Origin of the sequence: Streptomyces prunicolor NBRC 13075 (assembly GCF_000367365.1) — a bacterium.
GTDB lineage: Bacteria > Actinomycetota > Actinomycetes > Streptomycetales > Streptomycetaceae > Streptomyces > Streptomyces prunicolor.
Genome location: NZ_BARF01000014.1, coordinates 56,816 through 168,990 on the forward strand (window position 1 = coordinate 56,816; position 112,175 = coordinate 168,990).

Genomic DNA, 112,175 nt, shown 5'->3' on the forward strand with positions numbered 1-112,175 from the left:
CAGATCTTCGAGGAGTTGGCGCACCGTCTCCTCGCCGCCCGGCTCCACGGTGACGACGAGGAAGGTGGCGCTGGGTGTCAGCGACTCCAGCACCGCCTGCGTGGTCGGGACGCCCTCGCCGCCGCTGGTGCCGTCCGTACGCTCGACCGAGCCGTCAACTGTCATGTACGTCATGCCTCCGCGCTGTCCTGGGAAGTGCCGGCCATGACGGCCGGCACTCTGCGACTCAGCCGAGTTTCCCAGTCCGCGCGTCCTGCCACAGGTCGACGCCACCGTCCACGGCGTACGAGTCGATCTCGGCCAGCTCCTCGGCGCTGAACGCGAGGTTGTCCAGCGCGGCCACGTTCTGTTCGAGCTGCTCCGTGCGGGACGCGCCGATGACCAGCGAGGTGACCCGCTCGTCCCGCAGTGCCCAGGCCAACGCCATCTGCGCCAGGGTCTGCCCGCGCCGCCCCGCGATGTCGTTCAGCGCGCGCAGCCGGCGCACCATGTCCTCGGTCAGCCAGCCCGCGTCGAACGACGTGCCCTGCGCGGCCCGCGACCCCTCCGGGATCCCGTCCAGGTACCGCCCGGTCAGCAGCCCCTGCGACAGCGCCGTGAAGCCGATGACCCCGAAGCCCTCGTCCTGCGCGGCATCGAGCAGTCCGTCGTCCTCGATCCACCGGTTGAGCATGTTGTACGACGGCTGGTGGATGAGCAGTGGCGTGCCCAGCTCGCGCAGGATCGCGGCGGCCTCACGGGAGCGCTCGGCGTCGTAGGAGGAGATACCGACGTAGAGCGCCTTGCCCTGGCGGACGGCGGTGTCCAGCGCGCCCATGGTCTCTTCCAGCGGGGTGCCGGCGTCGAGGCGGTGGGAGTAGAAGATGTCCACGTAGTCGAGGCCGGTGCGCTTCAGCGACTGGTCGAGCGAGGCCAGGACGTACTTGCGAGAGCCGCCGCCCTGGCCGTAGGGGCCCGGCCACATGTCCCAGCCGGCCTTGGTGGAGACGACCAGTTCGTCCCGGTACGGCGCGAGGTCCTGCTTCAGCAGTCGGCCGAAGTTGGACTCGGCGGCGCCGTAGGGCGGGCCGTAGTTGTTCGCCAGGTCGTGGTGGGTGATGCCTAGGTCGAAGGCGCGCAGCGCGATCTCGCGCTGGGTCTCGAAGGGGCGGTCGTCACCGAAGTTGTGCCAGTAGCCCAGCGAGAGCAGGGGCAGGTCGAGCCCCGAGCGGCCGGTGCGGCGGTAGCGCATCGTGCTGTCGTAGCGCCCCGGATCTGCGATGTGGTTCACGACGCCCACTGTGCCCGCGCCCGCCGTGCGCGTCCAACCGATCCCTTTCATCGGATTCAGCAGCCCCGGCACTTAATCCGGGAGCGGCTCGCTGAGCGGACCGAAGCTGTTCGACGGTCCCTCGTTCGTCCCTAGGGTCCTCTCCATGAACAGCGACATTTCGGTGAGCCGCGACGAGGGCCCGCTGCGGATCGGCGTGCGTATCCCGCCCTGCGACCGGGCGGACCGGGTGGCCCGGGCCGTACGGCGGGCCGAGGAGCTCGGCTTCGACCAAGTGTGGTTCCCCGACTCGCAGTTGCTGTGGCGGGACGTGTTCACCACACTCACCGCGGCGGCCTTCGCCACCGAGCGGATCGGCCTCGGCACCGCCGTCACCAACCTGGCGACCCGGCACCCGTCCGTCGTCGCGTCGGCCGCGCGCAGCGTTGCCGAACTCGCGCCCGGCCGGTTCACCCTCGGCCTAGGCGTCGGCAACAGCTCCGTCGCACCCGTCGGCCTGCGGCAGACCGGCTCGGCGGAACTGCGCGAGGGCCTGAGCATGCTGCGCGCCCTGCTGGACGGGCGCGACTGGGACTTCGAGGGCAAGATCCGCTCCCGGCTGCGCGACCCCCAGCCGTCCGTGCCGCTGCACCTGGCGGCGAGCGGGCCGCGCAACCTGCGCCTCGCCGGTGAGATCGCCGACGGCGTCATCCTGCTGAGCGGAGTCTCGCCGCGCACCCTGGCCGCCGCCACCGCCCGGGTGCGGGAGGGCGTGGAATCGGCCGGCCGGAACGCCGAGACACTCCCGGTCACGGTGTCCGCGTTCTGCGCGGTCACCGACGACATCGAGGCCGAGGCCCGCCGGATCAAACCGATCTGCGCCTCGATCGCCCAGAACGGCGGCGCGTCCTTCCTCGCCCTCGCCGGCATCGACGTGGACGTCCCGGCCACGGTGGAGGGCGTCTACCCGGACCTCGTGCACGCCGAGGACTGGGACGAGGCCGTCAGGATCTGCTCGGCCTGGATCAGCGACGAGGCGGCCGTCCGGTTCGCCGAGGAGTTCTGCCTGATCGGCACAGCCGCACAGATCACCCAACGCCTGCGCACCCTGCGCGAGTTGGGCGTGACCGACGTCTTTCTCCAGCACGTCGGCTCCTACGACCTGCCCACCGACCTGATCGAGACCGTCGGCGCCTCGGTCCTGCCGGCCCTCCGCTCAGGTGCTCTCCGGGGATGAGACCGTCAGCGGGTTCCCGCCGCGGGCAGCAGATCCTTGCGTACGACGCCGTCCTGGACGACACACACGATGTTGCCGGGGTCGCCGAGCACGCCGATGTCCGCGAGCGGGTCCCCGTCGCACAGGATCAGGTCGGCGGTCTTGCCCACGGTCAGTGTGCCCAACTGGTCGGACAGACCCAGGAGTTCGGCGGAGACGCTGGTACCGGCGACGATCGCGGTCATCGGGTCCATGCCCAGGTCCACGAGGAAGCGCAGCTCCAGCAGGTTCTGGCCGTGCGGGCAGACCGCCGCGTCGGTGCCGAGCGCGATACGGGCGCCCTGGTCGATGGCGCGGGCGATGTTCTCCTTGGTGATGCCCGACCAGCGGACCTTCTTCTGATAGTGGTGCTCCGGCATCAGGTTCTTGTCGATGCCCGCGAACACCGTGGACAGGGTCGGCACCACGAACGTGCCCCGCTCGCCCGCCAGGTCCAGCGCCCGCTCGTCCAGCCCGTAGCCGTGCTCGATGCTGGTGACACCGCCGCGGATGGCGTTGATGATGCCCGCGGTGCCCTGCGCGTGCGCGGCGACCGGCTTGCCGCCGTGGCGTCGGCACTCGTCCACCACGGCCCGGATCTCCTCCTCCATCAGCCCCTCGTCCTCGGGCTGGTCGTAGGGGCTGGCCATGCCGCCGGACGCGCAGATCTTGACCACGTCGGCACCCGCGCGGATCACCTTGCGCACGGCGAGCCGGGACTCGTCCACGGTGTCGGCCAGTTCGGCCATCTCGCCGCCGCTGAGGTCGGTGCCGTCCAGCATGCGGAAGTCGGCGTGCCCGCCGGTGTGGCTGATGATCCGTACGGCGGTGTGCAGCCGGGGGCCGACGATCCGGCCGGTCTCCACGGCCGTACGGAACCCGGTGGACAGTCCGCCCAGGTCACGGGCGGTGGTGATGCCCGCGTCCAGGGTCTGCCGCAGCCGCGTCGCGGTGTCGTAGGTCACCAGGACCGGGTCCAGTTCGCCGCGCCGCCCGGGTGGCGAGCCCTGCGCGTACGCGAGGTGGGTGTGGCAGTCGAAGAACCCGGGGAGCACGGTCCGGCCGCCGGCGTCGATGATCCGGACCGCGGAGCCGTCACCGGGCACGGGCGGGGCCGTAGCCGCTGGTCCGGCGTAGGCGATCGTTCCCTCCGCGTCCGCGACGACGACGGCGTCGGTCACCGGCAGCGCACCGGTACCGTCGATGAGGCGGGCGTTCTCAACGCGCAACATGGTCCGAAAGGTCTCTTGCGTCATGGCATCCGTCATGGTGGGGCCGAATCACTCCTCGGTATCAGGAACCTCGGTGTCGGGGAACCTCGCTATCAGGAACAGGCGAAAGGGAGTCTGCAATGGACGAGATAACCCCGCGCTACGGTGCAGCTTCCGATCCCGATTTCAGTCGGGCGCGCAGGAATACGCCGTCCCAGGAGGCGCAGGATTTCGCTGCCGCGGATCTCGACGAACTGGACCGCGGAGTCGTGCACGCCTTGCAGATCCACCCCCGGGCCCCCTGGACCCTGGTCGGTGATGTGCTCGGCGTGAACCCGGTGACGGTCGCCCGGCGCTGGCAGCGGCTGGAGGAGGCCGGACTCGCGTGGGTGACCGCCTACCCGAGGCTGTCGGACTCCCGGATCGTGGTGACGGGCATCGTCGAGGTCGACACCGAGCCCGGTGTCGCCGAGGACGTGGCCCGCGCCCTCGCCGCCGAGCACGCCGTGGCCAACGTCAAGATCACGGCCGGCGGCCGCGATGTCGTCACCGCCGTCCAGACCCGGGACCTCGACGAACTCGCCCACCTCACCACCCGGCTCTTCCAGCAGACACCGGGCGTCCGCGCGACCCGCACCCACGTCTCCACCGGCGTCCCCACCGAGGGCAGCCGCTGGCGCCTGCGCAGCCTGGACGCGGCCCAGTGCGCCCGCATCGAGGCGAGCCACGCCTCGGACGTCCCGCCCGACCCGGGCACAGGGTCCACCGCGCCCTGGGACTCCCTGGACGCGCAGATCCTCGAACTCCTCAGCTCCGACGGCCGGATGTCGATCCGCGCCCTCGCGACCGCGACCGGCGTCGGCGTCACCACCGTCCGCCGCAGACTCCAGTCGCTGCTGGCCTCCCGCGTGAGCCTGCGCTGCGACCTGGCCCGGCGGCTGTCCGGCTGGCCGCTGGCGGCGGTGTACTTCGCGTCCGTGCCCGCCCTGCACCTGGAGGAGACCAGCCGCGTCCTGTCGGGCATACGGGAGGTCCGCTCGTGCGCGATCACCGCGGGCCCGCACAACCTCGTGATCGACGTCTGGCTGCGCGCGCTGGCCGACGTGCACACCTTCGAGGCACACCTGTCGCGTCGGCTCCCGCGCCTGGTGATCGACGACCGCTCGGTGGTCCTGCGCACGGTGAAGCACATGGGCCGGATCCTGGACCGCGACGGCCGCTGTGTCGGCGTCGTCCCGCTGCGCGAACCCCAGGGATCCCACCTCCCCACCGACAGCCTCATCGCCGTACCGGACGACAAACGCCTCTGGCGCTGACACCCCGAACTGCCTTTGCTGTGAAGATTGTTGAGGAGCACCGATGCGGTCCACGTACCTCCCCGGCGCCGGCGGCCACCTGCGCCGGCTCGACCTCCCGGGCGACGGCCCCGCGCGGGTGTACCTCCACGGACTGGGCTGCGCGGGCTCGGCCGACTTCGCGGGGATCGCAGCTCGCTACGGCGGACGCGCGATCGTCGTAGACCTCCTGGGCCACGGCTTCAGCGACTGCCCGAAGGACTTCCCCGGCACGCTGGAGGCGCACGCCGAGACGGTCGCCGCAGTCCTCGACGACGAGGGGATCAAGGACGCCGTCCTCGTCGGACACTCGATGGGCGGCGCCATCGCGATCGTCCTCGCCGCGGCCCGCCCGGACCTGGTCTCCCGGCTCGTCCTGGCCGAGCCCAACTTGCGCACGGGTGGCGGCCTTTACAGCGGAGCCATCGCCGCCTACCCGGAGGACGACTTCGTCAGCCACGGATTCCGTACGGTCCTGTCGACACTGGATCCCGAATACGCGGCCCGCGTCCGCACGTCAGACCCCGCGATCCTCCACCGCAGCGCGGTGAGCCTGGTACGCGGGACGACTCCCGGCACGGCGGACCTCTTCTACGGCCTTTCCCAGCCCCGAGTGATGCTGATCGGCACCCGCAGCCGTCCCTACGCGGACGAGCCCGCCGTACGGCAGGCCGGCGTCCCGGTCGTCGACGTCCCCGACGCGGGCCACCACATGATGCGCGACAACCCCGAGGGGTTCGTGGCGGCCTTGGCCGAGAGCGGTGCGGGGCCCGTTGTTAGAGGGGAGCGCGGAGGGAGTCGTAGCGAGCGAGTCGGGTCGTGATGACGTTCGATGCCTGGGTGAGGGCGGTGAGCAGTCGGGTGATCCTGCTGCCCGCCGTGGGGGCGATGACCGACAGCGCACTCAGGTAGGCGCCGCCCGCACCGCGTACGGGAACTGCGACGGCGAGGTAGCCGAGGCGCCTCTCCTCGACCTCGACGGCGTAGCCCTGCTCCCGAACTCGCTTGAGTTCGCCGGGCAGTTGGGCGGGGCCGAGCGTGTGCGGGGTGCAGCGGACCATCTGGGGGACGACGCTCGCGAGTGGGTACTGCTCGGGGAGAAGGGCCAGGGTGAGTTTGCCCGCGGCGGTGCTGTGCAGTTGGAGGCGTCGGCCGTCGGCGGTGGACCGGGCGTGGTTGCGGTGCGTGCCGAGGTTCTCGACGCAGAGCAGCTCGGAGTCGTGCGGGATCGCCAGGATGACGGCGTTGTCCAGGGTCTGGGCGAGGCCCTCGATCACCGGCCTGGCCGCCTCGCGCAGGGTGCGCTGCTGGGGCGAGCGCAGGCCCATCGTGTAAAGCCGAACGCCCAGGCGGTAGTTGCAGCCGTCGCGCTCCAGGAAGTCGGTGGCGACGAGTTCTTGGCAGAGTCGGTGCACGGTGGCCTTCGCGATGCCGGTACGCGACCTCAGCTCGGCGAGGCCCAGCGAATAGTCGTCGTCGCCGAAGGCCGACAGGATCAGACTCACCTTGCCGAGCACCGAGTTGGGCCGCTCGCCGGACTCCCGGACCGCGCCGGCGGTGGTCATCCCGCCGCCACCCAGTCGAGGATGTGCCGGGAGAACTCCTCGGGGAGCTGCTCCGGCACGGGGACGTGTCCGCCGGCAATGACCCGGGTCTCGCAGCCGGCGTCCGCGAACTTCTCCAGGCCGGGCATCGAGAAGTGGTCCCCGGACGCGCAGACGGCGAGGGTGCGGGCGGTGACCTGGGGCAGCCGCTGGTCCATCATCGAGCCGCGTACCGCTACGTGGCCCTCCTCCACCCGGTCCAGCACGGTCAGCGCGTCGATCATGAAGCGGTTGAGGGCGGCCTCCTCGCCGAGTTCGTAGAACTCCCGCCGGTGGTTCCACAGTTGGAGCAGATGCGAGCCGTCCGGCTGCGGGACGACGTGGTCGACGGCCTTGCGCTGACCGGCCGAGCGGCGCTTCTCCTCGTCGATGAAGGGGGTCGCGGACAGGAACAGGCTCGCCACCCGCTTCTGGTGGCGGGCGGCGAGTTCCACCGCGATGACCCCGCCGGTGTGGTGGCCCACGAGATGGAAGCGTTCCAGGCCGAGTTCCTCGATCAACGCGTCGGCGGCGTCGGCCCACCGGTCGATCGTGTGGGGTTCGTCAGGTTTCGCGGACGCCCCGAAACCCAGGGTGTCCATGGCGATGGCCCGGTGCGTGGCCCCGACGAGGGGGAGCACGTCCAGGTACTCGGTCCAGGAGCGCGGAGTCTGATGGAGCATCAGGACCGGTTCGCCCGTGCCGCATTCGACATAGTGCAGCTGGCCGAACGGGCTGGATACATAGCCGCGGTGCAGTGTGTCCGTCATGAGCGACCCCCTGGTTTGTGGCATGCGGTCAGATGGCCGGGTGCCTGTTCGGTGAGTGCGGGGCGTTCGCTGCGGCAGTGGTCGTCGGCCAGCCAGCAGCGCGAGGAGAAGGGACAGCCGGTCGGAATGTCGGTCGGCGAGGGCAACTCGCCCTTGAGGACGATCTGTTCGCCCGGCCCGGCGTCGTCGCCGGGTTCGAGGACGGACGAGAGCAGTGCCATCGAGTACGGGTGCTGCGGAGCCTCGAACAACTGCTGGGCCGGGGCGATCTCGACGATCGACCCGAGGTACATCACGGCGACCCGTTGGCTCAGGTGGCGGACCACGCCGAGGTTGTGCGAGATGAACAAGTAGGCGATGCGGTCGCGCTGTTGGATCTCCTGGAGCAGATTGAGGATCTGCGCCTGGATGGAGACGTCCAGCGCCGAGGTCGGCTCGTCGAGGACGATCACCGACGGCTGCGGGGCCAACGCCCGGGCGAGCGCGAGGCGTTGACGCTGACCGCCGGAGAACTCGTGCGGATAGCGGCCGGCCGCCGCCGCGTCGAGGCCGACCTCCTCCAGCACCTCCGCGAGCCGCTGGCGACGTTCGGTGCGTGGCACCCCGCGGGCACGCAGCGGCTCCTCGATGCTGGCGCCCACCGGCAGCCGGGGGTTCAGCGAGCCGTTGGGATCCTGGAACACCATCTGCACCGCACGCCGGAACGCCTTCAGGTCGGCGCTCTTCGGCTTGTGCGTCATGTCCTTGCCCTCGAAGCGCACGGCGCCCCGCGTGGGCCGGTACAGCCTGGTGGCGATCCGGCCCAGCGTGCTCTTGCCGCACCCGGACTCGCCGACCAGGCCGACCGTCTCACCGGGGTTCAGGGCCAGCGAGATGTCGTCCACGGCCCGGACACCGGAACGGCCCGGGCGGCGGCCGAACTCGTGGCCGATACCGGCGAGTTCGAGCAGCGGCGCCCCGGTGTCCGCCGTAGCAGGCGGAGCTGTCGGTTCGGCCACTGTCAGATCCAGTCGCGATTCACTCATCGTTTCCTCCGGCTGCGGTCGGGGCGTCCTCGATGTCACGCCAGCAGCGCGACACCCACCCTTCGCCGACGGGCCGCAACGGTTGGGGCTCGGCGCAGGCGTCGGCCGCCAACGGGCAACGCGGCGCGAAGCGGCACCCGGGCAACCGGCGGGCGTCGTCCGTGAGTTGGCCGCGGATCGCGGTCAGCGGGGTGCCGTCGCCCTCGCGCATCCGGGGCACCGCCGCGAGCAGCGCCCGGGTGTAGGGATGCCGGGGCGCGTTCAGCACCTGCTCGACCGTGCCGGACTCCACCGCCTGACCGGCGTACATCACCTGCACGCGGCTGCACATGGCGGTGATGACACCGAGATCGTGCGAGATGAGCAGCATCCCCATGCCGTGCTCCTCCTGGAGCGAGCGCAGCAGTCGGAGGATCTCGGCCTGCACGGTGACGTCGAGGGCGGTCGTCGGTTCGTCGGCCAGCAGCAGGCGCGGGTTGCCCGCCATGGCGATGGCGATGACGACGCGCTGGCGCATACCGCCGGACAGTTCGTGCGGGAACTGCTTGGCCCGGCGCTCGGGGGAGGGGATCTCCACCAGGCGCAGCAGGTCAACCGCCCGCACCTGCGCCTCCTTCCGGCCGGCCTTGCCGTGGATGCGCAGCACTTCGGCGACCTGCGCGCCGACCCGCATGCACGGGTTGAGCGAGGTCATCGGCTCCTGGAAGACCATGGCCACGCGGTCGCCGCGCAGGCTCTCCAGTTCGGCGGGGCGGCTGCCCAGCAGATCCGTGCCGCAGGCCTCCAGCCGGTCGGCGCGGACGTCGGCGCCGGAGCCCAGCAGCCCCATGGCGGCGAGGGCGACGCTGGACTTGCCGCAGCCGCTCTCGCCGATCAGGCCCACCACTTCGCCCTGTTCGACGCGGAGGTCCACGCCGGAGACGACGTCCGAGCCGCCGAATCCGATGTGCAGTCCGGAGACGTCGAGGACCGGCCCCGTGCCACCGGGCTCGGTGGTGGCACGGGCGGGCGTCAAGGTGTCGGCCTTCACTGGGACAGCCAGGCGTTTTTGAGGTTGAGGCGGGTCGCCGTCGCGTCCGGCTGGTAGCCGTGCAGCTTGTCGCTCCACGCCTCGCCGCGCACCGCCTTGGCGTACGGAACCAGGAGGTAGGCCTCGTCGGCGATGTACTGGGCGAGCTGGTGGTAGAGCGTGACCCGCTTCGCGTTGTTCTGCTCGCTCTTCGCGGCGGCCATCAGGTCCCACAGGTGCTGGTCCTTGGCCTTGGTCGCCGGGCTGCCCTTGGCGAACCACAGGTCGAGATACTGGCTCGGGTCGGCGTTGAGCACGCTGGTCATCATCACCATGTCGGTGTACTCGCCGGCCAGCACCTTCGGCACGACACTCGCGAACGGCACGAGCTTGAGGTCGAGCGTGATGCCCACCTTGGACAGCTGCGCCTTCATCAGCTCCATGGCGGAGATGTCGGGGCCGTAGGCCGGGTCGCTGGGGGCGAGCAGTTCGATGGTGACCTTGCTCTTGCCCGCCTCCTTGAGGAGCGCGATGGCCTTGCTCTGGTTCTGCTTGTACATCGGGTCGGCGGTGGTGGGCGTGATGCCGTACGGGTCCTGCGGCGGGATGACGTAGCCGAAGGTGGCGGAGCCGCTGCCCAGCGTCTTGATCAGGGTCTCGCGGTCGATGGCGAGGTTGAACGCCTCCCGGACCCGCTTGTCGGCGAGCGGTCCGCTGAGGGTGTTCATGTTGAGCCAGATGCTGGAGACGATCGGCCCGTTCGCCTCGGTGACACCGCTGGTGGTCTTGACGTCGCTCACCATGCGCAGGTCGCGGAAGGACAGCAGCTGCACCGAGTTGGAGCGCAGCGAGGCGACGCGCGAGGTCTCGTCCGGGATGAGCCGGTAGATCACCGTGTCGAGGTACGGCTTCGGTTTGTCCCAGTAGCCCTTGTGGCCGGACAGCTCGATGGAGATGCCCTTCGACCACTTCTTCAGGGCGAAGGGGCCGGTGCCGTTCTCCGTCTGCTTGAGCTGGTTGCCGGTGCGGGACGTCGTCCACTTCTTGCTCATGATGGCGCCGCTCCACGGGCGGGCCAGGAAGTTGTAGAGCGACGGCTGCGGGGTGCTGAGCTTGATCTCGATGGTGCTGGCGTCCGGCGCGGTCACCGTCTTGATCTTGTACTGCTGGGTGTACGGCGACTTGATCGCGGGATCCATCAGCCGCTCCAGGCTGAAGATGACGTCGTCGGTGGTGAGCTCGGTGCCGTCGTGGAAGGTGACCCCGTCGCGGAGCGTGAAGCGGTAGGTGGTGGAGTCCACCTGCTGGTAGCTCTTGGCGAGCCCGGGCTTGATCTGGCCCTTGCTGTCCAGGCTCAGCAGGCCCTCGTAGAACTGCGCGACGATCTGCTGGTCGAAGTACGCCTGCGCCACCTGCGGGTCGAAGCCGACCGTGGGCTCCCCGTCCAGCCCGATGGTGAGGGTGCCGCCGCTGACCGGCTTTCCGGAGGTGTTGGTGGCCGTCGTGGCCGTACCGCCGCAGGCCGCCAGCATCAGACCGGCCAGCGTGCTGCCGCCGAGGGCCAGCGCGTTTCTGCGGGAGAGGGTGTGGTTCGTCATCAGGACCGCCTGTTTCTCAAGAACGTGAGGGTGAAGTGACGTGGTGCGGGCGCCTGTTCAGGGCGTACGGCGCTTGCCGCGCGGGTTCAGCTGTTCCTGCAGGCCGTCGGAGATGAGGCCGAAGGCCGCCGTGGCGATGGCCAGGGTGATGCCGGGGACGATCACCAGCAGCGGGTCGTCCTTCATATAGCGCTGACCTTCGAAGATCATCCGGCCCCAACTGGGCGTCGGCGGCTGGATACCGAGGCCCAGATAGCTCAGGGACGCCTCGACCAGGACGCAGGTCGCCGCCGTGTTGGCGTACTGGACGAGCGCGGAGGACAGCACGTTCGGCAGCACATGGCGGCCGATGATCACCGGGGTCCGTACGCCGGCGATGCGCGCCGCCGACACGAAGTCCCGCTCGCGCACGGTGAGCGCCGGAGCCCGCACGATCCGCGCGAAGTACGGCACGAAGATCAGGCCCATGCCCCCGATGAGGACCCACATGCCCGGGCTGAAGACCGACACCAGCACAAGTGCCAGCAGCACGGAGGGAATTGACATCGCGGTGTCCATCGCGGCCATCAGTACCGCGTCCAGGCGCCGGGCGTTGTAGCCCGCGACGAGACCGATCGGGATGCCGATCAGCGCGGCGAGGGTGGTCGCCCCGAAGGCCACCATCAGGGACTGCCGGGCCGCCCCGAAGGTCCGGGTGAACAGGTCACGGCCGAGGTTGTCGGTGCCCAGCCAATGACTCCCCGAGGGGCCGGTGAGCAGCGAGTCGCCGACGTCCGTCGTCGAGTAGCGGCCGAAGAGACCGATGAGCAGGGACAGCACCACGATCGCGCCGAGGATGCACACCCCCGTGGTGAGCGTCGCGTTCCAGCCGAGGCGGGGCCTCCGTCGTTGGCGCGCCGGGGCCACGGTGACGGCGGGCGCGGTGGATTCAACCGTCACGGCGAGCTCCAGTCGTCCGGATGCGGGGGTCGATGAGGGGGTAGACCAGGTCGGTCACCAGGTTGATCAGCACATAGGAGGCGCCCAGTGCGAGGATCGCGCCCTGGATCACCGTGAAGTCGTGCTGCGTGATGGAGTTGACGATCAGCGAGCCGAGCCCGGGGAGCGCGAAGACCTGCTCGACGATCACGGTGCCGCCGACCAGCACCCCGAGCTGGAGACCGCCGGCGGTGACCACCGGCACCAGCGCGTTGCGCAGCGCGTGCCGCAGCATCAGCCGTCGTCGCCCTGCGCCCTTCGCCGCCGCCGTCCGCATGAAGTCCTGGCCCTCGACGTCGAGGATGGCGGCCCGCATGTAGCGGCAGAGCGTCGCACCGAACGGGATGCCCAGCGCGACGGCGGGGAGCAGCAGTACCTGGAGGTTGAGGAGCGGATCCTGCGAGAACGGCACGAACGAGAACAGCGGCCAGGCCGGTGCCAGTGTGCTGAACAGGAGGACCATCACCGTGCCGACCACGAACGGCGGGACGGCGAGCCCCATGAACGCCGCGCTGTTGACCAGCCGGTCCTTCGCGCGCCCCTGGTGCATGGCCGACCAGATGCCCGCCGGAATGCCCCACAGAACCGCGATCACCGCGGCGTAGACGGCGAGTTCCAGACTCACCGGAAGGCGGGCGGCGACCTGCGTGCCGACGCTCTGCCCGTCCAGCAGCGACGAGCCCAGATCGCCCCGCACGGCGTGCCCGATCCAGCTCAGGTACTGCGACCACACGGGCTGGTCGAGCCCCAGCTGCTGGGTGATCTGGGCGCGCAGCTGGGGCGTCGAGTTCTCGCCGGCGATCAGGGCCGCCGGATCACCGGGGACCAGATGCGCCAGGGCGAACACGATGGCGCTGAGGCAGAGGACCACCGCCAGCGAGCGGACCACACGGATCGACAGATAACGCAGCACTGGATCTCTCCCCTTATATCGCGGCGGCCGGCGCCGAGGCCCGGGGCGTCGTACGGGTCGGTTCGGAGGGACGGAGTCGCGCGGCCAGCGCGCCGGGGACGGAATCGGCCGCGTTCGGGTCGAAAACCCGGCCCTCGCGGAACACCGCGCGCAGCCGCCGCCGGTCGGTGAGCACGCCCAGATCGGCGAGCGGGTCACCGTCCACCAGCAGCAGGTCCGCCCACCTGCCCGGGGCGACCGTCCCCGTCCGGGACCCGAGACCGAGGGCCTCGGCGGCGGCGGAGGTCGACGCGACCAGGACCTCGGCCGGCGTCATCCCGATCTGCTCGTGCAGCAGCACCAGTTCGCGGGCGTGGTTCCCGAAACGCATCGTGTTGGAGGAGTCGCTGCCCGAGATGATCCGCACCCCGGCCCGATAGGCACGGCGGACGGACATCAGCCGGCGCTCGCGGAGCAGCTCCGCCTTGTCCAACTGCTCGGTCACCAGGCCGCGTTGGCGCCCGTGCTCCGTCATGAACTCGCTGATCGAGAGGGTCGGGCAGAGGAACGTGCCCTGTTCCAGCATCAGCTCGACGAGGTCCTCGTCGAGGTCGGAGCCGTGCTCCAGGGTGTCGACCCCGGCGACCAGCGCGGCCGTGATCCCGGCCCGGGTGTGCGCGTGGGCCGCGACCCGCAGGTCCAGGGCGTGCGCCTCGTCGACGATCGCGTCGATCTCGGCGTCCGTGTAGTTGCGCCACGAGGTCTTGTCGCCCACGGAGAGCGTGCCGCCGCTGGTGCAGATCTTGATCAGGTCCACGCCCATCCGGGCGTACTCCCGGACCCGCTTGCGGCACTCGTCGGCGCCGTCGGCCGGCGGCCACATCCGCTTCTCGTCCAGGGTCGCCGGGCAGAACATGTCGCCGTGCCCCGCGGTCATGCCCACGAGACCGGAGGCCACGACCCGCGCCCCGTCGAGGACGTGCTCGTCCATCACGTGCTTGACCGCCACCTCGGGCAGCGAACCGGCCGTGTCCCGGACCGTGGTGAAACCGGACCGCAGCGCCTCACGGGCGTTGGCCGCGGCATGCAGGGTCTGCTCCTCGGTCGACGTCAGCATGTTCCACAGCTGCACGTCCTGCGGGCGGGCGCCCGCGTTGGACCGCAGGTGCACATGGCAGTCGATGAGACCGGGCAGCAGGGTCGTCCCCCGCAGGTCGTACACCGTGTCCGACGGGGTCGTCGCCACGGTGTCCGCGTCACCGACCTCGGTGATCACGGCGCCGTCGATCACCACGGTCGCGTTCGTCCGTGCGGCACCTCCGGTGCCGTCGATCAACGTCATTCCGGCCAGGACTGTTCGCTCCGTCATAGGACCGTGTTCACTCCTCTCCGTGGGAACTGGTAAGCAGGAGTGTGGGCGGGCGAGGATATGCCGGTGTCGCGGTGCAGCTTTCGCTTGGAATTCCCTCGGGGCGCGCAGGATTGCGCCACCCCTGGAAACGCAGATTTGAGCCACTCGCCGGAGATCACAGGGCGCTCACGAACGCCGTGTCGACGCCCACCGGCCCCACGGCACTCGCCCCGCCCGGTGTGCCGAGCGGTGTCGTACGGCCGGACAGGGGCTCCTCGAAGAAGCGGCGGTTGTCGGCGCGGAACTCCGGGTCGGCGAGCCGGTCGACGGTGATCGCCTGCTCGGGGCAGGCCGTCTCGCAGGCGCCGCAGTCGATGCACTCCACGGGGTTGATGTAGAGCTTGCGCTCGCCCTCGTAGATGCAGTCGACCGGGCACTCCTCGATGCAGGACCGGTCCATGATGTCGACGCAGGCCGATCCGATGACGTAGGCCATGTCAGTTCTCCTTCTCGGTGGAATGGCCGGGGAACAGCGCGGCCTCGGGGTCGATGACGGTGGCCGCGTTGTTCACGGCGGTGGCGGCCTCGCCGAAGCCGACGGAGATCAGCCGCACCTTGCCCGGGTAGTCGGTGATGTCCCCGGCGGCGAACACACGGGGCAGATTGGTCGCCATGCGGGTGTCCACGGCGATCCGTCGCGCCTGGAGTTCGAGCCCCCAGGCTTGGAGCGGTCCAAGATCGGCGATGAAGCCGAGCGCGGCGACGACGGTACGGGCGGGCAGCAGCCGGACGGTCTTCTCGACCCGGTGCCGCACCTCGACCTTCTCGACGCCCAACTCGCCGTGCAGCGCGCTCACTTCGGAGTCGGTGATAATCTCGATGCCGAGCGCGCGCACCTTCTCCACGCTCGCCGCGTGCGCCCGGAACCGCGCGTTGCGATGGACGAGGGTGACGGACCGGGCGATCGGGGCGAGCAGCGCCGCCCAGTCGAAGGCACTGTCCCCGCCGCCTACCACGACCACATCGTGATCGGTGTGGGCGGCCGGGTCCGGCACGAAGTACACCTGCCCGCGACCGAGATAGTCCTCGCCCGCCGGCAACGCCCTGGGCGTGAACGTCCCGACACCGCCAGTGATGACAACTGCCCCCGCCCGTACGACGGCTCCCGTGTCGGAACGGACGACGGGACGGCCCTCGCGGTCGTGGGCCAGGTCCGTCGCCCGCTCCCCGAGGAGGTATCGGACGTCGTACGGCGCGGCCTGCGCGACCAGGTCGTCGACGAGGTCGCGGCCCCGCACCGACGGGAAGCCGGCGATGTCGAAGATGGGCTTCTCCGGGTACATCGCGCTGATCTGGCCGCCGCACTGCGGCAGTACGTCCATGACGGTGACGCGCAGTCCGCGGAAGCCGGCGTAGTAGGCGCCATAGAGGCCGGACGGGCCGGCGCCGATGATCAGGATGTCGGTCTCGATCACCGGTGACTGGACCGGCGCATCAATAGGAACGCTCATGGTTCAGGAGCGTAGGAACGGACCGCTCCAGGCCCAATGGGACCGGTCCGGCTGCCGGGACGTGGGTCAGACGAGGGCGATGTGGACCGTTCCCGTCACACACGGAGTGCCGTCGGCCTTGAGGACAGCGACCTCCAGGGACACCCGGGTGCCCTCCACCGTCCGTACGGTCGCGGTCCAGGTGAGGGGTTCACCGGCCACGGCGGTCGTACGGTTGCGCCAACTCACCGTCTCCAGCCGGGAGTTCGGCCCGGCCCACGCCAACGCGTACCGGGTGAGGGTCTCGCCGTGCAGCGTGGACTGTACGACGGCGCCCGGGAAGCCCTCCGAGGCTGCGAACCCGGCGTCGTAGTGGATGCGGTGGGAGTTCCACGACACGGCGCTGAAGCGGAAGAGTTGGACCGTGCTGTGCGTGTACCGCTGCGGTGGGCAGATGTCGCCGGCGACGGGCGGGTTCATGCGGCTCCGGGGGAGTCGAGTGCTTCCATCACGACGATCGTCTCGTCGACGGCGGTCAGTTCGGTGCCGTCCGCCGAGGTGAAGCGGGTGGTGAGGCCGAGCAGGACGAAGGCGCCGGAGCGGCCCTGCTTGCGTTCGGCGGAGGTGACCGCGCGAGAGGCGGTGACCCGGCTGCCCGCGACCGGGGCCCGGAGCAGCCGCACGGTCTGCCCGCCGTGCACCTGGCGGACCGGCAGGCCCATGGTGCACGGCGATTCACGGGTGGCCAGCCCGTCGGGCCTCAACTCCCTTTCGGGAGGCCCGTCTTCCCAGCTCATGGTGGCGGCGAGGAAGAGGGCGGGAGCCTCCACCGGCTCGCCCGTCGCCTCCCGATTCCGAGCCCGGTCGATGTAGTCGGCGTCGTTCAGCGCGGCGGCGTACCGGCAGAAGTCCTTGACGGTGACCGTGCCGCAGTCCTCGTCCTCCCACCGGTCGACGAGACTTCGGGCCCGGGTCAGCACCTCGTCCAGGACGTTCACAGCGCAGACCGCAGTGCCCGGCCGATGCCCAGACCCGCGGTGCGCAGCGCGCTCGCGTGTGCGGCGGCGTCCACGCGGTAGGTCGGGGCGGTGATCGAGAGGGCGCCGGCCAGGGTGTTCTGCCGGCCGAAGACCGGCACGGCCATGCTCATGTAGCCGAGTCTGACCTCCTCCGCCTCGGTCGCGAGGCCCTCCTCCCGGATGCGCTCCACCTGGCCGCGCAGCCGACCGGGAGAGGTGATCGTGTGCCGGGTGAACGGTTTCAGCCCGTTTCTGACCACCTCCCCGAACAGCGTGGCGGGGGAGAAGGCCAGGATCGCCTTGCCGGTGGCCGTGCAGTAGAGGGGGAGCCGCCCCGCGACCCGGGACTCCTCGCTCAGGCCCCGGTGCGGCAGGATCTTCTCCAGATAGACGACATCGAGGCCGTCGTGGATCGCGAAGTGGATGGTCTCCTGCGTGGCCAGCAGCAGATCCTCCATGTACGGCTGCGCGACCTCGCGCAGGATCCGCTGCCGGTGCACTCGCTGGCCGATCTCGAACAGCCGCAGCCCGAGCCGGTAGTCGCACCCCGCCCGCTCCAGCAGCCCCCAGACGACCAGCTCCTGGCAGAGCCGGTGCACGGTGGCCTTCGCGACTCCGGTACGGCGCACGAGATCCGCGAGGGAGAGCGACTCGTCGTCGACGGTGAACGCCTCCAGGATGGGCCGCACCTTGCCGAGGACGGAGTTCATCGAGTCGGGAGACGCGGACGCACCGGTGACGGGAGGCGGGGGAGAGTAGGCCGCGGCGCGGGCGATCGGGACGACGGTCATGGCGGGCACCTCTCGATCAACGGTTACGGCAGGAATGTCACTGTCAGTGCGCGGACGACGACTCGGCGAGGAACGCGAGACTCAGGGGGTTGTACAGGGTGGCCTTCTCATGTTGCGGCCAATGTCCGCATTCTGTGAAGATCTCCAGCCGTGCTCCCGGAATCGCGGCGGCGATCGCCTCGGCCTCCGGTACGTCCCCGAGCGGGTTCTTGTTGCCCCACACCACCAGCGTCGGCGCCTTGATCCGGGCCATGCGGTCGGGGCGGAGCAGATTGCGCTCGCGGGCCTCGACCTCCTGGAGCGCCAGCAGGTTGTGCAGGTTCTCCTGGAAGTCGGGGTGGTGGTAGATCTCGTAGCGCACCTGGGTCAGCTCCTCGCCCAGGTCCTCGTCCCACTCGGCCCACAGCAGCGCCAGCCGGTCGCGGGTGTACGAGATCTCCGGCTCCATGGCGGCGGCGCGCGTCGACGTCTTGAGCCGTTTCATCACCGCCGGGTTGATCTTCGTGCCGCCCATGCAGAGGAGTTGGAGGGAGGAGACCCGGTCCGGGTACTCGCTCGCGGCCCAGGAACCGACCCAGCCGCCCAGCGACTCACCCACCAGGTGCGTGCGTTCGGCGCCCACCGCGTCGAGGTAGGCCATCAAGTGGTCGACGTACGCCGGGATTTCGCCCGGTCGGTCGGGCTTGCCGGTGTAGCCGTGGCCGAGCATGTCGATGGCGTGGCAGCGGTAGCCGGCCTCGGCGTGCGCCGGGATGTTGCGGACGAACGCCTCCAGGTGGCCGGTCGTGCCGTGCAGGAACACGACGTGTTCGCCGTCCTCGGGGCCGGCCTGGAGGGCGCGGGTGGTGACATCGCCGGTCTCGACGTACGCGTGCCGGTAGTCGATGCCCGAGAGTTCGGTCCAGATGCTCATGACTGCCTTACTGCCTTTCGGTGGGGGCCTGTTGGGGGTCGAGGACGGCGACGCCCATTCCGGTGAGCCACTCGGGCATCGGCTCGTAGGCCAGCCGGCGTCCCGGAACGTGGTCGAGCACGGCCGACATGAGCAGCCAAGTGCGCAGCTCCTGCGCGCCGTTGCCCGCGACCTTCTCCAACTCCTCGGTGGTGTACTCGGTGATGCGGTGCGTCTCGCCGCGCTCGACGAGGGACAGGAAGTCGGTGTCAAACTCGGGGTTGAGCGCGGCCTCGGCGGCGCGGATGATCTCGCGGCGCCGGACGTCGTAGTCCTGCCAGTTCTCCCGGCCGTTCAGCCAGGCGCCGACCATGAACTCCTCGTCGTCGCCGTGCGGTTCGCGCCAGTCCGGCCAGGGCAGCCGGTGCGAGAGGCCGCCCGAGCCGACCACCGCGACGCGCCGGTCGCCGGGGAAGGCGAGGACGGCGTCCCGGATCGCGCGGCCCAGCTCCTCGCAGCGCGTGAGCGTGGGCAGCGGAGGGGCGAAGACGTTCACGACGATCGGCACGATCTCCACGTCCAGGCCCTCGAAAAGGTACTGGACGGCGTGCGACTGGCCGTGGTCGATCTGGAGCTTCGCCGAGAACGCCGGGTCGAAACTCCCGCTCTCGACAAGGGAGTTGGCGAGGTGCCGGGCCAGTGGCACGTCCACCGGCTGCGGGCCCTTCGGGGTGCCGGACTCGCCGCTCGCGACGCACTCGCCGACGCCGATCGTGAAGCTCGGGATCAGGTCCAGCCAGAAGCCGCGGAAGTGGTTCGAGCCGATGAGGATCACCGTGTCGGGGCGGGCCGCGAGGAGCGCCTCCCGCGCCTCGGCGAGCGCGTCGCGGAACCGCTCTGCCCGGTCCTTGTGGAAGGTCTCCTCCCAGTGGGTGTTCATCAGCGTGCTGTGCGAGGCGCCCACGCCCAGGACGATCTCGGTCATGCCGTCGTTCCTTCCGAGAGGGATGCCACCTCGGCGCGGGACCGGGTCACGGTGTCGATCGCCGTGCGGATCAGATGGCGCGTGAGCTTCTCCATCGCCTGTACGGAGACGGTGTTCATGCCCCGCGCGAAGTCGATGTCGAACAGCGAGTCCGTGACCTTCGGCATGCCGACCCGCACGGTCGGGATGCCGCGCCCGCGCAGGATGTTGGCGTCGGTGGCCCCGCTGTTGCCCCGGATCACCTCGTGCTCGCGGCCCTCGAACGCGGCCCAACTCGCCGTCGCGCTACGGCAGATCCAGCTGTCGGGGTCGGTCCGCGTGCCAGGGATCGCCAGGACCAGTTCGGCGTCGACATGGATGCCGGGGTTCTTCTCGCGGAGGGTGTCGAGGGCCGCGAGGAACTCCCGCTTGGCCTGCATCGGGGTCGTGCCCGGGGCGATGCGCAGGTCCACCATGAGGGTGCAGGACGCCGGTGTCACCGCCGCCATCCGGGGCCAACCGCCCTGTATCGAGGAGACGATGCCCTGCGGCGCGACCGTGCCGGAGGTGTGCCGGTCGGCGTACTCGACGAACCACTCCTCCAGGTGCCGGGCGACCTCACCGGCGCGGGCGACGGGGTTGTCGTAGGGGAGGCGGTGGCGGGAGCCGACGTAGGTGTGGGTGCCGTGGACCGTCACCTCGAACCAGACCAGGCCGACCTCGTCCCAGGAGACCGTCCAGCCGGGCTTGGCGATGACGGCGTAGTCGGTCCAGATGCCTTGTTCGAGGAGGAACGAACAGCCCGTGCCCTGACCGGTGTTGAGACGTTTCCCGCCGGGGCGGGCGTTCGTGGGCATGCCGCCCGCGCCGAACGCGGCGACCAGGTCGCCGGTGAGCGGGATGCCGGCCAGGGCGATCGCCTCGGCGGCCATCATCACGCAGGCCGCGTGGCCCTTCGGATTGGAGGCGCCGAGGCCGACGACGAAGTCCTCGTGGACGGTGGCCCGCGGACGCATGTCGTCCCGCAACTCCGGCCCGATCCACGGGAGATCCTCGCTCTCCTCGCCCACGGTCAGGGTGTCGATGGGCGCGTAGAGCATGAGGTCGGGGCCGGTGCCGTCGCCGGAGAGCCGGGCCCAGGCGTTGGCCTGCCGGTCGTCCAACGGCTGGACCGTGGCCCGGCAGCCCGCGGCCGTGAGGGTGTCGGCGATGTGCTCGGCGAGGGGCCCCTCGTCACCGGTCGGGGACGGGATGTCGACCAGCCCGGTGATCAGATCGCGCAGCCGGTCGGCGGTGACGTGTCGCCAGGCGTCCGCCACCCAGCCGCTCCGCTGCGCGTCCAACCCCGCCAACTCGTCTGCGCCGCTCATTGGTTGATCCTGTGGACCTGGGTCATGGTCGTGCGCTCGAAGCGCTTCTTGGCGAGCGGGAGCCCGAGGGCGATGCCGGCTCCGATCAGCAGGGTGAGCAGGGTGCGGCCCATGGTCATGCCTTCTTCTCGTCGGAACTGGTGTCGGCGTCGGGGCCGGCGAGTTTCTTGCCGTACTCCTGCTCGCTGAGGTTCCGCCAGGCGGTCAGCGAGATGTCGGGGCGGTAGAGCTTCTCCGGGGGAGCGTCGGTGATGTCGACCATCCACGCGTCCTGGCCGGAGAACTGGCCGTGGAACAACCACCGGATCGCACCGAGGTACTTGGCGTAGAAACGCAGGGTGTCCCAGCCCTCGGTGAAGTTGACCATCACGCCGACATAGCGGTGGTTGTCCCCGTCGACGGGGACGTAGAACTCGTAGTGGATGAAGTTCGGGTACGCGATGCGCAGCACACCCGGCATCGACAGCGACGCGAAGCCGGGGAACTCCTGGGCCTCGATCGTCGGGTTCACCTTGTCGGGCTTGCCCGTGTTGCCGATGTTGAAGGTCTCCTTCGGCGGCTGGGCCTTCCACCAGCGCTTGTTGGTCCAGCGGCCGACGCCGGGGAAGTCCGCCTCCCAGTACACCTCGTCCTGGACGCGATAGATCCAGCGGCCCTTGGGGACGACGCGCGTGATGTTCCAGGTGGGCATCGGCTTGAACAGGCGCCAAAGTGCCGTGCGGTGCAGGTACTTGGCGTGGCCCTCGTCGAAGCCGTTCTCGCAGGCGAAGCGCCAGTTGCCGCCGCGCGGGTCGATCCGGCCGCCCATCACGAAGGCGTTCTCGACGAGTTCCTCGGGCAACTGCGAGTCGATGGAGTGCGGTTCCTCGTCGGCGAGCGGGATGTACACCCACACCATGCCGAGGCGCTCCTCGACCGGATACGTCCGCACCGAGACCTTGCCGGTCAGCCGGCAGCCGGGCCCGTCGGTGATGACCGCGGCGAGCTTGCCGGTCGGCAGGTCGAAGGTCCAGCCGTGGTACGGGCAGCTGATCGTGCCGGGGAACTGCTGGTCGCCCTCGGAGAGCGGGACGCCGCGGTGCGGGCAACGGTTGTGCAGCGCGTACGCGGTGTCGCCGTCCCGGATCAGCGTGATCTTCTCGCCGCAGATCGTGAACGGGAGCGGATCGGCGGTGATCTGGCTCGACCAGGTGACCGGGTACCAGTAGCCGCGGAAGCCCGAGCCCGCCGCGTCGTAGTGGGGCCACGACTTCCAGTCCTGGCGGCCGGGCTCACCTGTGGGTCTGCGGCGGCCCCGGCTCCGGACCGTGGGCTGTGCGTCGGGAGAGTCCTCGACCGTCATCGTGCGCGTCCTCCTGCTGCCGGGATGCCTGTCCGGCGAGCATGCGACGGACCGCCGGATCCGCCCAAGAGACCCGTCCCGCTGAGCAGACCGAGCCCCGAGGTTGCGGCGGAAATGTGACACTCCCACCCCCATCTGTCACATTTCGGCGCGAAGGGGGTCGGGACCGGGGCTCACCTGCGCGTCCCGTTCAGCGGACCCTCGTCGATGCGTGGAGGCCGCGCGCCGTTCTACGGTGCGCCAATTCCCGTGCCGCCCCCCACCGACCAGCCGAAGCCGGCGGTCTCCCATCGACCTCTGAGGTACTCATGGAGACACGGTCCACGACAAGCCACCCCTTCGCACGCCCGGCCGCCCTCGCCGTCGCACTCCTCACGCTCACCGCGTGCGGCGCTGGCACCACCGACTCGGCCGCGGGCTCCGGCTCCGGCAAGAACGCCGCGGGCCCCACGATCCGCATCGGCGTCGGCATCGACGCCTCGTACGCGCCCTTCTTCGTCGCCGACGCGAAAGGCCTTTGGGCCAAGCACGGGGTGAACGTCCAGCTCGTCCAGTTCGGGCAGGGCAGCGAAGGCGTCAACAACCTCGTCGCGGGTCAGGTCCAGATGTCCGGCAACTCGGACACCACCACGATCAGCATGCTGCCCCAAGACCCCGACCTGCGCTCCCTGTTGGTCTACGAGCAGTCCGGCAAGTACCTCAAGGTCGTCGTCGGCCCGAAGGTCAAGTCCCCTGCGCAGATACGCAAGATGGCCGTGGCCCCCGGGCTGTCCGAGCTCGCGGCCACCCGGTTCCTGGAGTCGAAGAACATCGATCCGAAGTCGGTCAAGTTCATCACCGCGGACCCGCCCGAGATCCCGGCCCTGATGCAGAAGGGCGACGTCGACGCGTACGTCCTGTGGGAGCCCTGGCCAACCAAGGGCGTCGCGCAGGGCGGCCGGATCCTGGAGAACACCGGTGCCTACGGCCTGAGTTACTCCCAGTGGCTGCTCACCAGCGGGGCCTGGCTGAAGGCCAACTCCGAGACCGCCACCAAGGTCGCCCAGGCCCTTCAGGAGGCGGCCCGGCTGACCGAGAGCGACCCGAACGCGGCGGCCCAGGCGACCGAGAAGGCCGTGAAGGTGCCGGCCGCCCAGACCCTCACCGCCATCAAGGAGATCGACTTCGGGACCCGTGACTTCACCGCCGCGGATCTCAAGGGGTATGCGAACACGGCCAAGTTCTTCGTGGACAGCGGCAAGATCAAGGGGCAGCCGGATGTCACGACGGCCGTCCAACGCGGTTGGTTCACCCAGCACTTGAAGGGATCGTCATGACGGAGGTCGTGGACACCGCCCTGCCGAAGGTCCGCGGCGCCGCCCTGTGCGCGGACGGCGTCGGCATCCGTTTCGACTCCTTCCAGGCCGTCCAGAACATCTCCCTCGACATAGCCGCCGGCGAGTTCCTGTGCCTGCTCGGCCCGAGCGGCTGCGGCAAGTCCACGCTGCTGTCGGCCATGGCCGGCTTCGTGACCGTGGACGAGGGCAGCCTCAGCGTCGGCGGGGCCCGGATCACCGGCCCCGACCCGGAGTTGGGCATGGTCTTCCAGAGCAGCGAGGCGCTGTTCGACTGGATGACGGTCCGTCAGAATGTCGCCTTCGGCCCCCGCATGCGTGGCGCCTCACGCGCCGAACAGACGAAGCTGGCCGACGAATACCTCGGCCTGGTGGGGCTACGGCACTGCGCGGACCGCTTCCCGGGCCAGCTCAGCGGCGGCATGCGCCAACGCGTCCAGATCGCCCGGGTGTTGGCCAACGAACCCGGCGTCGTCCTGATGGACGAACCCTTCGGCGCGCTCGACGCGCAGACCCGGCAGGTGATGCAGGAGGAGACCGACCGCATCTGGCGCGCCTCCGGCTGCACCGTCGTCTTCGTCACCCACGACATCGACGAGGCGATCCTGCTGGCCGACCGCATCGCCGTCATGACCGCGGGCCCGGCGGCCTCGGTGAAGTCTGTCTACCCCGTCGACCTCCCCAGGCCGCGCGACGAGGACGACCCGGCCGCCGTCGAACTGCGCCGCCAACTCCGGGCGGACATCGGCGAAGAGGTCCGCAAGGCGCTGCGCGACCAGGGACTCGACGACGCGTCGCGCGATGCAGAGGAGGACGACCGATGACCGTCGCGACGGCTGCGGCCACCGGCAGCGCGGAAGCGAGGAAACGCCCGGCCTGGGCGACCGCAAGCCGCCTGCGCGCACTCGGCATGTACACCCTGTCCGTCCTCGTCGGCCTCGCCGTCTGGCAATTGCTGGCGATGGCGTACGGCTCCTCGCTGGTCGCCTCCCCGAGCGAAACCCTCAACGCGGCACGGCAGTTGGCGTCGGACGGCACGCTCACCAACTCGGTCGTCGCCTCCAGCCGCCGCATCCTGATCGGCTGGGGACTCGGCGTACTCGTGGGCGCACCGGTGGGACTGCTGGTCGGACAGGTCCCGGTGATCCGCCAACTCCTGGAGCCCTACATCGAGTTCTTCCGGTTCATCCCACCGGTGGCCTTCGTGACCTTGGCTGTGGTGTGGCTGGGCATCGGCGAGTCGTCGAAAGTCGTCCTGATCTTCTACACGGCCGTCTTCATCGTCACGGTCAACACCAGCGCCGGTGTCATGGCGGTGAGCGAGTCCAAGCTGCGCGCGGCCCGGAACCTGGGCGCGAACCGCCGCCAGATCCTGCGCAGCATCGTGCTGCCCTCGACCGTGCCGCACATCGTCACCGGCGCCCGCCTCGCCATGGGCAACAGCTTCCTGACCATCGTCTCCGCCGAGATCGTCGCCTCCCAGGTCGGACTCGGCTCGTTGATCTGGACCTCCCGCAACTACGGGCGGATCGACTGGGTGTTCGTCGGGATCATCACCCTGGGAATCCTCGGGTTCGTCTTCGACCGCGTCCTGCGGATCGTCGCGTCCCGTGTTCTGCGTCGATACGGAGTGAAGTTGTGACGACCGCCAAGTCCCGCGCCCTGGTCCTGGAGAGCTTCGGCTCGCTGCCCCGCCTGGTGGAGCGCCCGGTGCCGGAGCCCCGCCCCGGCCACACCCTCGTACGGATGAGGGCGGCCCAGGTGGGACACCTCGATCTGAACGTCGTGGACGGCAAGTTCGGCATCCTCCCCGACCTGCCCGCCGTACTGGGCACCACGGGCTGCGGAGTCGTCCTCGCCTCGGACACCCACCCCGAGGGGGCTCTGGTCCGCCTAGGCGGCAAGGCCATCGGCCTGCGCCGCGACGGCTGTTGGGCGGAACACGCGCTGGTGCCGGACGCCGCCGTGGAGATCGTGGAAGAGGGCACGGACCCTGCCCTGGCGTGCAGTTGGTTCTCACCGGTGGGTACGGCCTGGGCGGCGGTGCACACGGTGGCGGACGTCCGGCCGGGGGAGCGGGTGCTCGTGACCGGCGCGGCGGGGGCGGTGGGCGCGATGACGGTTCAGGTCGCCGCGCGGGCCGGGGCCGAAGTGGTCGGAGTGGTCGGACGCCCGGCCAAGCTCGCCCATGTTCCGGCTCCCGCGAAGCCCGTCCTCGCCTCCGAGCTGTCCCCTGAGTCGGTCGGCGGCCCGGTCGACGTGGTCATCGACACGGTCGGCGGCCCGGTCCTGCGCGACGCGCTCCCGCTCGTCCGCCCGCGCGGCCGGGTCGCGCTCGTCGGCTACACCGCCGGACGCGAGTTCACTGTCGACCTCGCGGACTTCCTGCTCGCCGACGTGCCCCTGCTGCCGGTGAACCTGATGACGCGCGGCAAGGAGGTCGCGGCGGACGTGCAGGGGCTGCTGGCGGAACTGCGGACCGGGGTGCTGACCCTGGAGATGGAGCGGCACGGCATCGAGGAGTTCGCCGAAGCGGCCGAGCGGCTGCGGACGGGCGAGGCGATCGGCAAGGTGGTGCTGGACCTGGACCTGGACCTGGGCTGAAGGGCGGCCGGCTGCCGTCAGTGTCGCGTTGCGGCGTCAGACGGCCTTGACGACGGTGCCGGTGCCTTCGAGCGCGGTGATCTCGTCGGCGGGCGCCGTGGTGTCGGTGACCAGGGTGTGCAGGAGTGTGGTGGGGCCGACGTAGGCGTACGCGGTGTGGCCGAGCTTGCTGCCGTCGGCGGCGACGACGATGCGGCGCGCGGTGGCGATGGCGGCCTTCTTCACGGCCGCGTCGTCGAGGTCGTAGGCGGTCAGGCCCTCGGCCGCGCTCAGACCGCAGCAGCCCATGACGGCGGTGTCGAAGCGGAGCGCCGCCAGGGACGCGAGGGTGAGCGGGCCCGTGAGGGCGCCCTCGGCGGCCCGGGGCTGCCCGCCGGGCACCATCAGCGTGACCGGGCCCGGACCCTCGCCGAACACCTGGATCGCCTGCAAGGACAGGGGCATCACCGTGACCCGCCGTCGGCGCAGCAGGTGGGCGACCTCCAGGCAGGTGGTGCCGCTGTCCAGGAGGACGGTCTCGCCGTCGGCGATGAGTGAGCACACCTCGGCCGCGATACGGCGCTTGGCGTCCACGGCCTCGTGCGCACGCAGCGCGAAGGGCGGCTCCTCGCCCCGGAGCAGCAGGGTCCGCGCCCCGCCACGGACGCGCTCCAGAACGCCCTGCGCGGACAGGGCGTCGAGGTCGCGGCGGATGGTCATCTCGGAGGCGCCGGTCAGTTCGACGAGTTCCTGAACCGTGATCCTGCCGGTCTCCCTGACGGCCTGCGCGATCGTCCCGTGCCGGTCTGCGTTGCTCATACCGCGATTGAACACCTCTCGAAACGAACATGCAATGTGTGCGAAGCGACAGTATTCAATCACGCCTGGTGTTCGTTACGGTTGCTGTCATGAGCCATTCGCTTCGATCCGCCCGAGTGGCGACCTTTGTCTACTTCAGCCTGTGCGGCACCCTGATGGGCACCTGGGTGGTGAACATCCCCGCCATCGAGGAGCGGGTGGGCGTCAGCCACGCGACGCTCGGGGGACTGCTGGTGCTGCTGGGGCTGGGGGCCTTCATCGGCATGCAGGTGGCCGGGAGCCTGACCGACAAGCTCGGGGCGCGCATCGTCGTCCCCGCCACCGCCGTGCTGTGCAGCGCGGCCCTGGTGCTGCCGGGCCTGCCCCGGGAACCGTGGACGCTGGCAGGTGCCCTGCTGGTCTTCGGGTTCTGCAACGGCTGCCTGGACGTGAGCATGAACGCCCACGCCGTGCACGTGGAGAAGGCGTACGGCAGGCCTGTCATGTCGGCCTTCCACGCCACGTTCTCGGTCGGCGGCGTCCTCGCCGCGGTGGTCGGAGCGGCCACGGCGAGCGCGGGCCTGAGCCCGGCCGCGGGCATGGCCGCCATGGGAGCCCTCGGCATCGTGACCGCCCTGGTGACCGCACGCGCCCTGCTGCCGACCACGCTCACCGCCCCCGCGGGGCAGGTCGAGCACACGCCGGCCGCCGGGCCCCGCCGCACCGGGAGGCGTATCTGGATCCTCGCCGCCCTGGCCCTGATGGTCATGCTGTGCGAGGGCGCCGCCAACGACTGGAGCGCCCTGCACCTCAAGGACGTCCTCGGCGCACCCGCGAGCACCGCCGCCTTCGCGTACGGCACCTTCGCGGCGACCATGACCATCGGCCGACTGCTCGCCGACCGCCTCGTCGCCCGCTTCGGGTCCATGGCGATCCTGAGGTACGGCGCGACGACGGCCGCCGTCGGCATCACGATCGTGACCGTCTCGCCCTGGATATGGGCGGCGTTCGCGGGATGGGCACTGTTCGGTCTGGGGCTGTCCGGCTGTGTCCCGCAGCTGTTCAGCGCGGCCGGACACGCCGACCCCTCCGCCGCCGGGGCCAATGTCTCCCGGGTCGCCGGACTCGGCTACGTCGGCATGCTCGCCGGCCCCGCCGCCATCGGCTGGCTGACCCACCTCGTCGCCCTGAACCACGCCTTCGTCCTGCTGATCCTGCTGTGCGCGATCACCGCCGTGGCCGCCGGAGTCCTGCGCACCGACTCCGACCGCTCGCGCGAGCTGGCGGCAAGCGGCACCTGACCGCCTGTGCGGCACGGCTCACTCCGTGCCGCACAGGCTTCTCCGCCCACCCCGGCCGCCAGAACCCGGAGGAACCCCCGCCATGCCTACAGACCGGCGCATCGTGCTCTTCGACCTCTTCGGTGTCATCGCCCGCCAGCAACTCCCGGGTGCCCAGGGCAAGATGGCCGACCACTGTCACGCACCGACCGAAGCCTTCACCGCGGCCTACTGGGCCTGCCGCCCGCCCTACGACGCCGGCCGGCAGTCCGCGCCCGAGTACTGGACCGCCGTACTGCGGCAGCTGTCCCGGCCCGCCGACGCAGACACGATCGAGGAACTGCGCCTCACCGACATCGACAGCTGGTCACGCGTCGACGACCGGATGGTGGCCTACGTCCAGTCCCTCCGCGAGGTCACCGAGGTCGCCCTGCTGTCCAACATCCCCTCGGACCACGCGGACGCCTTCCTCGCCGCGCAGCCCTGGCTGCACCGACTGGACCACGTCGCCTTCTCCGGAAAGATCGGAGCGGCGAAGCCGGACCCGGCAGCCTTCCAGCACTGCGTCACCGCCATGCGGGCAGCCCCGGCCGACTTCCTCTTCGTCGACGACCGCGAGGAGAACGTACGAGCCGCGCGAGCGACGGGAATGAACGGCCACGTCTTCACCGACCCCGACGACCTGGCAACCGTCATCAACGCCTGGCTGCCGAAGCCTGCGGTCCCGCTCACCCGGGGATGACCACCGCGCGCCCCCGGCAGCACACGACTCCATCAGCACCGCATCGCTCGACCAGATCCAGCGTCACCGCACCACTGCTCGCGTCCACCGACTGCACGGTGCCCGTCACCACCAGCCGGTCACCGACGTGCGCCGGCGCCCGATTACGCCAGCCGACCTCCCGCACCCGCCCGCCCGCGCCCGCGAACTCCGCAGCCGCACGATGGAACAGACAGCCGTGCAACTGGGCCATGACGACCGGCCCGGCCAGCCCCTCCGACCGGGCGAACTCGGTGTCGTAGTGGATGAGATGGGCGTTGCGAGTGACGGCACCGAACCACAGCAGGGAGATCGCCTCGGGTGTCAGCTCGACGGGCAACACCGCCTGCCCCACGACGATTTGGCGTTCCCGGTGGCCCGTCATCGGACGATGAACCTCTCCGTGACCTCCACCATCGCCCCCCGCGCCGCGCCGTACACCTTCTCCATCGTGAGGAGCAGGAATCCCTCCCCAACTCCCTTGCGTTCCACGGCAGTCAGCGCGCGCCGCAGCTCGATCGGATCGCCCGACCGCACCTCCCCGACCCAGCGCACGTCCTGGCCGCCCGCCATCAGCCGGACGTCGAGCCCGTCGGTGCCGGGGACCTCGTCGCGGTACATGCCGTCCGGCCGGAACTCCGCCGCATCGGCCCCGGGCGCCCCGCGCAGCAGACTCACCACGTACATGGGGTGGACGGTGAAATCGGCGCGAGTGGGATCGACGAGACGCGGTGCGCGCTCACCGGCCGCCCGCGCGAACTCCGCCGCGTCCTCGGCCCGTACGACACCCAACGACCGCCGCTCCCACCTGCCCACCGACGCCCGGGCCCGATCCTCGACCAGCTCCAACACGGCGCTCCTGATCACGAGTTGCCTCCTCTCCGTGCACGGATGTGTCGGACGTTAAGGACCACCGCCCCCGACCGCCATGGAAGGGGCCCGCTCAGTGGACCGTTCCCCTTGGGCGGGGTCCGCCGCCGCCCCACCATCAGCACATGGACCTCATGGACATCCAGGCGCCCCCGGAGGGCACCTACGCGGAAGCGGACGGCGTCAAGTACCACTACGTCGAACTGGGGGAAGGCAGCGCTACCGTCTTTCTGCACGGCGGCGGCCCGGGATGCACCGGCTGGTCGGACTTCGGGCAGGTGGCACGGCTGTTCGCGACGGAGCGCCGCTGCCTGCTCATCGACATCCTCCAGTACGGCAAGTCCGCCAAGCCCGTCATCGAGGGCCCCATGTGGGACTACCACGCGGCCAAGACGGTCGCCCTCCTCGACGAACTCGGCGTCGACCGCGCCGACTTCGTCTGCAACTCCTGGGGCGGCACCATCGCGCTGAACCTCGCCGCCAAGTACCCCGAGCGCGTACGGTCGTTGGTGATCACCGGCAGCATGCCCGTCTTCTACGGCCCGCTCGCGCCGCTGCCGGAAGGCGGTCGCCGGGGCCGCAACGCCCGCGACGTCTACTACGGCGGCACCGGTCCCTCGTGGCAGAAGATGCGCGAACTCATCGCCCGCCTGGAGTGGTTCGACCCGGCCGCGATCCCCGACGGCACCGTGACCCTGCGCTACGAGCAGAGCCTCGATCCCGAGGAGACCGCCCTCGCCGGCGCCTCCGACAACCCGCGCGGCGACTGGCAGGACCTCACCGCCGAACTCGGCCGGATCGTCGCGCCGACGCTGTTCCTGTGGGGCATGCAGGACGCGTTCCTGACCCCGGACTACCCGCTGATGCTGGCCCGCATGATCCCCAAGGGCAACCTGCACGTGATGAGCGAGGCCTCCCACCACCCGCAGGAGGAACGGCCGTACGACTACCACAGCGTGGTCTCCGGCTTCCTGAACCAGCAGCACAACTGACTCTCCGGGGAGGAGACATGAGCGAGTCCGCCGTGAAGGTCGTCGAACTGCCCAGCCCCTTCACCCGGTTCGCAGGCCGCCTGCTGGTCGGGCTCGGGTACGAGGTGGTGCTCGTCGAACCACCGGAGGGCGACGAGACCCGACGCGAACTCGACGGCGACGCGTTCACCCACTGGCACGCGGGCAAACGATCGGTCGTGCCCGCCTCGCCCGAAGAGTTGCGCGGTCTCCTCGCCACCGCTGACGTGCTGCTCGACGGGAGCCCGAGCGGCGCCGAGGCGCTCGCGGAAGGGCTCGACGACCTCGTGCACGTCCGCGTCACCTCCTTCGGGCTGATCGGCCCCCGCACCGACTGGCAGGGCACCGACCTCGTCGTGGCCGCGCTCGGCGGGATGCTCGCCCAGGTCGGCGACCCCGACGGCCCGCCGCTACGACTGCCCGAGCACCAGGCCGAGCAACTCGCCGGCGTCAACGCGGCCATCGCCGCCCTGCTCGGCCTCCGCGCGCGTCGTACCGGCCCGGGGCAACTCGTCGACGTCTCCGCACAGGCGTGCGTGGCAGCCGCACTGGAGGCCGGAACGCTCGCCTATCTGCACGAGGACCGGGTTCCGCCGCGCCCCGGCAGCGTCCATCCCCTCGTCCCGCACGGCCTGTTCCGGGCCGCCGACGGCTACTTGGGCGGCGGACTCGGCGGCAGCCCGCGCATGTGGGACGCGCTGCTCGACTGGCTCCGCGAGGAGGACGCGGCGGCCGACCTCACCGAACCGCGCTGGCAGGACCCGGTCGAACGCAAGACGCACCAGGAGCATGTGTTCACGGTCGTCCAGGACTTCGTGGGCACCTGGCCCAAGGCCGAGTTCGCGGAACGGGCCCAGGCCAGAAAGCTGCCCTGGGCCGCCGTCGACCTGCCGCACGAACTCCCCGACAACCCCCAGCTCGCCGCCCGCGACTTCTTCACCCGGGTACGCACACCGGAGGGCGAGCGGACCGACCTGGGCTTCCCCTTCGCGTTCCCGGAAGGCCACCGGGTACGGGAGTTGGAGGTCCGGGGCGTGGGCGCGGACCAGCACCTCCTCGACGCCGAAGGCACCGAAGGCACCGAAGAGGCCGAACCCCGCGTTACACGCGCGATCCCGGCCGAGAAGACCTCCGCACAACCCGCGTATCCCGCCCTGCACGGCATCCGCGTCCTCGACCTGACCTGGGTCCTCGCCGGCCCGTACTGCACCAAGGTCCTGGCCGACCACGGCGCCGAGGTGATCAAGGTCGAGTCCCTGGGCCGCCCCGACCCCACCCGCTTCGCCCCCTTCATGCACCTCTCCCGAGGCCCCCACACGGACCCGAACACCAACGGCTACTTCAACGAGGTCAACCGCAACAAACGCAGCATCGCCCTCGACACCCGCACCGAGGACGGCATCACGGTGCTGCGCGAACTCATCGCCCACTGCGACGTCCTCGTGGAGAACTTCAGCTCCACGGTCATGCGCAAACTCGGCCTGGGCTACGAGGAGTTGACCCGGATCAACCCGGATCTCGTGTACGTCAGCATGTCGGGTATGGGGCACACAGGACCACGCAACGGCTGGGTGTCGTACGCCGACACGGTCTCGGCGAGTGCCGGCCTGACCGGACTGACCGGCTGGGGACCGGACGAGGTGGTCGGGGTGATCTACGGCCACGGCGACATCGTCGCGGGACTACAGGCCGCCCTCGCCGCGGTCGCCGCGCTGGAGCACCGTGCCGTCACCGGACGCGGACAGCACATCGACCTGTCCCAACTGGAGGCGACAGCAGCCCACATGGGCACCAGTCTCCTCGGCGGCCCGGCGGTGAAACCGAGCGGCAACACCCACCCGAGCTGGAGCCCCCAGGGCGTCTACCGCTGCCTCGGCACCGACCGATGGGTGGCCGTCAGCGTCCGCGGCGACACCGAGTGGGCGGCGCTGTGCGAGGTGATCGGCCGACCCGAACTCGCCGCGGATGAACGGACGTTCACGGCGGAGGCCCGGCGCCGCTCGACAGCCCTGGTCGACTCCGCACTGGGGGAGTGGACCCGCACGCTCCCCGCCGACGTCGCCGCCGAGACACTCCAGGCGCACGGCGTCCCGGCCGGAGCCGCGCAGGACGGGCGTGAACTCGTCGAACACGACCCGCAGTTGAGGGCCCGCGGCTTCTACGTACGCAAGGAACACCCGGTCGCGGGCGCCTTCCTCCACGAGGGCGTTCCTGTCCGCCTGACCCGGACACCTGGCGGGATCCGCGCGGCCGCGCCGGTACTCGGCGCCGACACCGACGCCGTACTGGGCGAAGTGGCGGGGTTCTCGGCGGAGCGCGTGCAGCGGCTCCGGGAGGCCGGAGTCCTGCGGTGACCGACACCATCCCCGGTCTCCTCGACGCGGCGGCCGGGGAGTTCGGGGAGCGGCCCTTCCTGCGGGTGGGGTCGGTGACACGGACGTACGCGGAGACCCGAACGGCCGCCGCCACGATGGCCGGAGCCCTCGCCGAGCGCGGCTGCCGACCGGGTGACCGCGTCGCCGTCATGGCCGACAACCGCATCGAGGTCGTCGACCTCATCCTCGGCTGCGCCTGGCTGGGAGCGGTACTGATCCCGCTCAACACCGGTCTGCGCGGTGGTGGGCTGCGGGATGTTTTGCGTGCCGCGGAACCGCAATTCCTGCTGGTGGAGGAGAAGTTGGCGGAACGGGTCGTAGCGGCGGGATTTCAGGGGGAGTTGTGGGTCGTGGGCGGGGACGGCGTACCGGTGCCGGGTACGGTCCCCGCCGTACCGTCGGCCCAAGTGCGCCCGGAGGACACGGCGTTCGTGCTGTTCACCTCGGGCACGACGGGAGCGGCGCGCGGTGTGCGCTGCCCGCACGCGCAGACCGTGTGGTGGGGCCGCAACGTCTCCGACTCGCTCCGGCTCACCGCCGACGACGTGCTGTACACCTGCCTGCCGCTCTTCCACACCAACGCGCTGAACACCCTCGCGCACGCCATGGCCGTGGGCGCGAGCTGTGTGATCGGTGAGCGGTTCTCCGCGACGCGGTACTGGGAACGGGTGGCTGAGGCCGGGGCGACCGTCGTCTATCTGCTGGGTGCGATGGTGCCCATGCTGCTGGCGCAGCCGCCGGGCTCCGGCGACCGTGCGCACCGGGCCCGGCGGGGGCTTTCTCCGGCCATCCCCGGTTCGGCGTGGGAGCCCTTCCGTGCGCGGTTCGGGGTCACGCTCGTCGACGGGTTCGGGTCGACGGAGACGAACCTCGTCATCGGGTCGACGCCCGGGGAGCAGCGGCCCGGTTACGTCGGTACCGTGCGCGACGGCTTCTCCGTACGGGTGGTCGACGACCGGCTCGATCCCGTCGCGGACGGTGTCGCCGGTGAGCTGGTGGTCCGTAGCGCACATGAATTCGCCTTCTGCACCGGGTACTTGGGGGAGTCCGAGCCCGGTCCCACCGCATGGCGGCGCACCGGGGACCGGGTCGTGCGGGAGGCCGACGGATGGTTCCGGTTCGTCGACCGGATCAAGGACGTGATCCGGCGGCGCGGCGAGAACGTGTCCTCGCAGGAGGTGGAGTCCGTCGTCCGCTCGCATCCGGCGGTCGCCGACGCGGCGGCCTTCCCGGTGCCCTCCGAGCTGGCCGAGGACGAGGTGATGGTCGCCGTCGTCCCCGCGCCCGGACAGGTGCTGGACCTCGGTGACCTCCTACGGCACTGCGCGGACGAGCTGCCGCCGTTCGCGGTGCCCCGCTACATCGACACCGTCCGTGAGCTCCCGCTCACCGAGACCGGCAAGGTTCGCAAGGGCGTACTGCGCGAACGCGGGGTCACCGCCACCACCTGGGACCGGTCCATGCCGCCCACCCCGGCACGACATCTAACTTGAACTGTTTGTTTTCTTGAATCACTCGTGTTTATGGCTGTAGGTTGAGCGCCATGACCGCATCCCAGCCACCGACCACCGCCGAGGAGCTGCGCGGTGCCGGCCTGCGGGTGACGGCAGCCCGCGTCGCGCTGCTCGAGACCGTCCGGCACGGTGACCACCTCGATGTCGAGGCGGTCGCGTCCGGGGTCCGTGACCGCGTAGGACACATATCGCTCCAGGCCGTGTACGACGCGCTCCACGCGCTGACCTCGGCCGGACTCGTACGCCGTATCGAACCGGCAGGCAGTCCCGCCCGCTTCGAAGGACGCGTCGGCGACAACCACCACCACCTCATGTGCAGGTCGTGCGGTGTCGTCGCCGATGTCGACTGCGCGGTCGGCGAGGCACCCTGCCTGACCGCCGCCGACGACCAAGGCTTCTCGATCGACGAGGCCGAGGTCATCTACTGGGGCCTGTGCCCCGCCTGTACCGCGGTCCCCAGTTCCTGAGCCACGTGTTCCACCCCGTTTTGGAAGGATTCCCATGTCTGAGAACCACGACGCAATCGTCACGGACGCGAAGTCGGAGGATGCCGGGGGCTGCCCCGTCGCGCACGGCCGCGCCGCGCACCCGACCCAGGGCGGTGGCAACCGTCAGTGGTGGCCGGAGCGGCTCAACCTGAAGATCCTCGCCAAGGACCCGGTCGTCGCGAACCCGCTCGGCGCGGATTTCGACTACGCCGAGGCGTTCGGTGCCCTCGACCTCGCGGCCGTCAAACAGGACATCGCCGAGGTACTGACCACCTCGCAGGACTGGTGGCCGGCCGACTTCGGCAACTACGGCCCGCTGATGATCCGCATGGCCTGGCACAGCGCCGGCACCTACCGCATCAGCGACGGCCGCGGCGGTGGCGGCCGTGGCCAGCAGCGCTTCGCGCCGCTGAACAGCTGGCCGGACAACGGCAACCTCGACAAGGCCCGCCGTCTGCTGTGGCCGGTCAAGAAGAAGTACGGCCAGTCCATCTCCTGGGCCGACCTCCTGATCCTCACGGGCAACGTGGCGCTGGAGACGATGGGCTTCGAGACCTTCGGCTTCGCCGGCGGCCGTGCCGACGTCTGGGAGGCCGACGAGGACGTGTACTGGGGTCCCGAGACCACCTGGCTCGACGACCAGCGCTACACCGGCGACCGCGAGCTTGAGAACCCGCTCGGCGCCGTCCAGATGGGCCTCATCTACGTCAACCCCGAGGGCCCCAACGGCAACCCGGACCCGCTGGCCTCGGCCCGCGACATCCGCGAGACCTTCCGCCGTATGGCCATGAACGACGAGGAGACCGTCGCCCTCATCGCCGGCGGCCACACCTTCGGCAAGACCCACGGCGCGGGCCCGGCCGAGTCGGTCGGCGACGACCCCGAGGCCGCTCCCCTTGAGGCCCAGGGCCTCGGCTGGGCCAACACCTACGGCACCGGCAAGGGCGGCGACGCGATCACCTCCGGCCTCGAGGTGACCTGGACCACCAAGCCCACCCAGTGGAGCAACGACTTCTTCGACCTCCTCTTCGGCTACGAGTGGGAGCTGACCCAGAGCCCCGCCGGTGCCAACCAGTGGGTGGCCAAGGACGCCGAGGCGATCATCCCGGACGCGCACGACGCGTCGAAGAAGAAGCGCCCGATGATGCTCACCACCGACCTCGCGCTGCGCTTCGACCCGATCTACGGCGAGATCTCGAAGCGCTTCCACGAGAACCCGGCCCAGTTCGCGGACGCCTTCGCCCGCGCCTGGTTCAAGCTGACCCACCGCGACCTGGGCCCGAAGTCCCTGTACCTCGGCCCGGAGGTCCCCGCGGAGAGCCTGCTGTGGCAGGACCCGCTGCCGCAGGCCGAGGGCGAGACCATCGACGCCGCCGACATCACGGCCCTCAAGGCGAAGATCCTCGCCTCGGACCTGACCGTCTCGCAGCTCGTGTCCACCGCATGGGCGTCCGCCTCCACCTTCCGGGGCAGCGACAAGCGCGGCGGCGCCAACGGTGCCCGTATCCGCCTGGAGCCGCAGCGCGGCTGGGAGGCCAACGACCCCGACCAGCTCGCTCAGGTGCTGCGTGTTCTGGAAGGCATCCAGGCGGAGTTCAACTCCGGCGCCAAGAAGGTCTCCCTGGCCGACCTGATCGTCCTCGGCGGCGCCGCCGCGGTCGAGAAGGCGGCCAAGGACGGCGGCGTCGACGTGGAGGTCCCCTTCACGCCGGGCCGTGTCGACGCGACCGAGGAGCACACCGACGTCGAGTCGTTCGCCGCTCTGGAGCCGAACGTCGACGGCTTCCGCAACTACCTCGGCAAGGGCAACCGCCTTCCCGCCGAGTACCTGCTGCTGGACCGGGCGAACCTGCTCACGCTGAGCGCCCCCGAGCTGACCGTCCTCGTCGGCGGCCTGCGTGTCCTGGGCGCCAACCAGGGCCAGTCCACGCACGGTGTCCTCACCGACAAGGTCGGCACGCTGACCAACGACTTCTTCGTGAACCTGCTCGACCTGGGCACCACGTGGACGTCGACCTCCTCGGACCAGCAGACCTTCGAGGCCCGCGACGCCTCCGGCGCGGTCAAGTGGACCGGCACCCGTGCCGACCTGGTCTTCGGCTCCAACTCCGAGCTGCGCGCGCTCGCCGAGGTCTACGCGAGCGACGACGCGAAGGAGAAGTTCGTGAAGGACTTCGTCGACGCCTGGGCCAAGGTCTCCGACCTGGACCGGTTCGACCTCGTCTGAGACTGAGTCTCAGTCCGAGTAGTTCTACGGCATCGCACCACTGACGTCCGGGTCGGCCCTTACGGGTCGGCCCGGACGTTTCTCACCTTCTGAACTCGCGGCACAGGCGTGCACGTTCGTCACATAAGCTCCTCCGCATGAACGAGGGGGAGCCCGGCAGACGGGTCGTAGACGGCCGCTTCGAGCTGGAGTCCCGGCTCGGCGGCGGTGGCATGGGTACGGTGTGGCGCGCCCAGGATCTGCTGCTGCACCGCTATGTCGCGGTCAAGGAGGTCCGGCCGCCGGACATCGACCTCGCCGAGTACGACCCCGACGCGGCGGAGCTGCTGCGCCAGCGGGTCCTGCGCGAGGCACGCGCCCTGGCCCGGGTCGAGCACCCGAACGTGGTGACGATCCATCACATCGTCGACGAGGGCGTGGGCACCTACCCCTGGCTCGTCATGGAACTCGTCCAAGGCGGCTCACTCGCCGACCGGTTGGCCCGCGGACCCATGGCTCCCGCCGAGGCCGCCCAACTCGGCCGCGGAGTGCTCGACGCCCTGAACGCGGCACACGCGGCGGGCGTCCAGCACCGCGATGTGAAACCCGCCAACGTCCTGCTGCGCACCGACGGCCGCCCCGTCCTCACCGACTTCGGCATCGCCGCCATCCGCGACGCCACCGCGCTCACCGCCACCGGCTCGATCATCGGCACGCCCGACTACATGGCCCCGGAACGGGTCACCGGCCAGAGCGGCGGTCCCGCCGCCGACCTGTGGTCGCTGGCGATGATGCTGTACGTCGCCGTCGAGGGCTACCACCCGCTCCAGCGCGGCACCACCCTGGCGACCCTGGCCGCCGTACTCCAGGAGGACGTGCCGCCACCGGTACGGGCCGGATCGCTCACGCCGGTGCTGTCCTGCGTCCTGGTCCGCGATCCCGAGGCGCGGGCGGACGCCGAAACGGTCGGCCGGATGCTGGACGCCGCCGCGGCACAGCCCGAGGACCGGCGCCCCGAGACCACCTCGTACCGGCTCGCACCTCCGGCGCCCCCGTCGCTGCCACCCACCGACGGCATGCAGACGGCGAGTCGGCGGCGGCGCCCGGCGAAGCGGAACCGGGGCGCCACGGTCGCCTCCAGCGTCGTAGGCGTACTGCTCATCGGCACGCTCGCCTGGAAGGTGCTGCCGGACGGGAACGACAAGAAGGACACGTCGGCGTCCGCGGGCGCGACCGGTCAGACGCAGCAGCAGAGCACGCCCACGGCCTCGGCGAGCCAGAGCAGCGCCGCCGTGAAGACCCAGGACCTGCTCACCCCCTCCGGCATCCGGACCGCGATCAAGGCCTTCAAGGAGAAGACGGGCAGTGACCGCTTCTTCGACTTCTCCGTCTACCCGGGATACGTCATCGCGGATGTGATGGTGAAAGGCAGCAATACCAAGTACGTCAGCTACACGTACCGCTCCGGTACCGGTTTCGACGAGGGGTTCGACACCAAGGGCACGGTGACAGACGGAGACACGCCGGTGAAGCTGGACGACTTCAACTGGGACGCCGTTCCCGCGTTGCTGAAGCGCGCGAACAAGGACCTGAAGGTCGAGAAACCGACGAGCCGTTACCTGCTGCTCCGGGTGCCGAGCACCAACGGCGGCGACACCCCGGCGGGCATGTCGATCTATCTGAGCGACGACTACGGCTCCGGCGGCTTCCTACAAGCCGACATCCACGGCACCGTGACCAGGGTGGAGCCGGCCGACGAGTAGGTTCGCCCCGTGCCCACCTTGCTGATCGTGCATCACACCCCCTCGCCCAACTGCCAGTCGATGTTCGAGGCCGTCGTCTCCGGAGCCACGACACCGGAGATCGAGGACGTGCGGGTCGTACGGCGTGCCGCGCTGTCCGCGACCGTGTCGGACGTGCTGGCCGCCGACGGCGTTCTGCTGGGCACGCCCGCGAACCTCGGTTACATGTCCGGCGCGCTGAAGCATTTCTTCGACCAGATCTACTACCCGTGCCTGGACGAGACCCGGGGCCGGCCCTTCGGCTACTACGTGCACGGCGGAAACGACGTGACAGGAGCCGTGCGCGGCATCGAGTCGATCACGACCGGGCTGGGCTGGCGGCGGGCCGCGGACCCGGTGACGCTGACCGGCGAGCCGGACAGGGCCGGTATCGAGGCGTGCTGGGAGCTGGGAGCGACGGTCGCCGCCGGTCTGACGGCCTGAGCGGGCGGCCTGGGCAAGGGGTCGCCACCCGTTCGGCGGCCGAAGAATGTCGTGACCCCCCGAAGCACCCCCAGCGTGGAGGGACATGCCCCTCCGAGTGATAGGAGTTCTTCATGAGGAAGCGACTGACGGCCGCGGTGGGTCTGGCGGGTGCGGCGTTGCTGCTGTGCGCCGGTACGGCGAGCGCCGACCCCGACCCCGTCGGGACCGCCAGCGACAGCCCGGGCGTGCTCTCCGGAAACGTCGTTCAGGTGCCGATCGACCTGGACCTCAACCTGTGCGGCAACTCGATCGACGTCATCGGTCTGCTGAACCCCGCGCTGGGCAACCACTGCGAGACCGCGGACTGACGAGCCGTACCGTGAACGAGCCGTGGGCCACGTGCCCGCGGCTCGTTCCGCGTGTCGGGAGGCGTGCCAGGAGACGTGCCGGGAGGCGCGTCAGGGGACCTCGGGCAGCCGGTGCAGCGGAGTGCCGTGGGCCCAGCGCCGCAGGCGTGAGCCGTCGATGAGCTGGACGCCGCCCTGCCTGCGCGCCCACTGCACATCACGTCGGCTGAAGGTGCCGCGGTGCACCACGAGACGGAGCTGCGGTCCGGAGCCGGCCGAGCGTGCGGCGCGGGTCGGCGTCTCCTCGTCGGGCAGCGGTTCGGCCACCGGCCGGAAGGCCACCTCCAGACGGCGACCGAGCCGGTCGCGCGCCCGGACATGGGGTTGGCCCTGCGCGTCGGGCCGGGCCAGCGATCGCCAGCCGTCCCGGCGCAGCATCCGGGACACGGCCAGGGCGAGCCCGTCCACATCCAGGTCGGCGATCTCCTCCGGCGTGTAGTAGCCCAGCCGGCGACGGGCCAGCGGCCGGTTGTGCCGGACCACGGCCGCCGTGATCACGGCGAGCAGCGCCAGGCCGCCGGCGAGCGCGCCGGTGCCGAGGACGCGGTAAGCGACGGCGAGCCCGGCCACGATCCCGCACACGACGACGGCGACCACGACGAGTGCGGGCAGCACCTCGCGCAGCCCGGGGCCGTAGCGTCCCTGGGCGCGCAGCGCACGGATCGCCTCGCGCCTTCGTGAGTGCCACGACGCGCGCTTCTCGTGCCTCCGCAGCCTCTGCGGCAACAGAGCCAACTCCCCCCACCCCCAAGCGCGTTGACGCCTGCGGTAGGGATACCCGCCGGAACTGGTCCACGTGCGCGGGGACGGGAACCGGCCACCAAACCGGCCGAACTGTTTCGGCGGACGTCGTGACACTTCGGGCAGCGAACTCGTCCCGCCAGACCCCTGGCCCCAGGTACCTACCGCCCGGTATACAAGGCCAGTTGAACGAGAGACGACCGCATCGGGCCCGCCCCGTCGCACCGTCTCGTACCTGGGGAGGAATCTCATGAAGCGTGAGACGCATCCGGCCGCGACGGCGCACCACCGGGGCAGGACCGTGGCGGTCGCGGCGGCGGTCAGCGGCTGCGCCCTCGTCGTCGCGTCCGCGGCGCCGGCGGCCGCGCACAACTCGGGCCATGGGCACGGTCGTTCCACTCAGTACGTGGCGCTCGGCGACTCCTACACCTCGGGCCCGTACATACCGACCCAGGTGGACGCCAACTGCGCCCGTTCCGACCACAATTACCCCTCCGTGGTGACGGCGGACCAAAGAGGGACCGTCCTCAAGGACGTGAGCTGCAGCGGTGCGACGACAGCCGAGATGTGGAAGGCGCAGGGCACCAACCCGCCCCAACTGGACGCCGTACAGCGGAACACGGACCTTGTGACCGTGCAGATCGGCGGCAACGACATCGGGTTCAGCACCATCATCGGGACGTGCGCCAAGCTCAGTGCCACGGACCTTACGGGCAACCCGTGCCAGCGCTACTACAACGCTTCTGGTGTCGATCAGTTGGCGGTGGCCGTCCTCAACACCGCGCCGAAGGTCACCAAGGTCCTCCGTGCGGTGCACAAGCAGGCACCCCACGCGCGCGTGCTCGTCGTCGGCTACCCGGACCTGCTGCCCGACGACGGCAACGGCTGCTACCCCTCGGTGCCGTTCGCCGCCAAGGACTTCCCGTATCTGCGGGACGTCGGCAAGCGCCTCAACCTGATGCTCCGTGTGGTGGCGGCGCTCAACGGGGCTGAATACGTGGACACTTACGGCCCGACCGTCGGCCACGACATGTGCAAGGCGCCTGCCGACCGCTGGATAGAGCCGCTGCAACCCGCGTCCCCGGCAGCTCCGGCGCACCCCAACGCGAAGGGCGAGGCGGCCATGGCGGGCGCGGTCCTGAAGCAGCTGGACCGGCGCCACCGGTACTGACGGACAGCGGCGGCCGGGGTTTTCCACAGGCGGAGGGGGTGTACTCGCTAAACGCGCCCCTGACGAGGAAAGATGGGGCCGTACGCGAAGTCGGTCGATACGGAGGAGCGGGCCACCATGCCACACGAGCGAGCGGGCGAGCAGGCCCGCGCAGAGGATCTCGTCGACGTAGCCCGTCTGGTCACCGCGTACTACGCGCTGCACCCGGACCCCGCCGAGCCGGGGCAGCGCGTCGCGTTCGGCACCTCCGGGCACCGGGGCTCGTCCCTGGCGACCGCGTTCAACGAGGATCACATCGCGGCCACCAGCCAGGCCATCTGCGAGTACCGCGCGGACCAGGGCACGGACGGACCCCTTTTCCTCGGCGCCGACACGCACGCGCTGTCCGAGCCCGCGAAGGTCACCGCCCTGGAGGTGTTCGCCGCCAACGAGGTCACGGTCCTCATCGACTCCGCGGACGGCTACACACCCACCCCGGCGGTGTCCCACGCGATCCTCGCCCACAACCGCGGCCGCACCTCGGGCCTCGCGGACGGCGTCGTGGTCACCCCGTCCCACAATCCGCCCGGCGACGGCGGCTTCAAGTACAACCCGCCGAACGGCGGCCCGGCGGGCTCCGAGATCACCTCCTGGATCCAGGACCGCGCCAACGAGATCATCGCGAGCGGCATGAAGGACGTCCGCCGCATCCCGTACACCCGCGCGCTCGCCGCCCCCGACACGGGCCGCTACGACTTCCTCGGCACGTACGTCGCCGACCTGCCGAGCGTGCTCGACCTGGACGCGATCCGGTCGGCCGGTGTGCGGATCGGCGCCGACCCGCTGGGCGGGGCGTCCGTCGCCTACTGGGGCCGGATCGCCGAGGTGCACCGGCTCGATCTGACCGTGGTCAATCCGCTCACGGACCCGACCTGGCGGTTCATGACGCTGGACTGGGACGGCAAGATCCGCATGGACTGCTCGTCGCCGTACGCGATGGCCTCGCTGATCGCCCAGCGCGACCGGTTCGACATCGCCACGGGCAACGACGCCGACTCCGACCGGCACGGCATCGTCACGCCGGACGCGGGTCTGATGAACCCCAACCACTACCTGGCCGCCGCCATCGCCTACCTCTACGCCCACCGCGAGCAGTGGCCCGCCGACGCGGGCGTGGGCAAGACCCTGGTGTCCTCCTCGATGATCGACCGCGTCGCCGCCGACCTCGGACGCCGGCTCGTCGAGGTGCCCGTCGGCTTCAAGTGGTTCGTGGACGGACTGGTCGACGGCTCGCTCGGCTTCGGCGGCGAGGAGTCGGCCGGCGCGTCCTTCCTGCGCCGGGACGGGTCCGTGTGGACCACCGACAAGGACGGCATCATCCTCGCGCTGCTCGCCAGCGAGATCACCGCGGTCACCGGGAAGACCCCGTCCCAGCACTACGCGGCGCTCACGGACCGGTTCGGGGCGCCCGCCTACGCCCGGATCGACGCCCCGGCCTCCCGTGAGGAGAAGGCGCTGCTCGCCAAGCTCTCGCCCGCGCAGGTCACCGCCGACACCCTGGCCGGCGAGCCCGTCACGGGCGTCCTCACCGAGGCACCCGGCAACGGCGCGGCCCTCGGCGGCATCAAGGTGACGACCGCCAACGCCTGGTTCGCGGCGCGGCCCTCCGGCACCGAGGATGTCTACAAGATCTACGCCGAGTCCTTCCTCGGTCCCGACCACCTCGGCCAGGTGCAGGAGGAGGCGAAGGCCGTGGTCGGGGCGGCACTGGGCGGCTGACCCGGAGGCCGTGACACCGGCTGCCGTAGGAATGAATCGTGCGGCAGGTGGTGTTGGGGCGTCACGTGAGCCATGACGCACGACGGAAGTGAACCCGGTATGTCCTTCGAAACGACCGACTACACGGGGCAGACCACGTGCGGCGACGAAGCGCGCACCCCGCTGCGTGACTTCCTGCGGACCGAGACCGGCAGCGCCGCCGTCCTGGTGGCGGCGGCGCTCGTCGCACTCGTCTGGGCCAATGTCACGCCGACGGCGTACGAGACGTTCTGGGATACCCACCTCTCCGTCCGGCTCGGCTCGCACGGGATCTCCCTCGATCTGCGCGAGTGGGTCAACAGCGGGCTGATGACGCTGTTCTTCCTCGTCGTGGGGCTGGAGGCACGCCGCGAGTTCGACATGGGCGAGCTGCGCGAGCGCAGGCGGCTGGCGTTGCCGATGGTCGCGGGCGCGAGTGGCATGCTCGTGCCGATCGCCATCTACCTCGCCATCAACAGCGGGCACGGGACGGCTGACGGCTGGGGCGCGGTGATGTCCACCGACACGGCGTTCGCGCTGGGCATGCTCGCCGTCGTGGGTCGCCACATGCCGCCCGGGCTGCGCGTCTTCCTCCTCACGATCACCGTCGTCGACGACTTCCTGGCGCTCGTGGTGATCGCCGTCTTCTACAGCGACCACATCGCCGTACCGGCACTCCTGGTCGCCGTGGGCACGTTCGCCGTCGTCATGCTGCTGCGCCGGTTCCGGGTGCGCCGGGGTCCGCTGTACGCGCTGCTCGGGCTCGTCGCCTGGGTCGCCCTGCTGAAGTCGGGCGTGGACCCCGTCGTCATCGGACTCGCCATGGGGCTGATCACGTACGCCTATCCGGCGGGGCGCGACGACCTGGAGCGCGCGACCGGCCTGTTCCGGCTCTTCCGCGAGCAGCCCACACCCGAGCTGGAACGCGACGTACGCGCCGGAATCGCGGCGTCGATCTCCCCGAACGACCGGCTCCAGCGCATCTACCACCCGTGGGCGAGCTACGCCGTGGTCCCGCTGTTCGCGCTGGCCAACGCCGGGCTCCAGATCAGCGGGGAACAGCTCGCGAGGGCCTTCACCTCGCCCGTCGCGCTGGGCATCCTCATCGGGTACGTCGTCGGCAAGCCGCTCGGCATCGTCTCCTCGACGGCGCTGACCAGCGTGCTTTCCCGGGGCCGGATCCGGCCGCCGGTCGGCTGGGGCGCGGTGACCGCGGGCGGCACGCTGGCCGGCGTCGGCTTCACGGTCTCCCTGCTGATCGCGACCCTCGCCTTCGACGGGACCACCCTGGAGGACGCGAAGACGGGCATCCTCAGCGCCGTCATCTGCTCGTTCCTGGTCGGCCGATTGGTCACCGGGGTGATCGGACTGCTGCCACCGCAGATCCGACCCAGGGTCCTGTTCGGCCGGGCCGAGACCATCGTCGACCTGTCCGTCCCCGTAGACCCCGACCGCGACCACCTGCGCGGACCGCGGCACGCTCCGGTGACCGTCGTGGAGTACGGCGACTACGAATGCCCCTTCTGCGGGCAGGCCGAGCCGGTCGTCCGCGAGCTGCTCGGCTCCTTCGGGGACGAGGTGCGGTACGTGTGGCGGCACCTCCCGCTCACCGACGTCCACCCGCACGCCCAGCTCGCCGCCGAGGCCGCGGAGGCCGCCGCGCTACAGGGCGGCTACTGGGAGATGCACGATCTGCTCCTCAGCCACCAGGGTGCCCTGCGCCTGATCGACCTGCGCGGCTATGCCGAACAGATCGGCCTGGACACCGCCCGCTTCACCCGCGACATGCGGGCCCACGAGGGAGCCGGCCATGTCGCGGAGGACGTCGAGTCGGCCGACCTCAGCGGCGTCGCGGGCACGCCCACCTTTTTCGTGAACGGCCGCCGGCACCACGGCGCCTACGACATCGAGGGCCTCTCCCAGGCCGTACGGGCCGCCCGTTTGCGGGCCGCGGTGGCCGCCTAGCGGGCGGGAATGGATCGCCGGGTGGCCGTGTTGAGACGCATGTAGCTGACATGCTCGGGACAAGATCCCGGGATGTGGGCGGAAGGAGGTCCTCATGGCACGCACCACGAACCGTCCCGTAGTCACCCTGAAGTCGACGGCCGGTACCGGCGTCACCTACGTGACGCGCAAGAGCCGTCGTAACGACCCCGACCGGCTGGTCCTGCGCAAGTACGACCCGGTCGTCGGAGAGCACGTCGATTTCCGCGAGGAGCGCTGAACCGAGCGCGGCGGCAGCCCCACGTACGAAGCAGAGCGGCCGTCCCGCGTGGACGGCCTGAGGAAGGAAGCACCATGAGGTCTGGCATCCACCCCGTGTCCCGTCCGGTCGTCTTCCGCGACCGCGCGGCGGACACCGCGTTCCTGACCACCTCGACCGCGCAGTCGGCGCGCACGATCGAGTGGGCGGACGGGAACACCTACCCGCTGATCGACGTCGAGATCTCGTCGGCCAGCCACCCGTTCTACACCGGCAACACGCGCGTCGTGGACACCGCGGGCCGTGTGGAGCGCTTCGAGCGCCGCTACGGGAGGACGTCATGAAGGTCCGCAATTCGCTTCGCTCACTGAAGGCCAAGCCCGGCGCGCAGGTGGTACGCCGCCGCGGCGTGACCTTCGTGATCAACAAGAAGGACCCGCGCTTCAAGGCCCGCCAGGGCTGACGCGGCACGCACGACGACTCGGCCCGGCCCCGCTTCTCGCGGTGGCCGGGCCGTTGTCGTGAGTCCTGTCGTCCTGTGTCCTGTTTCTGCGCGTTTCCGAGGGAAGATAATTCGTTCTTTATGCTTATAGCGGTACCAACCCCCTTGGAGTGGTCGATGTCGCGCAAGCGCCCCATGGACGACGGTGACGAGCTGCTGGCCAGGCTCGGGACGCTGACCGCCCAGGCACGCGAGCGCGCGGAGCTCCAGCGCTCCCTCCTCGAACTGGCCGTCGCCCTCCAACGAGGCATGCTGCCGGGCGACATGCCCGTCACCCCCCGGTTCCACATCGCGGTCCAGTACGCGCCCGCGAACCACGGCCTCAACGTGGGCGGCGACTGGTACGACGCGTTCACGATGCCCGACGGGCGGATCGGCCTGTCCATCGGCGACGTCCAGGGCCACAACATCGAGGCGGCCGCGTTCATGGGGCAGGTGAGAGTCGGTCTGCGGGCGCTCGCGTCCGTCACCAGCGAGCCCGGCGAACTCCTCGCGCTGACGAACGACCTGCTCCTGTCCCTCGGCACCGAACTCTTCGCGACCTGCACCTTCATGCGCCTGGACCCGATCACCGGGGTGCTGGAGAGCGCGCGGGCCGGACACATACCCTCCGTCTGGGCCACCGCCGACGGCCGCTCCGGCATCACCGACGACGAGGGCGGACCGCCGCTGGGCATCCTCGCCGGGCAGCGGTACCCCGTGACCGAGCACCGGCTCACCACCGGCGGAGTCTTCGTCCTGGTGACCGACGGCGTGGTGGAGGGCCCCTCGATGAGCGTCGACGAGGGCCTCGACCAGGTGATGCGCCTCGCCGGAGTCGCCGCCGTGGCGGGCATGGAGGCGGGCTCGCTCGCGGCCGCCGTGATCAAGGGAGCCGGGCGTGTGGGGCACGAGGACGACGCGGCGGTACTGGTCGTGGGACACGATGAGCCCGACACCGGGACGTAGGACCCGTCCGCCGCAGAGGCCGGTGCCTGCACCTGCGCCCCCGTTACGGCCGTACGCACCGCGCTCAGCCTGCGGGCATCGGCCAGGTGCCGTCCCCTTCACGTGGCGTGGCGCCGGGCGCGGTTCGCCTCGCCGACACGGCCCGGGCAGTGTCTGATGACTGCTGTGGTGGGTTTCGAGGATCTGCGGCGACCGGCCGGGTACGCCCTCCTGACGCTGGCCGTCGCCGGCAGCTACTTCGCGGCGGGACGCCTCGGCCTGCTGCGGGAGCTGGTGGTCGAGGGCGCCGTGTTCACCCCCATCTGGCCGCCCACCGGCGTAGCGGTGGCCTGCCTGCTGATCTTCGGGCTGCGGGTGCTGCCCGGCATCGCCCTCGGCGTGCTCCTCGTGATCATGTCGCTCACCTCGCTCCAGCCGACCGTGCTCGTCGTGCTGCTCGGCAACACCCTGGCCCCCGCCTGCGCCTACCTCCTGCTGCGCCGGGTGCGCTTCCACACCGATCTCGGCCGGCTCCGTGACGGCCTCGCCCTGGTGTTCCTGGGCGCCCTGACCGCCATGCTGATCAGCGCGACCTGCGGGGTCGGCATGCTCGTCGCCACCGACAAGCTGGCCGCCCACTCCTTCTGGCCGGTCTGGCTCGGCTGGTGGGTGGGCGACGCGATGGGCGTGCTGATCGTGACGCCGCTCCTGCTCATGCTCCGCACGGTGCGCCTGCCCCTCGACCTGCACCGCTGGAAGGAAGCCCTGCTGCTCGCGGCCACCGTCGGCGTGATCGTCCCCCTGGTCACCCACAACCACGTCAGCCTGCTGTTCCTGATCTATCCGCTGCTGATCTGGGCGGCGCTGCGGTTCCGGTTCGCGGGCAGCATGCTGTGCGCCCTGTTCGCCTCCGTCATGGCCACCGTCGCGGCGACCCAGGAGACGGGCCCGTTCGCCGACCTGACCCATGTCGAGGTCATGATGAAGCTGCAGGCCTTCAACGGCACGATGGCTCTCACCGCCCTGCTGCTGTCCTCGGTCATCACCGAGCAGCGCAACACCAGACTCTCGGTGGAGAAGGCCTGCCAGGAGCTGGCAGAGGTTCTCGAACACCTCACCGCGGGCGACCCCCGCCAGGGCGGCCGCCCCTGACCGGCCCGCGCCGTCAGGCAACAAGGTCCGTGCGGCTGGGCAACAAGGCCCGTGCGGTCAGGAGAGCCCTGCGTCGCCCCTCCTGCGCAGCACCAGCAGCGCGGTGTCGTCCCGGGGAGTGCCCGCCGTGTGGCGGCGCAGGTCGCCGTAGAGGGTGGCCGGCACGTCCTTCGGCGGGACATCGCCCCAGGCCGCCGCGCGCTCCTCCAGGGGATAGAACGCGCCGGACGGATCCCGCGCCTCGGTCACGCCGTCCGTGCAGAGCAGCAGGGTGCCGTCCGGCGGGAAGGCGAACCATTCGACGGTACGAGGCTCAGGGGCCAGCGCGTCGAGGCCCAGCGGAACGCAGGGCTCCTGCTGGAGCACCGGCTCGGCCCGCTCCTTGTGCAGCAGCAGCGGCGCCACATGACCGCAGTTGATCGCCTGGACCTCCCGCTCGCCGTCGACCCCCAGCACGAGCGCCGTCACGAACCGCTCCCGCTCGCCGGTCTGCGCCGCGAAGGAGTTGTGCCGTAGCACCGCCTCCTCCAGGGCGTCGACCACGGCGGTGAGGGTGGGCTCGGCCACGGCCGCCTCGCGGAAGGCGCTCAGCACGGCGAACGCGGCGCTGATCGCCTGCAGGCCCTTGCCCTGGACGTCGGCGATGAAGACACGGCTGCCGTACGGCGAGGAGACGACCTCGTAGACGTCGCCGCCAACCCGGCTGTCCTCCTCCACCGGCCGGTAGAGGCCGTGGACCAGCAACTGGTCGGTCATCAGGGGGAAGGGGCGCAGGATCTGCCGTTGCAGGGCCGCCGCGGCGGAACGCAGCCGCGCGATCTCGCCCTCCCAGCGGATCCGCTGCGCCGCCCGCGCCACGCTCAGGCCGTTGAACACCAGGGTGAAGGCGACGACGGCCGCGTCTGCGCCCGCCGTGCCCAGCGGAGTGTCGAGGAGGGAGCCGACGATCACGAGCGTCACCCACACGGAGGCGACGGTGGTCTGCCGTACGGTCCCGCGCCCGGCGATCAGCGCGGGCAGCACCACCAGAAAGGGGGCCGGCCTGGTGTCCCGGCCCAGCGCGATACCGGTCGCCGCCACCATCAGCGTGACGACGACGAGCCAGAACACGACCACGGCCCAGCTGAGCGGAGGCGTGGAACGTTGCCCGGCGTCGACCACGGTGGAACCGGCCGGATCTTCTGAGGCGCGCACCGGCTCTCCCGCTTCCTTCAGTCCCCGAACAACCGTCGGGAAAGCTTCCCACTCTTCAATATCAGCCCCACCCGTACCGTCCGCGAACTGCGACAACAGCTCAGGGCGGCCCGAGACGCACAGGAAGTGCACAGAGGGCTAGATTCCGATCCGTATGTTGGGCCGATGGTGGGGGGAGTGGGGGAGCGTTGTTCATCTGGCGCACACTGCGGGGTGAATGGCAGGGCATCGTCGTCGATCCGGTACGACAGCTGCTGCGGCGCGGACTGAAGGGGGTGTCCCTGGCGTTCGTCGCCGGCTTCGGCGTCATCTTCTTCCACGCGCTCGCACAGAACCCGACCGGAGCCGTGATCGTGCGGGACATCGGCGGCGTCCAGGGCGACCTGCCGCTGTGGCTAGCCCTGCTGCGCACCCCCATATCGCTGTACGTCCCCGCCCTCGACCTGCCCGTCTGGGCCGGCATCACCCAGCTGTTCCTCGCGTTCGCGCTGGCCGAGCTGGCCCTCGGCCGGGCCCGCACGCTGGCCGTCGCCTACGCGACCACACTGGCCGGCACCCTCACGGTGCGCGTGATGCTCCTGATCGGGCCCGGCTGCGGCGGCATCGGGCTGCGGCCCGAGATCGGCCAGGTCCTCGACACCGGGCCGTCCGCCGCGGTCGTAGGACTGTTCACGTATCTCGCCGTCGTGCGGCGCGCGCCCGTCGTGTTCGTCCTCACCGGCGGGTCGATGGTGTGGGAGTCGATCGTGAAACCGAATCTGGCCGGCCGCGAGCACCTGGTCGCGGTGGCCACCGCCGTCGTCCTGGGCGTGGTCCACGAGCTGCGCCACAAGCGGCCGACCGTCACGGCGCTGCTTCCCGAGTTCAAGGCGGAGCAGCCGGTCAGGGCCGAGACGCGCTGCCCATCTCCGCGCTGAAGCTCACCGGTTCGCTGTCGAACCCCCGCACCATCGCGCGGAACTCCCAGGCTCCGGAGTCGTCCTTGGTGAACTCCGCGACCGTCGCGGCGGTGGACCCGGCCACCCCCGCGAAGTCGTCCGACAGCAGCTCCTTGTACCCCTCCACGACCAGCGCCCGGGCGTGCGACAGATCGCCGAACGTCCTCGTCCCACCGTTCTGATGGATGGCCACCCCCACGACCACCCGCGCGAAGGACGCGGCGAGCCGGTCGAGTTCGAGGACCATCACCTCCATGTAGCCGTACCCCTGGCCGCTCTCGCTGTGCCGGCTCATGTTGATCGTGCCGTCCGGCGAGCGGCTCTCGGAGTTGACGACGTACACCGGGCGTCCGTGCGGGGCGTCGGCGGAGTAGGTCGCCGCGACGATGTCCAGATGGCGCGGCTGCTGCCCCCAGGGGCTCGGATTCCAGCGGAGCCGAACTTCGACCTTCCCCGCCACTTTGCTGACACTGCTCACTGATTGCCGCTCCCGTATCAGGCCATCACGGGACGATCCCCCGCATGGTCAAGTATGGCTCTTCGGCTGCCTGTTGATGCCGACCGGACGGACCTGACATGTCCGGGGTCAAGTGCTCCGGATCGCGTCCACCAGCCCTGCGACGAGGCTCGCCCGCTCGGCCATCGACTCGACGAGCAGATACTCGTGGTCGGCGTGGGCCCCGCCCCCGACCGCTCCCAGTCCGTCGAGCGTCGGCACCCCCAGCGCGGCCGTGAAGTTCCCGTCGCTCCCACCGCCGACCGCCCGGCCTTCGAGCCCGGGCAGCAACTTCCCTGCCACAGCGAACAGTTCGGCCGCCGCCGACTCGGGCATCGGCGGCCGACCGACACATCCTTCTACGGTGATCACGGCTTCGTCGAGATGCGGAGCGAGGGCGGCGAACGCGGACTCGATCCGTTCCTTCTCGTCGGCCGACTCGACCCGGACGTCCACGACGACGGTCGCCCGCGCGGGGACGACATTGTCCAGCGTCCCGGCGGACGCGACGGTCGGCGTGACCGTCGTTCCCACCTCGGGCCGCGCCAAGGCCGCGATGTCCAGCACCTGGTGGGCCGCCTCGACCAGCGCGTTGACCCCGGCGGCGGGCTCCAGCCCCGCGTGCGAGGCCCGACCCACGACGGACACCTCGAACGTGCCGCACCCCTTACGACCGGTCTTCACGCCCCCGCCGTCCGCGGCACCCTCGACGACGAGCACGGCACCGCAGGCGAGAGCGCGTCCCTCGATGAGCGCCCGGGAGGAACGGGAGCCGACCTCTTCGTCGGCGGTCACCAGAATCTCGACGCCCGACCGGTCGTCGAGACCCGCGACCCCGTGGATCGCCTGCACCAGACCGCCGAGCATGTCGAAGACACCGGGTCCGGTCGCCCGACCGTCCTCGACCAGGAACGGGCGACGCGCGAGGGTGCCGAGCGGAAACACCGTGTCGTGATGACCGAGGATCAGCACATGGGGTGCGCCACCGCCGGACCAGTGGACATGCGGCCCGCCCTCGCTCTCGACGAGCATCGCCTTCCCGCCGAGCCGCGTCTCGATGACAGCGGCGACGGCCCTGGCCGACTCCCGCAGGGCGTCCAGGTCACGGGAGGGGGACTCGACCTCGACGAGGGTCCGGAGATCTTCGATCATCGCGTCGACGCTCACGTCGACGGCCTTGCGTGTGGTCACGGGGGAAGGGTACGTGGGCCCCGGTGACCGACCTGCTTCCGCCCCGAACCACCAAAGGCCGGCCCGACGCCCAACGCGTCGAACCGGCCCAACGGCGATGCTGTTACCCGGAGTTGATCAGTCCGTGCCGGACTCCATCGCCGCGCGGTCCAGCAGCGCGTCGTCCTCGGAGACCTCGCCGCGGGAGGCGATGGCCTCGGCGCCGCCCTCGGGCATGCTGCCGATGAGGCCGGTCGCGGCGGCCTGCGCGGCGCCGATCGCGGTGTTGCCGGTGCCGATCAGACCGAGGCCGGCGTACTGCTCCAGCTTGGCGCGGGAGTCGGCGATGTCGAGGTTGCGCATGGTGAGCTGGCCGATGCGGTCGACCGGGCCGAAGGCCGAGTCCTCGGTGCGCTCCATGGACAGCTTGTCCGGGTGGTAGCTGAACGCCGGGCCCGCGGTGTCGAGCAGCGAGTAGTCCTCGCCGCGCCGCAGCCGCAGGGTGACCTCACCGGTGATCGCCGAGCCGACCCAGCGCTGGAGCGACTCGCGGACCATCAGGGCCTGCGGGTCCAGCCAGCGGCCCTCGTACATCAGGCGACCGAGACGCCGGCCCTCGTTGTGGTACTGGGCGACGGTGTCCTCGTTGTGGATCGCGTTCACGAGACGCTCGTAGGCCGCGTGGAGGAGGGCCATGCCGGGGGCCTCGTAGATACCGCGGCTCTTCGCCTCGATGATCCGGTTCTCGATCTGGTCGGACATGCCCAGGCCGTGCCGGCCGCCGATCGCGTTGGCCTCCATGACGAGGTCTACGGGGGAGGAGAACTCCTTGCCGTTGATCGTCACCGGGCGGCCCTGGTCGAAGCCGATCGTCACGTCCTCGGTGACGATCTCGACCGACGGGTCCCAGAAGCGCACGCCCATGATCGGCTCGACGGTCTCCACACCCGTGTCCAGGTGTTCCAGGGTCTTGGCCTCGTGGGTGGCACCCCAGATGTTGGCGTCGGTGGAGTACGCCTTCTCCGTGCTGTCGCGGTAGGGCAGCTCGTGGGCGAGCAGCCACTCCGACATTTCCTTGCGGCCGCCGAGCTCCGTCACGAAGTCCGCGTCCAGCCAGGGCTTGTAGATCCGCAGGTGCGGGTTGGCGAGCAGGCCGTAGCGGTAGAACCGCTCGATGTCGTTGCCCTTGAAGGTCGAGCCGTCGCCCCAGATCTGGACGTCGTCCTCGAGCATCGCCCGCACCAGTAGCGTGCCGGTGACGGCACGGCCCAGCGGGGTGGTGTTGAAATAGGCGCGCCCGCCGGAGCGGATGTGGAACGCCCCGCAGGTCAGCGCGGCCAGGCCCTCCTCGACCAGCGCCGCACGGCAGTCGACCAGACGCGCGATCTCGGCGCCGTAGGCCTGCGCGCGGCCGGGCACCGAGGCGATGTCGGGCTCGTCGTACTGGCCGATGTCGGCGGTGTAGGTGCAGGGGACGGCACCCTTGTCGCGCATCCAGGCGACCGCGACGGAGGTGTCGAGTCCGCCCGAGAAGGCGATGCCGACGCGCTCGCCGGTGGGGAGGGAGGTGAGGACCTTAGACATAGGAAGATTATGCACCCTCGCGCATGGTCATGCAAAGTCCCCACCTTGAACCCCTTCCGATACGCCGCTGCCGGGCACCCGTGACGCAGGAGGGCACCCGGCAGCGGTGACAGGGGGACTGTGCTCAACACCCCGCCTTGTAGAAGTACTTGCTGATCTCGGGCTGGTTCATGTTCGCCTTGGTGATGGCGACCATGTTGGTGCCGACCGACTTCTGGACCGTCTTGCCCTCGAAGGCCGCGGCGAGCTGGTCCACGGCCTCCTTGCCGATCGCCGCCGGGTCCTGCGCCACCAGCACCTGGAGGGTGCCCGCCTTGAGCGAGGCGACCTCGTCCGGTTCGGCGTCGAACGCGGCGACCTTCACCGTGCCCTCCTTGCCGGCCTGCTTGAGACCGGTGGCTATGCCGGTGCCGGTGTTGGTGTTGCCCGCGAAGACACCGCCCAGGTCGGGGTGGGCCGCCAGCGTCGACTGGATCTGGGAGGCCGCGGTGGCCGGCAGGTCGTTGTCGTAGAGCGTGGGCAGCATCTTGATGTCCGGGTACTTCTTCATCTCCTCGGTGAAGCCCTTGATGCGCGCGTCTGTGGTGGAGACGCCGGGCTTGACGCTGATGACGAGCGCCGAGCCCTTCTCGTTCATCAGCTTGGCGAGCGCGTCGGCCGCCACCCGGCCGCCCTTCTCGTTGTCGGACGAGATCCGGGTGATGCCGATCGAGTTGTCGGTGACCGTGGTGTCCACCAGCGCGACCTTGGTGCCGGCCGACTGGATCTGCTTCAGCGACGGGGTGAGCGCGCTGACGTCGACCGGGGAGATCAGCAGCCCGTCCGGCCGCGATGCCGCCACCGAGTCGAGGAGGGGCCGCTGCACCGACACGTCCCACTGCGCGGAGCCGTCCGCGGAGAAGTCCATGCCCTTGGCCTTGGCCTCGGTCTGCGCCGCGCAGGTCATGGTGATGTAGAAGGGGTCGCTCTTCACGCCGGTGATCAGCCGGACCTTCTTGCCGGAGGCGCCTCCTTTCGACCCCGAACCGCCGCTGTCGTTCGACGAGCTGCAGGCGGCGGCGCCGGTCAGGGCCAGCACGGTGCCCGCGGCGACCAGTACTTTGCGTGAGATGCGGATGCTCGACATGGGGGTGTCCTCCTGGGTCATACGAGGGTTGGGGCGAACGTCGGGGCGGGAGTCGTGCCGGGAGTCATGCGCGCTCCCGGGTCTTCCTGCGCATCTGGTCGATGTAGACGGCGGCGACCAGGACGACACCGACGGCGACGTCCTGCCAGTACTGCTGAACGCCGATGACGATCAGCCCGGTGGTGAGCACCGCGGGGATGAACACGCCGATCACCGTGCCCAGTACCGAACCCCGGCCGCCGAAGAGGCTGGTGCCGCCCAGGACCACCGCGGTGATCACCTTCAGGTTGTCGGTGGAGTGCCCGGCGATCGACGTCGTGCCGTACGAGGCCAGCCACATCACCGCGCCGAGACCGGCCAACAGACCCATCAGGCCGTAGACCTTGATCAGGTGGCGGCCCACCGGGATGCCCGCGCGGCGGACTGCGGTCGGGTTGGAGCCGATCGCCAGGGTGTTGCTGCCGAACTTCGTGGCGCTGAGCAACGCGCCGAACAGGGCGGTCACCACGGCTGCCAGGATCACCATCCAGGGGATGCCGAGCAACTTGCCGAATCCCAGGCTGTTTTGGAGGTGCGCGGCGGACGCGCCGGCCGGATCCTGGCCGCCGGTGGCGAGTTCGGCGATGCCGAGCGCCGCGCCCAGACCGCCCAGGGTCACGATCAGCGGAGGCACCTTCCCGGTCGCCACCACCGCTCCCTGCAACGCGCCCCAACCCGCCCCCACCGCAAGGGCGATGACGACACAGACCGCGACCGTGAACCAGCCGGCGGTGGGCCCGCCGTGGTGGACGTTGTACTCGCCGGCGGACACCGCCGCCAGCACCAGCACCGAGCCGATCGACAGGTCGATGCCCGCGGTGATGATCACGAACGTCATGCCGACGCCGAGCACCAGATAGATGGACGCGTTCACCGCGATCTGCGTGATGTCGTACGTGGTGAAGAACTTGCCCGGCGCCGCGATGGTGAAGAACGCGACCAGCGCGACGAGGATCACGAACGTCCACAACTCGCTTATTCCGGCGGCCCGTCGGAGCCACGGGGGTATCGCGAGGCGTCCGTCGGCGGCCGGGGGCGGCTCCGGTGCCGGGGCGGCCGGCTTGATGTCCTGGCTGTTGGCGCTCATCGCCCGTCCTCCGCTTCCGTCGCGCCGGCCGGGTCGTGGTTCCCGTTCGGCGCGGGCTCGTCCAGCGATCCGGTCATGGCGCCGACGAGTTTCTCGATCGTGGCGTCGGCCGCGGTGAACGAGGCCACCCGGCGTCCCAGCCGCAGTACTTCGACCCGGTCGGCGACCGACAGCACCTCGGGCATGTTGTGGCTGATGAGGACGACGCAGATGCCCCGGTCGGCGACCCTGCGGACGGTCTCCAGGACCCGGGCGCGCTGGACGACGCCCAAGGCGGCGGTCGGCTCGTCCATGAAGATGACCTTGTTGGCGAAGGCCACCGCGCGCGCCACGGCCACCGATTGCCGTTGCCCTCCTGACAACGTTGTCACAGGAGCCGTCACATCTTTCAGCTCCACGCCCAGTTCACCGAACGCCGCGATCGCCTCCCGGCGCATGGTGGGCCGGTCGAGCACGCCCAGGCGACCGAGCAGGCCTCCGCGCACAAGTTCCCTGCCGAGATAGAGATTTGACGCAGCGTCAAGATCTGGTGCCAGGGAGAGATCCTGGTAGACGGTCTCGACTCCGTGCCGTTGCGCGTCCATCGGCCCCGTGAACCGGACCGGCACCCCGTCCAGGCGCACCTCGCCCTCGTCCGGGGTGAGGACGCCGGAAAGTACGTTCACCAACGTCGACTTGCCGGCGCCGTTGTCACCGATCAGTGCGACGACCTCACCGGCGTGCGCCGTGAAGTCCGCGCCAGAGAGCGCCTGGACATGGCCGAAACGCTTGACCACACCGTGTGCCGCGAGAAGGGGTTCTCTTGCAGAGGCCATGTTGTGCCTTCTGGTTGGTATCGTTAACAGCTCGTCGATTCTGGGAGGCCCGTGGGTGGGCGTCAAGGGTCGTGAACGAACGGGGATTTGGGCGGACACCGTCGGCCCGTCGGACAGACTCCGGTCCGGTCGCGCTGGATGACCTCGGGAGGACGCGGCGTGACCAGTCGTCCCAGCCGTCCCAGGATGAAGGACGTGGCCGCGGAAGCGGGCGTCAGCGTGATGACGGTGTCCCGGGTGGTCAACGGCGAGGCGGGCGTGGCACCCCTCACCGCCGCCCGCGTGGCGGCCGCCGTCCGCAAGCTGGGCTATCAACGCGACGACGTGGCACGGCAGTTACGCCGTACGGACCGACTGAGCCAGACCATCGGACTGATGGTGGACAACGTTGCCGACCCCTTCATGGCCGCCGTCGCCTCGGCCACCGAGGACATCGCCCACCGGCGCGGCAACATGGTCCTCATCGGCTCCAGCCGCGCCGACCCGCACCGCGAACGCGAGGTCATCGCGGCCTTCACCGCACGCCGCGTCGACGGCCTGATCCTCACCCCGGTCGCGGGCGACCAGCGCTTCCTGCGCTCGGCGCAGACGCGGGGTACTAAGATCGTGTGCGTGGACCGGGCGGCGCCCGGGCTGGACGTGGACACCGTGGTGGTGGACAACTTCGGCGCGGTACGGCAGGCCGTGGGCCACCTGATCGCGCACGGGCACCGGCGTATCGGCTACCTCGGTGACAAGCGGCAGATCTGGACCTTCGGCGAACGGCACCGCGGCTATCTGGCTGCCCTGGACGCCGCGGGCATCGACGCCGATCCGGCGCTCGTCCGGCACGGTTTGAGGTCAGGCGCCGACGCGGCCCGGGCCGTCACCGCGATCCTCTGCGCACCGGAGCCGCCCACGGCCGTACTCGCGGGCAACGAAGTCCTCGCGTTCGGCGTGCGGGCCGTGCTGCCCGCCGGCGTCGCGTTCATCGCCTTCGACGACTTCGCGCTGGCCGCGCAGTTGACGCCGCCGGTCACGGTCATCGCGCAGGACCCGGTCGCCCTCGCGACGAGCGCCGCGCATCTGCTGTTCGCCCGCATCCACGGGGACACGTCACCGCCCCGCAGGGTCGTCATGCCGACCGAGCTGATCCCGCGCGGGTCGGGGGAGATCCCGGGCCCCGGTTCGCCGACTCGAACTCCTCGGCGCTGACGAATCCCGGCCGCCCCCGTCCCGCGCACGGCATCGATGCTTACGCGCGAGGCCGCTCGAAGGTGAGGAGCAGGCCCTCGACCGCGCCGGGACCTATGCGGCCCTTGACGTCGGCGGCGGTGATGGCCTTGAGGCCCCAGCCGTCCTCGGCGTGCTTGTTGAGGACCTTCTCCAGCTTGTCGCTGTCCAGCGCGTCGCCGATCAGCGACTCCCGGAAGCTGACGACCTTGTACTCGAACGTGTAGGCGTTGCTCATGGCTGCGTTGTCCTCCTGTGCGTGCGCACGGTGTGCGGTTGGGCGGGGTCAGCCAATCACGGGGGGACGTTCCCGCGCAGGCCGGGGGTGGTTTCGTGGCACGGCTGCCAACTGGGCCTGAGGAGCGGCGTGTTGTCCGGCTCGGGTGTCGGGGACGTGCTCGCGGGCAGGTCATGACGGCACGCTGCGGCCGTCGTGTCACCCGGGGCGGGGAGGGACGGAGACGTAGCGTGGCCGGTGACCCGGTGGACGCGGACGGATCCCGTGGAGGTGCCATGTGCTGGAGTGCGAGGGCCGACCTCGTGGCGGGCGCGGCGGTCGCCGCCGTAGGAGTGGCCTGTGTTGTGCGGGCGCGCAGGCGGACCGATCTCCCGATGGCCGCACTGCCGTTGCTGCTCGGTGCCCATCAGATCGTGGAGTCGGCGGTGTGGGCTGCCGACGGGGGCTCGGGACCGGCAACCCTCGCCTGGGCCGCCATCGCCATGCCGCTGCTCGCGGTGTGGGTCCCGGTCGGCGTGTGGTGCGCGGCCCCACGACGGGCCCGGACCCGGGTCGGCGTACTGGTCGCGGTCGGCGCGGTGACCGCGGCGGCCCTCGCCCACGCGCTGGCCGTACACCCCGTGACGGCCGAGATCCGCGGTCACACCCTCGGCTACGTCGTGGACCTTCCGTACGCCCAACTGGTCATCGCGGGCTACCTCGTGGCCACGATCGGCTCGCTGCTGCTGTCCGGTGAGCGCGGGCTGGTGGTGCTGGGGATCCTGGTCACGGCCGGCGCGCTGGTGTGCTGGACGCTGTGGGAGCTGGAGTTCGTATCGACGTGGTGCGCGGTCGCCGCGGTGTCTTCGGTGGTGCTGTTCTTCTGGGTGAACGGCCGCGACCGGGAGCCGGAGAAGCGGCCGTACGTCAGTGCGCGTCGCGGCGGGTCCACAGGCTGAGGTCGCTGCTCGTGGCGACGGCGAGGGTCCGCCCGGAGGGCGAGAAGCCGGCGGCGCGCAGCTCCGAGTAGTGGGCATTGAAGATGTGCCACCACGTCTCTCCTGCCTGTCCCTTGTAGAGCCCGCCGTCCGTCGAGAGGAGCACCCGGTGGTGGGGCCACTCGGGGCTCACGACGTCCATGGTCCAACCGTCGGGAGCGGTCGTGTGGAGGCCGCCGCCGAAGAGGCCGGCTATCCGTACCGGGGCGCCCGCGATCGGACCGAGGCCGGGGCAGACGAGATCCGGGTGGCCGTCGGGCGTGCCGGTCTCGGGATCGGGGTCCCGGTCGCGGGCGATCTTCTCGCCGGTGGACGCGTCGAAGAGACCGTGACCGTCGGTCGAGACGACCATCACGAGATCGTGCCCGGTGCCGGGATCGGTGGCGAAACCGATGCCGAGCAGCCCGCCGATGGGGGTGCTGTTGTCGAGCATGGGGTGCCAGGGCTCCGGAGCGGGCATGACGGGGGCGGCGAGGCAGCGGTCGCGCAGCCGCTGCTGGTACTCGGTGAGCAAGGGGTTTCTCCTCGGTGCGGTCGGCGACGAGGATCTCTCAGGAGGGCGGGGCGCGTCGAGTGGAAACCGCTTCCGCGTAACGCCGTTGATGCCGACCGGTGACGTCGGGTTGGATGGCCCCATGGAGCGCATAGACGCAGAACTGTTCACTGACGGTGGGAACGATGCCGTGGTCCGGCTGCCCGGTCGCCGGTTCCCCGGTGTGCTGATCCAGGGCGACTCCCTGCACATCCTCCGCAGCGATGTGGCCGAGGTGGTGGAGGCCTGTGAGCGCGGTGACCTGGCCGACGCGGGGGAGTCCGCGGGCCTGCTGCTGGCGGGCCTCGACGCGCTGCTGAACCGCTACTCCGTCGCGTTGGAGAACCACCAGATCCAGCGGCCCTATTGAGGTCCGAACTGAGGTCCGACCCGCGGGCTGTTCCTGGCGAAGTCGGCTTTCCGGGGGCCTCCGGGCCTGGTTGACGGTGTAACGCGGCCAAGGCATCATCGGCTGTGGCGTGGCCCGACGCCGAACCTCCCCCGACCGTCCCCAGCACGGTCCTGGTCGGAGGCAAAGGGGCTCACTGTCTCGGGTCGTTCCATGGTCTGCCGTCTTGTGCGTGGTCGCTGGGGGATTCCGCGCGGGACGTGGAAGGCCAGGAATGACAGCGAACAGAAACTTCAAACGCAGGGTGCGGGCGCGCGCCGCCAAGACCGGCGAGTCCTACACGGCCTCGCTCCGGCACTTCCGCCCGGCTCCCACCGGCGGGGCGGTAGCGGAAGGCAAGCGGATGCGGCTGGCCGTGGCCCAGACCGTCATCCGCGAAGACCCGCGCGACGCCACCGAGTTGAGCGCGAGCGGAGCCGACCTGCGCAGCCTGATGCGCGAAGCGCATCAGGCCGGCGCCAGGCTCGTGCACTTCCCGGAGGGAGCCACCTGCTTTCCCCACAAGCGCCTCATGAGCGTCAACGGCCCCGACGAGGTCGGACCGGCCGACTGGGACCGCTTCGCATGGGACGTACTGCGGCAGGAACTGAACGCGACGGCGGAGTTGGCACGTGAACTGCGGCTGTGGATCGTACTGGGCTCCGTCCACCGGCTCACCCCGCCCCACCGTCCGCACAACAGCCTCTACGTGATCTCCGACCGGGGCGAGGTGGCGACGCGCTACGACGAGCGCATGCTGTCGCACACCAAGATCTCGTACATGTACGCCCCCGGCACGAAGCCCGTGGCCTTCGAGGTCGACGGCATGCGGTTCGGGTGCGCGCTCGGTATGGAGGCCCACTTTCCCGAGGTGTTCATCGAGTACGAGCGGCTGGACGTCGACTGTGTCCTCTTCTCCACGACCGGCGCGGTGTCGCCCCACGACACCAGACTGTTCGCGACCGAGGCACAAGGGCACGCGTCCGCCAACAGCTACTGGGTCAGCTTCGCCTCACCCGCACAACACAGCGGGGCCGTGCCGTCCGGGGTGGTCGGCCCCGACGGAGAGTGGCTTGCCCAGGGGCCCCGGGACGGCATGGCCTCGGTGACCGTCGTCGACCTCGACACCACGTCGAGTGACGTGGAGGTCGCCGTCTCCATGGCCCGGCCCTGGCGGCGCACGGCCCGCGCCGGACTTTACGAACCGCACGTCGTCCGGGATCCGCGGAGCGACGACCGAAGTCTCTTCTGACCTACGACACGGGTGTCGGGCGCGTGTGCATGCATGCGCCCGGCACCCGCCGGCAGAGGACAACTGCGCTCATACATCCCGGTGTTGGATGCCCAGCAGACTCGCCGCGGCCCGGAAGTCGGCCGTGTGGTGACCGAGGGCGAGGGACCAGTGGTGGCCCACGCCCGTCGCGCTCCACGCGTCGACCCACTCGCCGGGGTCGCGCCCGAAGTCGACGCGGCTGGTGGTGTTGCCGATCGCGAGATGCGGTCCGGGTACGACGGTGCCCTCGGAGGTGATGAACGACAGGGTGCCGTCACCGTCCTGGCCGAGCCCGAGGAGGGTGACGGGACCGTGCTGGACATCGAACTCCACGCTGACGCCCCAGCCGCGCTTGCCGTGATAGACGCCCAGGCCGCGCAGCAGCGGGTCACGGGAGCTGACCGCGAGGTGCGCGGGTCCGTCGTGGCCCATCTCCACCACGCCGGCCTCGAAGTCGAGGGCCTGGATCTCGGTGAACGAACCCCCGGCGCCGATGCTCTGCGTCGCCAACTGGGCCAGGCTGGTGCGGAGTTCGTACTCACCGGCGGCCGGCACGCCCCGGGCAGTGAGCAGGGAGGCGCCCAGGATCATGCCGGCGCCGAGCCGTTCGTGCAGCTCGCCGTCGAGCCCTCGGTGGTAGTAGGCGAGCGTCTCGAGGCCGAAGTCCTCGACGAGCCGGTCCAGGGCGACCGACACCGTCGCCCCCCACGCGAAGTCCTCGTCCACCACGCTGTCGTCCACGGCGAAGATCCGCCGGGCCAGCGCCGTGCGCTCCCGGGTCTCGGCCTCGCTCACCTTCTCCACCCGATGCCGCAGATCGTCGAACTCCAGCACCTCGACATGCGAGCCGAACGTCGCCGGGAGCAGCGTCAGATCGGTCGACACATCGAGCATGCCCGGATACAGATGCCCCATCAGACCGTGCCGGGCATGGCGGAGCGCGGCGCGCACATGCGCGGCCCGGATCCACTCCTCGATCCGTCGCCACGCCGACTCCTGACGCAGCCAGCCCGACACCGACCGGAAGGGGATACCGGCCCGCCGGAAGACATTGCCGACCTCGGGCACCGGGCACTGCCCGCAGTACGCGAGCCAGGCGCCCGTGTCGAAGGAGGCGTGGTCCATCCGCTCGGACGGCTGGAGGTCGATGACCAGGACCGGGGTGTGCGAACGCTGGGCGATCGGCAGCACCATCGACGAGGTCAGATACGTCGTCAGGAACAGCACGATCAAGTCGCAGTCCGCGCGCCGGAGTTGCTCCGCCGCGACCGCTCCTTCCTGGGCGTCGGAGATGAAGCCGACGTCGGTCACCTCCGCGTCCATCCGCTGGAAGCGCTCGGCGACATACGCGGACGACTCCTTCAACTGCGGGAGAAGGTCCGGGAATTGGGGCCAGTAGGCGCCGAGACCACCCGCCACGAGTCCGATCCGGGTACGGCGGCGGGGCACCGGGGGAAGCAACTCCCGTAGCGCGGCGGCGCGTTCCGCGGTCACGGTCGTGGGGTCGGTGGTCACGGTCGCGGGTTCGGTCGTTGCCATGAGCGGTGTTCCTTCGGGTGCGCGGTGTGTGCTTTTCCTTCCGGTGTCCGGTGCCGCATCAGGTCCGGGCCACGCCCAGCCCCGGCGCCGGGGCGACCGCGGTCTCCGGGGAACGCCGGATGAGGACATGGATGACGTACACACCCGCGACCCCCGACGCCGCCATGCAGAGCGTGATCAGCCACAGCAGGAGCGACGCGCTGTAGTCCATCAGCGCGGGCGTGACGAACGCGACGCCCGCGAAGACCCCGCGCGACAGGGCGTAGGTGAGGCCCTGGGTGGTGCCGCGGGTGTCCGGGGGCAGCGTGAGCTGCGACCACACCTTGTAACTGGCCTCCCCCGCAAAGGGGTTGGAGATCTGGTACAGCACGAAGAAGACGAGCATGCCGACCAGGGCACCGGCCGTGAGGGAGGCGATGCAGAAGGCCACGACCTGCACGACCGTGAAGACGTAGAACAGCCGGTCGCGCCAGGGAGTGTCGGCGATGCGGACGAAGACGAAGGTCAGGACCAACGCGATCGGCAGGAACGCCAGGTTGATCCCGGTGGCCAGGCTCTGCGAGGCACCGCTGACCGTGACGAGCAGGTAGGTGCCGAACTGGCCGAAGGTGTTGGCGCCGATACCCCAGGTGACGTAGTAGACGAAGGTCGCGGCCATCGGCAGCAGCGCGGCACGGTTCCACACGTTCTTGAGCTCGATGCCGCGCGGCGCGGCCAGTGCTGCCGCCTCCTCCTGCTGTGCCGCCTCGGACGGCTCGGCCAGCTCCAGTCGGGCGCGGAGCAGGAAGGTGACCAGCGCGGCGACGATCAGATGGCCGGTGATGAACCGCGCCCCGACCATGCCGGTGTCCGACAGGACGTAGCCGAGGAAGATCACGACGACGATGCCCGCCACCCACATGACCTGGGTGAACGACACGAGACGCGCCCGGCCGTCGGGGGGTGCGGCGTCCGAGACGACGGCCAGGGACGTCGGCAGGTCGGCGCCTGCGGCCAGTCCCGCGACGAGCACGCCGACGAAGAGGACGATGTCGTTCGGGGCGAGGGTGATGACGACCGCGCCGATCGCGTAGCAGAGGATGTCCAGGTTGTAGACGCGGCGGCGCCCGAACATGTCCGCGAGCCGGCCGCCGACGAGGGAGCCGACGGCGATGCAGCCGGTGACGATCGCGCTGATCGCCCCGGCCATCCACACGCCCATGTCGTAGTGGTCGCGGTAGATCGCCAGGTTGACGGCGATGCTGACGATGAGCGCGGCGTCGAGATAGGAGGCCATGCCCGAGAGGGCCGCGACCTTCCACAGGTGCTTCGGGATGGGCGGTTGTTCCGCGTGTTCCGGTGCAGACGAGAATCGGATCATGATGCGGCTCCTCGCGGCTCTGGGCCGGGGTCGCAGTGAATATAGGGTTCAAAAAACGTTCCAACAAGCCCTCTTGCACGTATCCGTCACGCATCCGGCCCAAGACCGGTCGGCCTCCTTCCCGCGCTTCGGATCCGGTGCCAACATCGCAGGTGGCGGACAACAGAGCCGACGTAAAACGTTTTTTGATCCGTGAGGGTGACCGAGCCGCACCCGGAAGGACCAACACCGTGATCTCACCCGCGTTGCAGCAGCTTTTCGACGCCCCGCCCCGGGACTTCGGCCCCACCCCGCTGTGGTGGTGGTCCGGCGCCAAGGTCACCCGCGAGCAACTCGCCTGGCAGTTGCGCCGGTTCGCGGACGGCGGCGTGCACAACCTCGTCGTCATCAACCTGGCCCCGGCCGGCCCGGCCTTCGGCGCCCGGACCGACGACCCGCCGTGGTTCGGCGAGGAGTGGTGGGACCGCTTCACCGACGCCTGCCGGATCGCCCGGGACCTGGGCACATGCCTGTGGTTCTACGACCAGATCGGCTTCTCGGGCGCCAACGTCCAGGGCGCCGTCACTCGCCGTCACCCGGAAGCGACGGGCCGCGCCCTGCGCTCCCGGAGGGCCATCGTCGCCGGCGGCACGGTCGCCCTGCGCGGAGCCGAAACCCTGGTGGCCGCCTACGACTTGGCGGGCCGCCGCCTACCCGCGGCTCCCGACATCCCGGCCGCCGATGGGACAGAGGTACGGCTCGTCGTCGCCGTCTCCACGGCCTTCGACTACCTGGACCCGCACGCCGTGGGCCTGCTCCTGGACGCCGTCCACCACGAGTACGACCGGCGTGTCCCCGAGTACCTGGGCAACGTCATCGCAGGCAGTTTCCAGGACGAGTTGCCCGGCACGAACTCCTGGAGCCACCGCTTCCCCGACGAGTTCCGTGCACGTCGCGGCTACGACCTCCTCGACCATCTGCCCGCTCTGTTCGGCCCGGTGACGGCCCGCGCGGCGAAGATCCGCGCCGACTACTACGCGGTCCGCGCCGAACTCACCGAAGAGTCCCTCTTCAAGCCCCTCGCCGCGTGGCACGACGAACGCGGCATGCTCATCGGAGCCGACCAGAGCAACCCCGCGCGGGCGGGCTTCCCGGCCCAGTCGACACAGATCTACACCGACTACTTCCGCACCCACCGCTGGTACGGCGCCGCCGGAAGCGACCACGAGGGCGACTCCAAAGTCCACTCCTCCATGGCCCATCTCTACGGCCACGAGCGCGTCTGGATCGAGGCGTTCCACTCCTCCGGCTGGGGCGGCACCCTGGCGGACACCTACGACTGGCTCCTGCCGTTCCTGCGCAGTGGCGCCAACCTGTACAACCCGCACGCCAGTTACTTCGGTACCGCGGGCGGCTGGTTCGAATGGGCACCGCCCTCCACCGACTGGCGCCAGCCCTACTGGCAGCAGTACCCGGCGTTCTCCCGTGCCGTCGCCCGGATCTGCTCGATCATGTCCTGGGGCACCTACAGCGCCGGCGTCGCGGTCCTGCACCCCACCGCCACCATGCAGTCCCTCATCCCGCTCGACGTCCCCGTCAAACACTTCGGCGACGGCCGCCTCGGCGAGGACCATGCCGACGTCGACGAGACACAGGAGCACTACCTGGACCTGGTCGGCACCAACAACTGGTTCCGGCCCCGCATCGGCACGCTGGACCGCCACCGCATCTCCTTCGACGTCATCGACGACGCCTCTGTGCAGCGCGCCACGGCCGCCGAAGGGGCCCTGCGCGTCACGGACTTGGCGTACCGCGCGGTGCTGCTGCCCTCGGCGAGCGTCCTGGAGGAGGAGACGGCACGCCGACTGACCCAACTCCTCGACGCGGGCGGCCGGGTGGTGGTCGTAGGCCGTCCGCCCGCTACGGCGGCCGGGCAGGCCGGTGACGACAATGTCGTGGCGGCACTGCTGAAGGACCCGCGACTGGAGCGGGTGAGCGATGCCGAGGCAGGAGCGGTGTCGGTGGCCGATCTCGCCGGTCACGCGACCGGTGAGGTGCCACTACTCGTCAGGAGAAGGGGAGTTGAGGCGGTCGCCCTGGTGACGGGTGCCTTCCCCGACGCGCGGACGCTGCCGGGAGACGCCAACCACGAGGCGGACCCCGCGCGTTACGCCCGCCAATCGACCGTCACCGTGCACGCCCCGGTCACCGAGGCCGAGATCTGGAACCCGGCGACCGGCGCCCGCCGCCCGGCCCAAGTCACCGTCGCCGACGGCCGATCGACCATCGAGGTACCACTGGAGGGCGCCCCCGCCGTCCTTGTCGTATGGCGCGAAGGCACCCCCCAGACACACCCGGCGGACGCACCAACACCCGTGGCGGAGCGGGCGATCGACCTCTCACGCGGCTGGGAGGGTCGCCTGGTCCCCACCATGGACAACACCTGGGGCGACCTGGCGCTGCCTGCCGGCTCATCCGTCGCCGAGCCGCAGATCTGGACGATGAGTTGGGCCGAGACGGACGGTCCCGACGCGAACTGGGAGCAGACGCGGGCGACCTACGGCAACCGGGTCCGCGTGCTTTCTCCGGTGCCGTCCGCGCAGGCCCCCGATCCGCTGGACGAGACCTTCGTCGAACGGGTCCTGGCCGGTGAACTACCCCTGGTCACCCCGGACTTGGGATGGCGCTGTTCGCTGTACTCGTCGAGCCGGGGCATCCCGGATCCGGACGGTCTGCTCGGCAACAAGGGCCTGGTGGCAGAGGAGTTCGTCCGTGTCCCCGTGCCCGGGCCGGGAACGGTCGCCCGGGTCCGCTCGATCGTGGAGACGGACCATCGCGGTCCCGCCGATCTGCACATCGGTGGCGCGTCCGCCAAGCGGGTGTGGTGGAACGGCGAGCGGCTGGACACCGATACCGGGTATCTCGCCACCGCCCGCGTGGAGATCGGACGGACCCGCAACGTCCTCGAATACGAACTGGGCGAGACTCAGGCCAGGCCGTTGCTGATCTCCGGCAAGGCCGACACGCCGTTGGGCAGCTACTTCTGCCTGACCCGCCCGGACGCGTTCGGGCCGCGCCCGCAGTTCATGTGCCTGCCCGAGGACGTACGACCGTTCGGCGGCGTGACCTATCGAGGGCGGCTCCATGCCTCTGGCCAGGCGGTACTTGTCGTCGGTGCGGCAGTTGGCGTGACTGTGCTGCTCGACGGCGAGGTCGTCGCGCGCCAGGAGAAGGTGGAGTACTACGAGTCCGACTGGGGCGCGGTACCGATGTTCTTCCGGCATCAACTCGCCCTCGGCGAAGGCGAACACGTGCTGGAGGTGGTGGCCGACGCCGTCGATCCGCGCGAGGCGGTGTTCGTCGACTGCGTGGCGGGCGCGGGGAGCGCGGTGAACTCCCTGGTGAGTGGCGCCGGTTGGGAGGCGGAGACGGGGGAGTGGCGCGGCCGTACCGTCGAACATGAGGGCCGGTGGGGGGAGTTGCAGCACTGCTACGCGGCCGTACGACCGCACCCGTTGCCGGACACCGAGTGGCTCACCGGGGCGCCGGTGCTCGGTGCCGCCGTACTGCCGCTGCGTTCGACGGACACCGTGCGCGAACGCGCCCAGCGCTTCCGCTTCACCGTGCCGTCGGGCACCGAATCGCTGGACCTGCCACTGGAGTTGCCCGCGAGGGTAAGGGTCGGCGACGGTACCGAGACGCGGCTCGAGGGCCAGGTCCTGACGCTGGAGCAGCCGCTCCCGGAGCCGACGGAGATCGAGGTCGTCACCGCACCCACGGCCGTACTTCGGGGCGGCTCCGCCTGGCGCGGGCCGGTGCGGGTCCGCGCAGTGGCGGCGCAACTGCCGCTGGGGGACTGGCAGTTGTTGGGGTTGGGCGGTTGGAGTGGTGGGGTGACGTACTCGCGGGAGGTGGAGGTTCCGGCCGGGGCGGACCCGGTGCTGGATCTGGGGCGGGTGCGGGGCAGTGTGTCGGTCGTGCTCGACGGGGAGTGTGTCGGCGAGGCGTTCTGTCCGCCGTACCGTTTCGAACTCCCGGGTGCCGCAGGGCGGTTGGTGCGGCTGGACGTGACCGTCAACAACACCCTGGCGCCCTATCTCGCCGAGGCCACCCCGACCGCCTGGGCGTTCCCGTCGCAACTTCCGTCGGGGTTGCTGGGGCCGGTGACGCTACGGGTTCGGGACTGAGAGGGGGCGGGTGGAGTCCCGGAGGACGAGGTCGGGTGCGAACACCCTTGTCTCGTGGGCGTGTTCGGCGCGGGCCTCCACCTCGTCGAGCAGCATTCCCACGGCCGCCCTGCCGAGTTCCTCGACGGGTTGCCGGACCGTCGTCAGGGTCGTGCCGACGAAGCTCGCGATGTCGAGGTCGCCGTAGCCGACGACCTGGACCTCCTCGGGTATGCGCACGCCCCGCTCACCGAGTCCGCGGCACAGGCCCGCGGCGAGGAAGTCGTTGGTGCAGAAGACCCCGTCGGGCAGTTCGTCGAGTCCGCGGGCGATCTCCAGGCCGTACGCCACCGTCATCTCGTCGGCGACGATCTGGCGGACCCGCGCCTCGCGCCGGGTGCGTACGGCCTGCCGTGCGCCCTGGTAGCGGTCGGCGCACTGCACGATGCCGCGCTCGCCGTTCACCACGAGGATGTCGCGCGCCCCGCAGTCCAGGAGGTGCTGCACCGCGACTCGGCCGCCGGCGATGTCGTCGACGGAGACGGAACAGCCGTCCTGGGCCGGCAGCGCGCGGTCCGCGAGCACCAGCGGGATGCCGCGTTCGCGGAGCCGGGTGAGCCGGGTGGGGTCGGCGCCGAGCGGCACCACCACCGCGCCCACGGCCCGCTGTTCGACCAGCATCGTGAAGTAGCCCTGCTCCCGCTCGGGGGCGTCGCCGCTGTCGCAGAGCACCAGGGAGTAGCCGTGGTCGTAGGCGGCGTCGGCGGCACCTCGTGCGATGCGTGAGTAGAAGGAGTTGGCCACGTCGGGAAGGACCAGGCCGATCGAGGACGAGTGGCCGGTGCGCAGGCCTGCGGCTCCCGGATGCGGGACGTAGTCGAGCGCGGCGACCGCGTCACGGACCCGCTCGGCGGTGCGGGCGTTGACGCGCTCGGGCCGGTTCAGGACATTCGACACCGTGGACATCGAAACCCCCGCGGCGGCGGCGACGTCCTGGATACGGGCGGGGCGAACCTGGATGGCGCCCACCCCCCTCGCTGTGACAGCCGTGCGACCAGGCACGACGCGGTTCTCATGGGCGGCGTCAGTGTACCCCGATGGTGGTTGCAACGTTTTTGCGCCGGTGGGTTCGAGAGGGGGGTGCATTGGCCGAACCGGGCCGTGATCACCAGGGTTAACATGGGGTTATGGCTGAGGGTTCCGGAGTTGATGCTCCGATGGAGGGCGCCCGCCCGTTGAGGCGCGACGCCGCCCTCAACCGGGAGAAGATTCTGCTTGCCGCGCGGGAGGTCTTCGGCCGGCACGGGTTGGGGGTCACGCTCGACGATGTGGCCCGGCACGCGGGGGTCGGGGTCGGGACCGTGTACCGGCGCTTCCCCGACAAAGAGACCCTGGTGCGGGCCCTGTTCGAGCAGGATCTAGGGATCCGGCAGGCGTCCGCGGAGCGGGCGCTCGCTCATCCCGATCCCTGGGAGGGGTTCGTGGACTTCCTGACGGAGATGGGCGCCGACCTCGCCGAGAACCGTGGCCTGCAAGAAGTGATCATGCTGGGCAGTCACAGTTCCGAGCCCATCGAGACGGTGCGGGGCGGGATGCTCCCCTTCCTGGAGGCCCTGATCAAGCGGGCGCAGGAGAGCGGGGATCTGCGTGCGGAGATCACTCCCTCCGACATTCCCGTCATCGTCCAAATGCTCAGTGCGGCAAGCCAGTTCACCCAGGGCAAGCGGCCCGATGTCTGGCGCCGCTACTTCGAGATCATCCTGAACGGCATCCGGCAGCGTCCCGACAACCTTCCGCTGACGACACCGAGCTTGAGCAACGAGACGGTGGAACAGGTGATGGGTCTGGTCCGGCCGGCCTCGGCACCGGAGTAGCAGGTCTGCCGTACGTACAGACCTGCCACCCGTGTTTCAGGAGGACGGTCCCCAGTCGGTGTCGCTGGGCGTGGCCGAACTCGGCGTCGTCAGAGGCAGGTTGACGAAGGACGCCGCCTGCGGGGAGCGCTCGACGGTGTAGCTGCCGCCGGCCAGGTTCGCCAGTTCCTGCGGGGTCGGGGCGACGGGGAAGTGGAAGTCGGCCGGGGGCTGGCTGTTGATGCTGATCTGGATCCGGTAACCCGCCGGGATCTTGGTGAAGTTGGACAGCAGGGAGATGTCGTAGCGGGTCGTCTGCCCGGGTGTCACCGGGTGCTGCGACGCCTGGGTGAAGGGGTGGGTGGGTTTCAGCAGGGTGCCGTTGTCGCCGTACCAGCTCTCCTCGGTGTCCAGGGCACGTTGGCTGCCCAGGAGGGTTCCGTCGGCCTGCTTGGTCACCGTTCCGTCCGGCGCGACGATGCTCAGCTTGGCCGACAGTTCGGTCTCCGGTGTCGTCGACTTGGCGTAGAGGGTGACGTCGGTCGGGCCGTTGAGCAGGGCCGCCTTGGTGAGTGGGGCGGTGGTGTAGGTCAGCGTGTTGGCCGTGGTCGCCGCGCTCCAGGAGAGCGTGTCGCTGCCCTCGTCCGTGGGTTTGCCGGGAGTGAGGGAGCCGTTGCCGAGGTAGTAGGTGCGGGCGTCGGAGGACAGGGGCCAGGCGGCGCTGTCGACCCAGGTGTTCGCGCCGTTCTCGAACAGGTGCAAGGGAGTCGATGTGTTCGCCATGCCGGTGGGCGCGTTCTTGAGCCAGGTGTCGAACCACTCCAGGCGGATGCCCTGCAGCGTCGCCTCGTTGACGTGCTCGCCGTGGGTCCAGGGTCCGACGATCGCCTGATAGCGGCCGGTGACGGGGTCGTCCGACGAGATCGGGTCGGTCAACGGCCGGTGATAGTAGGCGTTTTGGGCGGACACGTAGGCGCCGAGGTTCCCGCCGGGGAAGAGGTCGTTCCAGCCGGCCTCGGTCAGTGCCGGAATGTTGTTGCCCACGATCTTCGGCACGAGTTTCTTCTGGACGTTCAGGGACTGCCAGTAGGCATCGTTGTACGAGCGTGAACCGCCCGATGCCTGTTGGGCGATGGTCACCGACTGCGGGTCGGTGGCGGGGTCGTCCTCGGGGCCGCGCGGCTCGGCCTGGGCGATGCCGGCCACGAAGGGAGTCGGGATACCGCCGTTGCCCGTGAGGTCGTTGTAGAAGTCCGAGTCGGTGCAGAACGGTGTGATGGCCTTCAGCGCGGAGCTCTTGCCCACGGCCGCCGCCGTGAACCACTGGTCGACCCCGAGGTAGGAGCAACCGTCCAGCCCCACCTTGCCGTTGGAGCCCGACAGCGTGTGGGCCGCCCAGTCGACGAGGTCGGCTCCGTCCTTGCCCTGCCGGTCCCCGAACCAGTCGACCTGCCCGCCGGAGTCACCGGTGCCGCGCACCGCGGACGCCACGTAGATGTAGCCCCGCTGCACGAAGTAGGTGCCGCTGTCGGTGGGGTCGGAGCGCTGGGCGCCGTAGGGATTCTGGGTCAGGAGCACGGGGAACGGGCCCGACGCGCGGGCGCCGGTGCTCGGGTCGGTCGGATAGACGACCTCGACGGCGATCTTCACGCCGTCGTCCATGGTGACGGTGGTGTGGACGGGCGCGCTCGCCGCGTAACTCGCCGCAGGTGGCGTCCAGTTGGTGGCGTGCGCGGGGAGGGCGGTGGCCGTCGTCTGGCCTGCGGCCACGAGAAGGAGCACCGCGGAGGCGCTGCTCAGTACGGAGAATCTGTGCGGCAGCTTGATCCGGGGGTCTGCTGCCTTGGGCGTTTTCATGCGGCTCCTTGGGACGGGTGGGGGGTTCCGCGTCACGCCGCCTGCGCGGCGGCCTGCGGGGCGCGGTTCAGGGCGAAGAGCGGGAGCACGGCACGCCCGCGGATGTCGTTGGTCAGCTCCGCCAGGACCAGATAGAACGCGACGGCGGCCAGCACGATCTCGACGTAACCGGCGGTCTTGAGCACCGAATCGTTCGGCACCCCCGCGCTCGAAGCGCCCAGGTAGGCGGTGACCAGCAGCACGATCGTCAGCGTCAGCAGGGAGAACGCGCTCACGATCACCGCGTTCGTGCCCAGACTCGCGATGCCGAACACCAGCGTGACGACCAGCCAGCCGATGAGGAACAGCCCCAGCGACTGCATCACGGCGTGTCCGCCCGCGGCGGCCGAGGCCTCCGCCGACGCCCCGCCTGCCTTCGCCGCGGCAGTCGCCGCTCCCGCGATGTGGGGTGCCGCCCAGAACTCGATGACGGTGTAGCCGAGCCAGAACGCCCCGTACGCCGTCAGAAACGCCGCCGCGAAGGTCGCGCCGGACGCCAACGCGAAGAAGCCCGCGACGAGTTGGACGAGGCCGCCGTAGAAGAAGGTCCCCGCCAGGATGATCGTGCCGTCGGCCGCGTCGATGATCCCGGCGGTGTGCAGGCCCAGGATGAGTGAGCACCACGCGAATCCGGCCGCCCCCACGGCTGTCGCGTGACCGATGTGGGATGTGGTGGTGACTGTCGGGACCGGTGGGCTCTGGGCATCGTGAAGCGACACTTCGGTCATGGTGATCAACCCTTCTGGAATGTCGACAGCGGGGCGCTCGGCCGGGCCGTCTACCGAATGGTCGGTAGTTTGGGAAGGCCGGTTGGGGCTGTCAAGGGATCGAACCGAAGTGGAAAACGGCCTGGATGCCGCCTGAGCGGCGACTGTCGGCTGGTCGAACGCGGCGCGTGGGCGGTTTCAGGGGTGTGCCCTCGGGGCGCGGATCTCGGACATCGTCCCTGGTGGGGATGGGTGTCTGAGGTGCCGCCCCGAGTGGCCGGGCGGGTGGTGGGTGATCGTTCGGGAGGGGTGAGTCGCGGGGCTTCCCGGGCCGAAGAAAGTGGAGATATATTCTCCGAAACGAGGGTGGGGAGCCTCGAAACGAGGGGCGGTCCTACTGGGCGAGCTGCCCGCGGAGGCCGCCGAGGATGAGCCCGAGTCCGAACTCGAAGCGGTCGTCGAAGTCGAGGATCTTCTCGACGGGGGTGGAGAACAGTTGCGGATACGTCTCGCTCGCGTCCGGGATCGGGAGCCTGTCGCGCGCGTCGTCGGTGAGGCCCTGCTGCTCCAGGGCTTCCCCGAGGACGTAGCAGAAGACGGTGGACGTGGCCCAGAGCGCGGCCACGCCGTTGAATCCCGCGCGTTGCATGACGCCGACGAGGCGCTCGGCGAGCGTGAGGCTGTGGCGTTTCGCGGCGTAGCTGCCGCCGACGATCCTGGCTCCCTCGCGCTGTGCCAGCAGGGCCTGCCGCAGCTGTCTGGCGAGGAGGGCGACCTCGGCCTCCCAGTCGCTCTCGCGGCTGTCCGGCAAGGCCTTGGCCAGGATCGCCTCGGCCATCTCGTCCAGGAGGGCCTGCTTGTTGCTGAACACGCGGTAGATGGCGGGCAGTTGGAGCTTGTTGGCGTCCGCCAGCCGACGCATGGTGAGCGCCTCCAGTCCGCCGTCGTCGACGATCCGGAGCGCGGCGGTCACCAGCGCGCGGGCGCGGGTCGCGGGCGGCGGGGGGCTCGCCGGCGCGGGGGACGAGGCGTCATGACCCAGAGGCATGGTAACGATGTTATCGCCCCCTTTGGGGAGGCCTGAAGAGGGGAGTCCCGAAGAGGGGAGCCGCGACGGAAGATCCAGACGGTATCCGATGAGGAGTGGGGGAGCGGGACCGGTCGTGTCGCTCCGACGGGTGTGGAGCGCGGACCGGCCCCGAACGGTGTGAGGTGATCAGCCCTCGCTCTCTCCCAACAGCCTGCGCAGCCAGTCCAGTTGGGCGGCTAGGGCCGACCGGGACAGTCGTGCCTGCGGAGCGAAGCCGGCGAAACTGTGGAAGCCGCCGGGCCAGACGTGCAGTTCGGCCGTGCCGCCGGCCTGCCAGATCCGGTCGGCATGGCTGACGACCTCGTCGCGGAAGGTCTCGGCGCTGCCGACGTCCAGGAAGGCGGGCGGAAGGCCCGCGAGGTTCTCGGCGCGGGCGGGCGCGGCATAAGGGGACACGTCCGCGCCACCGCGCGATGCGCCGAGCAGCGCGGTCCAGCCGGTCTCGTTGGCCGTACGGTCCCAGATGCCGACGCCGGTCATCTGGTGGCCGGACGAGGAGTCGTTGCGGTCGTCCAGCATGGGGCACATCAGTAACTGGCCGATGATGCGCGGGCCTTGGCGGTCGCGGGCGAGCAGGGCGAGCGCCGCGGCGAGTCCACCGCCCGCGCTGGTCCCCGCGATCACGATCCGCTCGGTGTCCGCGCCCAGTTCTCCCGCGTGTTCCGCCGTCCAGAGGAGCCCGGCGTACACGTCCTCGATCGGCGCCGGACGCGGATGCTCCGGGGCCAGCCGGTACCCCACGGACACGACGACCGCGTCCAGTTCCCGCGCCCAGCCCAACGGCACGGTCACGCCTGACCTGTTGTCGCCGATCACCATGCCGCCACCGTGCACGTAGTAGATGACCGGGCGAGGGTGCGCGGGGGCCGGCTTGGTGGGGCGGCAGATGAGGAGCGGGATGTTCGGGGCGTCCTCGGGCCCGGGTACGGTGCGGTGCTCGATGTCGAAGGCGCCGTCCATCGTGAAGTCGATGTCGGCGAGCGCGGCCACCGCCGGACCGTCGCGGAGGCCGTCGATCTCCTCCAGCGTCAGGCCGGGCGTGAGCACCTCCTTCAACGAGTCGAGGACGGTGGCGAGTTCGGGGTCGAACGGGGGCGGTGTCAGAGGCATGGCTTCTCTCTCCGTGCGGGCGGTCGTGGACAGGAGGGGAGGAGGGCGGTGCTCGCGGGGGTGGTCCCCAGTGCCGTCGCGTCAGAGCGTCGCGACGCCAACGGCGGTGCTCGCGGACGGAGTTGGATGGCCCTGGCGTGCCGTGGCGTTGATCGCGGTCGGCTCGAGGGCACGGAGCGCCGCTTCCACGCTGAGCGTGAACGCGTTCGACCTGTTGATCCGGCTCCGGATCGGAACGTCCTTGTCGGGAACGTGACTTGCCGGCCGGACGAGGTTGTTGCGGAACGCGATGCCGTGTGCGGTCCGGGGTGTCATCGTCTTCCCGGAGTCGGGAGCCGACCGCTGGATCTGCCTGATCCACGGGCGCCGTTTCCGCTCGTACCGGGTGAACGCACCCGTGATGTCCTCGCGTGTGCCCGCCAGTTCGCCGGCGAGGACGTACCCGCCGACCATGGCGATCGTGGCGCCGTGACTATGTGGTGCAGGTGGTCGGTCTCCGGGCCGAACAGCGTCTCGATCTCCGCGACCGGTCCGTCACCGCCGAACTGGTCGGCGCGGAGCGCTCCCCTCGGACGACCTTGGCCGTCCACGAAGGAGAGGCCGAATTCGCCCCGGAGATCAATACCTTGAGTCGCCCCATGGCCGGCCTCGCTTCACTGAAGGGTGTGCCCCACACGTGTTAACGGCGTTATCGCCGAAGGTAACGTTAACGGCGTTACCGTGTCAACGGAGCGAGATCATCCTTGGGGTGGGCGAGTGCGGGGAGCCGTGGTCCGCGGGCGAGGGCAGGTGCCGGCAGGTGCCTCTCAACGCCCGGAGTGTGCCTGATCGGTGGAGTCCGCGACGACGCCGGGGCCCGTGGTGTCGGCGTCTGCGGTCTCGGTACCCGTGGTGCCGGGTCCCTCGGCGTGTCCCGAGCGGAGCTGCTCGGCGGCCCAGTGGGCCCACTCCTGCTCCAACACCCGCTGCCGGATGCCGTGTTCCAGGACGAGCCTGCCGCACACGGTGAGCATGTCCTTGTCCCACTCCTCCGTGTCCCGGAGGGAGACCAGGGTGTCGTGCTCCTTCGCCGAGGTCTCTGCGTGGTCGAGGAGTCGCTGCACCGCTTCCTCGCGCGGGAGGAGTCCGAGGAAGAAGGTCTGCAGAAGCATCGGGTTGCGCAGCGGCCTGCTCTCCCGGGTCTCGGAGAGCCAGCGCAGGGTCTCCGCGTGCCCTTCGGGGGTGAGTGAGTACTGCTTGCGTCCCCGTGGGCCCTCCTCCGTGACCTTGATCAGGCCGGTCGCGTCCAGCTTGGTCAGCTCGCCGTAGATCTGGCTCTGCTTGGCGGGCCAGACGTAGCCGAGCGAGGTGTCGAACATTTTCAGCAGGTCGTAGCCACTGCCGGGGCGGAAGACGAGGAGGCCCAGGAGGGCGTTGCGAAGGCTCATGCAGGCAAGCCTAACGCCTGTCACTCCAATATTGACAGGTCGAAAACTACCCATGCGGATTCTGTGCGTCCGGGAAGGGGTCGCGTGGAGGTCGAGCGCGGCCGTAAGGGTTTGCGCAGGTAGGGGCTGTCCGGGTCTCTGGGGGTGCCGCCGCGGTGGACTTTCGTTCAATATTCCATTCTTGACATGTTGATTCCGGAGCATCTAGCTTCCACCGGTCAAAGTTGGAACATCGAGTTGCGAGGAAGTTCAACGTGGGAATCATGGGCTATTTGCGCGGTTTCTACCCATGGATCGCGGCAGGCTTCGTCTCCGCCGTCGACTGGCGGTGGGGCGCGGTGGCCGGCGTCGTCGTCGGGGTCCTGCTGCTTCTCCAGGACCGGCGCAGGGGAGTGGCGATGGACGCGATGGTGCTGGAGATCAGCACCATCATCTACTTCGTCATCATCGGGGCGATCGCCTTCAGTTCACCCGACTCGTCCGTCCAGCACCACAGCGACGTCATCTCGTTCGTCTGGCTCGCCGGTACGGCCTGGGGCAGCATGGCGCTCCGCAGCCCGTTCACGCTCGGGATCGCCCGTCGGCAGGCGCCCGAGGAGTACTGGGACACCCCGGGTTTCCTCGCCGTCAACAACCACATCACGGCCGCCTGGGGATCCGGGTTCACGTTCATCGCCGTCGTCCTGGCCATCAGCAACGCGACCGACGCCCCCGCCTGGGTCGGCATCACCGCCCACGTCGTCGGCCTGGTCGCCCCCGCGGCCTTCACCTCGATCTACCCCAAGCGTGTCCAGGCGCGCCTCGAAGCCATGCAAGCGGCGCAAGCCTGACCAGCCAACCCAAGGACTTCCCCATGAGTACGGACAAGACCCCACCGCCTCCGCACCTGGCGGGCAACTTCGCCCCGGTCCCCGACGAGATCACTGTCACCGAACTCGCGGTGACCGGAGCGATCCCGCCGGAACTCACCGGCTGGTATCTGTGCAACGGCCCCAACCCGCACGAGGCCGCCTCGGCCCACTGGTTCACCGGCGACGGGATGGTGCACGGCGTCCACCTCGACGCCGGCAGGGCCACCTCGTACCGCAACCGCTGGGTCCGCACCCCCACCCTCGAAACGGGCGTCCAGGTCTACGGCCGCGACGGCGAGATGAACCTTGCCGCAGGCGTCGCCAACACCCACGTCATACGGCACGCGGGCCGCACCCTCGCCCTCGTCGAGACGTCCTTCCCACAGGAGTTGAGCTGCGCGCCCGGCCGCGAACTCGACACCGTGGGGCCCTACGACTTCGACGGCCGCCTGCGCACCCCGATGACCGCCCACCCCAAGGCCTGCCCGGTCACAGGGGAGTTGCACTTCTACGGATACGGCGGGCTGTCGGCGCCGTACCTCACGTATCACCGTGCCGACGCCGACGGCGAGTTGACCGTCAGCCGGCCGATCGACGTGCCGGCGCACACGATGATGCACGACTTCTACCTCACCAGGAACCATGTCGTCTTCATGGACCTGCCCGCCGTGTTCAGTATCGAGCGGGCCATGGATCCGGACGGAGGTATGCCGTACGTCTGGTCCGACACCTATGGAGCCAGGCTCGGCGTACTGCGCAGGGACGACCCGTACGGCGACATCCGCTGGTTCGACATCGACCCCTGTTACGTGTTCCACACCCTCAACTCCTATGAGGAGAACGAGGGTCGGCGTCTGGTCCTGCTGGGCATGCGCTACCCCTCCCTGCGCGACGGTGTCACCGTGGAGACGGCGGCACACCTGTGGCGGTGGACGATCGACCTCACCACCGGGGCCATCGCCGAGGAGCAACTCGACGACCACCCGGGGGAGTTCCCCCGCATCGACGACCGACTCGCGGGCCTGCCCGCGGACTTCGGTCACGCCACCGCGGCACCCGTTCCGGAACTCGCGCAGTACGACCCGAACGAGTCGCGTGCCGCGATCCACCGGTACGACCTGCGCAAGTCGAGCGTCGCCAGCCACTACTTCGCGCCCGGACGCTTCCCGGGCGAGGCGGCCTTCGCCCCCGCCGACGATCAACCCGGTGGCCCCGGCTGGCTGATGACCTACGTCTACGACGCCTCGACCGACCGCAGCGACCTGGTCGTCCTCGACGCCGACAACCTCACCCGGGAGCCGGTGGCCACCATCCACCTGCCCCGCCGGGTGCCCGCCGGATTCCACGGCAGTTGGCTGGCGGACGCCTGACGGACCGCACCCTGTCGAACCGGTGAACGGTGAGCCGTCCTCCGAGCCCGAACACTCGGGTTCGGAGGACGGCGCTCGCCAGGGTGCCCTCAACGGCCGGCCGGAACCAGGTGCCGAAGGGAACTCATGATGGGCGATGTCGCGGGGGCGGCACGCACGGAGGACGCGTCACTGACGCGAGCGGCCCAGGCGGGTGAAGTCGCCGCGCTGGTCCTGCTGTTGGAGCGGCACCGGGCGGGGATGCGCGCCGTGGCGGTGAGCATTCTCGGCCCGGGCGCGGACGCCGACGACGTGATGCAGGACGCGGCGCTGACAGCGCTGCTGCGGATCGGGGACGTACGTGATCCGGAGGCCGTGGGCGCATGGCTGCGGATGATCGTGCGCAACGCCGCCCGGCTGGTGCTGCGGGAGGCGGGGGTGGTCCAGCCGGTTGATGAACTGCCGCTGAGATCAACGCATTTGGGGCCGGAACAGTGGCTCGAACGCAACGCGCTGCGCGACTGGGTCTGGGCGGCGCTGGAAGAGCTCTCGCCGGCGTTGCGCATGCCGTTGGTGCTGCGTCACTTCGCCACCGGGGTCACCTCGTACGAACGGATCGCGGAGGTCTGCGGGATTCCGGTCGGCACGGTACGCAGCCGACTGAGCCAGGGCCGGGTCAAGTTGGCGGCAGCCCTCGCGGCCACGGCGGACGCCCCGCACGGCGATGCCGAACAACGCGTCCGCGCCAGCCGGATCGAGGCGCGCGAACTGCTGGCAGCGGCGGCACAGAAGGGTCCTCGACCAAGCCCTGATCTCACACCGGACCGGATCGGCGTCCTGCGCTGAACTCCCCGAAATGCCTGAGCTACCCGAAACAGCTCAACTACCCGAAATAGTGGCCCTCTTCGATGTCCGGGACCAGCGCGGGGTGCGTCGGTCGCCATCCCGTGCGCTGCCGCGTCAGTGCGCTCGACGCGGGGTTGTCGAGCGCGACCAGGGGAGCGAGGAAGCCTACGAAGTGCCGGCTCGCCTCCTCGGGGGTGAGGCTGACGGCCGGGACCTTCAACTGGCGGCCGATGGCCCGCGCGATGTCCCGGAACGGCACCCCTTCCTCGGCGACCGCGTGCAGGGGCGTACCGGCCGGGGCGGATTCCAGGGCCAGCCGGTACAGGGTCGCCGCGTCGCGTCGGTGCACCGAGGGCCACCGGTTCGACCCGTCACCGACGAAGGCGGACACACCCGTCGTACGGGCGACGCCGATGAGCGTCGAGATGAATCCGCGGGCGTCCCCCGGGCCGTGCACGGTCGGGGCCAGCCGCACCGAGGACGACCGCACGCCGCGCTCGCCCATGGAGAGGACGGACAGCTCCACCTGGAGCCGTAGAGCCGTGACGGGGTTGGCGAGGGAGGGGGTCTCTTCGGTGAGCAGGCGGCCCGGTGTGCGGCCGATGACCCCCGACGTGACCACGAAGGGTTTGCCCGTGCCGGCCAACTCCGTGCCGATCGCTTCCACCGCGTGCAGTTCGGCCTTCGCGCGTGCGGCCGGGTCGGTGGTCTCGGAGATGTGCTGGTTCGCGGCGTAGACGACGCCGTCCGCCGTGACGGCTCCGGCGCGGAGGCTGTCGGCGTCGTCGAGGTCACCGCGGTGCACGGCGACACCGGATCGCGTCAGGGCGTCGGCGGCCGGGTCCGAGCGGGCGAGGCCGAGCACCTGGTGCCCCGCGTCGAGGAGTTCGCGGACGACCGCGGATCCGATGTAACCGGTCGCGCCCGCGACGAAAACACGCACAGTGGAGATCCCCCAGGTCGGTTCGGGTCGACCCGGCGACAGCAGTCGACGGGCTCACGGACCACGCTAGGAAGGGTCCGCGCGGGTGTCCAAGTCCTGTGTCGCATAGGGCGATGCGCGACAGGCATGACCTCAGGTGGGTGCGCGACGGTGGCTGATCCGGAGGGAAACGGCAGCGGCGCCAGGACCCGTACGCTCAGGTCCTGGCGCCGCACTGTCCGCCGAGCTGCCTCCCAACCAGCGGACAGAACAGGTCAGTTGATGGTGTAACTGTCCCCGTAGACCTTCCAGTTCAGCGGTGTGTTGAGGTCGAAGTTGCCGTTGCGGAGGAAGACGCGCTGTTCGGTGTCGACGCGGGTGGTGTCGCTGTGGGCCTCCTCCTGCTGCATGGCCCACACGCGCGCGTCGAGGAAGGCGTTGAGGTACGTCGTCTCGTTACCACCCTGGGCCGGCGGCTTGGCCGAACGCAGGGCACGGGCGCGGATGTTGCGGAAGCTGGTGGGGTCGTCGCCGTCGCCGTGCATGACGATGGCGTCGTAGTACGTGAACTGGCCCAGCACGCGCAGCCCGTCCGTCTTGCCCTGGCTGACGGCGGGGTTGAAGTACACGCGGTCGCGTTCGTCGTTCTGCGCCTGCTGGAACACCGTGTCCTGCGCCGCGGTGCGCCAGTCCTTGGGGAAGTTCGGGTCGAGACCGGAGTGCGAGTCGGTGCCGTTGACGTTGCGCAGCGCGGGCAGGTACTTCGCGAGGACGTTGCCGGGCTTGCGGGTCGCGTAGAGCTGGACGAGGTCGAGCATGTCGCCGGTGCCGGAACAGAAGCCGATGATGCCGGCGGTGTAGCCGCGGCCGTCGCCTATGTCCTCGATGTACTTGTACTGCGCCTTCCAGTCGAGCGAGGAGTTCTCCGCGCTCGACACCAGCTTCATGGCGATCTCCTTCTTCGCCGGGTCGTCGAGGCCGATCGCCGCGGCGGTCCTCGTGGTCGCCGAGGCCTGCGGGGTGCGCAGCAGAGGTGCCGCCGCGAGGGACACACCGAGGAGCGCGAGGAGGGTGCGGCGAGAGGGGTTCGCCGGCTCGGAGGTCACAGAATCGTGGAACGGGTGGACCACGGGGACTCCAAAGGGTGGTGGGGGGTGGGGAGTTGGTCGTACCGCCGAACTGATAGGAAAGTTAACTATCAGAGGATCGGCGCCGAGGGCACCCACCTGGAGCCAAGTTCGTAGCTATGAACGAGAGTCGTGTGTCTGTGCGAGGGTGATGCTTGACGGTTTGCCCACGCTTGTCGCGTCGGCCATCTCGGCGACGCGTGAACTCCGGACTCCGGACGGCCCTGGTGGCGGCGGGCGGTTTCACCCTCGCCGTGTCGCTCGCCGTGTATCCGTACTCCCGTATTTCGCGGATGTTGCGCGAAGTCTTGACGCGTCCCGCCCCGTTGCGTAGATATGACTGCGCAGTCATGACAGCGCAGTCATAAGCCGGAGCCGGGCTAGGATGCGGCTGCCGGAGATCGGGAGACACCATGACACCAGTGGCAGGACGTGGCACGGGAGCCGCGCCGCGCAGCGTGGACGTGGCACGCCTCGCGGGCGTGTCGCAGAAGACGGTGTCCCGGGTCATGAACGACGAGCCGTACGTCTCCGAGGACGTACGCCGTCGTGTCCTCGCGGCGGCCGGGGAACTCGGCTACCGCTCCAACAACGCCGCCCGCGCGCTCGCCTCCGGACGCACCCGGTCCATCGGCGTCGTGACGCTCGGCACCGCCCTGTACGGTCCCGCCTCGCTGCTCATGGGCGTCGAACGGGCCGTACGGGACACCGGCTACGCGCTCCGTGTCGTCAACACGATGGAGGGCGAGTCGGCGGGCATCGCCGGAGCCGTCGACTCGCTCCTGGACCAGGGCGTGGACGGCATCGTCATCTCCGAGCCGATCGACGAGGAGGGGGGCGCGGAGTTGTCCGCGCGGGTCGATGTGCCGGTGCTTGTTCTCGGCGCACCGCCGCCGTTCGCCGCGCCGCATGTCGTGACGGGCGGGATCGTCTCCGGGCAGATGGCGCGGGCGGCCACCGAGCACCTGCTGGAACTGGGCCACACCACGGTCCATCATCTGGCCGGGCCCCAGCGCTGGTACTCGGCGCGGGACCGGCTTGAGGGGTGGCGTGCCGCGCTTGCCGACCACGGGCGGGCGGAGCCTCCGGTTGTCGAGGGGGACTGGTCGGCGGCGTCCGGATATGCGGCCGGGCGTGAACTCCTCGCCGACCCTGCCCTCACCGCGGTGTTCGCCGCCAATGACGACATGGCGATCGGGTTGATGCGGGCGTTGGCGGAGGGTGGTCGGCGTGTTCCGGAGGATGTCAGCGTGGTCGGGTTCGACGACACGCCGGTTGCCGCGTATGTGACTCCGCCGTTGACGACCGTGCGGCAGCCGTTCGATGCGATGGCGCAGGGCGGTCTGAAGTTGCTGGTGCATGCCATCGAGAACCCTGGGTCGGATCCGTTGCCGATGGCCGACCCGCCGGTTGAGCTTGTTGTTCGGGCGTCTTCGGCGGCGCCGCGCTAGTTGCCTGGCTGGGTCCGCGGTTCTTTCGTCTGCGGGCCGGTGGGGGCTGGTCGCGCAGTTCCCCGCGCCCCTAAAAAGCGGGGCGATTGCGGCACCGGTGACTCTCGGGGCCGCCCCATCCACACCACGCCAAATACACCTTCAGTACGCCGTCGGCCGGTGTGCCGGTCACCCATACCCTCTCTCGGGAGTTCATCATGTCCGGACCCTTCTTCAACTCGCCCTCGTCCCTTAGCCGTCGGGGTTTCCTCGTCGCCGCCGGTGCGCTGTCGCTGGCCGCCTGTGGCGGGGGTGGTGGCGGTACGAGTGGCTCGTCGAGCAAGCCGGTCAGCCAGGCCGACATCGACAAGGCGATGAAGACGCCGACCCAACTGACGTTCTGGACCTGGGTTCCGAACATCGACAAGGAGGTCGCGCTCTTCGAGAAGAAGTACCCGGCCGTCAAGGTCAAGGTCGTCAACGCCGGTCAGGGCACGCCCCAGTACACCAAGCTGCGCACCGCGCTCAAGGCCAACAGCGGTGCCCCGGACATGGTGCAGATCGAGTTCCAGGCGATCCCGACGTTCACCATCACCGACAGCCTGCTCGACCTCCGCCCCTACGGTGCCTCCGCGCTCAAGTCGACGTTCGTCGACTGGACTTGGGGACAGGTCAGTGGCAGCGGCGGGGAGATCTGGGCGATACCGCAGGACACCGGCCCGATGGGCATGCTGTACCGCAAGGACATCTTCGACCAGCACGGCATCCAAGTCCCCGCCACGTGGGACGAGTTCGCGGCCGCCGCCCGCAAGCTGCACAAGGCCGACCCGGACGTCTACCTCACCAACCTCGCGGCCAACCAAGTCGCCGCCTGGCACGGTCTGTTGTGGCAGGCGGGCGCCAAGCCGTATGTCACCTCCGGCAAGAGCGACATCACCGTCAGCGTCGACGACGCGGTCTCCAAGAAGCTCGGCGAGTACTGGGGCACCCTCGCCAAGGACGGCGTGATCGGCGTCGAGCCGGACTTCACCGACGCCTGGTACGCGGCCCTGAACAAGGGCAAGTACGCGACCTGGTTGACCGGCGCCTGGGGGCCGGCCTTCCTCTCCGGCTCGGCGAAGGCCACCTCCGGGAAGTGGCGTGCGGCCCCGCTCCCGCAGTGGGACGCGGCCAAGCCCAGCTCGGGCAACTGGGGCGGCTCCACCACCGCGGTCATCCGATCCACCAAGAACCCCGTCCAGGCGGCGGTGTTCGCCCAGTTCCTCAACAGCGACCCCACCAGCGCCAAGATGTTCGCCACCGAACAGTTCTTCTTCCCGGCGACCAAGACCCTGCTCTCCGAGCCGAGTTTCCTCGCCGAGGCCCCCGCCTTCTACGGCGGCCAGAAGGTCAACCAGATCTTCGCCGACATCAGCGCCCAGGTCGACCCCGCCTTCCAGTGGCCGCCGTTCCTCGACCGGGTGGCCACGGACTGGACCGAGACCGTCGGCAAGTCCCTCGCCGACAAGACGGACACCGTCCGCGCGCTCGGTTCCTGGCAGTCGCGCATCACGACCTTCGCCAAGAGCCAGGGCTTCACGGTCAAGGGAGGCTGATGATGGCCACCACCACGGTGAACACTCCGGTCAAGTCACCGCCCCGACGGCGCCACGGCAGCGCGGGCGTCCTGTTCATCGCCCCGTTCATGGTGCTGTTCCTGCTCCTCTTCCTCGCCCCGCTCGGCTACGCCGCCTACCTGAGCCTCTTCCAGGAACGTCTCATCGGCGGCTCGACGTTCGTCGGCCTGGACAACTACGTGACGGCCCTCAAAGACCCCGAACTCCTCAAGGGCATAGGCCGAGTTGCCCTGTTCTTCGTCATCCAGGTCCCGGTGATGCTGCTGCTCGCCCTGTGCTTCGCACTCGCGCTGGACAGCGGCCTGTTGCGGCTCGCCCGGGTGATCCGCCTCGGCATCTTCGTCCCGTACGCCGTCCCGAGCGTGATCGCCACGCTCATGTGGGGCTACCTCTACGGCCCCGACTTCGGCCCCTTCGCCCAGATCAGCCACGACCTCCAGCTGCCGGCCCCGCACTTCCTCAGCGACAGCTGGATGCTCGGCAGCCTGGCGAACATCGTGACCTGGGAGTTCGTCGGCTACAACATGATCATCCTGTACGCCGCACTGCGCACTGTCCCCGGCGAGTTGTACGAGGCGGCGGCCATGGACGGCGCGGGCGCCTGGCGCATCGCCTGGTCCATCAAACTCCCCGCACTGCGACCGGCGTTGACCCTCACCCTGCTGTTCTCCGTGATCGGCAGTTTCCAGCTGTTCAACGAACCAAAACTGTTGATGAAGGTTGCCCCGGCCGTCATCGACAGCTCCTACACCGCCAACCTCTACGCCTACTCCGTCGCCTTCATCAGTCAGCAGACCAACTACGCGGCCACCGTGTCCTTCATTCTCGGGCTGGTCATCGTGATCGTGTCGTACGCCTTCCTGCTCACGGCGAACCGCAGGAGGACTGCATGACCACCGCCACGTCCACTACCGCAACCACCGTGAAGGCGAAGCGAGTTCCTGCCGAGGCCGGCCGGTCGCGCCGTTCGCCGACCCGCCGCCGCAGCACCCCGCTGACCATCGCGATGCTGGCCGTCCTGGCGTATTTCCTGTTGCCCCTCTTCTGGCTGCTGGTCGCCTCGACCAAGAGCACGCAGGACCTGTTCAACACCTTCGGCCTGTGGTTCTCGCACGCGCCCCAACTGCTGTCGAACATCAAGGCCACCTTCACCCAGGACGACGGGGTGTTCGGGCGCTGGCTGCTCAACACGGTGCTGTACGCCGGGGCGAGCGCGCTCGGTGCCGCACTGCTCGCGGCGGCGGCCGGCTACGGCTTCGCCAAGTACCGCTTCCGCGGTCACGGCGCAGCCTTCAACCTCGTCCTCGGCGCCATCATGATCCCGACCACCGCACTGGCGATCCCCACCTATCTGCTCTTCGCCAAGGCGGGCCTGGTCAACACCCCTTGGGCCGTCATTCTGCCCTCCCTCATCAGCCCCTTCGGCCTCTACCTGATGCGGATCTACGCCGAGGACGCCGTCCCCGACAGCCTCGTCGAGGCCGCCCGCATGGACGGCGCCGGCGAACTCCGCATCTTCTGCACGATCGCGCTGCGGCTGCTGGCCCCCGGTCTGGTGACCGTCATCCTCTTCACGCTCGTCGCCACCTGGAACAACTACTTCCTGCCGCTGATCATGCTCAACGACCCGAACCTGTACCCCATCACGGTCGGGCTCTCCTCCTGGGCCGACCAGGCGCAGAACGGCGGCGCCGGAGCCAGCAGCGACATGTTCGCCCTCGTCGTGACCGGCTCCCTGATCTCGATCATCCCGCTGGTCCTGGCCTTCCTGCTGCTCCAGCGGTACTGGCAGAGCGGCCTGGCCACCGGCGGCGTCAAGCAGTAACCCCCTTCCAGCATTCCCCCCAACACCCCCTGCACTCCGGAGGTTTGTCCATGGCGGATCTGCCCGCCCGCGTTCTGTTCGGTGCCGCCTACTACCACGAGTACCAGCCCGCCTACGGCCCGGACGTACGGCCCGACGAGCAGCTCAAGACCGACCTCGACCTGATGGCCGAAGCGCACTTCACCGTGATCCGGATCGGCGAGTCGGTCTGGTCGACCTGGGAGCCGGAGAACGGCCGCTTCCAACTCGACTGGCTGCAACCGGTGTTGGACGGCGCCCACGAGCGAGGCATCTCCGTCGTCCTCGGCACCCCCACCTACGCCGTACCGCCGTGGCTGGCCCGCCAGTACCCGGAGATCACCGGCGAGCGACGCACCGGCGAGCGCATCGGCTGGGGCGCCCGGCAGGAAGTCGACTTCACCCACCCCGCGTTCCGCTTCCACGCCGAGCGGATCATCCGGAAGGTCGTCGCCCGGTACGCCGACCACCCGGCCGTCATCGGCTTCCAGGTCGACAACGAACCGGGCCTGGAACTGTTCCACAACCACGGCGTCTTCCAGCGCTTCACCGATCACCTGCGCGAGAAGTACGGCGACGTCGAGACCCTCAACCGCGAGTGGGGCCTGGTCTATTGGTCCCACCGCCTGTCCACCTGGGCCGACCTGTGGACCCCCGACGGCAACGTACAGCCCCAATACGACGTCGCCTGGCGGGAGTTCCAGGCCCGCCAGTGCACCGAGTTCATCGGCTGGCAGGCCGACATCGTCCGCGAGTACACCCGCCCCGAGCACTTCGTTACGACCTGTATCTCCTACACCCGCCCGGCAGTCGAGGACGACGAGCTCACCGACCGCCTCGACATCGCCACCGGCAACCCGTACTACGACATGCAGGACGGCCTGCTCCTGCCCGACCCGACCCCGGACACCCACCAGCAGAAGTGGAAGACCACCGGCGTCTGGTCGCTCTACCAGACCGCCGACTGGATGTTCTCCTCCCGCCAGGAACCGTTCCTGGTCACCGAGACCAACGCCAACTCCATCGGCATGGCCTGGGACAACAGGCCCGCCTACGACGGCCAGTGGCGCCAGGCCGCCTGGGCCCTCGTCGGCCGCGGCGCCCGCATGATCGAGTACTGGCAGTGGCAGACCCTCCGCTTCGGCGCCGAGACCTACTGGGGCGGAGTCCTCCCGCACAGCGGCCGACCGGGCCGGACCTACGCCGAACTCGGCAGGCTGGGCGAGGAGTTCGAAGCCGTAGGGCCGCTCGTCGCGGGTCTCGAACCGGACGCCGACATCACCATCGTCTATTCCACCCCCAGCAAGTGGCTGATGCAGAAGCACCCGCCGCTCGCGACCCCGGAAGGCGAACCGGACCCTGCCGCCTACCACCGCATCCTCGACCCCTTCTACCGCGGCGCCTTCGACGCCGGACGGCAGGTGCGTGTCGTCCACGCCCGCCAACTGCACGATCCGCGTGGCGAACGCGAAGGCCTGGCCCCCGACGAAGCCGCCCGCCGGCATCCCGTCCTCGTCGTGCCCGGCCTGTATCTCGCCGACGACACCACGCTCGACTGGTTCGCCGCCTACGCACAGGCCGGCGGCCACCTGGTCCTCGGCCCCCGCACCGGCTACGCCGACCACGAGGCACGCGCCCGGCACGAACCGGCCCCCGCCCGGCTCACCGGCGCGGCGGGAGTGTCGTACGACGAATTCAGCAACCTCGCGCAGCCCGTGCCCGTGCGAGCCGTGCCCGACAGCCCGCTCGCGCTGCCGGAGACCGCGACGGCGACGCACTGGGCGGACGGTCTGACCGTCGCCGACGCCGAGGTCCTCGCGACGTACGAGCACCCGCACTTCGGGCGCTGGCCCGCCGTGACCACCCGCCGTCACGGAGAGGGGCGGGTCACGTACGTCGGCACCGTGCCCGGCCGTGATCTCGCCCGCGCGCTGGCCGAGTGGCTGGCGCCGGCCGCCCGCAGCGGGTGGGGGGATCTGCCGGCGTCCGTCACGGCGACGACCGGTACCTCGCCCGACGGCCGGCGGGTGCACATCGTCCACAACTGGAGCTGGGAGCCCGCCCGTTCGACGGTGCCGGTCGATCTGGCCGACGCCCTGGACGGCACGGCCCTCCTCGCGGGCGCGGTGTTGGAGCTCGGCCCGTGGGACGTACGCGTACTGGTTTCCCCGATCGACGCGAAGGAGTAGCTGTGCGAAGAAGCAGAGCGGTGAAGGCGCTGGGTACGTTCGTCGGGGCCGCGGCGATGCTGGCGGCGCCCATGGCCACGGGTGCGCAGGCGTACGCCCCGACGGGCGGCATCCTCTACCAGCTCGGCAGCGAACCGTGTCTGAAGGGGCGAGGCAACTGCGCCGTCTACCCGAAGTCGGCCCAACTGCCCGGCGGGCGGCTGGTCGCGTCGTTCGAGAAGTCCACCGTCGTGTCGGCCACGGGCAGCGCGGACGGGCAGACGCTCCCGGTCTACAAGAGCGACGACCACGGGACGAGCTGGCAGCCGCTGTCGGAGGTCAAGGCTCCGGCGTATCTCTCCAAGGACCCCAAGTACGCGAAGTACACCAGCAATTGGACCAACCCCTACCTCTACACGCTTCCGCAGAGCGTCGGAAAACTGAAGCGGGGCACGCTGCTCCTGGCGAGTGTCGTGTCGGGTGACGACGCGTACTACAAGGAACACAAGACGGCCGACCCCAACTGGACGCCCTCCAACGACGGTGACCGCAGCGACCTCGCCATCGCGCTGTACTCCAGCACCGACGGCGGCGCCTCCTGGAAGGTCGTCAACGTCATCGCGACGGGCGGCTGGCAGGGCGGCAGCGCGGGCGCGATCGGGCAGAACGTCGCCACGGCCAACACGCACCAGCAGGTCGACCCCATCTGGGAGCCGTACCTGATGGTCTACAAGGGTCAACTCGTCTGCTACTACTCCGACGAGAACGACTACACCGGCTTCGACGCGACCACCGGCGTCCCGACGCTCGACCCCGCCAACGACACCGCCGCGGACTCACACGGCCAGATCCTCGCCCACCGGACCTGGAACGGCCGCAGCGCCAAGTGGAGCGGACCCGTCGTCGACGTCGCGGGACTGACCCAGTCCATGGGCGGCGGCAAGACGGAGATCGGCGGCGGGCGGCCGGGCATGACGAACGTGGTGCGGACCACGGATGGCAAGTGGCTGCTCACATACGAGTACTGGGGCGGCGGAGCCAACACCAGATACGTGCTCGCCGACAACCCGCTTGATTTCTACCGGAGTTCGGTGATCGGCGGTGCCGTCACCTCGCTGCCGGTCGACACCGGCTCCCGTCCGCTCGCGACAGGCGGCAGTCCGGTCGTCATCAGGCTGCCCGGCGGAGGCCTGGTCTACAACGCGGCCGGCAGCGGCAACGTCTGGGTCAACAAGAGCGGCCGTGGCGACGGGGTCTGGAAGGAGTACCAGACGACCTCGCGGGCCGGATACAGCCGCGACCTCCAGTACGTCGACGGCACCGGCCGTATCGCGATCCTCAACAACCAGGGCACCTCGACGATCGCCTACGCCGAGGTCGACCTCGGACGGTCGAAGGGCGCCTACTACCGGTTGGTGAACCGGAAGACCGGCCAGGTGATCGGCACCGGCGGCAAGACGAACGACGCGAACATCGGCAACGGGAACGTCCCCGACGTCGTCCTGGAGGCCCGAGGCTCCGCCGCGAACCCGGACACCCAGTACTGGCACGTGGTGACCGAACCGAACGGCGGGGTAACGCTGTTGAACAAGTCGGGCGGTCGCGCGGCGGCGATCTGGACCGGCAACGCGACGGCCGGTCAGCGGATCGGCCAGTGGGTCGACAACAGCGCCACCGGCAGCTGGAACCTGGTCAAGTCCGGTGACGGGTTCTACCGGTTGCAGTCGGTCAAGAACACCAGCCTGTATCTGACCGGAGCGTCGGACGGGGCGCCGCTGACGCTGCAGAACGTGGCGGCGGACGGTTCGCAGGAGTGGCGGCTCGTGCGGTAGGGCGGTGGAGGGGCCGACCGGCTTCGAGGGTGAACTGCCGGTTGGCCCACTACCGTTGGGGACATGAGGGTTCGTCACAAGGCGCGTGTGGTGTTGCTCGACGGCGGTCACCTGGTGTTCCTGAAGCGCGGCTGGCCCGGCGGTGATTCGTACTGCACCTCCGTCGGCGGGAGCGTCGAGCCCGAGGACGCGGACCTCGAAGCGGCGTTGCGGCGCGAGGCGATGGAGGAGATCGGGGCCACGATCGGTCCCGCCACCGAGTTCCTGACCCTCACCGAACCGCGCGGGACGAGCACCGTCGTCCAGCACTACTTCCTCGCCGACCTGCTGGACATGGACCTGGATCGCCGGCACGGTCCCGAACTCGACGACCCCGACACGGGCGACTTCGAACCGGTGCGGATCGCGCTGAGCCGTCCGGCCGTGGCGGCCGTCAACCTCCAGCCGGCCGAGCTAGCCGACTATGTGCTCGCGCATGTCGAGGCGTGGGGCGCCTGACCGCTGCCCGGGTGTCACAACGCCTTTAGCTGGGTGAGGAGTTGGAGGGTGTCCGTGTTGACCCAGTACTCCACGAACCTGCCGTCGCGCATCCGGAGTGTGTCGGTGCCGGTGAACGTGACCACCGTCCCGGGCACGGCCTTGGCGCCGGGGAAGCCGCCGGCGTAGGTGCCGGTGGCCGTCCAGCGTATGGACGCGTAGCGGCCGTCGACCAGCGGGGCGACCTGCTCGGTGAAGCGGAGGTCGGGGAAGGCTGCGCGGGTCTGCGCGATCCACGTGACCAGCCCGTCGACACCGCGGATCGAGCTGCCGTCGCCGCCGTCGAGGAGGGCGGCGTGGACGCGGAAGGCGGGGGAGATGATGCCCGGCGCCCGGTCGTAGTCGCCGTTCCAGAGCCGGAGCCAGTCGTCGAGCATCGCCTTCGGCCGCTGCGCGCCCTCGTGGTCGCTCTGGACGGCCGTGATCGCCGTCGTCGAGGGGGACTTGGGTGACGCGTCCGAGACGGTGGCGGTCATGGCCGTGCAGACCAGGGCGGCGAGCGCCGCCGGGACGAGCAGCCGGGCGCAGGGACGGGGGGCGGTGCGGGCGGGCGGGACGGTGGGCATGGCAGGTCCTTCCGAGAGGGGTGGGGAAGAGGGGAGGGCGGGGTGCGTCACGGCGTCAGGACGACCTTGCCGGCGACCGTGCCGGACTCGGCCAGGCGCAGGGCGTCCGAGACGCGGGCGAGCGGGAGTTGGGCTGCGATCTGCGCGTTGACCTCACCGCGCTTGAGGGCCGCGAACACCTGGGTCAGGTCGGCACTCAGCTGGGCCCGGAACTTGTTCTTGCTCAGGGCGCGCCCGGCCCAGACGTTGAAGAAGTAGGCGTGGCGGCCGTTCGGCAGCGCGTTCCACACCCAGACCCGGCCCAGGATCTTGAGCACGGGCAGCTGCTTGGAGCCCTCGTCGTCACGGGTGGAGGCGCTGCCGTAGGAGACGAGCGTGCCGCCGGGGGCGAGGAGGTGCCAGGACCGGACGACGCTGGGGCCGCCGACGTGGTCGAAGACGGCGTCCACGCCGCGCGGGGCGAGCTCGCGGACGCGGGCGGTGAGGTCGGGGGTGCGGTAGTCGATGGGCTCGACACCCTGCTCGCGCAGTGCGTCGTGGTGGCGCGGAGACGCCGTGCCGATCACGTTCACCCCTGCGGCGTGGGCGAGTTGGACCAGGACGGTGCCGACTCCGCCGTTCGCACCGTGCACCAGGATCGTCTGGCCGGCGCGGACGCGGGCCTTGCGGTGCAGCATCTGCCAGGCGGTGATGCCGTTGACTACCACGGTCTCCGCCTCGGCCGCGCCGATCCCCTCGGGCACCGGCACCACGTCGGCCGCGTCGACGAGGACATGGCTTGCCCAGCCGCCGACCTTGACCAGCGCGGCGACCCGGGTGCCGGTCAGGCCGGGTTCGACGCCCGCGCCGGTGGTGAGGACGGTGCCGACCAGGTCGTAGCCGGGGACGAAGGGGAACGGGGGCTGGTCGTAGTACTTGCCGCGGCGCATCTGCTGCTCGGCGAAGGAGACCCCGGTCGCCTCCATCCGGACCAGGACCTGGCCGGGGCCCGCGACGGGCACGGCTCCGTGCCGGACCTCCAGGCCCTCGGGCTCCACCTTGCCCGGCAGGACGACCTCGACGAGTGCGTCGGTGGTGTTGTCCACGTGGTTCATGTTGTCCGTGTTGTCCGTGCTGTTCATGGTGACCTCCACTGCGATCCGCTGTGAGCTAGGAGATTTCGTGTTCGTTATAAGTTGTAACTCACGCGAGAAGGGTTCGTCAATAGCGATCGTGATAGCTTCTAACTGGAGCGTGAATATGTAGTCGAGTGGGAGTGGAAGGCGGCCGGTCATGGCGGAAACGGGCACGAGGACTCCGCGCGAGCGCTATCGCGACCAGGTGCGCGCGGAGGTCAAGGAGCACGCGCGGGAACAGATCGCCACGGCGGGCGCCTCCGCGCTCTCCCTCAACGCGATCGCCAAGCGGATGGGCATGAGCGGGCCCGCCCTCTACCGGTACTTCGCCAGCCGCGACGACCTGATCACCGAGCTCATCCGGGACGCGTACCGAAGCCTCGCCGACACCTTCCGCGCGGCCGCCGAGTCCGGCGCCGACCTGCCCGGCCTGGCCCACGCGCTGCGCGGCTGGGCCCTGGACGACCCCCAGCGCTACTTCCTCGTCTACGGCACACCCGTCCCCGGCTATCACGCGCCCGCCGACATCACCGGGATCGCGTCCGAGATCATGGCGGTCCTGCTGGACGCGAGCACGGAACTGCCCGCGGACGGTTCCACGACACCGTTCGAAGTCGACCTGGGAGCACACCGGCACTGGGCCGGCGACCACCCTGCCCCACCCGCGGCCCTCCGTCGCGCCCTGACCTGCTGGACCCGCCTGCACGGCGTGCTGTCCCTGGAACTCGCGGGCCACTTCACGGGCATGGGGTTCGACCCGGCGGTGCTGTTCGACTCGGAAGTGGCCGACCTGACGGCGCCGTAGCCACAGCGAGGTGCCGACGCTCGCGGTCCCGTACACGTCCGGGTCTCCGGTTGGCCGGGCGCCGGAGGGGTATTTCGGCCATGCGATGGTGAGGGCGGACCGAGGTCCATTCCGGTTGATGGGGGCGCGATGTCGAGGATGAGCAAGGAGATGCGCGCTGCCGCGGTGCGTGCCGCCGGGGAGGCCGGGCTCGGTGGGCTGAAAGGCGTCTACGACTGCTCCCGGTTCGACGCGTGGTTCCTCGCGGTGTCGGGCTGCGTGTTCACGGCCTTCCTGCTGCCCGCCGTCCTGATCGACGCCCACGACAACGGCGTGTCCGCCAAAGCGATCGGCGGGATCGCCCTCTGCCTGATGGTGACCGTCGGGATGTTGTTCGCCGCCCGCGTCCTGTGGCGCAACGCCGAGGGCGGCATCGTCCATTTCGAGGGCGGCATGGTCGAGACGTACGGCGCGGGCAGCGAAACGGTCTGCGCCTGGCGCGACGTCACCGAGGTCCGACGAGTGGTCAGGAACCCGATCATCCCCATGTACAGCGTCACCGCCGCGGGGCGCCGGCACTCGGTGGCCCGCAACGACTTCTCCCACTGCCGACCTCTCCTCAAGGACATGGCGAACCTGCGGGTCCAGGCACCGAGCGACTGAACATCGCCCGTCGTATCCACGCCATCACCGTTCATCGCAACGCCTGCCTCCCCGATTGGCTTGCCACAGACCGGAATTGAAGCCCTCGGAGGCGTCCGGAACGGGGTCGTACGCGGCTTCGGCAGGCCCTCGGACACGTTTCGGGCGCGGTGCGCGACGGCGGAGTCGCCCGCATCCTGGCACGCCCTCACCCGCTCGTCTGCGGCCTTTCCAGAACACCTCTGACCTGGTGTTTTCCTTCATTTCGCCTACGCTGGGGTGATCTGCCGAACACCATGGGAGGGGTCTTCGTGCGTGCGGAAGGCATGGAGTACGACGCTGCTGATATCAAGGTGCTGGAAGGCTGGGAAGCCGTACGGAAGCGGCCGGGTATGTACGTCGGCTCGACCGGCGAACGCGGCCTGTACCACCTCGTGTTGGACGTCGTCGACCGGGCCGTGGGCGAGGTCTTGGCGGGCCGCGCCGGCTTCGTCGACGTCACGCTCGCGTCCGACGGCGGTGTACGTGTCGCCGACGATGGGGCAAGGGGTGGAGGGGCCTACGATGCGGACCTCGAAGCGCAGTTGACCAGCTTCCACATGGGTTCCGGCCCAATTGGTCGGCGCACTGCGGTCATTGCCCCCTTCGGCTTGGGGCTCTTCGTCGCCAACGCGCTGTCGAGTCGGCTGATGGTCGAGGTCCGGGGCGAGGGGACCCGGTGGGTCAAGGAGTACGCGCGCGGTGTCGACATCGAACAGACCGACACCGTAGGGCAGTTGACCGGAGACCTGGGTTCGGCGACCGGAAGCGGGACGACCATCTCCTTCTGGCCGGACACTGAGATCTTCGAGACGACATGGTGCTCGTTCCCTGTACTGGCGGAGTGCTTCCGGCAACTGGCCTTCCTCAACCGGGGTCTGGCCATCTCACTGACCGACGAACGCCCGGCGGACGGGGTTCGCAGGGTGCTGTACCAATTCCCTGACGGAGTGCGGGACTTCGTGGCCGCCCTCGATGCGGAAGCGGGGGCGAACCCCCGTCCGGACGTCTTCGGCTTCGAGGGTGAGGACGCGAGAATGGCGGGGACGATGGAGGTGGCCCTGCTGTGGGGACACTCTCGCGACGCGCAGATACGCGGCTTCGCCAACAGCTGGGCCACTCGCGAGGGTGGCACACATCTGGACGGCTTCCGCGACGGAGTGGTGGCGGCGATCACCGAGTTCGCACGGGAACGGGGGCTGCCGACCGCGTCCGACCTCGATGCCCGCGCCGACCTGATCTTCGAGAGCCTCACGGCAGTCGTCTCGGTGAAGCTCGATCAACCCGAATACCTCGGCGCCACCTCGGCGTTGCTGGGCAACGCCGAGGTGCGGATCTGCGTCGCGGAGGCCGTCCAGAAGCACCTCGGCAACTGGTTCGCGGAACACCCGGAGCGGGCTGCGGAGATCGTGAACCGCATCGTCCGGGGCCGCGATCAGGACTGAACAGGAGCTGACCGGCCGTCAGAAGCAGTTCGGTTTCCGGACGCCTGGAACGTTGCCGCTCCCCCCGAGCAAAGCCCCCAGGTCTCCGGACATCCCACCTCCCCTTCGCACCCCCTCGCCGATGCCGACAGGCGAAGGAGCGATAACCCGACCGGTTGGTCCTCGCGACCGGACGGTGTGGCGGCACGGCGGTCGCGGCCGGGTTGGGGACACTCGCGGTCCGGCGCCGCGCGGGCGGCGGGTTCCCTGTCTGGCTGGAGAAACGTGGTGCGACTTCCCCTGTTTCGGGCCGTCCTGGCGGTCTCGGTGCTCGTGGCGTCCGGAGTGGCCGCCGCCCCGGTCCGGGCGGACGGGACGCCCCGGCCCCGGGCCGTCGACGATCTCGCGCGGTACGCCAACCCGTTCGTCGGCACCGCCCCCGGCGGCTCCGACTTCGGCCACGGCGGCGGCGCGGGCAACACCTTCCCCGGGGTCTCGGCCCCCCTCGGCGGGATGCAGTGGAGCCCCGACACGGTGACGTATCAGCACGGCGGCTACTCCTACGGCGACAACCGCATCCGCGGCTTCAGCCTCGCGCACATCTCCGGGGCCGGCTGCGCCGCCTACGGCAACGTCCCCTTCATGCCCACGCAGGACGCCGTACCGCCGTCGTACGCCACCTTCTCGCACGCCAACGAGCAGGCGGCGCCCGGCAGTTACCACGTCACCTTCGACAACGGCATCGGCACCGACCTGACCGCCACCCAGCGTTCGGGCATCGCCCGCTTCACCTACCCGGCGACCGATACCCGCCCCGCCGCCGTGAGCATCGACGCGGCGAAGGCGTTCACCGCGGCCACCGGATCCGTCGACATCGGGACCGACACGCTCTCCGGGTACAGCGACAGCGGCGCCTTCTGCAAGGCCAAGAACCGTTACCGGCTGTACTTCCACGCCACCTTCGACCAGCCCTTCGCCCAGGCCTCCCACCCCGACGGCAAAGCGGGCGCGGCCATGGTCTCCTTCGCCCCCGGCGTGCGCACGGTGACCGCCCGGGTCGGTGTTTCCTTCGTCGACGTCGAGGGCGCCCGCCAAAACGCACTGACCGAGCAGAAGGCACAGTCGTACGACACGATCCGGCAGGCCGTGCGCGACGACTGGAACGGGTGGCTGAACCGCATCACCGTCGGCGGTGGCACGGACGCCCAGCGCCGGGTCTTCTACACCGCCCTCTACCACGCCCTCCTGCACCCCAGCGTCTTCAGCGACAGCGACGGTCGCTACACCGGCATGGACGGGGCCGTCCACCGCACCCTCGCCGGACACGTCCAGTACGCGAACTTCTCCGGCTGGGACGTCTACCGCTGTCAGGTCCAGCTGCTGGCGCTGCTCGCCCCGCGTGAGGCCTCCGACATCGCGCAGTCCGTCCTCAACCAGGGCCTCCAAGCCGGTTACTTCGACCGCTGGACCCTCGCGAACGGCGGCAGCGGCGTCATGGTCGGCGACCCGCTGCCCGCCATCGCGTCCACGATCCATGCCTTCGGTGGCACCGACTTCGACGCCGCCACCCTGCTGCGCACGGCCCTCGCGGACCGCCAGGACAACCGTCAGCGCCCCGGACACGAGCAGTACGACACCCTCGGCTACGTCCCCGCAGGCACCAAGGGTGTCTGGGGCTCGGTCTCCACCACCCTTGAGTACGCCGTCGCCGACTACGCGCTCGCCCAACTCGCGCACCGGCTGGGCGACTTGACCGCGTACGCCACCCTGCTGCGCGCCTCCGGGAACTGGCGCAACCTCTTCAACCCCGCCACCGGATACCTCCAGCCCCGCGCCGCCGACGGTACCTGGCCCGCCTTCACCCCGGCTCAGAAGACGGAGTACGTGGAGGGCAACGCGGCCCAGTACACGTGGATGGTTCCGCAGGACCTGCCCGGACTGTTCGCGGCGATGGGCGGCGACGCCGCCGTCACCACCCGCCTCGACACCTTCTTCAGCAGCCTCAACGCGGGTGCCGACCAGCCCTACGCCTACCTCGGCAACGAGCCCTCGTTCGGCACCCCTTGGGCGTACACCCACGTCGGCCACACCGACCGAGCCGGAGCCGTCGTGCAGCGCGCCCTCTCCACGCTGTTCACCGACGCCCCCGGCGGACTTGTCGGCAACGACGACCTCGGCGCCATGTCGTCCTGGGCGGTGTGGGCGAGCCTCGGCCTGTACCCCGAGGTCCCCGGCACCGCCCAACTCACCCGCACCGCACCGCTGTTCCCCACGGCCACCGTCCACCGGGGCGACGGCACCGAACTCACGGTCGGCTCCGCGTCGCGCAGGCACTCACTCCGCTAGCAGGCTTTGTACGGGCCGCGCCCCGGGTCCGGGCGCGGCCGTGACCTCGGTCGGTGCGAGTGCGCCGTGCGGCCCGTCGCACTCCACCACCACGCGGACCGGCGCGCCGCATCCGGTGTGCCGTACGTCGAGGACCGGGCCCTCGGGATCGGGGGCGTACGTCTCGCCCCACTGCCGCAGGGCCATGAGAATCGGCCACAGATCGCGGCCCTTGCTCGTCAGCCGGTACTCGTGCCGGGTCCGGCTTCCCGCCTGCTGGTAGGGCACGGTCGTCAGGATGCCGGCCGCCACCAGCTTGCGGAGCCGGTCGGCGAGCACCGCGTCCGAGAGCCCGAGATGGCGCCGGAAGTCGTCGAAGCGCCGGACCCTGATGAACGCGTCCCGCAGGATCAACAGGGTCCACTTCTCGCCGACGAGGTCGAGCGTGCTCTGGACCGGGCAGTTCTCCGTGCTCACGTCGAGCCATTCCATGCCGCCAGCGTAGCCACCTGGCTCTGTCATTGACAGCCAGCTGCGGACAGATCTAGCTTCTTTTCAGGAAGCCAGCCTGGGAGGTAGCGTCGTATGGGTCGGTCACGCACGTACGAGTGGGAGGACCCGGGGGTCTCGGCAGCCGCCGTAGGGCAGTCCACGGGTCTGGAGTTCCTGCGGGAACTGATCGGGGGACGCCTGCCCGCGCCGCCCATCGGGGCCACCCTGAACTTCACGCTCGACGAGGTGGAGCACGGTCGGGCGGTGTTCTCCCTGATACCGGGGGAGGAGCACTACAACCCCATCGGCAGCGTGCACGGCGGGGTTTATGCCACCCTGCTCGACTCGGCGGCCGGGTGCGCGGTGCAGACCACGCTGCCGCAGGGCATGGGGTACACGTCGCTCGACCTGAGCGTGAAGTTCCTGCGCCCGGTCACCGCCGACACCGGCCGGATCCGTGCCGTGGGAACCGTGTTGAACGGTGGACGGCGTACCGCGCTCGCGCAGGCCGAGCTGTTCGACGAGAAGGACCGGCTGCTCGCGCACGCCACCAGCAGCTGTCTGCTGTTTCCCGTCCCGGGCTCCTGAACAGGCTCCTTAGCCGGGACGTCCGAAATCCGCCTGTCCCCCGCGCAGGCGGATCCGTACCGTCAACTCCCTTGATCCATACGGTCGAAGGCGTCGCCGGAACGCTGTGCAGTCTGCCGGACGCCGTGGCCGTGGTGGTATGGGGAGAAGTACGTATGCGCCTACGTGGGTACGTGCATACGTGCGTACGGGAAGTGACACACGCGGGATCGTGAGGGCGTATGGCGGGCGGGCCGGCCGGGGCGTACGAACGCATGCTGGCGGTTGCGGTGGCGGCGCTGCACGAACGGGAACCCGAGCGGCTGTGGCCGATGGTCGCCGCGGCCCTGCCGGGCCTGTGCGGCGGAGAGTCGCTGATCTACAAACTCGGCGAGTGGACGGACCGGACCGGGGCGATGGGGCTGTCGCCCGCCGCCGCGGCGCATCTCGGGCGGATCGACGACATCGGGGACGGGGCGATGGCGGTGGTGCGCCGGGGCTACCCCTTCGCGGACCACTACGCCACGGCCGGGGCCGTCCGCCGACCCGGGACGGCTCACCGGATGGCGGGGAGGGGGTGGGCGCGGAGCCGCACCGCGGGGACGATCAGCCGGTTGATGGACGCCGACCATGTCCTGGCGATACCCCTGCCGGGCACGAGCACGCCGGTGACCGGCTGCCTTGTCTACCGTGCCGGTGCCGACTTCACCGAGGACCAGGTCCGGGCCGCCGAGCAGTTGCAGCCCCTGCTGGCCGGTGTGGAGCAGCAGCGGCAACTCCTTGAGCGCCTGCGCGCGAGCACGGCAGCGCGCGAAGCGCCGGAGGCGACAGCGGACTCCCGGCTCACACCGCGCCAGGTCACCGTCCTGCTGCTGCTCGCCGACGCGCTCACGGCCTCGGCGATCGCGCACCGCCTGGGCATTTCCGTACGCACGGTCCACAAGCACGTCGAGAGTCTGTACCGGAAGCTGGGGACGCGCGATCGCGTGAGCACGGTGTTGCGGGCGCAGGAGATCGGTCTCCTTCCGCGTCGAGCGGGGCGCTGAGGCGGCCCCGGGGCGCTGCGGTCGTCCAGAGGGTGCGGGTCGGTGGGGGCTGGTCGCGCAGTTTCCCGCACCCCTATAGGACCTGGCTGCGCCGGTCCGTGAAGGGTGCGCCTGTGTGGTGGGGCCGCATATTGACTCAGCCTCGTGTCCCTGTGGGGTGCTGGGACGCGTCGTGGGACACCAACCCCAACGTGTGCAGCTGGCCGGTGGCCGCGTCGGGCGGGGCCCCGAGCCCCCGCCCCCTGCCCCGAACCCCTTCGATGTCCGATGATCGTTGTGGACACCCGGGGCCCCGAGGCCCGCACTCGGCATCGACAGGAGCTCAATTCCGTGGCCTACGACATTTCCGCCCTGCGCGCCCTGTTCCCTGCCCTGAGTGGCGCGCCCGCCCACTTCGACGGGCCCGGTGGCACCCAGACCCCGCGACCGGTCATCGAGGCCATCACCGGGGCGCTGGCCAACCCCCTCTCGAACCGTGGGCAGGTGACCGCGGGGGAGCGGAACGCCGACGGCATCGTCACGCGGGCCCGTGCGGCCATGGCCGATCTGCTCGGGGCGCAGGCCTCGGGGATCGTGTTCGGGCGTAGTGCCACGCAACTCACCTACGACTTCTCCCGCACCCTCGCCACGACCTGGTCGGCCGGGGACGAGGTCGTCGTCACCCGCCTCGACCACGACGCCAACATTCGTCCTTGGATCCAGGCCGCCGAGCGGGCGGGTGTCACCGTGCGTTGGGCGGACTTCGACCCCGCGACCGGCGAACTCACCCTCGACCACCTCCGCGCCGCCCTGTCCGACCGCACCCGGCTGGTCGCCGTCACCGCCGCCTCCAACCTGATCGGTACCCGGCCCGCGATCACCGAGATATCCCGGCTCGCTCACGAGGCGGGCGCCCTGGTCTACGTCGACGGTGTTCACTACACCGCGCACGCCCTGGTCGACCTCGGCGCACTTGGTGCGGACTTCTTCGTGTGCTCGCCGTACAAGTTCCTCGGCCCGCACCACGGCGTCCTCGCCGCCCGGCCCGAACTGCTGGAAACCCTGCGGCCGGACAAGCTTCTGCCGTCCTCCGACGCGGTTCCGGAACGTTTCGAACTCGGCACCCTGCCCTACGAGTTGCTCGCCGGAACGAGCACCGCGGTCGATGTCCTCGCCGGTCTCGACACGGACGCCGTCGGCAGTCGCCGCGAGCGCCTGGCGACGAGCCTCGGGGCACTGCATCAGCATGAGGAGAGTCTGCGAACGCGTATCGATCAGGGGCTCGCCGCGCTCGACGGGATCACCGTCCACTCGAAGGCGGGCGACCGGACGCCCACGGTGCTCCTGACCCTGGACGACGTCTTCGGCGCACAGGGCACACAGGACGCCTCCCGCTTCCTGGCGGAACGCGACGTCTACGCGCCCTGCGGATCCTTCTACGCCGTCGAGGCCTCCCGCCGACTCGGCCTGGGCGACTCCGGCGGCCTGCGCATCGGCCTCGCGCCCTACACCAGCACCGACGACGTCGAACGGCTCCTGGCCGGACTGGAACTGTTCCTGAAGCGGGCGCCTCACTGAGACTCGGGTCCATGACGACGGCGGGCGGGGATCCGATGACGGAGCGACTCGCGCAGCTGCGCCGGCAAGCACGGATGAGGGAAAAAGAGGTGCCCAATGAAGGATTAATGATGGGTTTGACCCCTTCAACAATGCCCTGCGCCGCACCTACCGTTACGCCCATGTGAACAACCCGGCGACCGACTGATCAGCGCGCTTGTGGTCGGCCGTGACGGTTTCTGGAGGGAGAGGGCGATGGCGCCTGCGGCGGGCTCGGCGGTGGTCCTCGGGCCCGTCGGCATCGGCGTGGGCCCAGTCCTGGGGGAGCGGGTCACCGCCTTCGGGGCGTCGACGCGCGCCCACGACCCGTTCAGCCCGCGATCAGCCGCTGTCCGCTCATCCCGACGTGGTTCCCACCCCTCGTCCCACCCCGACCGGAATCTCAGAAAGGCCACAGCATGACCACCTCCCCCCAAAACAGGATCGCCGGTGCCCCCATCTCCTGGGGCGTGTGCGAAGTCCCCGGCTGGGGCTACCAGTTGACGCCCGAGCGGGTACTGAACGAGATGCGTGAGGTCGGCCTGGCCGCCACCGAGTTCGGCCCCGAGGGGTTCCTGCCCGCCGAGCCGGGCGCCATGGCCCGCACCCTCGCCGACCACGACCTGCACGCCGTCGGCGGCTTCACCCCGCTGCTGCTGCACGTGCCCGGCCACGACCCGCTGCCCGAGGCCGAACAGCTCCTGGCGGGCTACGACGCCTCGAAGGCGGAGGTGCTGGTCCTGTCCGCCGTCACCGGCCAGGACGGCTACGACTCCCGCCCCGAACTCGACGCCGACGGTTGGAAGTTGCTGCTGTCCAACCTCGACCGGCTCGCCTCGCTGGCCGCCGAACGCGGTGTCCGCGCCGTCCTGCACCCGCACGTCGGCACGATGATCGAGAACGGCGACGAGGTCCGGCGCGTCCTGGAGCACTCGGCGATCTCGCTCTGCCTCGACACCGGCCACCTCCTCATCGGCGGCACCGACCCCGCCGAGCTCACCCGGCAGGCCCCCGAGCGCATCGCCCACACCCACATGAAGGACGTGGACGCCTCCCTCGCCGCCAAGGTCCAGGACGGGCAGCTCAGTTACACCGACGCCGTGCGCAAGGGCATGTACCGCCCGCTCGGTGCGGGGGACGTGGACGTCCAGGCCATCGTCACCCACCTCAGCGCACGCGGCTACGACGGCTGGTACGTCCTCGAACAGGACACCATCCTCACCGAGGAGCCCAAGGCGAAGGGCCCGGTCGAGGACGTGTGGGCCAGTGCCGAGCACCTGCGCTCGGTCCTGCGCGGTGTCGCGTAGCCGTATTCGGGCCTGATGTGCTTTTGATGTGTTCCGAGGGATTGACCGATGGGCGGGGCCCAACTCGGAATGCCGAAGCGATCGGGCGCCGTTTCTTTGTGAACTCTAGGAATCCGAACACGAGGGATCCAGGAAACAGAAATGACCGCCGACCAATTTCTCGCCACGTGCTGGACCACGGCGGGCGACGCGGCTCCCGACGAGGCCGATCAGCGCAGTCCGTTGAATCTGCGGGACCGGGTGGAGGCGGCGCGTGACGCCGGATTCACCGCCTTCGGACTGCTCTACGCGGACCTGGTGGAAGCCGAGCGTGAATACGGGATCGCCGGGATCCGGTCCCTCTTCGAGGACAACGGGATCAGCCACGTCGAGTTGGAGCTGCTGACCGACTGGTGGGCCGACGGACCCCGGCGGGCCGCGTCGGACACCGTCCGGGTCGGCATGCTGAGAGCCATCGAGGCGCTCGGTGCCCGCACCTTCAAGATCGGCCCCGACGTGTCTGACGAACCCTGGGAACTCGACGTCTGGGCCAAGGAGTTCGCCGTGCTGGCCGCGCAGGCCGACGGGGTGGGCGCCCGGCTCGGAGTCGAACCGCTGCCCTGGTCCAACCTCAGGACCGTGCACGACGGCCTACGGCTCGTGGAGGCCGCCGGCCACCCGGCGGGCGGCCTCATCATCGACGTCTGGCACACCGAGCGCGCCCACACCCCGCCGGCCGAGCTGGCGGACGTGCCGGGTGCGCGGATCGTGGGCGTGGAGCTCAACGACGCCGACAGCCAGGTCGTCGGCACGCTCTTCGAGGACACCGTCCACCGCCGCCTCCTGTGCGGAGAGGGCTCGTTCGACCTGCCGGGCATCATCGCCGCGCTCCGTACGGCCGGTTTCCGGGGCCCCTGGGGCGTGGAGATCCTCTCCGACGCGCACCGCGCGCTGCCGGTGCGGGAGGCCGCCGCGGCGGCCTATCGGAGTGCTGCGGCACTCGTGAACTGAAAGGCCACAGGGGTGGGAACGAAACCACGGTCGTTCCCGCCGCCCTGTTTTTATTTCCATTTCGGTGTACGGGACACGTTTTAGCGATCGTCGAGAAAATGTTCAGGCATCTTGTTGTGATGGACAAATGATGTAATTGCAATCGCTGACTCCGGGATGGCGTGACTGAACCGGTCGCACGCCGAGGGGCGTTGGGGTCAGCGTTCGTAGACCCCGGTCAGTCGGCCCCGGCCGAGGACGGGTGCGGTGACCGTGGGCAGGAGGGCGCGGGGGCGTGCCCGGTCCACCGGCGTCGTGCCGGAGGCGCTGTCCACGACGGCCGAGAGGGCGAACAGCTCGAAGACGTAGCGGTGGGGGCCGTGGCCCTTGATGGGTGCGGGACCGTGGTAGCCCCGTCCGATGGTGGAGCGGAGGATCCGCACCCCGGGGCCGGGCTGCCGTGCGGACAGGGCGCCGGGCTCCAGGTGCCCGGTCGCCGGGTCGATCAGGGCGAGGCAGTGCACGGCGGGCCTGGGAATGGGGACGTCGATGTCCTCCACGACCAGGAGGAGTTGCGCGGTGCCGGTCGGGAGCGGGGTCCAGGCCAGGTGCGGGGACAGGTCGTAGCCGCCGATCTGTTTCGCGCAGTGCTTCAGCGGCATGGTGTCGCCGTCGCCGAAGTCCCGGCTGGTGAGGGTCAGTTGCTCGGGGCCCTGGAAGTTGGGCAGGTTCCACGCCGTGTGGGTCTCGCCTGCTCTGCGGTTGTGGAGGAGTCGGCCCAGCAGGGTCATCGGGTCGCCTCCACCATGTCGATGACCTCGGCGGTGGTCGCGGTCTCGCCCAGCTTGGGGAAGACGCGCTCGACGCTGTGGCGATGGGCCTCGGGGTCGGGATCGCCCATGGCGTCGGTGGCCAGGACGACGTGATAGCCGTGGTCGGAGGCCGAGCGTGCCGTCGACTCCACGCCCGAACTGGTCGCGATACCCGAGAGCACGACCTGCGTGACGCCCAAGTCCCGCAGGAGCGTGTCGAGTCCGGTGTCGTGGAACGCGCTGCGGCGACGCTTGGTGATCAGATGGTCGGTCGGGTGTACGTCGAGTTCGTCGATGAGGTCGGCCCAACCGGCGGGCGGGGCCGTGTTGTTGGCGGACCTTCCGGTGTCGGTACGTCCCGGAGCGCGGCCGGTGACGTTGACCAGGATCACGGGAAGACCGTGTCGCCGGAACTCGGTGGCCAGGTGGGTCGACTGCTTGACGGCGTCGGCGATGGCGGTGGTCGGATCGTCGGTGAGGGCCGAGATGATGCCCTTCTGCAGGTCGATCACGACGAGCGCGGACGCGGGGTCGATCGTTGTCAGTGGCATGGGGGTTGCTCGCTTCTCCGGTGTGTGTCGGCCGGTCTGCTGAGGGTGGGGAAGGGGTGCCGCCGGGCTACCTGTCCGGTCGGGCGAGCGTGTCGCCGGTGGCGGCCTTGCGCGGTCCCGGTGCCTTGGCCGTGGGACCGGTGCCCGCGCCGCGCAGCAGGGAGGCGATCGCGGCGAGGAAGGCGAGGGTGGCGCCGAACGCGAACACGATGACCAGGCCGGAGTGGAAGGGCCCGGAGATCAGGCTCGGGAAGAACTCGCTGCCGGTGAGGGTGTGTTGCTGCGCCGCCGTCAGATGGGTCAGGACGCCGCTGGGCTGGAGCAGATGCTGGATCGGGTTGACGCCCAACTGCGCGGCGAACAGGGACGAGACCGGTGGCAGGCCGCCGACCTGGGCGGCCAAGTGGGCCGGTACGCCCTGCTGTTGCAGTCCGGTGGTGAGCGTGTGCGGGAGGCTCCTGGCCAGCCCGGCGATCATCAGGGAGAAGAACACGCCGATGGAGACGGCGGTACCGGAGTTCTGGAAGGTGGCGCGCATGCCGGAGGCGACACCGCGCAACCGGGCGGGCACACTGCCCATGATCGAGGAGGAGTTGGGGGAGGCGAACATTCCGCTGGCGATCCCGTTGAGCGCGATCAGTACCGCGAAGATCCAGTAACTGAAGTCGATCGGCAGGCACATCAGGCCCAGGAAGGTCGCGCCGAACAGTGCCGCGCCGCCGGTGGCCAGCCCCCGGGAACCGAGCCGGTCCGACAGATACCCGGAGACCGGTCCCGCCGCGAGGAAGCCCGCGGTCAGCGGCAGCATGAAGATGCCGGCCCACAGCGGGGTGTCGCCGTAGTCGTAGCCGTGCAGCGGGAGCCAGATGCCCTGCAGCCAGATGATCAGCACGAACTGCATTCCGCCCCGGCCGATCGAGATGGCCAGGCCCGCCAAGTTGCCGAAGGTGAAGGCCCGTTGACGGAAGAGGCTCAGCTGGATCATCGGCGCCGAGGTGCGGTTCTCGATCACGACGAAGGCCGCCAGGAGAAGCAGTCCGCCGGCTATCAGCACATCGACGAGCGGGTTGGTCCAGCCCATGGTGTGGCCGCCGTAGGGCTGGAGGCCGAAGGTGATGGCGATCAGGGTGGCGCTGAGGCCCACCGCGAAGGTGATGTTGCCCCACCAGTCGATGTGGCCGCCGTCGTGCTTCGCGGTCTCGCGCAGGGTGCGGTACGCCCACACCGTGAAGAACACACCGATGGGCACGTTCACCCAGAACACCGCCCGCCAGTCCCAGGCCGACAACAGACCGCCGGCGACCAGACCGATGAACATCCCGCCCAGGGCGGCGACTTGGTTGATGCCCAGGGCGAAGCCGCGCTGTTCCTCGGGGAAGGCGTCGGTCAGGATCGCCGCCGAGTTCGCGGTCAGTATCGAGCCGCCGACGGCCTGCAGCACCCGCCAGCCGATCAGCCACATCGCTCCGTGGCCGCCGTCGAAGGGGTCGAAGGACAGCAGGACCGAGGCGAAGGTGAAGACCGCGAACCCGGAGTTGTAGATCCGGACCCGGCCGTACATGTCGCCGAGCCGCCCCACCGTGACCACCAACACGGCCTGGACCAGCCGGTATCCCATGATCATCCACAGTAGATAGGCGATGTTGCCCGGTGCGAGCGGGTCCAGGTGGATGCCCCGGAAGATCGTCGGCAGGGCGATCAGCACGATGGAGCCGTCCAGCGCGGACATGAAGACCGCGGCGGTCGTGTTCGTCAGCGCCGTCCACTTGTACCGGTCGTCGACGGTCGGGTGGCGCGGGGCGCGTGTCTTGGAAGGGTCTGTCATCGGTCAGCTTCCTCGTGGCTCTGTCGACGTCAGATGTTCTGGGCCAGCCGCTCCAACAGCGGTGCGGCAGCGGCGAGTTGCTCCAGCTCCGTCGGGGTGAACGCACCGCTGGTCAGGGCTCGCGCGAGGAGTTCGGCCCGCGCGTTGCGCTTGTTCCGCAGCGCCTGTCGGCCCGCGTCCGTCACCGTCAGTACCGCGCGCCGGCCGTCGTCGGGATCCGGACGACGTTCGACCAGGCCACGGGTCCGCAGCGCGTTGAGCGTCGCCCCCATGGCCTGCGCGGTGATCTGCGCCTCCCGGGCCAGCGCCGAGGAGGTCGTGGGGCCCGCCCGGTCCAACTGGGCCAGGGCGGTCCTCTCGGGCATCGTGAGCCCGCCCTCGACCGGCTGCTGGCGGGCCCGTCGCACCAGCACGCCGATGCTCGCCAGCAGGGCCGAGGCGACCGCGTTCGGATCCAGGTCGTCGTTCATATGCTAAGGCTAGTTTATAAAGCTGCCTTAGTACATGGACGGTCACGCTGCCGGCCTCCGACGACACTCCACAGGGCGCGCAGAAAACGCCTTTCGCGCGAGGCCGTCCAAGAGCTACTGTCCCAACCGCCAGTGACCGCCCAGAAGTTGGAGCCCAGAGATGCCCGGTCGTCCGGGCGCGCGTTGACGGCATAGGCCGAGATCGGCCCGTCATCGCGTGCCGCCCTTGATGTTGCTGCGGCACAGCGAGCCTTACCTCACCCGGATCGATGGCGCCCCTTTCGTGCGCCGGGTCGCGGGTCTCGTTGTCGGCAACTCAAAGGGTCCCTGTGCCGTCCACTTCGAACAATGACTTCCGCTGGCTCTGGCTGGGCCAGACAGTCTCCCAACTCGGCGAACAGTCAAGCCTGGTGGTGCTCCCGCTCCTCGCCGTGCTGACGCTCGACGTCGGTGTCGGACAGCTGGGTGTCCTGCGAGCGGTGGAGCAGGCGCCGATCCTGCTGCTCTCGCTCCTCGCCGGCGCCTGGGTGGACAGGTGGCGGACGCGCACGGTGATGGTGGTGGCCGACGTCGGCCGAACCCTGGTGCTGGGCGCCGCCGCCGTAGCCGGATTGCTCAACTGGCTCGGCCTGCCTGCGCTGTTCGTGCTGGTCTTCGTCGCCGGGGTCCTGTCCGTGTTCTTCGACGTGGCCTATCAGTCCTCCCTCGTACGGCTGGTGACATCCGATCAGTTGGTGCGGGGCAACAGTGTGTTGGAGGGCAGCCGGTCCGCCGCTCAGATCGGTGGGCCCGCTCTCGGCGGTGCGTTGGTGACCCTGCTGTCGGCGCCGGTCGCTGTCGCCTCCAGCGCGTTGTTCTTCGCCCTGTCGTTCCTGTCGGTCCGACGGATCCGCCGTACCGAGTCCGTCCCGGAGCACTTGGAACGTTCCCCTCGCGTATGGCGGCAGGTCCATGAGGGACTGCGTTTCGTCGCCGGCGATTCCTCGCTGCGGGCCGTGTGTTTCGCCGCGGCTGCCTTCCAGTTCTTCTTCGCTGCCACGATGACCGTCTATCTGCTCTTCCTCCCACGCGAACTGCACCTGTCGGGCACCGCCGTAGGCCTGGCGCTCGCGGCGACCGGTCCGGGCGCGCTCGTCGGCGCGCTGCTGGCCGCCCGGCTGCCGGGCCGGTTCGGATACGGCCGGGTGATCGTGCTGACGGCGGCACTCGGCGACGGCGTGTTCGTGTGTGTGCCCGCGCTGCACGGTTCGTCCGCGACGACGATGGTCGCACTCCTCGCGGTCAACTTCGTGTTCGGGGTCGCCGGGCAGCTGGTGAGCGTCACGGTCATGGCCGTCAGACAGGCCGCAACTCCGCACGGGTTGCAGGGGCGGGTGGCCGCGACGATCACATTCGCCGGCATGGGGCTGGCGCCGCTGGGCTCACTGTTCGGCGGGTTCCTCGGGCAGGAGTGGGGGCTGCGGACCGGCTTGCTGGTCATGGCCGTCGGCATGTTGCTGTCCCCGGCGCTGATGGCGCTGTCTCCACTCGCGCGCCTGGGGCGGGACCTTGGTTAACCTGCACGGGTGAGTACCGACCTGACCCTGCTGCCGCGTGTCGCCCATCGAAGACAGGAGGTCACCGCGCCCCGTCTCCGCGGGCTCCTCGCGTTGCTCGCGGGCGACCTGCGCACGGGCTGCAGCACCGAGCGGCTGGTGGAAGGGCTGTGGCCGGACGAGTTGCCGGAGCGGCCGGGGAAGGCGCTCCAGGTCCTCGTGTCCAGGGCCCGGGCCCAGCTCGGCGCTGACCTCATCGTCAGCACGCCGACCGGATACCGGCTCGCCCTCGCCGAGGACCAGGTCGACAGCTCCGCCCTGCTGCTGCACGCCACCGCCGGCGCGGACCGGGCCAGGGCCGGGGACCACGCGGGATCGCTGGCCGCGGCCGAGGCCGGACTCGCCCTCTGGGAAGGCACCCCCGACCAGGGCGGCGACACCGACGACCCGGTGGCCGCATTGCGCGCCGAACGTGCCCCCGTCCACGACACACTCGTCCGCGCGCAGGCGCTCGCGCTCGCCCGCCTCGGACGGCACGCGGAGGCCGCCGGACCGCTCGCCGCGGCGGCCGTGGCGCATCCGCGCGACGAGGAGGTGCTCGGTGAGTTGCTGCGCGGCGAGGCGGCGACGGCCGGTCCGTCCGCCGCGCTGACCCGGTACGAGGCGTACCGCCGGGAGCTGCGCGACGAACTCGGCACCGATCCGGGCGCCGGACTCAAGGCCGTGCAACAGGAGTTGCTGCGTGGTGAGGCCCCGGTGGCCAGGCACGGTGTGCCGCACGAGCCGAATCCGTTGCTCGGCCGGGACGAGGACATCGCGGCGGTCGAAGGGCTGCTCCGTTCCTCGCGCGCCGTCACCGTAGTAGGACCCGGCGGCCTCGGCAAGACCCGGCTCGCGCACGCCGTCAGCCGCCGGGCCGAGCAGCGCGTCGTGTACTTCGTGCCGCTCGCCGGCGTCACCGCGGACGCGGACGTGGCCGCGGAGGTCTCCTCCGCACTCGGCGCCGGTGCCCTGAGCGGGTCCGCCTCGGGCGACCCGGTCACCGTCATGCTCGGCGTGCTCGGCTCCGGGCCCGCGCTGCTGGTCCTCGACAACTGCGAGCAGGTCGTCCGGGGCGCCGCCGACCTCGTACAGGCGCTCGTCTCCTCCTCCAAGGACCTGCGGGTGCTCGCCACCAGCCGGTCCCCGCTCGGCCTCACCTCCGAGGCGGTGTACGCGCTGCCCGAACTCGGCCTCGGTGTCTCGGCGGAGTTGTTCACGCAGCGGGCCCGGGCCGCCCGGAGCGGGGTGGAGCTGCCGCCGGACGCGGTGGCCGAGCTGTGCAGGCACCTCGACGGGCTGCCGCTCGCCGTGGAGTTGGCGGCGGCGCGGGTGCGCGTCCTGTCGGTCCCGGACATCGCCCGCCGCCTCGGCGACCGCTTCGCGCTGCTGCGCGGCGGGGCACGGGACGTGCCGGAACGTCACCGCACCCTGCACGCGGTCGTCGAGTGGAGCTGGAACCTGCTCGCCGAGGACGCAAGAGCGGCGCTGCGCACACTGTCCGTCTTCCCCGGCGGCTTCTCCGGCGAGGCGGCCGAACAGGTGCTGGGCGACGACGCGTTGGCCCTGCTGGAGCAGTTGGCCGACCAGTCGCTGCTCACCGTCGCCGACACCCCGGCCGGTGTGCGGTTCCGGATGCTGGAGACCGTACGGGAGTTCAGCGCGGCCCGGCGTACCGAGGCGGGCGAGGACGAGGCGGCCGTAGACCAATTCCTTGTGTGGGCGCGGGACTTCGGGGTCGCGCATCATGACTGGTTCTTCGGCTCGGAGCCTCGGTCCGCCTGGGAGCGGATCAGGGGTGAGCAGGACAATCTGGTGCTGGCCCTGCGGTACGCCCTGGCCCGCACGGACTGTCCCACCATCGCCGCCCTCACCGCGGTCCTCGCCGCCCTGTGGTCCACCGGCTCCAGCTACCCCCGCCTCACCGCGCTCGCCGCGGACACCGGTCCGCCGTTGTCGCACTACTATCCCGAGCCCGAGTACGTCGAAGTCGCCCGCGCCGCCGCGGTGTTGTGCACGGCGAGCCTGTTCATGGGCTACGGTCCGCAGGTCGTACGCCAGCTCGTCACCCTGCGACGGCTGCCCGCGGCTCCGCCGGACACCCTGCTGCGTGCCATCTCGGCCGTGCTGAGCGCGGTCCCCGAGATGCTGCCCCCGGACTACGCGGTGCTGCGGGAACTCTGTGCCAGCGAGCAGCCGTTGCTCGCCGGCATCGCCGAGTGCGTCGCCACCTATGTCTGGGAGTACGAGCACGACATCGACCGCTCGCTCGCCTCGGCCCGTCGGGGCATCGAGGCACTGGCGCCGGTCGATCACCCCTTCCTCCAGGTCCTGGGGCACGCCCGGCTGAGCGAGCTGTGTCTGCAGGCGGAGCAGGGCGAGGCCGCGTACGAACATCTCAGGGCGGCGCTCGCGGCGTTGCCGCGCCTCGGCGACGAGCACGACTCCATCGGCGTCCGCTGGGGCCTCGTCCTCGCCTGCCTCCAGCGCGGCGAACCCGACGAGGCCGAGTACTGGCTGCGGCAGGCGGAGGACCACAACCCCGCGCAGAAGGACGACGTCTACAGTCCCGACTTCGGCGGCCGTGCCGAGATCGCGCTCGCCCGCGGGCTGACGGAGGTCGGGCTCGGCCTGTGGCGGCGCAACGTGGAGGCGATCCCCGAGGCCGGCTCGACGCAGAACGACGACCCCTTCTACGACCGGTGGCTGCTCCAGGTCCAGTCGGCCGCGGTGACGGCGCACGCGCACGCCGGCCGGCTCGAACTCGTCGCGGACGTGGTCGACCGGCTGCGGCAGCGGATGCGGACACTGCTCTCCGGACCGGCCCGATCGCCCATGGAACTCCCCGTGTTCGGGACGGGGTTGCACGCCCTCGGCATGGCGGGGCTGGTCTCCGGCGACGCCTCCGCCGTACGGCTGATCGCGCTGGCCGAACGGCTGCGGGTGCT

The 112,175-nt window shown here is 70.1% G+C and carries 105 protein-coding genes (2 of these 105 running past the window's edge); 53 read left to right on the top strand and 52 right to left on the bottom strand.

The annotated features are described in order from the left end of the window. Both SPR02S_RS06040 and mgrA read right to left on the bottom strand, forming a co-directional pair. Positions 1-165, bottom strand: partial view of a Dyp-type peroxidase gene (locus SPR02S_RS06040; RefSeq protein ID WP_218006570.1) — the 5' end (the start) only. 831 nt of this gene lie to the left of the window's left edge; the window shows 165 of its 996 coding nt (coding positions 1-165); its start codon is at positions 163-165; the stop codon falls past the left edge of the window. A gap of 61 nt (positions 166-226) precedes the next feature. Continuing rightward, positions 227-1,270 carry an L-glyceraldehyde 3-phosphate reductase gene (gene mgrA, locus SPR02S_RS06045; protein ID WP_026150271.1) on the bottom strand — a complete coding sequence of 348 codons (1,044 nt, stop codon included), beginning with the start codon at positions 1,268-1,270 and terminating at the stop codon, positions 227-229. Between the two features lie 145 nt (positions 1,271-1,415). On the opposite strand from mgrA, the gene SPR02S_RS06050 reads away from it, so the two are divergent. Further along, on the top strand, positions 1,416-2,486 hold the full coding sequence (locus SPR02S_RS06050) for an LLM class flavin-dependent oxidoreductase (protein ID WP_019056038.1): 1,071 nt from the start codon (positions 1,416-1,418) through the stop codon (positions 2,484-2,486). A 5-nt stretch (positions 2,487-2,491) separates the two neighbouring features. On the opposite strand, the gene SPR02S_RS06055 is transcribed toward SPR02S_RS06050, so the two are convergent. Beyond that, positions 2,492-3,772 carry a metal-dependent hydrolase family protein gene (locus tag SPR02S_RS06055; RefSeq protein WP_019056039.1) on the bottom strand — a complete coding sequence of 427 codons (1,281 nt, stop codon included), beginning with the start codon at positions 3,770-3,772 and terminating at the stop codon, positions 2,492-2,494. Between the two features lie 83 nt (positions 3,773-3,855). On the opposite strand from SPR02S_RS06055, the gene SPR02S_RS06060 reads away from it, so the two are divergent. Further along, complete coding sequence (locus SPR02S_RS06060; RefSeq protein ID WP_019056040.1) at positions 3,856-5,031, top strand: Lrp/AsnC family transcriptional regulator; 1,176 nt, start codon at positions 3,856-3,858, stop codon at positions 5,029-5,031. Between the two features lie 43 nt (positions 5,032-5,074). Continuing rightward, entirely contained in the window at positions 5,075-5,872 is a 798-nt protein-coding gene (locus SPR02S_RS06065) for an alpha/beta fold hydrolase (protein ID WP_019056041.1), read from the top strand. Here the strand turns inward: SPR02S_RS06065 and SPR02S_RS06070 are convergent. The 18 genes from SPR02S_RS06070 to SPR02S_RS06155 all read right to left on the bottom strand — a co-directional run bounded on the left by SPR02S_RS06070 (position 5,826) and on the right by SPR02S_RS06155 (position 22,123). Then, a complete protein-coding gene (locus tag SPR02S_RS06070) occupies positions 5,826-6,614 on the bottom strand; it encodes an IclR family transcriptional regulator (protein WP_019056042.1) in 789 nt (262 codons plus the stop codon). The genes SPR02S_RS06065 and SPR02S_RS06070 overlap by 47 nt on opposite strands. Beyond that, entirely contained in the window at positions 6,611-7,402 is a 792-nt protein-coding gene (locus tag SPR02S_RS06075; RefSeq protein ID WP_019056043.1) for an alpha/beta fold hydrolase, read from the bottom strand. Before SPR02S_RS06075 ends, SPR02S_RS06070 begins: the two co-directional genes overlap by 4 nt. Then, positions 7,399-8,427, bottom strand: a complete 1,029-nt coding sequence (locus SPR02S_RS06080; RefSeq protein ID WP_078622824.1) for an ABC transporter ATP-binding protein — start codon at positions 8,425-8,427, stop codon at positions 7,399-7,401. The genes SPR02S_RS06075 and SPR02S_RS06080 overlap by 4 nt, the downstream gene beginning before the upstream one ends. Beyond that, positions 8,420-9,457, bottom strand: coding sequence for an ABC transporter ATP-binding protein (locus SPR02S_RS06085; RefSeq protein WP_019056045.1), 1,038 nt, complete (start codon positions 9,455-9,457; stop codon positions 8,420-8,422). The genes SPR02S_RS06080 and SPR02S_RS06085 overlap by 8 nt, the downstream gene beginning before the upstream one ends. Next, positions 9,454-11,034 (bottom strand): ABC transporter substrate-binding protein, encoded by a 1,581-nt coding sequence (locus SPR02S_RS06090; RefSeq protein WP_019056046.1) that lies wholly within the window; start codon positions 11,032-11,034, stop codon positions 9,454-9,456. Before SPR02S_RS06090 ends, SPR02S_RS06085 begins: the two co-directional genes overlap by 4 nt. Before the next feature lie 57 nt (positions 11,035-11,091). Continuing rightward, positions 11,092-11,973 (bottom strand): ABC transporter permease, encoded by an 882-nt coding sequence (locus tag SPR02S_RS06095; protein WP_019056047.1) that lies wholly within the window; start codon positions 11,971-11,973, stop codon positions 11,092-11,094. Continuing rightward, positions 11,963-12,925: an ABC transporter permease gene (locus SPR02S_RS06100; protein WP_019056048.1), complete on the bottom strand. Its 963-nt coding sequence runs from the start codon at positions 12,923-12,925 to the stop codon at positions 11,963-11,965. The genes SPR02S_RS06095 and SPR02S_RS06100 overlap by 11 nt, the downstream gene beginning before the upstream one ends. Before the next feature lie 13 nt (positions 12,926-12,938). Then, positions 12,939-14,273 (bottom strand): metal-dependent hydrolase family protein, encoded by a 1,335-nt coding sequence (locus tag SPR02S_RS06105; protein ID WP_245607505.1) that lies wholly within the window; start codon positions 14,271-14,273, stop codon positions 12,939-12,941. A 157-nt stretch (positions 14,274-14,430) separates the two neighbouring features. Then, a complete protein-coding gene (gene fdxA / locus SPR02S_RS06110) occupies positions 14,431-14,751 on the bottom strand; it encodes a ferredoxin (RefSeq protein ID WP_019056050.1) in 321 nt (106 codons plus the stop codon). Between the two features lies 1 nt (position 14,752). Beyond that, a complete protein-coding gene (locus tag SPR02S_RS06115) occupies positions 14,753-15,766 on the bottom strand; it encodes an NAD(P)/FAD-dependent oxidoreductase (protein WP_026150273.1) in 1,014 nt (337 codons plus the stop codon). Positions 15,767-15,832: 66 nt separating this feature from the next. Then, a complete protein-coding gene (locus SPR02S_RS06120) occupies positions 15,833-16,225 on the bottom strand; it encodes a hotdog family protein (RefSeq protein ID WP_019056052.1) in 393 nt (130 codons plus the stop codon). After that, positions 16,222-16,743 (bottom strand): FAS1-like dehydratase domain-containing protein, encoded by a 522-nt coding sequence (locus SPR02S_RS06125; protein WP_019056053.1) that lies wholly within the window; start codon positions 16,741-16,743, stop codon positions 16,222-16,224. Before SPR02S_RS06125 ends, SPR02S_RS06120 begins: the two co-directional genes overlap by 4 nt. After that, positions 16,740-17,555, bottom strand: coding sequence for an IclR family transcriptional regulator (locus SPR02S_RS06130; protein WP_019056054.1), 816 nt, complete (start codon positions 17,553-17,555; stop codon positions 16,740-16,742). The genes SPR02S_RS06125 and SPR02S_RS06130 overlap by 4 nt, the downstream gene beginning before the upstream one ends. A gap of 43 nt (positions 17,556-17,598) precedes the next feature. Next, a complete protein-coding gene (locus SPR02S_RS06135; RefSeq protein ID WP_019056055.1) occupies positions 17,599-18,468 on the bottom strand; it encodes an alpha/beta fold hydrolase in 870 nt (289 codons plus the stop codon). 7 nt (positions 18,469-18,475) lie between these two features. Continuing rightward, a complete protein-coding gene (locus SPR02S_RS06140) occupies positions 18,476-19,432 on the bottom strand; it encodes a DODA-type extradiol aromatic ring-opening family dioxygenase (protein ID WP_019056056.1) in 957 nt (318 codons plus the stop codon). Then, complete coding sequence (locus SPR02S_RS06145; RefSeq protein ID WP_019056057.1) at positions 19,429-20,781, bottom strand: M20 family metallopeptidase; 1,353 nt, start codon at positions 20,779-20,781, stop codon at positions 19,429-19,431. The genes SPR02S_RS06140 and SPR02S_RS06145 overlap by 4 nt, the downstream gene beginning before the upstream one ends. Then, positions 20,778-20,900, bottom strand: coding sequence for a hypothetical protein (locus SPR02S_RS65665; RefSeq protein WP_019056058.1), 123 nt, complete (start codon positions 20,898-20,900; stop codon positions 20,778-20,780). Before SPR02S_RS65665 ends, SPR02S_RS06145 begins: the two co-directional genes overlap by 4 nt. Further along, a complete protein-coding gene (locus tag SPR02S_RS06155) occupies positions 20,897-22,123 on the bottom strand; it encodes a Rieske 2Fe-2S domain-containing protein (protein ID WP_019056059.1) in 1,227 nt (408 codons plus the stop codon). The genes SPR02S_RS65665 and SPR02S_RS06155 overlap by 4 nt, the downstream gene beginning before the upstream one ends. Before the next feature lie 308 nt (positions 22,124-22,431). Between SPR02S_RS06155 and SPR02S_RS06160 the strand changes: the two genes are divergently transcribed. The 4 genes from SPR02S_RS06160 to SPR02S_RS06175 are packed head-to-tail and all read left to right on the top strand — an operon-like array spanning position 22,432 to position 26,061. Then, the gene (locus tag SPR02S_RS06160) at positions 22,432-23,439 is read left to right on the top strand and encodes an ABC transporter substrate-binding protein (RefSeq protein ID WP_019056060.1); all 1,008 of its coding nucleotides are present in this window, start codon (positions 22,432-22,434) and stop codon (positions 23,437-23,439) included. Next, positions 23,436-24,281, top strand: coding sequence for an ABC transporter ATP-binding protein (locus SPR02S_RS06165; protein WP_019056061.1), 846 nt, complete (start codon positions 23,436-23,438; stop codon positions 24,279-24,281). Before SPR02S_RS06160 ends, SPR02S_RS06165 begins: the two co-directional genes overlap by 4 nt. Continuing rightward, complete coding sequence (locus SPR02S_RS06170; RefSeq protein WP_019056062.1) at positions 24,278-25,099, top strand: ABC transporter permease; 822 nt, start codon at positions 24,278-24,280, stop codon at positions 25,097-25,099. Before SPR02S_RS06165 ends, SPR02S_RS06170 begins: the two co-directional genes overlap by 4 nt. Further along, positions 25,096-26,061 (top strand): quinone oxidoreductase family protein, encoded by a 966-nt coding sequence (locus tag SPR02S_RS06175; protein ID WP_019056063.1) that lies wholly within the window; start codon positions 25,096-25,098, stop codon positions 26,059-26,061. Before SPR02S_RS06170 ends, SPR02S_RS06175 begins: the two co-directional genes overlap by 4 nt. 36 nt (positions 26,062-26,097) lie before the next feature. Here the strand turns inward: SPR02S_RS06175 and SPR02S_RS06180 are convergent, their stop codons facing one another. Beyond that, positions 26,098-26,859, bottom strand: a complete 762-nt coding sequence (locus SPR02S_RS06180) for a DeoR/GlpR family DNA-binding transcription regulator (protein ID WP_019056064.1) — start codon at positions 26,857-26,859, stop codon at positions 26,098-26,100. A gap of 89 nt (positions 26,860-26,948) precedes the next feature. On the opposite strand from SPR02S_RS06180, the gene SPR02S_RS06185 reads away from it, so the two are divergent. Both SPR02S_RS06185 and SPR02S_RS06190 read left to right on the top strand, forming a co-directional pair. Then, the gene (locus SPR02S_RS06185) at positions 26,949-28,139 is read left to right on the top strand and encodes an MFS transporter (protein WP_043258105.1); all 1,191 of its coding nucleotides are present in this window, start codon (positions 26,949-26,951) and stop codon (positions 28,137-28,139) included. Between the two features lie 82 nt (positions 28,140-28,221). Beyond that, positions 28,222-28,860: an HAD family hydrolase gene (locus tag SPR02S_RS06190; protein WP_019056066.1), complete on the top strand. Its 639-nt coding sequence runs from the start codon at positions 28,222-28,224 to the stop codon at positions 28,858-28,860. Here the strand turns inward: SPR02S_RS06190 and SPR02S_RS06195 are convergent. Together SPR02S_RS06195 and SPR02S_RS06200 are read right to left on the bottom strand one after the other, a co-directional pair. After that, positions 28,847-29,263: a hotdog family protein gene (locus tag SPR02S_RS06195; RefSeq protein ID WP_019056067.1), complete on the bottom strand. Its 417-nt coding sequence runs from the start codon at positions 29,261-29,263 to the stop codon at positions 28,847-28,849. The genes SPR02S_RS06190 and SPR02S_RS06195 overlap by 14 nt on opposite strands. Then, positions 29,260-29,745 carry an FAS1-like dehydratase domain-containing protein gene (locus SPR02S_RS06200; protein ID WP_019056068.1) on the bottom strand — a complete coding sequence of 162 codons (486 nt, stop codon included), beginning with the start codon at positions 29,743-29,745 and terminating at the stop codon, positions 29,260-29,262. The genes SPR02S_RS06195 and SPR02S_RS06200 overlap by 4 nt, the downstream gene beginning before the upstream one ends. 128 nt (positions 29,746-29,873) lie before the next feature. On the opposite strand from SPR02S_RS06200, the gene SPR02S_RS06205 reads away from it, so the two are divergent. The 8 genes from SPR02S_RS06205 (at position 29,874) to SPR02S_RS06240 (ending at position 39,916) form a co-directional block, all read left to right on the top strand. Next, a complete protein-coding gene (locus SPR02S_RS06205; protein ID WP_026150276.1) occupies positions 29,874-30,740 on the top strand; it encodes an alpha/beta fold hydrolase in 867 nt (288 codons plus the stop codon). A 17-nt stretch (positions 30,741-30,757) separates the two neighbouring features. Then, on the top strand, positions 30,758-33,112 hold the full coding sequence (locus SPR02S_RS06210; RefSeq protein WP_019056070.1) for a CaiB/BaiF CoA-transferase family protein: 2,355 nt from the start codon (positions 30,758-30,760) through the stop codon (positions 33,110-33,112). Next, positions 33,109-34,626 carry an AMP-binding protein gene (locus SPR02S_RS55230; protein ID WP_019056071.1) on the top strand — a complete coding sequence of 506 codons (1,518 nt, stop codon included), beginning with the start codon at positions 33,109-33,111 and terminating at the stop codon, positions 34,624-34,626. The genes SPR02S_RS06210 and SPR02S_RS55230 overlap by 4 nt, the downstream gene beginning before the upstream one ends. Before the next feature lie 50 nt (positions 34,627-34,676). Further along, positions 34,677-35,114, top strand: a complete 438-nt coding sequence (locus SPR02S_RS06220) for a Fur family transcriptional regulator (protein WP_019056072.1) — start codon at positions 34,677-34,679, stop codon at positions 35,112-35,114. A 34-nt stretch (positions 35,115-35,148) separates the two neighbouring features. After that, positions 35,149-37,362 (top strand): catalase/peroxidase HPI, encoded by a 2,214-nt coding sequence (katG, locus tag SPR02S_RS06225; protein WP_019056073.1) that lies wholly within the window; start codon positions 35,149-35,151, stop codon positions 37,360-37,362. Positions 37,363-37,499: 137 nt separating this feature from the next. After that, a complete protein-coding gene (locus tag SPR02S_RS06230) occupies positions 37,500-39,104 on the top strand; it encodes a serine/threonine-protein kinase (RefSeq protein WP_019056074.1) in 1,605 nt (534 codons plus the stop codon). Positions 39,105-39,113: 9 nt separating this feature from the next. Continuing rightward, positions 39,114-39,566, top strand: coding sequence for a flavodoxin family protein (locus SPR02S_RS06235; protein WP_019056075.1), 453 nt, complete (start codon positions 39,114-39,116; stop codon positions 39,564-39,566). Positions 39,567-39,679: 113 nt separating this feature from the next. Then, on the top strand, positions 39,680-39,916 hold the full coding sequence (locus SPR02S_RS06240) for a chaplin (protein ID WP_019056076.1): 237 nt from the start codon (positions 39,680-39,682) through the stop codon (positions 39,914-39,916). Positions 39,917-40,006: 90 nt separating this feature from the next. Here the strand turns inward: SPR02S_RS06240 and SPR02S_RS06245 are convergent, their stop codons facing one another. Then, positions 40,007-40,681, bottom strand: a complete 675-nt coding sequence (locus tag SPR02S_RS06245) for a hypothetical protein (RefSeq protein WP_019056077.1) — start codon at positions 40,679-40,681, stop codon at positions 40,007-40,009. A 265-nt stretch (positions 40,682-40,946) separates the two neighbouring features. Here SPR02S_RS06245 and SPR02S_RS06250 point away from each other — a divergent pair, with 265 nt between their 5' ends. From SPR02S_RS06250 to SPR02S_RS06285, 8 genes are all read left to right on the top strand, one after another. Further along, a complete protein-coding gene (locus SPR02S_RS06250; protein ID WP_019056078.1) occupies positions 40,947-41,867 on the top strand; it encodes an SGNH/GDSL hydrolase family protein in 921 nt (306 codons plus the stop codon). Between the two features lie 117 nt (positions 41,868-41,984). Next, on the top strand, positions 41,985-43,625 hold the full coding sequence (gene pgm / locus SPR02S_RS06255) for a phosphoglucomutase (alpha-D-glucose-1,6-bisphosphate-dependent) (RefSeq protein ID WP_026150278.1): 1,641 nt from the start codon (positions 41,985-41,987) through the stop codon (positions 43,623-43,625). Between the two features lie 99 nt (positions 43,626-43,724). Continuing rightward, on the top strand, positions 43,725-45,608 hold the full coding sequence (nhaA, locus tag SPR02S_RS06260) for a Na+/H+ antiporter NhaA (RefSeq protein WP_019056080.1): 1,884 nt from the start codon (positions 43,725-43,727) through the stop codon (positions 45,606-45,608). A gap of 94 nt (positions 45,609-45,702) precedes the next feature. After that, the gene (rpmG, locus tag SPR02S_RS06265) at positions 45,703-45,867 is read left to right on the top strand and encodes a 50S ribosomal protein L33 (RefSeq protein ID WP_019056081.1); all 165 of its coding nucleotides are present in this window, start codon (positions 45,703-45,705) and stop codon (positions 45,865-45,867) included. A 74-nt stretch (positions 45,868-45,941) separates the two neighbouring features. Next, positions 45,942-46,190 (top strand): type B 50S ribosomal protein L31, encoded by a 249-nt coding sequence (locus tag SPR02S_RS06270; RefSeq protein ID WP_026150279.1) that lies wholly within the window; start codon positions 45,942-45,944, stop codon positions 46,188-46,190. Then, positions 46,187-46,309 carry a type B 50S ribosomal protein L36 gene (ykgO, locus tag SPR02S_RS06275; RefSeq protein ID WP_014669332.1) on the top strand — a complete coding sequence of 41 codons (123 nt, stop codon included), beginning with the start codon at positions 46,187-46,189 and terminating at the stop codon, positions 46,307-46,309. Before SPR02S_RS06270 ends, ykgO begins: the two co-directional genes overlap by 4 nt. A 156-nt stretch (positions 46,310-46,465) precedes the next feature. Next, positions 46,466-47,296: a PP2C family protein-serine/threonine phosphatase gene (locus tag SPR02S_RS06280; RefSeq protein WP_019056083.1), complete on the top strand. Its 831-nt coding sequence runs from the start codon at positions 46,466-46,468 to the stop codon at positions 47,294-47,296. A 156-nt stretch (positions 47,297-47,452) separates the two neighbouring features. After that, complete coding sequence (locus tag SPR02S_RS06285) at positions 47,453-48,427, top strand: MASE1 domain-containing protein (protein ID WP_026150280.1); 975 nt, start codon at positions 47,453-47,455, stop codon at positions 48,425-48,427. 57 nt (positions 48,428-48,484) lie between these two features. Here SPR02S_RS06285 and SPR02S_RS06290 read toward each other — a convergent pair whose 3' ends face one another. Next, positions 48,485-49,621, bottom strand: a complete 1,137-nt coding sequence (locus SPR02S_RS06290; RefSeq protein ID WP_019056085.1) for a PP2C family protein-serine/threonine phosphatase — start codon at positions 49,619-49,621, stop codon at positions 48,485-48,487. Positions 49,622-49,809: 188 nt separating this feature from the next. Here SPR02S_RS06290 and SPR02S_RS55235 point away from each other — a divergent pair, with 188 nt between their 5' ends. Beyond that, complete coding sequence (locus SPR02S_RS55235; RefSeq protein ID WP_019056086.1) at positions 49,810-50,538, top strand: hypothetical protein; 729 nt, start codon at positions 49,810-49,812, stop codon at positions 50,536-50,538. Here SPR02S_RS55235 and SPR02S_RS06300 read toward each other — a convergent pair. The 6 genes from SPR02S_RS06300 to SPR02S_RS06325 form a co-directional block, all read right to left on the bottom strand. After that, complete coding sequence (locus tag SPR02S_RS06300) at positions 50,504-51,037, bottom strand: TerD family protein (protein WP_019056087.1); 534 nt, start codon at positions 51,035-51,037, stop codon at positions 50,504-50,506. The two genes, SPR02S_RS55235 and SPR02S_RS06300, sit on opposite strands and share 35 nt — an antisense overlap. 108 nt (positions 51,038-51,145) lie before the next feature. Continuing rightward, the gene (locus SPR02S_RS06305) at positions 51,146-52,207 is read right to left on the bottom strand and encodes a M20 family metallopeptidase (RefSeq protein WP_078622833.1); all 1,062 of its coding nucleotides are present in this window, start codon (positions 52,205-52,207) and stop codon (positions 51,146-51,148) included. Positions 52,208-52,363: 156 nt separating this feature from the next. After that, entirely contained in the window at positions 52,364-53,809 is a 1,446-nt protein-coding gene (argG, locus tag SPR02S_RS06310) for an argininosuccinate synthase (protein WP_019056089.1), read from the bottom strand. Positions 53,810-53,933: 124 nt separating this feature from the next. Continuing rightward, positions 53,934-54,935, bottom strand: coding sequence for an ABC transporter substrate-binding protein (locus SPR02S_RS06315; protein WP_019056090.1), 1,002 nt, complete (start codon positions 54,933-54,935; stop codon positions 53,934-53,936). Positions 54,936-54,999: 64 nt separating this feature from the next. After that, complete coding sequence (locus SPR02S_RS06320; RefSeq protein ID WP_019056091.1) at positions 55,000-56,061, bottom strand: ABC transporter permease; 1,062 nt, start codon at positions 56,059-56,061, stop codon at positions 55,000-55,002. Further along, entirely contained in the window at positions 56,058-56,876 is an 819-nt protein-coding gene (locus SPR02S_RS06325; protein WP_052346926.1) for an ATP-binding cassette domain-containing protein, read from the bottom strand. Before SPR02S_RS06325 ends, SPR02S_RS06320 begins: the two co-directional genes overlap by 4 nt. A 159-nt stretch (positions 56,877-57,035) precedes the next feature. Between SPR02S_RS06325 and SPR02S_RS06330 the strand changes: the two genes are divergently transcribed. Continuing rightward, positions 57,036-58,070 carry a LacI family DNA-binding transcriptional regulator gene (locus tag SPR02S_RS06330; RefSeq protein ID WP_245607506.1) on the top strand — a complete coding sequence of 345 codons (1,035 nt, stop codon included), beginning with the start codon at positions 57,036-57,038 and terminating at the stop codon, positions 58,068-58,070. Between the two features lie 40 nt (positions 58,071-58,110). Here SPR02S_RS06330 and SPR02S_RS06335 read toward each other — a convergent pair whose 3' ends face one another. Beyond that, positions 58,111-58,326, bottom strand: a complete 216-nt coding sequence (locus SPR02S_RS06335; protein ID WP_019056094.1) for a DUF4177 domain-containing protein — start codon at positions 58,324-58,326, stop codon at positions 58,111-58,113. Between the two features lie 275 nt (positions 58,327-58,601). On the opposite strand from SPR02S_RS06335, the gene SPR02S_RS55240 reads away from it, so the two are divergent. Continuing rightward, the gene (locus tag SPR02S_RS55240; RefSeq protein ID WP_043258107.1) at positions 58,602-59,264 is read left to right on the top strand and encodes a DUF6629 family protein; all 663 of its coding nucleotides are present in this window, start codon (positions 58,602-58,604) and stop codon (positions 59,262-59,264) included. On the opposite strand, the gene SPR02S_RS06345 is transcribed toward SPR02S_RS55240, so the two are convergent. Further along, entirely contained in the window at positions 59,233-59,817 is a 585-nt protein-coding gene (locus tag SPR02S_RS06345; RefSeq protein ID WP_019056096.1) for a hypothetical protein, read from the bottom strand. The two genes, SPR02S_RS55240 and SPR02S_RS06345, sit on opposite strands and share 32 nt — an antisense overlap. Before the next feature lie 121 nt (positions 59,818-59,938). Here SPR02S_RS06345 and SPR02S_RS06350 point away from each other — a divergent pair, with 121 nt between their 5' ends. After that, on the top strand, positions 59,939-60,205 hold the full coding sequence (locus tag SPR02S_RS06350) for a DUF6959 family protein (RefSeq protein WP_019056097.1): 267 nt from the start codon (positions 59,939-59,941) through the stop codon (positions 60,203-60,205). 253 nt (positions 60,206-60,458) lie between these two features. After that, on the top strand, positions 60,459-61,475 hold the full coding sequence (locus tag SPR02S_RS06355; protein WP_019056098.1) for a carbon-nitrogen hydrolase family protein: 1,017 nt from the start codon (positions 60,459-60,461) through the stop codon (positions 61,473-61,475). Positions 61,476-61,544: 69 nt separating this feature from the next. On the opposite strand, the gene SPR02S_RS06360 is transcribed toward SPR02S_RS06355, so the two are convergent. Both SPR02S_RS06360 and SPR02S_RS06365 read right to left on the bottom strand, forming a co-directional pair. Next, positions 61,545-63,035: an L-fucose/L-arabinose isomerase family protein gene (locus SPR02S_RS06360; RefSeq protein WP_019056099.1), complete on the bottom strand. Its 1,491-nt coding sequence runs from the start codon at positions 63,033-63,035 to the stop codon at positions 61,545-61,547. Positions 63,036-63,093: 58 nt separating this feature from the next. Beyond that, positions 63,094-64,395, bottom strand: coding sequence for an MFS transporter (locus SPR02S_RS06365; protein WP_019056100.1), 1,302 nt, complete (start codon positions 64,393-64,395; stop codon positions 63,094-63,096). Between the two features lie 230 nt (positions 64,396-64,625). Here SPR02S_RS06365 and SPR02S_RS06370 point away from each other — a divergent pair, with 230 nt between their 5' ends. Then, positions 64,626-68,561 carry a glycosyl hydrolase gene (locus SPR02S_RS06370; RefSeq protein WP_019056101.1) on the top strand — a complete coding sequence of 1,312 codons (3,936 nt, stop codon included), beginning with the start codon at positions 64,626-64,628 and terminating at the stop codon, positions 68,559-68,561. On the opposite strand, the gene SPR02S_RS06375 is transcribed toward SPR02S_RS06370, so the two are convergent. After that, entirely contained in the window at positions 68,544-69,569 is a 1,026-nt protein-coding gene (locus SPR02S_RS06375) for a LacI family DNA-binding transcriptional regulator (RefSeq protein WP_019056102.1), read from the bottom strand. The two genes, SPR02S_RS06370 and SPR02S_RS06375, sit on opposite strands and share 18 nt — an antisense overlap. Positions 69,570-69,727: 158 nt before the next feature. Here SPR02S_RS06375 and SPR02S_RS06380 point away from each other — a divergent pair, with 158 nt between their 5' ends. Continuing rightward, on the top strand, positions 69,728-70,414 hold the full coding sequence (locus SPR02S_RS06380) for a TetR/AcrR family transcriptional regulator (protein ID WP_026150282.1): 687 nt from the start codon (positions 69,728-69,730) through the stop codon (positions 70,412-70,414). A gap of 36 nt (positions 70,415-70,450) precedes the next feature. On the opposite strand, the gene SPR02S_RS06385 is transcribed toward SPR02S_RS06380, so the two are convergent. The 6 genes from SPR02S_RS06385 to SPR02S_RS06415 form a co-directional block, all read right to left on the bottom strand. After that, positions 70,451-72,250, bottom strand: coding sequence for a CocE/NonD family hydrolase (locus SPR02S_RS06385; protein WP_019056104.1), 1,800 nt, complete (start codon positions 72,248-72,250; stop codon positions 70,451-70,453). A 32-nt stretch (positions 72,251-72,282) separates the two neighbouring features. Further along, entirely contained in the window at positions 72,283-73,017 is a 735-nt protein-coding gene (locus SPR02S_RS06390) for an acetate uptake transporter (RefSeq protein WP_019056105.1), read from the bottom strand. Positions 73,018-73,390: 373 nt separating this feature from the next. After that, positions 73,391-74,044: a TetR/AcrR family transcriptional regulator C-terminal domain-containing protein gene (locus SPR02S_RS06395; RefSeq protein WP_106436914.1), complete on the bottom strand. Its 654-nt coding sequence runs from the start codon at positions 74,042-74,044 to the stop codon at positions 73,391-73,393. 168 nt (positions 74,045-74,212) lie between these two features. Then, a complete protein-coding gene (locus SPR02S_RS06400) occupies positions 74,213-75,196 on the bottom strand; it encodes an alpha/beta hydrolase (protein WP_019056107.1) in 984 nt (327 codons plus the stop codon). Between the two features lie 81 nt (positions 75,197-75,277). Beyond that, on the bottom strand, positions 75,278-75,649 hold the full coding sequence (locus SPR02S_RS06405) for a Rossmann-fold NAD(P)-binding domain-containing protein (protein ID WP_019056108.1): 372 nt from the start codon (positions 75,647-75,649) through the stop codon (positions 75,278-75,280). A gap of 353 nt (positions 75,650-76,002) precedes the next feature. Next, on the bottom strand, positions 76,003-76,623 hold the full coding sequence (locus SPR02S_RS06415; protein WP_019056110.1) for a PadR family transcriptional regulator: 621 nt from the start codon (positions 76,621-76,623) through the stop codon (positions 76,003-76,005). Between the two features lie 263 nt (positions 76,624-76,886). On the opposite strand from SPR02S_RS06415, the gene SPR02S_RS06420 reads away from it, so the two are divergent. The 3 genes from SPR02S_RS06420 (at position 76,887) to SPR02S_RS06430 (ending at position 79,669) form a co-directional block, all read left to right on the top strand. Further along, entirely contained in the window at positions 76,887-77,453 is a 567-nt protein-coding gene (locus SPR02S_RS06420; RefSeq protein WP_019056111.1) for a hypothetical protein, read from the top strand. Between the two features lie 23 nt (positions 77,454-77,476). Further along, complete coding sequence (locus SPR02S_RS06425) at positions 77,477-78,844, top strand: carotenoid oxygenase family protein (protein ID WP_019056112.1); 1,368 nt, start codon at positions 77,477-77,479, stop codon at positions 78,842-78,844. Between the two features lie 126 nt (positions 78,845-78,970). Beyond that, complete coding sequence (locus SPR02S_RS06430; RefSeq protein WP_019056113.1) at positions 78,971-79,669, top strand: RNA polymerase sigma factor; 699 nt, start codon at positions 78,971-78,973, stop codon at positions 79,667-79,669. A gap of 37 nt (positions 79,670-79,706) precedes the next feature. Here SPR02S_RS06430 and SPR02S_RS06435 read toward each other — a convergent pair whose 3' ends face one another. Both SPR02S_RS06435 and SPR02S_RS06440 read right to left on the bottom strand, forming a co-directional pair. Beyond that, positions 79,707-80,612, bottom strand: coding sequence for an SDR family oxidoreductase (locus SPR02S_RS06435; RefSeq protein ID WP_019056114.1), 906 nt, complete (start codon positions 80,610-80,612; stop codon positions 79,707-79,709). Positions 80,613-80,866: 254 nt separating this feature from the next. Then, entirely contained in the window at positions 80,867-81,721 is an 855-nt protein-coding gene (locus tag SPR02S_RS06440; protein WP_019056115.1) for a chitosanase, read from the bottom strand. A gap of 410 nt (positions 81,722-82,131) precedes the next feature. Here SPR02S_RS06440 and SPR02S_RS06445 point away from each other — a divergent pair, with 410 nt between their 5' ends. From SPR02S_RS06445 to SPR02S_RS06475, 7 genes are all read left to right on the top strand, one after another. Continuing rightward, on the top strand, positions 82,132-83,169 hold the full coding sequence (locus SPR02S_RS06445) for a LacI family DNA-binding transcriptional regulator (RefSeq protein WP_078622825.1): 1,038 nt from the start codon (positions 82,132-82,134) through the stop codon (positions 83,167-83,169). A gap of 197 nt (positions 83,170-83,366) precedes the next feature. After that, entirely contained in the window at positions 83,367-84,743 is a 1,377-nt protein-coding gene (locus SPR02S_RS06450) for an ABC transporter substrate-binding protein (RefSeq protein ID WP_019056117.1), read from the top strand. Then, positions 84,743-85,657 (top strand): carbohydrate ABC transporter permease, encoded by a 915-nt coding sequence (locus SPR02S_RS06455; protein ID WP_019056118.1) that lies wholly within the window; start codon positions 84,743-84,745, stop codon positions 85,655-85,657. Before SPR02S_RS06450 ends, SPR02S_RS06455 begins: the two co-directional genes overlap by 1 nt. After that, positions 85,654-86,589, top strand: a complete 936-nt coding sequence (locus SPR02S_RS06460) for a carbohydrate ABC transporter permease (protein ID WP_019056119.1) — start codon at positions 85,654-85,656, stop codon at positions 86,587-86,589. Before SPR02S_RS06455 ends, SPR02S_RS06460 begins: the two co-directional genes overlap by 4 nt. A gap of 50 nt (positions 86,590-86,639) precedes the next feature. After that, complete coding sequence (locus tag SPR02S_RS06465) at positions 86,640-88,796, top strand: beta-galactosidase (protein ID WP_019056120.1); 2,157 nt, start codon at positions 86,640-86,642, stop codon at positions 88,794-88,796. A 56-nt stretch (positions 88,797-88,852) separates the two neighbouring features. Beyond that, positions 88,853-90,607 (top strand): RICIN domain-containing protein, encoded by a 1,755-nt coding sequence (locus SPR02S_RS06470; RefSeq protein ID WP_052346939.1) that lies wholly within the window; start codon positions 88,853-88,855, stop codon positions 90,605-90,607. Positions 90,608-90,670: 63 nt separating this feature from the next. Further along, positions 90,671-91,105 (top strand): NUDIX domain-containing protein, encoded by a 435-nt coding sequence (locus SPR02S_RS06475; protein ID WP_026150287.1) that lies wholly within the window; start codon positions 90,671-90,673, stop codon positions 91,103-91,105. 14 nt (positions 91,106-91,119) lie between these two features. On the opposite strand, the gene SPR02S_RS55245 is transcribed toward SPR02S_RS06475, so the two are convergent. Then, on the bottom strand, positions 91,120-91,710 hold the full coding sequence (locus SPR02S_RS55245; RefSeq protein ID WP_019056123.1) for an ester cyclase: 591 nt from the start codon (positions 91,708-91,710) through the stop codon (positions 91,120-91,122). Between the two features lie 47 nt (positions 91,711-91,757). Further along, positions 91,758-92,831: a medium chain dehydrogenase/reductase family protein gene (locus SPR02S_RS06485; RefSeq protein ID WP_245607507.1), complete on the bottom strand. Its 1,074-nt coding sequence runs from the start codon at positions 92,829-92,831 to the stop codon at positions 91,758-91,760. A 151-nt stretch (positions 92,832-92,982) separates the two neighbouring features. Between SPR02S_RS06485 and SPR02S_RS06490 the strand changes: the two genes are divergently transcribed. The 4 genes from SPR02S_RS06490 (at position 92,983) to SPR02S_RS06505 (ending at position 98,060) form a co-directional block, all read left to right on the top strand. Next, a complete protein-coding gene (locus SPR02S_RS06490; protein ID WP_019056125.1) occupies positions 92,983-93,630 on the top strand; it encodes a TetR/AcrR family transcriptional regulator in 648 nt (215 codons plus the stop codon). A 138-nt stretch (positions 93,631-93,768) separates the two neighbouring features. Next, positions 93,769-94,272, top strand: a complete 504-nt coding sequence (locus SPR02S_RS06495) for a hypothetical protein (protein ID WP_020684161.1) — start codon at positions 93,769-93,771, stop codon at positions 94,270-94,272. 290 nt (positions 94,273-94,562) lie between these two features. Further along, positions 94,563-95,735: a DNA topoisomerase subunit B gene (locus SPR02S_RS06500; protein ID WP_245607508.1), complete on the top strand. Its 1,173-nt coding sequence runs from the start codon at positions 94,563-94,565 to the stop codon at positions 95,733-95,735. A gap of 267 nt (positions 95,736-96,002) precedes the next feature. Continuing rightward, on the top strand, positions 96,003-98,060 hold the full coding sequence (locus tag SPR02S_RS06505) for a GH92 family glycosyl hydrolase (RefSeq protein WP_019056128.1): 2,058 nt from the start codon (positions 96,003-96,005) through the stop codon (positions 98,058-98,060). On the opposite strand, the gene SPR02S_RS06510 is transcribed toward SPR02S_RS06505, so the two are convergent. Continuing rightward, a complete protein-coding gene (locus SPR02S_RS06510) occupies positions 98,049-98,531 on the bottom strand; it encodes a winged helix-turn-helix transcriptional regulator (protein ID WP_019056129.1) in 483 nt (160 codons plus the stop codon). The two genes, SPR02S_RS06505 and SPR02S_RS06510, sit on opposite strands and share 12 nt — an antisense overlap. A 93-nt stretch (positions 98,532-98,624) precedes the next feature. Between SPR02S_RS06510 and SPR02S_RS06515 the strand changes: the two genes are divergently transcribed. From SPR02S_RS06515 to SPR02S_RS06535, 5 genes are all read left to right on the top strand, one after another. Further along, entirely contained in the window at positions 98,625-99,119 is a 495-nt protein-coding gene (locus SPR02S_RS06515; RefSeq protein ID WP_019056130.1) for a PaaI family thioesterase, read from the top strand. A gap of 221 nt (positions 99,120-99,340) precedes the next feature. Continuing rightward, on the top strand, positions 99,341-100,144 hold the full coding sequence (locus SPR02S_RS06520; protein ID WP_019056131.1) for a helix-turn-helix transcriptional regulator: 804 nt from the start codon (positions 99,341-99,343) through the stop codon (positions 100,142-100,144). A gap of 330 nt (positions 100,145-100,474) precedes the next feature. Further along, positions 100,475-101,701 carry a cysteine desulfurase-like protein gene (locus tag SPR02S_RS06525; protein WP_019056132.1) on the top strand — a complete coding sequence of 409 codons (1,227 nt, stop codon included), beginning with the start codon at positions 100,475-100,477 and terminating at the stop codon, positions 101,699-101,701. A gap of 437 nt (positions 101,702-102,138) precedes the next feature. Beyond that, on the top strand, positions 102,139-103,026 hold the full coding sequence (locus SPR02S_RS06530; RefSeq protein ID WP_019056133.1) for a sugar phosphate isomerase/epimerase family protein: 888 nt from the start codon (positions 102,139-102,141) through the stop codon (positions 103,024-103,026). A 141-nt stretch (positions 103,027-103,167) separates the two neighbouring features. Continuing rightward, positions 103,168-104,016: a sugar phosphate isomerase/epimerase family protein gene (locus SPR02S_RS06535; RefSeq protein ID WP_019056134.1), complete on the top strand. Its 849-nt coding sequence runs from the start codon at positions 103,168-103,170 to the stop codon at positions 104,014-104,016. A 197-nt stretch (positions 104,017-104,213) separates the two neighbouring features. On the opposite strand, the gene SPR02S_RS06540 is transcribed toward SPR02S_RS06535, so the two are convergent. From SPR02S_RS06540 to SPR02S_RS06555, 4 genes are all read right to left on the bottom strand, one after another. Then, positions 104,214-104,786 (bottom strand): YbhB/YbcL family Raf kinase inhibitor-like protein, encoded by a 573-nt coding sequence (locus SPR02S_RS06540; RefSeq protein ID WP_019056135.1) that lies wholly within the window; start codon positions 104,784-104,786, stop codon positions 104,214-104,216. Beyond that, complete coding sequence (locus tag SPR02S_RS06545; protein ID WP_019056136.1) at positions 104,783-105,358, bottom strand: cysteine hydrolase family protein; 576 nt, start codon at positions 105,356-105,358, stop codon at positions 104,783-104,785. The genes SPR02S_RS06540 and SPR02S_RS06545 overlap by 4 nt, the downstream gene beginning before the upstream one ends. Before the next feature lie 67 nt (positions 105,359-105,425). Further along, complete coding sequence (locus SPR02S_RS06550; protein WP_019056137.1) at positions 105,426-107,183, bottom strand: MFS transporter; 1,758 nt, start codon at positions 107,181-107,183, stop codon at positions 105,426-105,428. Between the two features lie 29 nt (positions 107,184-107,212). After that, entirely contained in the window at positions 107,213-107,653 is a 441-nt protein-coding gene (locus SPR02S_RS06555) for a MarR family winged helix-turn-helix transcriptional regulator (RefSeq protein ID WP_019056138.1), read from the bottom strand. A 329-nt stretch (positions 107,654-107,982) separates the two neighbouring features. On the opposite strand from SPR02S_RS06555, the gene SPR02S_RS06560 reads away from it, so the two are divergent. Together SPR02S_RS06560 and SPR02S_RS06565 are read left to right on the top strand one after the other, a co-directional pair. Continuing rightward, on the top strand, positions 107,983-109,209 hold the full coding sequence (locus SPR02S_RS06560; protein ID WP_019056139.1) for an MFS transporter: 1,227 nt from the start codon (positions 107,983-107,985) through the stop codon (positions 109,207-109,209). Positions 109,210-109,218: 9 nt separating this feature from the next. Next, positions 109,219-112,175 carry the 5' portion of an ATP-binding protein gene (locus SPR02S_RS06565; protein WP_019056140.1) on the top strand. 175 nt of this gene lie beyond the right edge of the window, so 2,957 of the gene's 3,132 nt are visible here — the first part of the coding sequence; the start codon lies at positions 109,219-109,221; its stop codon lies beyond the right edge, outside the window.

Excerpts from the sequence above, each read along its gene's own strand:
- SPR02S_RS06050 (WP_019056038.1), top strand. The coding sequence starts at position 1,416 with ATGAACAGCGACATTTCGGTGAGCCGCGACGAGGGCCCGCTGCGGATC.
- SPR02S_RS06055 (WP_019056039.1), bottom strand. The coding sequence starts at position 3,772 with ATGACGGATGCCATGACGCAAGAGACCTTTCGGACCATGTTGCGCGTT.
- SPR02S_RS06060 (WP_019056040.1), top strand. The coding sequence starts at position 3,856 with ATGGACGAGATAACCCCGCGCTACGGTGCAGCTTCCGATCCCGATTTC.
- SPR02S_RS06065 (WP_019056041.1), top strand. The coding sequence starts at position 5,075 with ATGCGGTCCACGTACCTCCCCGGCGCCGGCGGCCACCTGCGCCGGCTC.
- SPR02S_RS06070 (WP_019056042.1), bottom strand. The coding sequence starts at position 6,614 with ATGACCACCGCCGGCGCGGTCCGGGAGTCCGGCGAGCGGCCCAACTCG.
- SPR02S_RS06075 (WP_019056043.1), bottom strand. The coding sequence starts at position 7,402 with ATGACGGACACACTGCACCGCGGCTATGTATCCAGCCCGTTCGGCCAG.
- SPR02S_RS06080 (WP_078622824.1), bottom strand. The coding sequence starts at position 8,427 with ATGAGTGAATCGCGACTGGATCTGACAGTGGCCGAACCGACAGCTCCG.
- SPR02S_RS06090 (WP_019056046.1), bottom strand. The coding sequence starts at position 11,034 with ATGACGAACCACACCCTCTCCCGCAGAAACGCGCTGGCCCTCGGCGGC.
- SPR02S_RS06105 (WP_245607505.1), bottom strand. The coding sequence starts at position 14,273 with ATGACGGAGCGAACAGTCCTGGCCGGAATGACGTTGATCGACGGCACC.
- fdxA (WP_019056050.1), bottom strand. The coding sequence starts at position 14,751 with ATGGCCTACGTCATCGGATCGGCCTGCGTCGACATCATGGACCGGTCC.
- SPR02S_RS06115 (WP_026150273.1), bottom strand. The coding sequence starts at position 15,766 with ATGAGCGTTCCTATTGATGCGCCGGTCCAGTCACCGGTGATCGAGACC.
- SPR02S_RS06120 (WP_019056052.1), bottom strand. The coding sequence starts at position 16,225 with ATGAACCCGCCCGTCGCCGGCGACATCTGCCCACCGCAGCGGTACACG.
- SPR02S_RS06130 (WP_019056054.1), bottom strand. The coding sequence starts at position 17,555 with ATGACCGTCGTCCCGATCGCCCGCGCCGCGGCCTACTCTCCCCCGCCT.
- SPR02S_RS06135 (WP_019056055.1), bottom strand. The coding sequence starts at position 18,468 with ATGAGCATCTGGACCGAACTCTCGGGCATCGACTACCGGCACGCGTAC.
- SPR02S_RS06140 (WP_019056056.1), bottom strand. The coding sequence starts at position 19,432 with ATGACCGAGATCGTCCTGGGCGTGGGCGCCTCGCACAGCACGCTGATG.
- SPR02S_RS06145 (WP_019056057.1), bottom strand. The coding sequence starts at position 20,781 with ATGAGCGGCGCAGACGAGTTGGCGGGGTTGGACGCGCAGCGGAGCGGC.
- SPR02S_RS65665 (WP_019056058.1), bottom strand. The coding sequence starts at position 20,900 with ATGACCATGGGCCGCACCCTGCTCACCCTGCTGATCGGAGCCGGCATC.
- SPR02S_RS06155 (WP_019056059.1), bottom strand. The coding sequence starts at position 22,123 with ATGACGGTCGAGGACTCTCCCGACGCACAGCCCACGGTCCGGAGCCGG.
- SPR02S_RS06160 (WP_019056060.1), top strand. The coding sequence starts at position 22,432 with ATGGAGACACGGTCCACGACAAGCCACCCCTTCGCACGCCCGGCCGCC.
- SPR02S_RS06165 (WP_019056061.1), top strand. The coding sequence starts at position 23,436 with ATGACGGAGGTCGTGGACACCGCCCTGCCGAAGGTCCGCGGCGCCGCC.
- SPR02S_RS06170 (WP_019056062.1), top strand. The coding sequence starts at position 24,278 with ATGACCGTCGCGACGGCTGCGGCCACCGGCAGCGCGGAAGCGAGGAAA.
- SPR02S_RS06180 (WP_019056064.1), bottom strand. The coding sequence starts at position 26,859 with ATGAGCAACGCAGACCGGCACGGGACGATCGCGCAGGCCGTCAGGGAG.
- SPR02S_RS06185 (WP_043258105.1), top strand. The coding sequence starts at position 26,949 with ATGAGCCATTCGCTTCGATCCGCCCGAGTGGCGACCTTTGTCTACTTC.
- SPR02S_RS06190 (WP_019056066.1), top strand. The coding sequence starts at position 28,222 with ATGCCTACAGACCGGCGCATCGTGCTCTTCGACCTCTTCGGTGTCATC.
- SPR02S_RS06195 (WP_019056067.1), bottom strand. The coding sequence starts at position 29,263 with ATGACGGGCCACCGGGAACGCCAAATCGTCGTGGGGCAGGCGGTGTTG.
- SPR02S_RS06205 (WP_026150276.1), top strand. The coding sequence starts at position 29,874 with ATGGACCTCATGGACATCCAGGCGCCCCCGGAGGGCACCTACGCGGAA.
- SPR02S_RS06210 (WP_019056070.1), top strand. The coding sequence starts at position 30,758 with ATGAGCGAGTCCGCCGTGAAGGTCGTCGAACTGCCCAGCCCCTTCACC.
- SPR02S_RS06220 (WP_019056072.1), top strand. The coding sequence starts at position 34,677 with ATGACCGCATCCCAGCCACCGACCACCGCCGAGGAGCTGCGCGGTGCC.
- katG (WP_019056073.1), top strand. The coding sequence starts at position 35,149 with ATGTCTGAGAACCACGACGCAATCGTCACGGACGCGAAGTCGGAGGAT.
- SPR02S_RS06230 (WP_019056074.1), top strand. The coding sequence starts at position 37,500 with ATGAACGAGGGGGAGCCCGGCAGACGGGTCGTAGACGGCCGCTTCGAG.
- SPR02S_RS06240 (WP_019056076.1), top strand. The coding sequence starts at position 39,680 with ATGAGGAAGCGACTGACGGCCGCGGTGGGTCTGGCGGGTGCGGCGTTG.
- SPR02S_RS06250 (WP_019056078.1), top strand. The coding sequence starts at position 40,947 with ATGAAGCGTGAGACGCATCCGGCCGCGACGGCGCACCACCGGGGCAGG.
- pgm (WP_026150278.1), top strand. The coding sequence starts at position 41,985 with ATGCCACACGAGCGAGCGGGCGAGCAGGCCCGCGCAGAGGATCTCGTC.
- nhaA (WP_019056080.1), top strand. The coding sequence starts at position 43,725 with ATGTCCTTCGAAACGACCGACTACACGGGGCAGACCACGTGCGGCGAC.
- rpmG (WP_019056081.1), top strand. The coding sequence starts at position 45,703 with ATGGCACGCACCACGAACCGTCCCGTAGTCACCCTGAAGTCGACGGCC.
- SPR02S_RS06270 (WP_026150279.1), top strand. The coding sequence starts at position 45,942 with ATGAGGTCTGGCATCCACCCCGTGTCCCGTCCGGTCGTCTTCCGCGAC.
- ykgO (WP_014669332.1), top strand. The coding sequence starts at position 46,187 with ATGAAGGTCCGCAATTCGCTTCGCTCACTGAAGGCCAAGCCCGGCGCG.
- SPR02S_RS06280 (WP_019056083.1), top strand. The coding sequence starts at position 46,466 with ATGTCGCGCAAGCGCCCCATGGACGACGGTGACGAGCTGCTGGCCAGG.
- SPR02S_RS06285 (WP_026150280.1), top strand. The coding sequence starts at position 47,453 with ATGACTGCTGTGGTGGGTTTCGAGGATCTGCGGCGACCGGCCGGGTAC.
- SPR02S_RS06305 (WP_078622833.1), bottom strand. The coding sequence starts at position 52,207 with ATGATCGAAGATCTCCGGACCCTCGTCGAGGTCGAGTCCCCCTCCCGT.
- argG (WP_019056089.1), bottom strand. The coding sequence starts at position 53,809 with ATGTCTAAGGTCCTCACCTCCCTCCCCACCGGCGAGCGCGTCGGCATC.
- SPR02S_RS06315 (WP_019056090.1), bottom strand. The coding sequence starts at position 54,935 with ATGTCGAGCATCCGCATCTCACGCAAAGTACTGGTCGCCGCGGGCACC.
- SPR02S_RS06320 (WP_019056091.1), bottom strand. The coding sequence starts at position 56,061 with ATGAGCGCCAACAGCCAGGACATCAAGCCGGCCGCCCCGGCACCGGAG.
- SPR02S_RS06325 (WP_052346926.1), bottom strand. The coding sequence starts at position 56,876 with ATGGCCTCTGCAAGAGAACCCCTTCTCGCGGCACACGGTGTGGTCAAG.
- SPR02S_RS06335 (WP_019056094.1), bottom strand. The coding sequence starts at position 58,326 with ATGAGCAACGCCTACACGTTCGAGTACAAGGTCGTCAGCTTCCGGGAG.
- SPR02S_RS55240 (WP_043258107.1), top strand. The coding sequence starts at position 58,602 with ATGTGCTGGAGTGCGAGGGCCGACCTCGTGGCGGGCGCGGCGGTCGCC.
- SPR02S_RS06350 (WP_019056097.1), top strand. The coding sequence starts at position 59,939 with ATGGAGCGCATAGACGCAGAACTGTTCACTGACGGTGGGAACGATGCC.
- SPR02S_RS06355 (WP_019056098.1), top strand. The coding sequence starts at position 60,459 with ATGACAGCGAACAGAAACTTCAAACGCAGGGTGCGGGCGCGCGCCGCC.
- SPR02S_RS06360 (WP_019056099.1), bottom strand. The coding sequence starts at position 63,035 with ATGGCAACGACCGAACCCGCGACCGTGACCACCGACCCCACGACCGTG.
- SPR02S_RS06365 (WP_019056100.1), bottom strand. The coding sequence starts at position 64,395 with ATGATCCGATTCTCGTCTGCACCGGAACACGCGGAACAACCGCCCATC.
- SPR02S_RS06380 (WP_026150282.1), top strand. The coding sequence starts at position 69,728 with ATGGCTGAGGGTTCCGGAGTTGATGCTCCGATGGAGGGCGCCCGCCCG.
- SPR02S_RS06385 (WP_019056104.1), bottom strand. The coding sequence starts at position 72,250 with ATGAAAACGCCCAAGGCAGCAGACCCCCGGATCAAGCTGCCGCACAGA.
- SPR02S_RS06390 (WP_019056105.1), bottom strand. The coding sequence starts at position 73,017 with ATGACCGAAGTGTCGCTTCACGATGCCCAGAGCCCACCGGTCCCGACA.
- SPR02S_RS06395 (WP_106436914.1), bottom strand. The coding sequence starts at position 74,044 with ATGCCTCTGGGTCATGACGCCTCGTCCCCCGCGCCGGCGAGCCCCCCG.
- SPR02S_RS06400 (WP_019056107.1), bottom strand. The coding sequence starts at position 75,196 with ATGCCTCTGACACCGCCCCCGTTCGACCCCGAACTCGCCACCGTCCTC.
- SPR02S_RS06405 (WP_019056108.1), bottom strand. The coding sequence starts at position 75,649 with ATGGTCGGCGGGTACGTCCTCGCCGGCGAACTGGCGGGCACACGCGAG.
- SPR02S_RS06415 (WP_019056110.1), bottom strand. The coding sequence starts at position 76,623 with ATGAGCCTTCGCAACGCCCTCCTGGGCCTCCTCGTCTTCCGCCCCGGC.
- SPR02S_RS06420 (WP_019056111.1), top strand. The coding sequence starts at position 76,887 with ATGGGCTATTTGCGCGGTTTCTACCCATGGATCGCGGCAGGCTTCGTC.
- SPR02S_RS06425 (WP_019056112.1), top strand. The coding sequence starts at position 77,477 with ATGAGTACGGACAAGACCCCACCGCCTCCGCACCTGGCGGGCAACTTC.
- SPR02S_RS06430 (WP_019056113.1), top strand. The coding sequence starts at position 78,971 with ATGATGGGCGATGTCGCGGGGGCGGCACGCACGGAGGACGCGTCACTG.
- SPR02S_RS06445 (WP_078622825.1), top strand. The coding sequence starts at position 82,132 with ATGACACCAGTGGCAGGACGTGGCACGGGAGCCGCGCCGCGCAGCGTG.
- SPR02S_RS06450 (WP_019056117.1), top strand. The coding sequence starts at position 83,367 with ATGTCCGGACCCTTCTTCAACTCGCCCTCGTCCCTTAGCCGTCGGGGT.
- SPR02S_RS06455 (WP_019056118.1), top strand. The coding sequence starts at position 84,743 with ATGATGGCCACCACCACGGTGAACACTCCGGTCAAGTCACCGCCCCGA.
- SPR02S_RS06460 (WP_019056119.1), top strand. The coding sequence starts at position 85,654 with ATGACCACCGCCACGTCCACTACCGCAACCACCGTGAAGGCGAAGCGA.
- SPR02S_RS06465 (WP_019056120.1), top strand. The coding sequence starts at position 86,640 with ATGGCGGATCTGCCCGCCCGCGTTCTGTTCGGTGCCGCCTACTACCAC.
- SPR02S_RS06470 (WP_052346939.1), top strand. The coding sequence starts at position 88,853 with ATGCTGGCGGCGCCCATGGCCACGGGTGCGCAGGCGTACGCCCCGACG.
- SPR02S_RS06475 (WP_026150287.1), top strand. The coding sequence starts at position 90,671 with ATGAGGGTTCGTCACAAGGCGCGTGTGGTGTTGCTCGACGGCGGTCAC.
- SPR02S_RS55245 (WP_019056123.1), bottom strand. The coding sequence starts at position 91,710 with ATGCCCACCGTCCCGCCCGCCCGCACCGCCCCCCGTCCCTGCGCCCGG.
- SPR02S_RS06485 (WP_245607507.1), bottom strand. The coding sequence starts at position 92,831 with ATGAACAGCACGGACAACACGGACAACATGAACCACGTGGACAACACC.
- SPR02S_RS06490 (WP_019056125.1), top strand. The coding sequence starts at position 92,983 with ATGGCGGAAACGGGCACGAGGACTCCGCGCGAGCGCTATCGCGACCAG.
- SPR02S_RS06495 (WP_020684161.1), top strand. The coding sequence starts at position 93,769 with ATGAGCAAGGAGATGCGCGCTGCCGCGGTGCGTGCCGCCGGGGAGGCC.
- SPR02S_RS06510 (WP_019056129.1), bottom strand. The coding sequence starts at position 98,531 with ATGGAATGGCTCGACGTGAGCACGGAGAACTGCCCGGTCCAGAGCACG.
- SPR02S_RS06515 (WP_019056130.1), top strand. The coding sequence starts at position 98,625 with ATGGGTCGGTCACGCACGTACGAGTGGGAGGACCCGGGGGTCTCGGCA.
- SPR02S_RS06520 (WP_019056131.1), top strand. The coding sequence starts at position 99,341 with ATGGCGGGCGGGCCGGCCGGGGCGTACGAACGCATGCTGGCGGTTGCG.
- SPR02S_RS06530 (WP_019056133.1), top strand. The coding sequence starts at position 102,139 with ATGACCACCTCCCCCCAAAACAGGATCGCCGGTGCCCCCATCTCCTGG.
- SPR02S_RS06535 (WP_019056134.1), top strand. The coding sequence starts at position 103,168 with ATGACCGCCGACCAATTTCTCGCCACGTGCTGGACCACGGCGGGCGAC.
- SPR02S_RS06540 (WP_019056135.1), bottom strand. The coding sequence starts at position 104,786 with ATGACCCTGCTGGGCCGACTCCTCCACAACCGCAGAGCAGGCGAGACC.
- SPR02S_RS06545 (WP_019056136.1), bottom strand. The coding sequence starts at position 105,358 with ATGCCACTGACAACGATCGACCCCGCGTCCGCGCTCGTCGTGATCGAC.
- SPR02S_RS06550 (WP_019056137.1), bottom strand. The coding sequence starts at position 107,183 with ATGACAGACCCTTCCAAGACACGCGCCCCGCGCCACCCGACCGTCGAC.
- SPR02S_RS06555 (WP_019056138.1), bottom strand. The coding sequence starts at position 107,653 with ATGAACGACGACCTGGATCCGAACGCGGTCGCCTCGGCCCTGCTGGCG.